Raw genomic sequence first — 115,343 nt, forward strand, 5'->3', positions numbered from 1 at the left:
TGACCAGACTCCTTGGCCAAGATGGACGAGGTCATCGCGTGCGGAGTGGGAGAGAAGGTGGACATTTCGCGTCGTTGCGGAACATCGGTGGGGTGTGCGGTTGGGAACGTGGGAGATTCCCGCGGATTCTTGGGGTCGATTCTAGCTATTTTGCGGGTTTTGTGCTCTTTTTGGGCAGATGTGCAGTGGGGGCGAACGTAAGGTGGCCAAAGAGTGGTTAATGTCTTGATAACATGTGTTTGTTAAAGGTTATTGACACAGCTGCGTCCTGTGTCATAATTTCGTCAAGAATATTGCTCTGGGTGTCACTGTTCGGCAGGCATCACTGGAGATGCGGAATCTTCCGCCCTAGCTCAACGAGGAGCCTCCTGTGTACGACCGCGCGCCCGGTGCTGACCCCGAATACCGGGTCACCCATGTCCTCAACAACAATGCGGTTGTCGTGCGCTCAGAATCAGGCCTCTCCGTCCTCGTTGGTACGGGCATCGGCTTCAATCGCAAAGTCGACGACCCGGTCGATCCCGCCATCGTCCAGCAGCAATACGTCGCTATTGAGCCCGATAAGATCCACTACCTCACCCTGCTCAACGGCCTCGACCCTGAACTTCTTGCCGCCATTTCCGAAGGCGTGGAACTGGCAACCAAAACGCTGGGCCACCTGCATCCTTCCATCTACCTGCTCCTCACCGACCACCTGGCTTTCGCTGTTGAGCGTTACCGCGATGGGCAGCTCATCCAAAACAACCTCCTGCCCGAAATCCGCGCCTTCTTCCCCAGCGAGTTCGAGGCTGCCGAACTCGTCCTCCATCACATCAACACGCGCGTCGGCGTTGAACTGCCCCTTGACGAGGCTGCCTTCATCACCCTCCACCTCAACGCCGCGCTCTCTGGTGAATCCGTCAAACGCCCCCTCAGCCGGGCAAACGCGCTCGCGGGCGTCATTGACCAAACGCTCGGCCGACTCAACGTTGGCGAATGCCCCCGACACCTGCGTGAAGATCTCAGCGCCAACCTCGTCGCCCTCGTGGGCCGTATCGAGGGCGGGCGCGCCCGACGCTTCACCACCCCGCGTTCCATCGCGCGCGACCTCCACGAAGAGTGGACGCACGCCGAATGGATCCTTTCGACTCTGCTTGGCGAGGCGCCCGCACACAGCAGTAACACCTCAGGCGCCCTGATCCGTGGGGAGCTTTCCCCCGAGCAGAGAGCAGGAGAAACGGCGTTCCTCGCCGTATTCCTCCATGGCTGGATCTACGACCTCTCGATGAAATTCCATCATCCAACAAAGGAGTGAGAGAAGTGAAAGATACAATCATGACGAGCCTGCAAAGGTTCGGCAAAGGCTTGATGGGAGCGGTGGCAGTCATGCCCGTCGCTGCCATCCTGATGGGTATCGGTTACTGGATCGACCCTGATGGCTGGGGCGGCAATAGCGTGGTCGCCGCCATCCTCATCAAGGCAGGCGCCGCCGTCCTTGACAACCTTGGCTACATCTTCGCCATCGCCCTCGCTTACGGCCTGGCCAAGGACTCCAACGGTGCCGCCGCCCTCTCCGGCTTCCTGGGCTTCACCACCGTTACCTTCCTGATCAACGAGAACTCCGTTGCCGGATACCAGGGCGTTGACCTGGCCGCGCTGAAGGAAGCTGGCGGCGATGAGCTGCTGGCATGGACTGCGCAGGGCTGGGGTGCTGTTGGCGCCAAGAACGTCCTCTTCGGTATCCTCGTCGGCCTGCTCGCTGCATGGACCTACAACCGTTTCCATTCCGTCAAGCTGCCTGACTTCCTTGCATTCTTCTCCGGCCGCCGCCTGGTCCCGATCCTCATCACCTTCTTCTCGATGGCTCTGGCCCTGGTCCTGTACTTCGTCTGGCCGATCCTTTACGGCGTGCTCTTCAACTTCGGTCAGCTCATCCAGGGCATGGGTGCGGCTGGTGCCGGTATCTACGCCTTCTTCAACCGTCTGCTGATCCCCACCGGTCTGCACCACGCTCTCAACTCGATCTTCTGGTTCGACGTTGTCGGCATCAACGACATTGGCAAGTTCCTCGGTGGCGCCTCCACCATCGAAGCTGCTGCTGCCGCTACCGACGCAGCCTCCTGCCCCGGCCTGTGGGCTGATGGCGTCTGCACCGTTCAGGGTGTTGTTGGCCGCTACCAGGCTGGCTTCTTCCCCGTCATGATGTTTGGCCTGCCGGCAGCTGGTCTGGCCATGTACCTGCGTGCGGACAACTCCCGTAAGAAGGTCGTCGGCTCCCTCATGATGGCTGGCGCTCTGGCTTCGTTCTTCACCGGCGTGACCGAGCCCCTTGAGTTCGCCTTCATGTTTGTCGCACCTCTGCTCTACATCGTCCACGCGCTGCTGACTGGTATCTCCGTCTTCATTGCAGCCTCCATGGGCTGGACCGCAGGCTTTGGCTTCTCGGCAGGTTTTGTCGACATGCTGCTCTCTTCTCAGAACCCGATGGCTAACCAGTGGTACATGCTGCTCGTTCTGGGCCTGGTCTACGCGGTGGTCTACTTCGTGGTCTTCTACTTCCTCATCGGTCTGCTCAACCTCAAGACCCCTGGTCGTGGGGATGAGAGCGACGAAGGCGCCACACTTTCTGGCGATGCCGCGATGAACGAGGTCGCTTCGACTATCCTGGCAGGTCTAGGCGGTGCTGCAAACGTTGACTCTGTCGACTACTGCGCCACCCGTCTGCGCGTAGCGGTCAAGGACCACCTGCTCGTTAAGGAAGCGGAGATCAAGCGCGCCGGTGTTGCCGGTGTTATCCGCCCCTCTCAGAAGACCGTTCAGGTGATTGTTGGCCCGCAGGTCCAGTTCGTCTACGACGAAGTGGCTCGCATCCTCGCCGATAGCAGCGTCACGCTGCTGGGCGAACAGGATGCCTGAACCAACAGGAACTACCTGAGGAATAGACATGTTCGGTCTTGGTAAGAAGAAGATTGTCGTAGCATCCCCCTTTGCTGGGCAGGTTGTTCCTGTCACAGAGGTGCCCGATCCTGTTTTCGCCCAGCGTATGCTCGGCGATGGATTTGCTGTCATCCCTGAGGAAGGTGCAGAGATTGTGAGCGTGTGCGCGCCCATCTCTGGAACGCTTCGAAAGATCTTCAAGACCCTTCACGCCTTTGCGATCGTGGGCGATGATGGTGCAGAACTCCTGGTCCACATCGGTTTGGAAACCGTTGAGCTCAAGGGAGAGAACTTCACCGCCCTCGTAGAAAGCGGCACAAAGGTGAGTGTCGGCCAGCCCATTATCAGCGTGGACATGGCTGCCATCCGAGCCGGTGGGCGCACCCCGATCACACCGGTGGTCTTTACCAAGAACGGGCAGGTCTCCGATGTCTCCATCACCGACTCACACCCGTCTATGGCGGGAGTGAAGGTAGCGACGGCGCGATTCGCGTAACTACCTGACACGTCGGTGGGCGCTGTCCGCGCGTAGTCTCCTTCGGCTACGCGCGGACAGCGGGGGAGACCAAAAACCAAGGAGAATCATGGTTTCCCGCACCGCTACCGTAGCTTCTGCTGTGGGTCTTCACGCCCGCCCGGCAGCAATCTTCGCCCATGCTGTTGATGACACCGGTTTTGATGTCACCATCGCTTTCGGTGGAGAAGATGCCGACGCAGCCAGCGTCATTGAAGTAATGGCTCTTGGCGTTGGGCATGGTGACGAAGTTACTCTCACCTGCGAAGACGATGCAGCAAGCGAGTCCCTGGATGCTCTTGTTGAGCTACTGGGACGTGACTTGGACGCCTGAGCGTCACAACAAATGGGCTGGGTCAGAACAGTGGAGGTTCTGACCCAGCCCATTTGCTGACGCACATGCGTGCGCTGAGGGAATATCCCTCGTTACGGCGATCTTATCGGCTACTTTGCGATTCTGCTACGCGCCTGCTGTGCTTTGGCGTGGTGTGCGCGCTGACGAACCAGGTCCATGAGAGCGCGTGCTGCCGCGTCATCGAGGACGAGGTCGGTCGCAACCTTGGCACGCAAGGCGCCCAGCAGCGGCAGTGCTTTTCCGGTGCCTGAGACGACGAGCAGGCGGCGCGGGATCTTCTGCAGTGTTTCTGGCGTGGGGCCGGAGGCGCGCTTATTGAGGGGGAGGTCGGTGGTGCCGTCCTCGCGAATCAGGACGGTGCACACGTCACCGACGACGCCGTCGGCCTGGGCCTCGGCAATCTCTTGCGGGTCGAGGTAGCCCGAGGAGTAGACGTGCGAGGGCAGCGTGCCCGACAGGGAGCCCACACCAAAGAGTGCGACGTCGGCGCGGTCAATGGTGTCGAGGACGGAGCGGATGGAGCGTTCGCGCCACATTGCTTCGCGCGTGTCGGGGTAGTCGAAGAAGGCTGGCACGGGGAATTGCAGGGTGCGCGAGCCGAAAGCCTGGGCGGCTTGGGACATGATGGAGTCGGCGTAGGGGAGCCCTGACTTGGTAGCGTTCACGGCGCCGTTGAGCTGGACGACCGTCGACCCGGGGAAGTGGACGCGGGGGAGGTTGCGGGTGACTTCCGAGGTGGTGTTGCCCCAGGCGACGCCGAGGATAGCGCCCGGTTCCATGAGTTCGACGAGGCGTTCGGCGGCGACGAGGGCGACGTTGTGCAGGCGGTTGACTTCGGTGTCGACCTCGCGGACAGGGACGACGGAGGTGCGCACCCCGAAGATCTCTGAGATTTGGCCAGCGAGGGTTCCGCGGGTGCCGGGAGCTGCGGCGACGGAGATTCGCACGAGGCCGGTCTCGCGGGCGTGAGCCAGCAGACGGGAGATCGATGATCGAGAGATCCCCAGGTGGTGTGCGATGTTCTCCATCGTGTGGCCCTGGAGGTAGTACATTGAGGCGGCTTCATGAGCCTGTTCATCACGGATGGTCACAAATACTAGTCTCTCATGCACAGCCGTGCAGGTGAAGCGAATTTTTGTGCGGTCGCTGTGATAATTGCAATGAAGTCGCAACACTCTGCGACTATCGTCCCAGATCTCGGTGCAATGGAGCTCCGAAGAAAGGTACAAGTACAGTGTTTGCAGCACTCTTATCCTCCGGGCTAACACCCCCGCTGAGCGGCGGACAGATTTTCATGTCCGAATTCATGGGGACAGCAGTCCTCCTCCTCCTGGGCGGCGGCGTCGTCGCAACCGCAGTCCTCCCCAAGACCAAGGGCAATGGCGGCGGCTGGCTCCTCATCAACTTCGGCTGGGGCCTCGCAGTCTTCGCAGGCGTCTACGTCGCCTACGCAACCGGCGGACACCTCAACCCAGCAGTGACGCTGGCTAAGGTCGTCGGCAACATGTTCGACTCCAAGGTGGAACTCGCCGCAGGCGTCCCCGTCACAGCGATGAACATCACCATCTACGTCCTCGCCCAATTCCTCGGCGCCTTCGTCGGTGCCATCATCATGTGGCTCACCTACAAGACCCACTTCGACGAGGACTGCGACCCCGCAACCAAGCTCGCCGTATTCTCCACCGGCCCCGCCATCCGCAACTACGGCTGGAACCTCGTCACAGAAATCGTCGGCACAGCCATGCTGATCCTGTGGATCTACGTCTCCGGCTACACCGAATCGGCAATGGGCCCCCTCGGTGTCGCACTCATCATCGTCGTCATCGGTAACTCCCTGGGCGGCCCCACCGGCTACGCCATCAACCCCGCCCGTGACCTCGGCCCCCGCGTCGCACACTTCGTCCTGCCCATCAAGGGCAAGGGCGACTCCGACTGGGGCTACTCCTGGGTCCCCGTCGTCGGCCCCCTCATCGGCGCCGTCCTCGGTACCGTTCTTGCCTTTATGAGCGGCCTCGCCTGATCTCCCATCGTTTCGGGGTGCAGCACACCTAAGCTGCACCCCGAAACCGCCACCACGCATCCATCCCCCCAATTCACAAAGAAGTGAAAGGACAACACATGTCTGATCAGAAGTTCGTCATGGCCATCGACCAGGGCACCACCTCGTCCCGCGCCATCATCTTCAACCACGCAGGCGAAATTGTCTCCATCGGCCAGCAGGAATTCACTCAGATCTTCCCCAACCCCGGCTGGGTCGAACATGACCCCATGGAAATCTGGGAATCCGTCCGAGCCGTCGTCGCCGACGCCCTCCACAAGGCAGACATCAACCGCCACTCCCTTGCAGCCATCGGTATCACCAACCAGCGTGAAACCACCGTCGTGTGGGATAAGACCACCGGCGAACCGGTCTATAACGCCATCGTCTGGCAAGACACCCGCACCGCCGCCATCACCCGCGAACTCGCAGGCGATAAGGGCATGGACCGCTACCGCGACATCTGCGGCCTGCCCCTGGCCACCTACTTCTCCGGCCCCAAGGTCAAGTGGATCCTCGACAACGTCGAAGGCGCCCGCGAAAAGGCAGAAGCAGGCGACCTGCTCTTCGGCAACACCGACTCCTGGGTCGTGTGGAACCTGACCGGCGGCGTCAACGGCGGCGTTCACGTCACCGACGTCACCAACGCCTCGCGCACCATGCTCATGGACCTGCGCACCCTGCAATGGCGTGAAGACATCTGCGCCGACATGGGCATCCCCATGTCCATGCTCCCCGCCATCAAGTCCTCCGCGGAGGTCTACGGCTACGGCGCACCGAACTCACTGCTCATCGAAACCCCCGTGTCAGCCATCCTCGGCGACCAGCAGGCCGCAACCTTCGGCCAAGCCTGCTTCTCTAAGGGCATGGCAAAGAACACCTACGGCACTGGCTGCTTCATGCTGATGAACACCGGCACCGAACCGGTATTCTCTGAGAACGGTCTGCTCACCACCGTGTGCTACAAGATCGGTGAAGAGGCAGCCGTCTACGCTCTCGAAGGCTCGATTGCCGTCGCGGGCTCTCTGGTCCAGTGGCTGCGCGACAACCTCGGCATGATCGAAAAGTCCTCCGACGTGCGCAAGCTGGCAGAAACCGTGGAAGACAACGGTGGCGTCTACTTCGTCCCCGCCTTCTCCGGCCTCTTCGCCCCTTACTGGCGTGATGACGCCCGCGGCGCCATCGTGGGCCTGACCCGCTACGTCAACAAGGGCCACATCGCGCGCGCCGTCGAAGAATCCACTGCCTTCCAGTCCCGCGAAGTCCTTGACGCCATGAATGCCGACTCCGGCGTGCCCCTGACCGAACTCAAGGTCGATGGCGGTATGACCCACGATGACCTCGTCATGCAATTCCAGGCCGACCTGTGCGGCGTGGACGTTGTGCGACCGAAGGTCATCGAAACCACCGCCCTCGGCGCAGCCTACGCAGCAGGCATTGCCGTCGGCTTCTGGTCGGGTACCGAGGATGTCATCGCCAACTGGCAAGAAGGTAAGCGCTGGACCCCAGCAATGGATCAAGCTGAGGTCGACCGCACCTACCGCCTGTGGAAGAAGGCCGTGACTCGTACCTTCGACTGGGTCGATGAGGACGTCAAGTAACACCTTCTGACCCCATAGCGATCTGCAGCTCAGGCGCCGCCAGCATCCCCGCTGGCGGCGCCGCTGTGTCGGGGGTGCATTGCTGCTTTAATCTCGCACTGCTGTGTTAGTTGTCTGTCGCAAGAACGGCGGGTCTGGTTAGCCGCTGCGCTGGGCCGTGCGCGTCCACTCGCCTCCGCTACGCTTCGGCTCCCATGCCGAAGCGTGCCGCAAGCGGCCCGCCCGCTCGGCCTTTGTGTTTCCCAAAGGCCCCGAAGCCCGACCATGCCCTGCCCTGCTGTCGTCCTCGCCGGGCCCTTTTGCTCAGGTTTGCACACTGCGTTGTGGTTTTCACACCGCATAGGCCCCAGAAATTGCAACGCCGCTCCCATATTGCTCGCCTGCCGGGGCGGGTGGAGGCGGTCATAGTGGTTGGTATGGCTGAGCGTCGTTGGTATGGGTTAGCGCTATTGGTGTGGTTGAGTGCCTTGGGTAGGTGGTGTGCCATGTACCGATGGCGCTGAGGCGTACCGTAGCCGGGGGAGGGTTCCTGTGACAGTGACGCCGCTAGGCGCGCAGTGCCTGCGGCGCGGCTGGGCATATGAGCCGGAGCGAAGCGCAGGTGAATGGGCACAGGCGCTGCGCGCCTGGTGCCAGCGGCGCTGCTGGAAGTCTGCGCGTACAAGACCCCGCTGAGCATAGAAAATCCCCCGGACCGCCAGTGAAAGCTGGCAACGCGCACAGCTCAAGCGACCCGGGGGACTCTTATGCAGCCTCGTGAAGACTCAGAGGAACTCGAAGGGGTTGAAGTCCTCGACGTCGATGATGCGGATCCTGGGCAGGGTGACCTGGAAAGCATGAACGTCATACTCAAGGTCAATAACTTCCAGGCCCTCGTCAATCAGCTCTTGCAGCTGAGTGGAAAGAAACTCGCGGAAACACAGGACCGCGACCTTGCGCCCCTGTGCCAAGAGCTCCTGAATCTGAGGAACGAAGTCACCATCATGGCTGGCCAGGATGACCGAAGCTCCCTCAATCTCACTAATGGCCTCCAGGGTCTTTTGAATACCCAGGTCAACGACCTTCAGGTCCGCAGGACCCGACAGGGGAATCGCCCGATAGTCCATCGCATTGAGAGCCTGAACGAAGCCCATCGGCAGGTAGCCATTGGAGCCATTGAGGAAGAAAAGTCCTCGTGCCTGCTCGCCCCACTGCTCTGAAGCAGCCTGAAGAACACGGTCCCAGCGAGGGCGTTCCTCAGGATTAGGGCGGCGGTCAAGGACGGACAAGCCTAAGGTGGCATCAATATTTTCGCCATCAATTACCAGGTAAGTAGTTTCCATACCTTCCACCCTAGCCGCTGGGAAGAATTTATATGCGGCATTGGAAAAGTTTCTCGAAACTAAAGAAGGCGATAGGGCTGTGATAAGTCCTATCGCCTTCTCAAAGAGTGAAAAACTCGGGGAATCAGCCCTTCGCCTTCAATGCAGCAAACCTTGCCTCAAGGTCAACATCGACCTCGTCGCTCTCCAGCTCAGCGAACTGATCCTCCAGGGATGCGGCGGCAATCTCAGCCTGGCCCTGAGCCATGGCCTCAACACGACGCACACGATCCTCAAAACGAGACAGCTCCGAAGTTGGATCCATGACATTGATCGAACCAATAGCATCATTAAGCTTGGTCTGAGCCTCGGCACTGCGCTGGCGAGCAACCAACTCATCTCGCTTGGACTTGAGCTGCTCAAGCTTATCCTTCATGGTGGCCAGGCCGCTCTTGAGCTTGTCTGCCATCGCATTCTGCGCCTCAATACGAGGCTTAGCGTCAGCGGCTTCACGCTCGTACTGCAGCTGCTTGCCCAGAGCGACGCGGGCAAGGCCATCCCACTTGTCGGCGCCAGCAGCGTCACCGGAGACGCGCAGTTGCTCAGCCTTGTCGGAAGCTGCCTGAGCTTTGCGGCCCCAATCAGCTGCCGTCGCGACATCCTCCTCGTAATCCTTCTCAGCCAGACGCAGATCGCCAACAGTCTGCGCGATAGCGTTCTGAGCTTCAACGATGGAGTTGGTGTAGTCGCGGATCAGCTGATCCAGCATCTTCTGAGGGTCTTCGGCACGATCAAGAAGCGCATTGATATTGGCCTTAGCCAACTGTGCTACGCGGCCGAAAATTGACTGCTTCTCTGCCATGGTTTCCTCCAATAAAAGGCTAGGAACGAACCGTCGTTATCAACATTAGTGTGAAATCAAGGCATGAGCCCAGCGAAACCACCCAAAGCCTGAAAAGCTGACGCCACTCAGCGCTTCTTCCGCTTCTTCTTTTTCCCCTCCAAAGCCTCATCCATGACCACGTCAACGACGGTATCAAGCGCCTGCCACAGCAGGGCACCCCCCACCGACATCCCCATATTCATCATCGACCGGGGCTCACTCAAAACCGGCGGAAACTGACCAGTTGTGCCGCCAGCGAAACCGCCGGGCATAGCAAACGGCGCAAAAGAACCCGAGACCCGCTTCGCCGACTCGGCAGCGTTATCAGCAGCCCGCATTGACCGCTCAGGATCAGAATGAAGATAGCGGCGCGCATCCTCAAGGAAACGCTCAGCCTCACGTAAATCTGACCGCGCATCCAAAGGCATCACACCCCGGCGCGCCTCTAGGAACTGGCGCGCACTACGCACCGAGGCTTCCGCGTGCTCAAGATAGCGTTGAGCTGAGGCGCTCTGGCGGCTGAGGTTCTCTTCCCGGCTCCGCAAAGGCGCCAGGGCAGCATCCAAAGCAGCCTCCGCAGCCGTCAAGCGCTCCAATGCGGCCAAAGGGTCCCCGCCCCCGTCATTTGCTGATTGCGCATGAAGGATCGCCGCGCGAGCCTCGTCAATGAGCGGCCCAAAAGCACTGTCATCAGCGTCCAAACGTCGCGCGTCAGCAAGATCATTCGTCAACGAACCAATCCCCGACGCCAAAGCCTTCGCTGCATCACGAAGATGATCCTCGGCCTCAAAAATTGCCTGCACCTGATGCTGAGCCATCGACAGCGCACGCGAAGCCGTTTCCAGCGCCTGAACAGCAACATCACGCTGCGAACCCAGCGCTGCCTCAGCGCGTCCACACGCCTCACGCGCCTGCGTCAACAAGGAACGCGCCTGGTCGGGGTTGTCCTCCAAGGACGCTAAGGACGACGAAGGGAAAGACAGTGCCAAACCACGCAGCCGCTCCTCAGCTGCAGGAAGCTGCGCGGCAGTTTCCTCAATGTGCCCGCGCAAGGAAGCCAAACGAGACTCCAGCCCCGAATCCTTCGAACGCAGCTCCGTGAAACGCTTCTGCTCCTCAAGCAAGACAGGCATCACGCCATCAAGAATGGCAATAATCTCCAAGGCGACACGGCTCTTTTCCGCATCCGTCGGCGCATTACGCAATGCCTCCTGCAACGCGAAAGCCCGAGGCAGAGCCTCCTCAGCCCTCCCTAAAGCGCGTTCAAATTCCTGACTGCGCACCTCGCCGAAACCAGCCTGAGCGAAAGCCAGCTCATCACGGGCGAAACGCACAATCTCATCGGCTTGCAACAAACGCTGCTGGGCGGCAGCCTCGTCCCGCGCGGCGTCACGCGCGTAAGAACGCTGCACGCGGCCACTTAAGGTTCGCCCCGAACGGGAACGAAAAACGCTGACCGCCACCCAGATCACAGCAATCGCAATCGTGAGACCGACAACCAAAGAGCCGCCGCCCACAACGGCAGACACCACAGAGTCCAACATCGGCAGACGAAGGGTGAGAAATAGGGCCACAGGCCTTCCCTTTCAACGCGCAGAAGAATACGTTCTTCAAGAGTAGTGGCGAGGTGTGGGTGATTACCTGTCGAAGACCGGGCGTGGGCTGACTATCATTAGAGGAGGTCTGTCAGATCAGTCCGGTCTGAAAAGACCCTGAAACGCAAAGGAGTGCAATCGTGCCTACCGGGAAGGTGAAGTTCTTCGACACCGAACGCGGTTTTGGATTTATCGCAGGTGATGACGGGAATGAAGTATTCCTGCACAGTTCAGCCCTGCCCGAGGATCTACCCAACCCTCGCCCCGGTACCCGCGTAGAATACGGTGTCGCTGACGGTCGCAAGGGCCCCCAAGCCCTGTCGGTGCGCGTCATCGCTACCCCGCCCTCCGTTGCGCGCGCTCAGCGCCGCAAGCCCCAAGCCATGGTGCCCGTCGTTGAGGACCTCATTAAGCTCCTCGACGCCGGCTCCAACCAGCTACGCCGCGGAAAGTACCCCGACAACGCTCACCAGATCGCCAAGGTGCTGCGCGCGGTAGCAGAGGAATTCGATGCCTAAAACCACCGCCGCACGCCCGCGTAAGATTCGCGAGGACGCCGTCCTCGCGAAGGCAGTCGAACACGCGCGCGAAGCGGCACTGACGATCGCCCGAGAAAGCGCCGTCGGCGACTACCTCGGCTTTGACATGGTCGCCGAACGCCTCGGCACCCACTACTTCGCGTCCACCGAGGCCGGCTACGTCGGCTGGCGTTGGGCCGTCACCATCGCCCGCGTCCCCCGCGGGAAAACAGCGACCATCTGCGAAATCGACCTCATCCCCGGGGAAGGCTCCCTCCTGGCGCCCGAATGGGTGCCCTGGGAAGAGCGCCTCCTGCCTGAGGATGTCTCACGTGAGGACGTCCTGCCCTACCGCGCCACCGACGAACGCCTCGACCAGGGCTATGAAGCAACCGGCGAGGACGCAGACGAGGCCCTCTCCCACGAGCTCGGCCTAGGCCGCCCCCGCGTCCTCTCCGCACAAGGCCGAGCCGAAGCCATCCAACGCTGGTACGCCTCCGAACAGGGACCCAAACGAGGTCGCCTACCCAAAGCAACCTGCTCCACCTGCGGCTTCCTCCTCAAACTCTCCGGATCCATGCGCACAGTCTTCGGTGTCTGCGCCAACGCATGGTCCGCCGACGACGGGCGAGTCGTGAGCCTGGACCACTCCTGCGGATCCCACTCTGAAACAGACGTCCCCAAAAACGGGACCGAATGGCCGGTGCGCCCCTCGCGCGTCAACGACTTCACCGTCGAAAACCACGCAATGCCAACAAGCTGAGCCGCAAGAGCTCCGCTGCGGCGTAGCACCACCCACACGAAAGCCCACCGATCCTTCGGTGGGCTTCGTTCTATCCTAGCGGATAACTTTCAGTGGTGTTTCCCGGTGAGATCACAGGCGGAATGTGTGGATTTTGCACCTTCCCCAAGGCAGGATTTCCCTGTGAGCACAAAGACTGCGCCAAAGCGCGCCCACAGCACAGGTTCTGTCAGCCCTCTCGATTCTTTCTTCAAGATCAGTGAGCGTGGATCCACCATCGCCCAAGAAGTCCGTGGTGGCCTCGTCACCTTCTTCGCCATGGCGTACATCCTCGTCGTCAACCCCCTGATCCTGTCGAGCGCCATCGGTGAAGGCTCCTCCATCACCCCGGCGGGCATCGCCGCGGGCACCGCCCTCGTCGCTGGCATCGTCACCATCCTCATGGGTGTCGTCGCCAACTTCCCGCTGGCACTGGCCGCGGGCATGGGCCTCAACGCCGTTGTCGCCTTCACCCTGGTCCTCGGCGCCGGCCTGACCTACCAGGAGGCTATGGGCCTCATTGTCTGGGAAGGCATCCTCATTACCATCCTCGTCCTCACCGGATTCCGTGAGGCCGTCTTCCGCGCCGTCCCCCGCCAGCTCAAGACCGCGATCTCGGTGGGTATCGGCCTCTTCATCGCCTTCGTTGGCCTGGTCAACGCCGGCATCATTCGCCCCTCGCAGGGTGCCCCCGTCGAACTGGGCGTCCACGGCTCCCTCGCCGGATGGCCCGCACTCGTCTTTGTTTTCGGCCTGCTCCTGACCATCGTCCTGTACGTCCGTAAGGTCCCCGGCGCGATCCTCATCGGCCTGCTGTCCTCGACCGCACTGGCCGTCTTCATCCAGTTCTTCGTCCACCTGGAGGCCAAGTCCCCTGAGAACCCCACCGGCTGGGGCCAGACCGTCCCCGAAGTTGGCCAGCTCGTTGCCATCCCCAGCTTCGACTCCCTCGGACAGGTTGACCTCTTCGGCGCCGTCACCAAGATCGGCCCCGTCGCCGTCATCCTCCTGGTATTCTCCCTGCTCCTAGCGGACTTCTTCGACACCATGGGTACCATGGTCGCCGTCGGCGGCGAAGCCCACCTCCTCGACAAGGAAGGCAACCCGCCCCGCTCCAAGCAGATCCTGCTCATTGACTCGCTGGCAGCCGTTGCCGGTGGTCTGGGTGGCGTTTCCTCCAACACCTCCTACATCGAGTCCTCCGCAGGCGTCGGTGAAGGCGCACGCACCGGCCTGGCTTCCGTCGTGACCGGCGTGCTCTTCCTGCTCTCGACCTTCCTTGCGCCCGTCGTGGAGCTTGTGCCCACCGAGGCCGCCTCGACCGCACTGGTCTTCGTTGGCTTCCTCATGATGATGCAGGTGACCGAGATCGAATGGGATAAGCCCGAGATCGCTATCCCCGCCTTCCTTACCCTGGCCTTCATGCCCTTCTCCTACTCCATTACCGTGGGTATCGGCATTGGCTTCATCACCTACACCGTCATCCGCGCCGCCAAGGGCGAGGCCCGCCACGTCCACCCGCTGATGTGGCTGACCTCCCTGCTGTTCGTCTTCTACTTCCTGTTGGGCCCGATTCAGGCTCTGCTGGCAGGCTGACGTTTCCGGCTTTCTGATTGACGAGGGCGGCCCCGCGCGTACAGTGCGGGGCCGCCCTTTCGTGTCCAGAAGCGATAGGGCTGTGTCGGAGGGCGGGTGGCGCCTCGTTCGCCCATGAGCCTGGCGCTGCGCGCCGGCTCAACGCCCGCCTAACCTGACGAGGCGCCACCCGCCCTCCTCGTTCCCCTGGCTCCTATGCCCATCCGCGCCGTAAGCGCCCCACCTCGCCGTCCTTTCGTTGCTGGCTCACCTCATCTGACGAGGCGCCACCCGCCCTCCTTTGCACACCGCGTTGTCGTTTGTTCACCGCATAGCCCCCGTAAAGTGCAACAGCCCTCCCATAGTGGGGGTGGCCTGCCATAGTGTTGGGGATTGCCGACCTCGGTGTTTGCGGGCCGATACCCGCTGCCCGCTAAACAGGAATATCTATTGACAAACGATAGGTTCCTATCGATAATCGATATGAGGCGTTGCTGTTGCGCCGCTTGTTGGCCACGGCTTGTGTCTTCAGAGGACCTCGGCCTTGGGGGCTAGCTTCCCTTCCGGCCCCTCTCGCATCCCTGCACTCAGCATCGCGCCACATTCCTACGTACTCGCATACTCACTGACATAGGAGGAACTCCCATGAAGAAGCGCTACATTCGCCTGGCGCAACTGGCGGTCATCCTCTTTGGATGCACAACGCCATTGGTCCAACTCATAGTCGTCTTCCTAGCCCGCGAGATCGGCAAAGAAGCCCCCGAAGTCGCCCACCTCGTCATCCCCTACTCCACGGCGGGCGTGATCAGCATTGGCTTTTTCCAGCTCTTCCTCGCGGGCATCTGGTACATGCTCCATCGCGTCTCCACCGGAGCTTTCTACACTGCCGCCACCCTGCGCACCCTTGACCTCGTGCGCGTGGCCTTCGCTCTTAGCGTGCTGATCCCAATCGGCCTCCTCCTCCACGCTACCTTTGGAACAGAAACTGGTGTGGGTCCGGCGAGCGTTGTACTCCTCTTCCTCATGCTGATTACCGCAGGCCCCGGCGTCTTTTTACTACTCACCGTCTTGCGTCAACTCTTCATTGAAGCCCGCGCCAACCGCGAAGAACTTGAGAAGGTGATCTGATGATCCGCGTCAACATTGACCGCCTCCTCGGTGAACGCGGCATGAGTGTCAGCGACTTCGCCGACGCCATCGGCATCACCCCCGCCAACGTCGCCGTGTTGAAAAATGGCCGCGCCCGCGCCATCCGCTTCACCACCCTCGAAGCGATCTGCCGCGTCCTCAACTGCCAGCCCGCCGACGTCCTCGAATATCTGCCCGAGGAGGACGCGTCGGCCTCGTACCCGATTGACGAGGCCGACGCCGCTGGCTAAGTCCACCCGCCTGCGCCCTTGCGCGCAGCATCCTCCCGCAGGTTAACCAGCATTGACCCCAGCTCTACGGGCTGAGACTCGCATTGAGGGCCTCAACGTCCGGTGAGAAAATAAGGGAATGTCACGCACCTTCGCATCCCTGGCCCACTTCAACTTCAGGTTGTGGTTCGCCGGAAACATCCTGGCTTCCTCGGCCATGTGGATGCAACGCGTCGCACAAGACTGGCTGGTGCTTACCGTCCTCACCGATCAATCAGGCACGCAGGTTGGTATCGTGACCGCCCTCCAATTCCTGCCGATGATGCTCATCTCTCCCTGGACTGGCGTCGTCGCCGACAGGGTAGATAGGCGCCGCCTCGTCCAAATCACCCAAAGTATCAGTGGCATCTTGGGATTAGGCTTAGGCATTCTGATCCTCAGCGGCGTGATCCAACTCTGGCACGTGCACCTCTTTGCTCTTCTGGGTGGGATCTCCTCTGCCTTTGACTCGCCCGCACGGCAGGCTTTCGTCGCTGAAATGGTGCCGCCCACCTCGGTGGCGAACGCTGTGGCGCTGTCTGGCATGTCCTTCACCTCCGCCCGCCTGATCGGCCCGGTCGGCGCGGGGCTCATTATTGACCGCGTCGGGGTTGGTTGGGTGTTCGTCATCAATGCGGCGATCTTTATTGTGCCCGTCGTCCTCATTGCGCTGATGCGCGTGCATGAACTCAACCCCCGAGACCATGCGCCCCGCGCTCGCGGCCAAATCCGAGAAGGCCTGCGTTATATCGCCAACAGGCCTGACCTTATCGTCATCTTTGTGCTCATGTCAGTGGTGGCCAGCCTCGGGCTGAACTTCCAACTCACCAGCGCCATGATGGCCACCACCGTCTTCCGCAAAGGCGCAGGCGAGTTTGGCCTCCTGGCCACCTTCGCTGCTATCGGTGGTGTCACCGGCGCCCTCGTTGCTGCCCGCGTGGGGGCGGCCCGGCTGGGTTTCCTTATCCCCGCTGCGACAGCATTTGGCATCATGCTCATCGTCGTGTCCCTTGCGCCCTCCTACGTGGCTTACGCTGCCCTGGTCATTCCCCTCGGCACAGCGTCGATGTTGACGATGACCTCAGCCAACTCTGTCCTCCAGACGCGCACGCCTGACGGGATTCGCGGGCGCGTCATGTCCCTGTACACGATTGTTTTCCTCGGCACGACGCCCATTGGTGCACCCTTTATCGGGTGGGTGGGTGAGACTTTCGGTGCCCGTTGGGCACTGGCCGTCGGCGGAGCCGCCACGCTCGGGATCGCACTGCTGATGGGCGGTGTCCTCGCCGTGCAACAACGCCGAGAACGCGCCCGCAACGCTGGGACAGATGTCGCGAGGGGAGCGCGTGTGTAGGGAGATTCGGGGAGGGCGGAGTAGGCTCTAAGAACGAGGCCACCGCCACCGACAGAACGCGCAGGACAGGAAGGAGACACCCATGTCACGCACCTTCCAATCCTTCGGCATTGGCAACTACCGCCTGCTCTTCACCGGAATCCTTTTCGCCTCCATTGGCATGTGGATGCAGGTTCTCGCCCAAGACTGGCTGGTCCTCACCGAACTCACCGACCACGACGCCACCCAGGTGGGTATCGTCACCGCCTTGCAGTTCCTGCCCCAACTTGTGCTCTCACCATGGGCGGGACTCCTGGCAGACCGCGTTGACCGGCGTAGACTCCTGTATCTCACGCAGCTGAGCTCAGCAGCTTCGGCCCTCATTCTGGGCGCCCTCGTCATCAGCGGAGTCGTGCAGCTCTGGCACGTGTATCTGATGGCGCTAGCCTTGGGGGCAGTGTCCTCCCTTGACGGGCCCGCACGCATGACCTTCGTGTCCCAAGTGGTACCCAAGACTCACCTGGCGAATGCGGTTGGCCTCAATGCCACGGCTTTCCACAGCGCGCGCCTGGTTGGGCCAGCGCTGGCAGGTTTTGTCATTGATTGGGCAGGAACAGGGTGGGTGTTCGTCATTAATGCCGCCCTTTACACGGTCCCACCCTTGACGCTCCTGCTGATGAAGGCTTCAGAGTTTCAACCTCGCGTAGCCACCCCTAAGGCGAAGGGACAGATCCGCGAAGGCCTGGCCTATGTCCGACAGAGACCCGAAATCAAGATGGTCTTCCTCGCCGTTGCGATCGTCGCTGGCCTGGGTCTGAACCTGCAGATGACCTCGGCATTCATGGCCACGGAGGTCTACAGCAAGCAAGCCTCCGAATATGGCATCCTCGGCTCCTTCATTGCCATTGGCGGCGTCCTGGGCTCCCTGATGGCTGCACGTAGGCGTGCCCCACGCTTGCGGACCGTTGTGCTGGCCGCTGCGGGCTTTGGAATCGCAGAAACCGCGCTGGCATTGGCGCCCACCTTCGAAGCCTTCATGGTGCTGGCTATCCCTACGGGCCTGATGTCGCTGACGATGATGACCTCGGCCAATGCTCTGGTCCAGCTCAGCGTCGATGAATCGATCCGTGGCAGGGTCATGTCCCTGTACGGCATGATCTTCCTGGGCATGAACCCCATCTGCTCACCCTTCGTAGGATGGGTGGCCGAGGCCTTCGGCGCGCGCTGGTCAATCCTTGTCGGATCCCTCTCCTCCATCGCAGTTGCCGTCGTGGTGGGTATCTGGGCATACCTGTGGCGAAAGAGCCAGGGCATTACGCCAAGGCTCTTCGACGTCCCACGCCGCCGCGCCTGATTTCTCGGGGCGCAAGGCGTGCATGCCCGAAGGGCCTCGAAGGATCCTGGCAGGGCCGCAAAGCCCCTGGGCACAGCGTGCATCAGCACCCCTGAGCGCGGCGCGCATCCACACTCCACCCAGGGGAGTCCACACTCTACAGGTCGTCGATCAACTGCCCTGCGCAATCACCCAATCAATACTCGCCACCAGCTTTTCCACATCGACACTCTCCACTGACGGGAAGGTTGCAATGCGCAGCTGATTGCGGCCCAGCTTACGGTAGGGCTCCACGTCCACCACGCCATTCGCCCGCAGCACGCGCGCAAGGTAAGAAGCGTCGACGGCCTCGTCAAAATCAACGGTCGCCACCACGGGCGAGCGCCACTCCTCACGCGTAATAAAAGGAGCGGCATGCGGGTGAGCATCCGCCCACGTGTAGATCGCGCCCGAGGACGCGCGGCAGCGCGCCTCCATCGCAGGCAGCCCGCCGCTGGCGAGCATCCACTGAATCTGCTCATCCATCATGATGAGAGTCGCCAAAGCCGGAGTATTGAGCGTCTGGTTCTTCACCGAGTTATCCAACGCAATCGACAGATCCAAGAACTGCGGCATCCAGCGGTCCTTCACCGCGTGCAGCTCGCGGGCGCGCTCCTGAGCGGCGGGGGAGAGGAGAGCAAACCACAGGCCGCCATCGGAGGCAAAGCACTTTTGTGGAGCGAAGTAGTACACGTCCGTGGCGGTCACATCGGCGTTCACGCCACCGGCAATCGAGGTCGCATCAACGACGGTCAGCGCATCATCTGAGACGCCCGCAGATCCCGGTGTCACGCGGTAGAGCGGTGAGAGAGCGCCGGTGGAGGTCTCATGGTGGGGGTAAGCGCATAGATCCACGGCGGGCCCCTCGTCCTGAGCGAAAGCGGAAAGTGCCGCCTCATCAACGAGGGTGGCCACGGCGCCGGCCTCGGCGGAAAGGACGAGTGAAGGGGCGAGGAAGGGGGCGGCCAGTGTTTCGTCGGCGAATTTCTGGCCGAACTCGCCAAAGACCGCGTGGGCGGCACGCTCGCGGACCAACGAGGTCGTCGCCACTGCCCAGAACGCCGTGGAGCCGCCGTTACCGATGGCGATTTCCCACTCGCTGGGCAGAGCGTAGAGGGCGCGCAGGCCCTCGCGGATGGAGGCGACGAGGTCGAGGACGGGGCGCTGACGGTGTGAGGTGCCAATGAGAGGGCTAGCGGAGAGGGCCTCTACCTGAGCCGAGCGGACCTTCGATGGGCCGCAACCAAAACGGCCATCAGAGGGCTGAAGTTCTGCGGGAAGGACGGGCAAATCCACGGGAGTATGAGAAGCGGCCATAGTGAAAATCTAGCCTGAAACAAGCAGAGGCGATTTCGGTCATGCCGATTGTGCGGATTTCGATAAAAAGCTATGACCAACCAGCCGCGATATTCTGCGGTTTTCCGCCATCTTGAGACGAATTAGGAAAGAGACCATATTCTGAACAAACCTGTGGGAGTGGTATGCCACCTAAGGAGAGGGTAAGAGGCAATGACTGAGCTCATCGATACCACCGAGATGTACCTCAAGACGATCTACGAACTTGAGGAAGACGGTGTGACCCCCCTTCGTGCGCGCATTGTCGAGCGCCTGGGACATTCAGGGCCGACTGTCTCCCAAACTGTTGGCCGTATGGAACGCGACGGCCTGCTGTACGTCATGGGCGACCGCCGCCTTGAGCTGACCGATCAGGGGCGCGAGGTGGCGGTGGAGGTCGTCCGCAAGCATCGTCTGGCTGAGCGGCTGCTCATGGACGTAATTGGTCTGGGATGGGCTGAGGTTCACGAGGAAGCCTGCCGCTGGGAGCATGTCATGTCCAAGCAGGTGGAGGATCGCCTGGTGGGCCTCTTGGGGGATCCGGTGACTGATCCTTACGGCAATCCGCTGCCGGGCGCTGATGCTCCGAAGGGGACGTCCGTGGAGTATGTTGCTCGCGGCGAGGCTGAGGTGCGGGCCGTGATCGTCCGTATTGGCGAGGCAATCCAGGCGGAGTCGGCGATTATTGCTGACTTTGACGCCTTGGGTTTGCGCCCCGGGGCTGAGGTGCAGCTCAGTGCGCATCAGAAGGTGGTGCGTGTGGTGCCCGTGATTGATGGAGAGTTGGCTTCGGAGTATTTGGCTTTGTCGGATGCGTTGACTCCTCACCTCTTTGTCTCGCCTCTTTAAGGGCTGCATGAAGGGGGCGTCTGGTGCGGCTGGGCGCGCGTGATGCCCCGTCTGTGTCGTCTGGTGCTTCCTGCCTACGGGTGGGAAGCACCAGTTTTTTGCCTCTCTTTGACCCCTAGTAGGGGAGAGGTTGGATCAGGGGTCTATCAGGGAAAACTCAGGGTTTGGGGGATCTTGTCCAAGACTGTGTAGAAGTGGGACTTTTTTCCCAAAACGTGGACACTAGACCCTCAATTTTGGCCGTTTTTCGTGAACAACTTCGCATGCCGTTATCTACGTGTGACATTTACGGAGAAATCCGGGTAGTCTGTAACTCGGTTGTTACTCAACCAGCCGTACCCTTAGCCGCCGAGGCTAGACCCTAGGGGTAAGGAAACAGCCAGGTCTAGCGCGGGGGACCCACATGGGGCCTCTTGAGGTCTTGGGGTGAAGTCCGGGAAACCGGACCGGGCTCTCCTGCCCGAATCCGACAGCTAACCTCGCAGGTGCTACAAGGAGAAAACTACGTGACCAACGCCAAGTACACGCCGCGACACCGCAAAGCTCGTCGCCCCATGGCGCCGATCGCTGATCTCGCGGAAACAATGACGTCGATGAACCTCACTCCCATTCGAGGTACCGCCGTCGTTTCTGCAACTGGTCTTGCACTGACCGCAGTTGTGACACCTGTTGTCAACGCTAGCCCTTCCGTGTCTGCGCACACCGAAGAGGCAGCCCTCACGACCACCGCCCAGGTTGAAGCCCTGACCACCACGGTCTCCGTGCCTGATATCGCCTGGACCGCCATTGATGAGCTCTCTGTGGTCGCAGAGGCTCCCGCTGCGGAGGAAGTCGCTCCTGAACCTGCTGAAGAGGTCCAGGAAGATGCGGCAGCAAGCCGTGACAACGTGCGCGAAGACATCGCCTCCGACCAGTCCGTTGCTGCCTACACCGCAGCAGCAAACGCTGCCGGTGGCGACATCGTCTCCATCGCTTCCAGCCTGCTGGGCATCCCCTACGTCTACGGTGGCTCGACCCCCGCAGGCTTTGACTGCTCCGGCTTCACCCAGTACGTCTACGGCATGGCTGGTATCAGTATCCCCCGCACCTCTGGCGCTCAGGGATATGCAGGTACCTTCGTGTCCGCAGCTGACGCTCAGCCCGGGGACCTCGTGTGGCACGCCTACGGCCACGTCGGCATCTACGCCGGTAACGGCATGGTCATTGAGGCCACCACTCCTGGTGACGTCACCCAAATCCAACCTCTGTGGGGCGACTACCAGTTCGTCCGCTACTGAGGTTCCCTTTCCTTTCGGGGGGCGTGGGGTCGATTCTTCGGAATCGACCCCATGTTTGTTCCCGGTGTTTCTCGGCCGCGACTACCCAGTCCGGCGCTGAAGCATGACGTAGCCCGCCGAATGGGGCACAATAGAGGGTGACTCACATCACGAGGAGGAGATGCTGGTGTCCACTCCAACAATCGTTGTCGGCGTCGACGGCTCAACGGCGAGCCTCGCAGCAGTCGACTGGGCAATCCACCGCGCCAACCTCATCGGCGCTCGCGTACACATCATGTGCATGTATGCAATGGCTTCATACTCCGCCGCAGCCCTTGACGGCGGATACGCCGGAATCGACGCTGAAGCCCTCGAAAAAGGCGCTCAAAGCGTGGTCGACGCAGCGGTTGAACGCGCCACGAGCCTCGTCGGAGCGGACACACGCGTCACCATCAGCTCCTCCATCGAACCCGGCGACCCCGCCTCGATCCTCGTCGAAATGTCCGCAGAAGTGGACCTCATCGTCGTGGGCAGCGCCAGCGGCGGCGGCTTCATGAGTCGCCTCCTCGGGACCGTCTCATCCTCTCTCCCCGCCAACGCCGACTGCCCCGTCGTCGTCGTCCCCGAGCACAAAAGCGGGAAGGCCTTCACGCCCATCGACAAGATCGTTGTCGGCGTTGACAGCTCATCCAACACCTCCGCCGCCCTCAAAGCCGCCATCGCCGAAACCGAACTGTGGGGCGCCGCCCTCACCGCTGTCTCCGCCGTGCCCATCCCCAGCGTCGGCGGCGTCATGGGCTGGGTGCCCAACACCGGCAACCACGACGCCGTCATCGCCGAGATCAAAAACGGACTCAACACCGCCGTCGACTCTGCCCTGGGCGACCACGATCTCCCCGTCGCGCGCCACGTCCTCGACGGATCCCCCGCCTCACTACTCATCGAATTCTCGACCGCCGTTGACCTCGTCGTCGTTGGAACCCGAGGAGGTGGCGGCTTCGCCGATATCTTCCTCGGCTCGACCTCACAAACCGTCATCAGCCACTCCACCTGCCCCGTCATGGTCGTCCCACGCGGCCGCGACGAACGCTCCGGAGAAAGCTACGCCTGGGAGCGACGCTAACCCGCACCGCCAGGATTTACGAGGTCCACGCCTGCGGGTGCTAGGCTTAAGCCTGCACCGAGTGCTCGCTCGGGCATGCCCCCGTAGCTCAGGGGATAGAGCACCGCTCTCCTAAAGCGGGTGTCGGACGTTCGAATCGTCTCGGGGGCACAATCTTCTAAAGGAGATGATCCGCAATGGGTGCTGGGCATAACCACTCCCACGGACACGGCCACTCTCATGACCATGCCGGGGGTTTCACCGCAAGCAACCGCAGGCGCCTGGCCCTGGCTTTCACCATCACCGGCGGCATCGTCCTCGCCCAAGCCATCGGATCCCTCCTGACCGGCAGCCTCGCCCTCCTGACCGACACCGCGCACGCCGCAGTAGACGCCTCCGGACTCCTCGTTGCCCTCCTGGCTGGACGTCTCGCGATGAAACCCGCCTCCGACCGGCACACCTGGGGCTACCGACGCGTCGAGGTCCTCGCCGCCCTCGCCCAATCCACGCTCCTGCTGGCCGTGGGCATCTACACCGCCATCGAGGCCATCAAACGCTTCTTCGAACCCGCAGAGATTCCCTCCACCGAGCTACTGATCTTCGGCGCTCTAGGCCTCATCGCGAACCTCAGTGCCATGCTCATCCTCTCAGCCGGGAGGGGTGCGAACTTCAATATGCGAGCCGCCTTCCTTGAGGTCCTCAACGACGCGCTCGGCTCCGCAGGCGTCATTATCGCGGCCATCGTCATCTCCACCACCGGCTTCATGCAGGCTGACTCCATCGCCGGCCTCTTCATCGCAGCACTCATCGTGCCACGAGCCTTCACCCTCATGAAGGAAACGACAGTCGTCCTCATGGAATTCACGCCCGCCGGCCTTGACCTTGAGCAGGTGCGCGCGCACATCCGGTCGCTACCGCACGTCAAAGACGTCCACGACGTCCACGCCACCACCGTCGCCACCGGCCTGCCCACCCTCAGCGCACACATCATTGTCGAAGACGAATGCTTCCACGACGGTCACGCCGTCGACATGCTCATGGCAGTGCGTGAATGTGTCGCCGAGCATTTCGACGTGTCAATCACGCATTCAACCTTCCAGATTGAAACAACGCGCGTCGCCGAATCCGAGGAAGAACAACACAACCACCAGTGATTCATTGGCCTGCGCGCTTGGTGTTCGTCACTCGAATTGCCGTGCTCGCAGGCAATCCTGTAATCTAGGCGATCGAGGTAGCGTGTCCGAGCGGCCGAAGGTGCAGCACTCGAAATGCTGTGTGGTGTCACAGCCACCGTGGGTTCAAATCCCACCGCTACCGCCACTGACAACCGCATGATTCCAACGAAAAGTTGGGGTCATGCGGTTCTTCTTATGTCCCGTGGGATACAGGTGGGATACATGAAAACAGTTTTCGGGTTGCGGGGAGTGGTTGCCGTGAGCGCTCGCGGGAGTGTGAGGGCGCGTGTTTGGGGACGTTAGTCCCCTCTTGTCGTGGGGTGGCGGATTGTCATCCCATGCCTGCTGTGCGGTACGGGGGTGTGTCTTGCGCTCCCGCTAGTTTGCTTGTGGTGGGGTAACGGATCGTTACCCCATGTCTGCTGTGTGGCGTGAGGGTGTCCGTCTGTCTGTTGGGGGGGGGGTAGCGTTTTTTTACCCCCCTTTGCCGTTTATGCCGGGTGGCGCTGTGTCTGCAAGGGGTGCTCACGGTGTGAGGATCCTTGGGCTGTTGTGTGGCTGCGTCTGTGTGGTGGTGGTGTCTGTGTGCCACCCGGGTAGGGGGGCATGTACCCCCCTTTGGTGTTCTTTTGCTCCCGCCCTGTCATAGCAAAAATGGTTCGCGGCGTTTCCAGGAGTTTTTGCCTGTGTTTTGGGGTGGTGGTTTGGCTTGTGTTTGTGGGGTTTGTGGTGGCGTGGGGTGGCTTTGTTGCTGTCGTGTTGATTCTGCGCGGTTCGTCTCAGTTCGTTGCTGCGTTGCTTGTGGGGGTGTGGCGTAGCGCGGGCGGGCTTTTAGCTCCGCCCCTAGGGGGTGAGTGCCGGGGTGCTGCTGTTTGCCTGCCTGTGTTCCAGCATGCAGGGGGTTTTGAGGGTGCTGGGTGTGGGGTGTCCTGCTATTGCCCTTGGGTGTGGCGCGGCGGTAGGCTGTGGGGTGGAAGCATAAAAAGCGGGCACAGTTGCCCCCGTGCCCGCTGTGAGGATGTTAGTCCTCTAGGGCTTCCCAAAGGATTGCGATAGCCCGGACGGTCTTGGCAATGGCTTCACCTACTGCCTTGACTGTTCGGGCTACGTGTTTCCATTCGGGTCTTTTGTGTCCCTTGGATATGTGCCCCTCTCCCTTCTGTTGGTTTGGCCCGCTTCACGGCGGATTGCGTGGTGTTCCGTGAGGGGGTCCTTGCCTTGGAAGGGCGTTCCTGATTGTGTCATAGGGTGCGAGGCTGCCGCAGGCGCTTGCGGGAGCGCGGGGGCGTGTGCGTGGGGGTGTTAGTCCCTGTGTCGGGGGGGCGCACCCCCGTGAGCTGTAAGCGATGGAGTGGTGAATTGTTACACCCCCTGACTGTCGCATGGCGTGAGGCTGCCTGTCTGTTGAAGGGGCAGCGGTTTGCGCTCCCCTTCATACCTATGCTGGTGGTTGAGTGCGGTTTGCCTGTTGGTTCCCTTGCTCGTGCTTGCATGGAGGGCTCACTTCGGTGCACCCCCTGGGGTTCGGATGCACAGGCTAAGGCGCTTGGGGCGGCAAGTTTTGTGACAGTTGTTGCGTTGCGGAGCACCTGCGACCTTGTGTGACAGCAATAGGCGTCACACAATGCAACAAGTGCTCCATAAGTCGGCCTCTATTGGTTCGGCCCGCTTCTATAGCTTTGGCCCCCTCACGGAACACCATGCAATCCGCCGTGAGGGGGCATTGCCGTGAACCTAGGGTGCGTCAGGGCAGGAAGTCGTTCGTCACCGCACCCTCAATATCCTCCAACGAAGCAGTGGTGAAACCGCCATCGATCATCCACTGCGTGTAGGAGCGCACGAGCTCCGGCTGGATCTCACCCCAACGGCCAGAGGGCGCAAACCAGGTGGGGCGCATGTGCTCCAAGGACAGGCGCAGCACCTCGGGGTCCATATTGCACATGGGAGAGCCGGCCAGAGCAATCGCCTCCTCAGGATTCTCCGCCGCGAAACGGTAGCCACGCGCCGTGGCCTCCAGGAAGTCACGCACCAGCTGAGGCTCGGAGTCACACATCTCCTGCGTGAAACACACAAAGTAGGCGTGATGCGGAGCCACACCCACCTGGTCAAAATCAAGGAAAGTAATGTCCTCAACGGGCGTGCACCCCTGGTAGGGCTCCCATCCCAGCACGTTGAATACGGCGTCAAAGGTGCCCTTCTCGATGGCACGCATGTCTGGCTCCCAGAATTCGGGGTGGGTGACGTTGAGCAGGTCAAAGTTGCCGCCGTCAGCCTCGACAGCCTCGTGCACCATGTGGGTCAGGCGCGGAGAGGGCGGGATCGACACGTGCTTGCCCTCCAGGTCACGCCAGCGGTGAATCCCATCCGACTTGCGACCAAAGACGCCAGGCAGTTGGCACTGGTTGAAGGTCGCCACGCCCACCAGTGGCACCTCGGTGTGCCGGTACTCAATGAGTTCACCCAGGCGCACCGACGCCACCTGGTATTCGCCTGCCGCCACTAGGTCCGAGGGGTTCCCGCGGTCGTGGCCGTCAGAAATAATGTCAACATCCCAGCCGTGCGCGGCATACCAGCCCTTCGCGCGCGCAACGAAGAGGCCAATATGGTTGGGCCAGGGGTGGACGTATTCGAGGTGGATGCGCAGTTTCATGGGATGCCTTTCTGCTCGGGTTGGGGGCTTGTCGGGATCGTTTGGCGAGGTTGCCGCCGTGGGCGGGGTGGGCCGCAAGGGCGAGGTCGGCGAGAAGGACGAGGGCGGTGCCGGGGCTAGGACGGTGGGAGAGTGGCCTGCACTGGGCGGGTGGCCTGGATCGTTGCGGCAAGCTCGTCAAGGTAGCGCCGTCCGGCTTCGGTCGTGAACCAGGCGGTATGCCCACGCAAGAAGGTCTCCAGCGCCCACTGGGCATTCGAGGGGCGCCCGCTGATGAGGTGGTAGGGGATCCAATCCAAGGCCGGGTCCACGTGAACGGCGCGCATAATGTGGGGCAGCAGGGCGGCCTCGACAGCGCTCAGGGGCCGGAGCGTCTGGTAGCCACGCAGGATCGCCTCGCTCATGTCCATCCGATATGCGTCGGCATTGCCGTCGAGGATATCCAGCCACAGTAGGGTGTTGCGCTCTAGAGCGATGGCCAGGTCGGCTACGGCGGTGGAAACGGCAGAGAGGCCGAAGTCGAAGACCGCGCACACGGCGTCGCCCTCGTACATCATGTTCGAGCAGTGGCCATCGCCGTGGATCCACAGACGAGGTAGGGAGGCGTAGGCGCGCGTGATGTCCGGAGTGCGCCATGCGAGGGCGGCCTCGACCTCGGCGGCAAGGCTGAGGCGGTGCGCGGCAGCATGGCCAGCTTCGTCGGCGCAGTTCAGCGTGCCAGTACTGTCTGCGGCGCTACTTTTTGCACCGCTGTGTCCTCCTCCGTGACCTTCTTTGTTGGTGCGCGCTCCGGGCGCACTATCAACGGTGCGCGGGGCGTCGCCCTCTTGAATCGCGTAGCTTGCCGCCCACTCGGTGAGCATTGGCCGATCCGCCAGGTAGTCCTCGACGGACACTTGCCCCATTGCCAGATCGCAGCGGGCCTGGAAGAATCCCGGCCCAGGATCGGCCGGAGCAAGGCTCGCGGTGGCCTCGGCCCGCAGGTGGAGGACCGCCAAAGCCCGCCCCAGGCTCTCAGCCTCGCCCAAGGAATCGGGCGCATTCCATGAATACCGGCCACGGTAGCGGTCCTCGCCGGGCGCAAAATCGTTGAGCTCGTACAGCCACTCGCCCTCTTCAACGACGCTGTCACCCGCGGGCGTGAGCTGGAAACCGGTGACGGTGAGCGCATGCTCGTCCTCGACGTCACGCAGCAGGTTCACCGCCTGGTGGCGGGCGCGAAGCTCAGGCACAGACATGACTGAGCGGTGATAACGCTTAAGGAAGAAGGGGCCATGCGGCGTCAACACCGTGACCGCGCAGGACATCATGCGAATGGACTGGCTGAGCACCGTCGCCTGGGGGAAGCCGAAACGGGCCATGACGGGCACGGCCTCGTCAGCGTCGAAAGCGGGCCAAACCGGCTGGATCACGGTGTAGTCCTCGGGGTAAGTCACCTGCGCCTCCTTGCACAGGTGTGTGGTTGCGTCCCTCCGCCAGCATGACCTGGTTCAGGTGAAACGGTTAGCGTCGCTTCTCAGCCCTCGGGGGTGAATCCTCGGGCACCCGTGCACACCCATGGTAAAACACCGCGCCCCTCCGGCGTGAACGCATCCAGGGTCGGCTTCGTCAGAGGCGGGGATCGTCAGGCTGGAGGGGCGCGGTGGAGTCAGAAGTGACCGAGCTCAGGCAACGACGAGGCCGTTGTACTGGGCGCGGGCGCGCTCGAAGCGGGCAGCCACGTCAGCCCAGTTAACGACATTCCACCAAGCGGTGACGTAGTCGGCCTTGACGTTCTTGTAGTCCAGGTAGAAGGCGTGCTCCCACATGTCCAGCATGAGCAGCGGAACGGTAGCAACAGGGATATTGCCCTGCTGGTCGGTGAGCTGGAAGGTCACGAGGCGCTGACCCAGGGTGTCCCAAGCGAGGATGCCCCAGCCCGAGCCCTGCAGGCCCAGGGAAGCGGCAGCGAACTGAGCCTGGAACTTTTCGAAGGAGCCGAAGAACTCATCGATGGCTGCAGCAAGTTCACCTTCGGGGCGGCCGCCGGCGTCGGGGGCCATGTTCTGCCAGAAGATGGTGTGGTTGGTGTGACCGCCCAGGTGGAAGGCCAGGTTCTTCTCGTGCAGATTGATGGCGGCGTGGTCGCCAGCTTCGCGGGCAGCCTCCAGGGCGGCAAGAGCGCCATTAGCGCCGGCAACGTAGGCGGCGTGGTGCTTGGAGTGGTGCAGCTCCATGATGGTGGCCGAGATGTGGGGCTCCAGAGCGGCGTAGTCGTAGCCGAGTTCGGGCAGGGTGTAGACCGTCATGTTCTCTCCTAGTGATAGTGAGCAGCGGGTAGGTGAACGCTGCAGGTCCACTGTTAGGGTATCGCCCTTTAGTCCCGAGTGCGCAATAGGAGCCTGTGGTATTTCGCGCGATTTTCGCAAACTTTAGTGACGTGGTGGGTGCCGATCTGGGGTTGCGCGGGGCTCGCGTCGACAGGCAAGAGAAGGGCGAAGCGGGAGTCTGGGAGTGAGCTTCAGGCGAGGGGCATTGTTTGATCGGCGTGAGGCTTAGGTGGGGAGAGAGCAGGGCGTCCGGGTTGGCTGGGGGCTGAATGCTGGATCTAAGTGGGGTGCTGGGGCGCAAGGCTGAGGCAGAGGTCTGAGCCGGACGGCTGCCGGTTATGGAGCAGTTGTTGCACTGCGTGACACTTGCGACTTTATGTGACAGCTATACGTGTCACATCATGCAACAACTGTCACGTAAGTGGAGGATCGGCTTCCACCAAAGCACCCGGCAGTGCGCCGCGCACAACAAACGAGGCTCCCGCAGGAGCCTCGTTATGTGGACAGAGAGCGTCACGCTGACGCTGCTTAGTCCGAGGACGGCCTCAGTGCGCGCTGCCCCGCGCCTCCGTCGGCGCCTTCGAGTGGCGCAGGCGCTGAACACTCACCCACAGGAACGCCAGGACGCTGCCCCATAGGATGCCAAAGACACCCGACAGCGCGGTCTCAACCAGCCACATCGCCGCTCCACCAGCGGCCTCAACGGCGTGCATAGCGGTTTCAACCACGTGGTGGAGCCAGTCAAAGCCCAGGTCATGGAGGGACAGGATAATGATGTGCCCACCCACCCAGAGCATGGCCAGGGTGCCAATAGCGCCGATTACCGAGAAAACCTTCGGCATGACGCGCACAATGCGCTCGCCCATAGCTGCGCGCTTGCCGCCGCGAGCCACCAGGTGCAGGCCAAAATCGTCCATCTTCACCAGGATCGCGACCACGCCGTAGACGAAGAAGGTCATCGCCAGGGCCACCGCGATCAAGACAGCAACGCGCATGGAGCTTGAGCTGCCCGTCAGATCAGCCAAGGCAATGAGCATGATTTCTGCTGAAAGAATCAAGTCCGTGCGCACCGCTGAGGCGACGATCTTCTTCTCGAACTCCTCACTGGTCGCAGCTCCTGCGTCATCGCCTTCGCCGTGCTCGGGCCCATGATGAGGCAGCAGGTGCAGTTTATGCAGCAGCTTTTCTGCGCCCTCAAAGCACAGGTAGGAACCGCCCACAATCAGCAGAATCGGCAGGGACCACGGAGCCAACCACGACAAGAGCAGCGCCAGGGGCAAGATGATCAACAGCTTGTTAATCAGCGAACCCTTCGCAATGCGGGCAATGACCGGCAGCTCCCGCGCGGGAGAGAGGCCCTGAACGTACTGAGGGGTCACCGCAGTGTCGTCAATAATGACGCCCGCCGCCTTCGCAGAAGCCTTTGCCGCGCCCGCTGCAACATCATCCACCGACGCAGCGGCAGCCTTCGCGAGGGTCGCAATGTCGTCAAGTAGGGCAACAAGTCCTCCGGACATAGTCAGCTCACTTTCATTAGGAGAAGGCCTGGGGTGGCGGCCAAGGGGTGGGCGCTTATGGCAGATGGCGATGGACAGGATGGGTGGATTGGCAAGGGCAGGCGATAGTTAGTGTTGGACGAGGCAGGGCACCGCAGGCAGGCGGCAGCGCCGACACTCTGTGTGGCGAGGCTATTGCCGCGGATAGTTCCGCGTGAAAAAGCGTAGCAGTGGATGGGAACGCTGTGCGTGCCCATCCACTGCCGTTTCACCTGAAAAATGCCGCCAAGGCAGGTATGCCCCAATCGCGTGCTGGCCACACCCAACCTGACGGGCAGAACTCAGCGGTCGGCAACGTCCTCGCGAGCCTGAATGAAAGCAGCAACGCAGGCGCGCACGTCCTGCTCCGAGTGAGCGGCGGAGAGCTGCACGCGGATGCGCGCCTTGCCGCGCGGCACCACCGGGAAGCTGAAAGCCGTCACGTAGACGCCAAGCTCCAACATGCGTGCGGCCACGTCAACAGCCTGGCGGGCACCGTCCTCGCCAGGGAACATGACGGCATGGATGGGATGAGTGCCGGGCAGGATCTCAAACCCGGCGGCCTCCATCTCTGAGCGGAAGAGGGCGGCCATGGCGGCCAGGTGCTCGCGCTCGGCATTGGCGGCGGCAGCCAGGCGCAGGGCCTCGCGAGAGCCAGCAACCACGGCGGGAGCGAGCGTATTGGAGAAGAGGTAGGGGCGGGCGCGCTGGCGCAGCATGTCAATGACGGCCTGACCGGCAGCAACGTAACCGCCAGAGGCTCCGCCGAGGGCCTTGCCGAGGGTGCCGGTGAGGATATCGACGCGATCCTCCACACCAAAATATTCCGGTGTGCCGCGCCCGCCCGCACCCACAAAACCCGTCGCATGCGAGTCATCCACCATGACGATCGCGCGGAATTCCTCAGCCAGGTCGCAAATGCCGGGCAGGGGCGCGTAGGAGCCATCCATCGAGAACACGCCGTCGGTGACAATGACAACCTGCTCGGCGCCGCCCTCACGCGCAGCAACAAGCTGAGCGCGCAGATCCTCCAGGTCGGCGTTCTTGTAGCGGAAGCGCGCGGCCTTGCACAGGCGGATGCCGTCAATAAGGGAGGCGTGGTTGAGTTCGTCGGAGACAATCGCGTCCTTGGCGGTGAAGAGAGCCTCGAAGATGCCGCCATTGGCGTCAAAGCAGGAGGAGAAAAGAATCGCGTCATCGGTGTGCAAGAAGGCGGCGATCTCACGTTCGAGGGCGCGGTGCTGGTCCTGCGTGCCGCAGATAAAACGCACAGAGCTCATGCCAAAGCCCCATGTATCGAGGGCGTCGCGCGCTGCCTGGGTCAGGCGTTCGTCGCCCGCGAGCCCCAGGTAGTTATTGGCGCAAAAATTCAGGGCATCCCCGGCGGGGGTGGTGACGTGCGGGCCCTGGCGGCCCAGGATTTCACGTTCAGCCTTCCATAGGCCCTGTTCGCGGATGGACTGGAGCTCGGCTTCGAGTGTGGCGCTAAGAGTATCCATGTCTTCATTGTGCACTCTCGGAGGCTAGGGCGGGAAGGTTGAGGCGTGGTGTGGGCTGGTTGGGGGAAAAGGCTGGGGCGTGGCGGGACGGTGCTGTCGGCGTGATGAGGTTGGGATGGGATTGCGAGGGTGGGGGCAGGTGCGGTCTGGAGCTGGTGCGGTCTGGGGCTGGTCCCGAGGCTGTGGTTGTGTGACAGTTGTTGCATAGCTTGCCGTTTGTTGTCTTTGGTTGCAGGTGTACGTGTCACGTAATGCAACAACTGTCACCTAACTGGTGGGAGTGAGGGCAGGAGTGGCTGAGGAAGTGGGGAAGCTCGAGCGCACAGCCCGGATGTACAGACCAGGGGCGAATCAGGGTGGGCGAGGTTGTGTCCACCCTGATAGGCTACCGACTAACAGTCGGTTAGCGTGTGAGGTGAGAAGCATGCGTCAGATAGTGCTTACGGGCACAGAGGAGCCTGCAGAGGAAGTCGCAGAAGAAGCTGGTGTCGAAAAAGCTGACGACTCTGGGAAAGGCACAAGGCCCAGGCAAGGCGCAGACCTTAGGGAGCAAGCACGCTCAGGAAAAGCCCTGAAGGCAGGGAAAGAAGCTCGCGCTCGCTCCGCCTCCGTCGCTGCCTCTGCCGCCCCCACGCGCACGCGCCTGAGCGCTGAAGAGCGCCGCGCTCAAATCCTCGACATTGCCCGAGACCTTTTCATCACACGCGGCTACCACCACACCAGCACTGACGACATCCTCGCCCGCGCAGGCATCGCCAAAGGCACGCTCTACCACCACTTCACCAGCAAGGAAGCAATCCTGAACGCCCTCGTCCTGCGCACCTGCGACGAACTCGCTGCCCGAGCCGCAGCTGTCGCCCGCACGCCAGGCAGCGCCATTGAGCGCTTCATCCGCACCATCGGCGCACTCAACGTCACCGCAGAGGAAGGCGGCGAACACCTCGTCAATGCGCTGCACGCTACGGGCAACGCCGACTATCACCTACTCTCCATCACCGAAACGATCGCGCGCATCGCCCCGATCCTCACCGGCATCGTCGAAGAGGGCGTCGCCGCCGGAGAATTCACCACGCCCCACCCGACGGAAAGCGTTGAACTCATCTTGCTGGGAGCCGGAATGCTCCTCGACCAGGGAATATTCCCCGCAGATGAGGCCACCCGCGCCCGGCGCACGCAGGCGCTCATCCTCAATACTGGCCGCATCCTCGGCTGCGACCCGGCCGCCCTTGCCGCCGCACTTGATGGGCAGCGGCCATGAAGTACTTCTCCGTCCTCTTCGCAGGCTCACTCATCACCTCGATCGGCTCAGGCATGAGCGCCTTCGCGCTCGCGGCCTGGATCTTCACCCAGCAGGGGAGCGCCGCCAGCGTCGGCCTGCTGCAAATGTGCGCTTTCGCGCCGATGGTGCTGCTCGCACCGATTGCTGGCACCTGCGCGGACCGCTACGACCGGCGCGCACTCATGATCGCCGGAGACGGCGGCTCAATCCTGGGGCTGCTGCTCGTGCTGTGGGCGCTGAACGGGGGAGGGCTCGGGGGTGAAGGCGAGCCGAGCGTGCCCTTGGTCTTGCTCGGCATCACCATCGCCTCGTCCCTGGCGGCCTTCACGGAACCCGCACTGCGCGCAACGGTGTCTGACCTGCTCAAACCCGAAGAGTATGTGCGTGCCTCGGGCATGCTCCAACTCGCAGCGTCCTCAAAATTCCTCATCTCACCCGTGTTAGCGGCGCTCGTCATGACCGCCTCCTCCGTGCAGGTGGTGCTACTCATTGACGCGGCAACGGCCGTCGTCACCGTCGCCTGCACCCTCTACGTCCGGCGCGGATTGACGAGGGCGACGCCGGTGGGGAGGCTGGGTGCAGCGCGGCAAGCAAGCAAGGCAGAGCAAGCAAGCAAGGCAGAGCAGGAAAGCACAGCAGGGCAGGAAAGCACAGCAGGGCAGGAAAGCACAGCAGGGCAAGCAAGCAAGGCAGAGCAGGAAAGCGCAGCAGGGCAAGAAAGCAGCGACCGCCCCTCATTCCTGCGCGATCTCCTCAACTCCTGGCGCACCATCACCGCCTCCACGCAGGTCACAACCGTGGTGGCAATTATGGCCGCGCTGACCCTCGCCCTTGGAGTCATCCAAACCCTGCTCAAACCCATGCTGTTGCCGCACTACTCACCCAACCAGGTCGGCCTCGTTGAAAGCCTGGCCGCCTGCGGACTCATCGCCGGCGGAGCCCTTGTCGCAGTCCTGACCAACCCCCGCCCGGACTGGCTTCTACGCGTTGGGATCGGCGCGGTCAGCCTCGGCGCGCTACTTGTCGGACTGCGGCCGAGCATGTGGTGGGTGGCAGGCAGCTGCGCACTGGTTTTCGCAGCGCTCGCGGCCTGCAATGCGGGGGCCGAGGCCGGTGTGCGCGGCCTCATCCCCAATGAACAGCAGGGCCGCGCCTGGGGCAGCATCGGACTGATCACCCAGATGGGATTCCTCATCGCCTACGCCCTTGCCGGCCCCCTGGCCGACCACGTGTTCACGCCCGCGCTCATGGAGGGCGGCGCCCTCGTCCCCGCCCTCGGCTGGCTTTTTGACGTGGGACCAGGACGAGGCATCGGCCTGCTCATCAGCTGCGTTGGCATTGCGGTGGGCGTTTTGACGCTCACGGTCCCCCGCATCGATGCGGCACACGCCCACAACCCCGGCAACCAGGGAGGACACTCATGCTGACGCGTGTCCTGCGCGCCGACCTCGCCAGAAACCGGCTTGTCGCCACCGCCCTGACTGCCCTCATCGCAGTCGTCACCACCCTGGCTGCGGCCGCCACACTCATCACCGCCCGCACCCTGCACACGATCGACCACTTCTTCGACACCAGCCTCGTGCCCAACGTCGTCCAGATGCACACCGGCGAACTCGACCCCGACCTCGTCACACAATGGGCCACAGGGCGTGAAGACATCGTTGACCACCAACTTCAACGCACCCTACCGATCCCCGGCCGCGCACTGTGGATCGCCGGAGTCAACCACAGTGACAGCGTCCTCGAACCCGCAGCCGTCACCTCGCCGGAACGCTTCGACCTGCTGCTGGGCGAGGACGGGCAGGTGGTGGCCCCCGAACCCGGACAGATCGCCCTGCCCGTGCACTACCTGGCAGCCGGGCAGGCCGCGCTCGGCGACGAGGTGATCATCCAAACTGGCGCAACCCAGCTGCATCTGCGCGTCAGTGACTTCCTACGTGACGCGCAGATGAACCCCTCGCTGGTGACCTCCAAACGCATGGCCCTCCACCCGCAGGATTACGCGACGCTGAACGAGCACTACACCCCCGAATACCTCATCGAGTTTCGTCTGGCTGAGGGCGCGTCGGGCAGTGACGTCATTGATGCGTATGTGGCCGCCGGGCTTCCCGCGAAAGGTATTGCCGTCACCGACAGTATCTTTTGGTTGATGAACGGCGTGAGCACCTTCGCCCTCGCCGCCATTGCCCTGATTGCCGCCGGGCTGCTGACCGTGGTGGCGTTGATTGCGCTGCGCCTGGCAGTCCTGTCGGCGTTGCAGCAAGAGATCGCGCCCCTGGCTGTACTGAGTGCAATCGGAGCTCCCTTTGTGCAGGTGCGCCGTATGTTCCTGGCGAAGTATCTGGCGATGGCGGCTGTGGGTGCGGCGCTGGGAGTGCTTCTGGCCTATCCGTTGAGCGCGTGGCTGGGGGCAAATATCACCCTCTACTTTGGCCATGCGCCCTCTTCAGTGCTGATCCTGGCCGCGCCCTTCGTGGTTGGAGCGCTGGTTGTGGCGGTGACTGTCGCGTTTTGCCTGCGGCTCCTACGAGGCCTGCGCCGCTGCAGCAGTGCGGAGCTGCTGAGAATGGGGGCGCAGGGGCAGGCTGGCAGTTCTAAGAAAGGACGAGGGCGCCGCCTGCTGGCCGGGTTTGGTCGTCAACGTCGAGCGGGTGAAGAGGAGCCTGGCAGGCTGAGGGTGAATGGCGGTGGCGAGGCTGGCGCAGGCGAGGACAGCGGTGGCGAGGCTGGCGCGAGCGACGAGGGCGCAGGCGCGGATGAAGCGGGGGTGCATGGTGCGGGGGCGCATGGTGCGGGGGCGCATGGTGCAGGGGTGCATGGTGCAGCAGAGCACGCGCTCTCGTCACGGCTGATGTCCTCTTTTATGCCGCCATTTGTCTGGATGACGGTGCGCGTGTTGCGCTCGGCCACCAGCGTGATGCTGGCCCTGGTTGTGATGGGGGCTGGCATGACAGCCATCCTGCCCGCCGCCCTCACGCACACCATGAGCGATGCGCGCTTCGCCACCTATCTGGGTATCGGGCCAGCTGACCTGCGTATTGACCTGCGCCCGTCGGCGGAGGCGGATGCGTCTGCGGGAGCGGCCGACATCATGCAGCGCGCGCTCGCCACCCATGAACAGATCGATGCTTTCGGGATCTACCACTCCTACTCCGTGGAAGTGTCAGCTGCGGGTGCTGATGCCGAAAGCCTAGTGGTCGAGGTCGGTGACCATCAGCTGTTCCCCGTGGCCTACATCGAGGGCAATGCGCCCGCGCCACGAGAAGGCGCGATGCCAGGCCTATCCGCGCCACGAGAAGGCGCGATGCCAAACCTACCCGCGCCACGAGAAGGCGCGATGCCACACACGCCTGCACCCGACCGGGAAAGGCCGGACCGAGTGCTGGCCGCCAGTGATATGCCCGAGATTGCCCTGTCCTACTCGGCAGCCCGCGACCTTGACGTGAAGGTGGGAGACTCTCTGCAGCTCGATGATGGCGGCGAAAAGACATCGGATGGGCCTGCCGCTGCAGATGCTGTTTCGGCAAATCCCGCTGGGCCGAGAACCTTCACCGTGAGCGGCATCTACCAAGACCTCACCAATGGCGGTCGCAGCGGAAAAACCTACGAAGCGCTCGCAGGTGAGCCCCTCTGGCAGGTCGCATACGCTACCCTCACCCAACCTGCCGATGAGGCCCGAACCCAGGCGGTCGCAGACGACCTCGCCAAACAAATCCCTGGTGCAAAAGTCACCGACATCAGCGGATACATTGCCCAAACGATGGGAGCATTGCACGCGCAGCTACGCATCGTCACCCTCGTCGCTGTGCTGAGCGCACTGGGCGTGATCGCCCTGATCACTCACCTGGTCACGCTGCTGGTGTGCGCGCGTGAGAGGCGCGATATTGAGGTGCTGGCGCGCATCGGCGCCTCACCCTCAGGGCTGCGCCGCTCCTACCAGGCGCGCATGATTGCTATTGGTGCGGCGGGCACACTGGGGGCTCTAGCATTCACCTTCACTATCGGGGAACGCCTGATCAGCCTGGCTTTTGGGCTACTTGGTGCGCCTGCCGTGGAACTCCTGCCCAATGTGTGGGTGACCGCGATTACAATTCCCGCAGCGATCATCCTTGCAATGTGGCTGGCCACGCGCACCGCACTCAGTCATATTCCGCCACTGGCCCGCTCTGTTGTAGCACCCCGTACTGCGTTAGTGCCGAGAGTTGTTGCCTCGGATGAGCAAGCTTCCCAGGTTCGTGTTGCCAACCAGGCCGAATCTGCTGGGCCGATGCACCTCGCATCGCTCCGCCCCGCATTGCTCCGCCCTCGATCGGCTGCCGCTGAGGCCCCTTCTCAGCACGCTACCCCACCCGCTACCAATGCCGCACCCCACCCTGCTACCCCGCCAACCGGCGGCGCCCTCGCCAATCACGACGAACCCGGAGGCCACCATGATTGACCTGCGCTCCATCCACCACGCTTACCAGGACGTTCCGGTGCTGAGCGATGTCTCGCTGCACATTGACGCCGGTGAATACGTGGCGATTATGGGCCCGTCGGGCTCAGGCAAGTCGACGCTGCTCAACATCCTGGCCGGTCTTGAACGGCCAACCAGCGGCACCGTGACATGGTGGGGACAGGACGTGACGCAGCTGTCGGCCGAGGAATGTGCGCGCATCCGCCTGCAACGCTGGGGCTTTGTCTTCCAGGACGCGCACCTGATGGAGAGCCTGTCCCTGGCGGACAATATCGTTCTACCAGCGTTGATGCTCAAGGTTGAGGAGCGTGGTGTCATTAAGGAGCGCGCCCGCGAACTCATGGCGCACACCGGCATCACCGAGGCCGCATCACGCCTGCCCAGCGAGGTTTCCGGCGGGCAACGTCAGCGCGCGGGACTGTGCCGGGCGCTCATTAACCGCCCAGACATTCTGGTAGGAGATGAGCCCACGGGCGCGCTCAATACCTCCAGCACGCAAGAAATCCTTGACCTTATCGACCAGGTACGCCGTGCGGGTAGCACCGTTGTTGTTGTCACCCATGATCCTGGGGTGGCAGCGCGTGCCGAGCGGGTGATGCTCATGGTGGATGGACGGCTGCAGGAGGAATGTTCGCTGGAGGGCAGCCTGACACAGCGGCGCGAGCAGGTAGGGAGGCTACTGCTTGCGCATGGCGTGTGAGGGTGAGCGAGCGTGTTTCGGAAGCCTTCTTCTGGCTCGACCAGTGTCTTCGGGTTGCACGAGCAGCGTCTGGTCGATCGAAAACGCCCGGGCCCGGGTGTTCCGGTGCAACGCGGGGGTACTGGTGCAACGCAGGCGCATGCGTGCAACGCAGGGACATCGTTGCGAGGCGGGGTAGCAGAGTTTTACACCCGCTGGGGCAACCTTGAGGCGTACGCAATGAGAAGCGAGCAGCGAATCAGCAAAAAGGGATGGTTGAGCAGTAATCCACTACTCAGCAGACTGCATGTCCTCGTCGCTAACTACTTCAGCCTCAATGAAGTCCTCCAGGAAATCCTGGTCTTTGACGGGAGCGTCAAGTCCCCGCGCTTGGGGCAGTGAGCGCAGGTATTTCTTCAGGTGGTGAGCGGCAGGCTTGAAGCTCAGCCAGGTCATTCCGCCTGAAAGAACACCGCCAAGGAGGGGGACGAACTTACCGGCATTCTTAGCGAAGCTCTCCTTGGTCACCTTGATGCCGATCATCCGAAGGACACGCTTGATGACAGGGTAGTAGGTAGTCTTCGTCAGAGCCTTGTTGGCAATCCGCTTCGTCACCTCTTGCTGCGCGACGTTTGCCAAGGCAGAAACTGCGCTTGCAGCACCACCTACCTTGAGCATGACGCCCATGAGCAGGATCAACTCAAAAAGGGTTTCGTCATCGATTTCTTGGTCTGCATCAATAAAGGATTGCCAGCCATAGATGTAGGCGAGCTGCTGTTCAATGCGAAGAACGTGCCCAAAATACTGGGCAAGGTCTGCAGGGATAGTGCCCAAAGCTGCGAATCCACCAGGGATGCCAGCAAGGAAAGAAATGCCCGAGCATTTCTTCACCTCGAAATTGATAATTGCATCAGCGATGGTATCAAGCTCATCGAGGGTGGCCCCCGCGCGAGCAGGCGTCATTGCGATGGCTTGCTCAACGTCAATGTGGGGAAGGTGTTTGGCTAGTTGCGCGCGCAGGAAGGCGTCACGGTCAATGCGTACGACGGTCAAGCTTGCAGCATGCTTGAGAACGGCATAGGCAAACTGGGATTTTTCTTCGAGCTCGACAGATGTTTTTGCCTGATCGGTGGTTTGCTGCGTGGGTTGCGTTGTGTCAGTCATCGTCTGATGCCCTTATCGTGGGTACTGTCGCAGATTATTATTCATGCAACAAAGGAAGTTTGGAAAATAATCTACCATCTCTTTTTGTACTCCTGTATGCATGTGGGCGGTGCCGGAGGCAGCGGGCAGGCGGCGCAACGGCCCTGCTCTTAGCCGTGGTGAAGCAGCAGGTGCTCTCCGGCCTCATCGACCGGCTCATTTGTTGCTGCCAGCACAACCACTGCTGAGCCTCGCTCCCGATCGCATCCGATCCACGAGGTAAACCCGCCGGTCGCCCCGTTGTGCCACACAATTGCGTGGCCCTCAATCTCCGAGGTGAGCCACGCCCACCCCATCTGATCAGGACTCACGCTTGCCTGCGCAGCGGAGGGGGCATGCGCATCGGAGGATAAAGGAGGCAAAGTGAATGTCGGTTCAAGCGCCTTGGCTCCCGGCATAGTCCCCTCACACAAGCGCTGCGCGAAAGCAGTCATAGCGCCAATATCGGCCCGGATTCCGCCAGCCGGAGCATACGCCAGATCCATCCACGGCTTCACCGGATGGCCGTTCGAGGAATAGCCCTGAACAGCCTGCGCATCCAAAGCGCGAGGATCATCCATCGCGGGCACATAGAACACACCCCTATCAAGATGGGCACTCACCCGCTGTGCCACAAGATCGGCATAGCCCAGGCCAGCCGCAGTCGCCAACGCGTGCCCCAAAAGCGCGTATCCATAATTCGAGTAGGAAAACTCAGAACTACCAACCCTTCTTCGCTGCAAACGCACTTTTCGCGCAAAGGTCAGCACGTCGGCAACGCCCTCGCCCTTCGAAGGATTTTCACCACGGATCACCCGCAGCACAGTGCGCGCAACAGTCAACACGTCGTCAGGATGCGCAGGTAAACCTGAACGATGCTGAGCCAGGTCACTGAGCAGAACCCGCGCAGTCGGCGCATCCCCAAGGTCGCAGTAATCACCTAACCTGCTCTGGGCGGACACCTCGCCACGATCAAGAGCCTGCTGATAGAGCAGCCCCGTCACGCCCTTGCCGATCGAGCCAATCTCGAAGGTGGCCCCCAAAGGCACGCCAATGCTGGCCAGCCGCGTCGCCTCTGGGGTGACGCGGCCAACAGCGCACGCAAACACGCGCTCTTTCGGCAGCAGGGAGAGAACCTCAGCGGCGAGGTCGGCATCGCCGTGAACCTCGTGAAAACGCTCAAGAGAAGCCGCCCGCTGAGCGCGCGAAGCGACCAGACGCGACCTCAGCATCAAAGCCCCCGCCACTCCAACAAGCCCACAAGCGAGGGCGGCCAGGCAACGCTTCGACACAGTACTCCTCACCAGAGCACCCATCACTGCCTCACCAGCCCATCACCACGTCAACCATTCAGCAGGTACACGCGTGAAATACAAACCCTGCCACTCGTTCTCCCACAGCACCCCAAGACCACCATCAGGCAAAGGCGCCATCGACTGATAGACGTGACGGCCAGGATTGAGCGTGCGCGCCAACGGCCACGTACACCCCTCGTCCTCCGACACGCGAATCACCCCATTGCCACGGAAGGGCAACAATTGGGAGGCATTCATGAAACAGAGTCGCCCATCATGGAGGCGAACAACATTGGGCTGACTAAAAATCTCCGGCACATCAGGTAGCGGATCAAGCTCACCCCAGTGATGTCCGCCGTCCTCGCTGATAGCGCGCACCACCATGCCAGAGGGATGCTGGTTGCGCATGAGCATGAGAATACGCCCGCCGGACAGCTCCACAAGGGTTGCCTCGTAGGTCGCCAACGCGGGATCCTCCAAACGCGGGACACCCCCTGACGAGGCCGCCTCCCCACTGCCTGGATAGACGCCCAGCACACTGTGTCCGCGCACCCACGTGTCACCACCATCATCGGAATACACCGCAGCTGCACAAAAACCAACGCCCGCTTCGGAGGAAACATACACCGGAATGACTAAACGCCCCGCATAAGGGCCCTGCTCAATCTGGATGCCAGTGCCGGGCCCAGTGCCAAGGAATACCATCCACTCTTCTTTCACCTGATGATTCAGGTGCCGTAGTGCAGACCATGTGCGGCCCTCATCATCGCTGGTCACCATACACAGGTAAGAGGTCGGTAATGCGGGGGTGGTGCCGCCAAAATCTTCGCCGTCAGCGGGCTCGTAGGGCAGGAGGGCGCCCTCAGCATCCACCCCAATGCCGGGCACCGCATTAAACTGGCCAACGCCACCGGGGAAGTGGTCAATGAGGACAATCAGGCGACCGCGCTCGCGGTCATAGACACTGCACGAGTCAATGACGCTGGCCCCACTGACACCATGCCCTTCGGAGGGGATCACGACCTGCATCGGCTCCCAGGTATCACCCCCATCGGGTGAGCGCCGAAGGACGAACTGAATGTGGTTGGGGGCATCATTGGGGATGCTCGTGCGCTGGTCGGCACCAGCAATGAGGGCGCCCGAGGGGAGGGCCAGAAGCGAGGGGATACGGTAGCTGGCCGCACCGTCCATTCCTCGATCAAAAAGCGCGCAGGTGCTGATGGGGCGAACCTGCGACAAGCCCTTGATCTGCGCATCTGAAAGGGGATGATCGTAGATGGCGGCGCGTACAACCTCGCCGAAAAGACGCTGGCCGTTGACATCTTGGCCGATCACGACCTCGTAACCGCTGGAAGGCTCACCGGAACGCCCATAAGGTTCTTCGCTGGCTTCGCTGGTCGGCGCGCCGGCACGTCCATTAGCAAGCGTGGTGGGGGCAGTGTCTGCGAAAAACACCTGACCGGGAATGTGTGCCTGACGGAACCCGTCAATGTAGAGTTCCACCGCCCCCTGCCCGACCCGGATGGCGAGGTCATGCCACTGTCCTTCAGCCCACGCGCCCTCAATGGTGAAGGAACGCCACTGCCCGCCCGCCGTGCGGGCCGTGTAGGTGATCGCGCCCGTGTCGACGCGCACAGCAAGTAGCTCTGTAACCTCGCCCGAGGGGCCGCGCATCCCTGCTGACAGGATTGTGCCCGTCTGCCCGTGGCCCCGCGTGCGAAAGCGCGTCCACAGGGTCCCTTCTGTCAGGGGTGACACTCGGGCGGCATCAAAAGGCGCGAGGTGGTTGGCTGCAAACTCGACGAAGGGGCGAGGGCGCTGCGCGGAGGCGGCGATCTCGGCCTCGCTGAGTAGGTGGGGAAGAACGCGAAGGTCAGTGACCTCTCCCGCTACAGACTGCGGGGTGTGCCAAGCGTCAGCGCCGAGAGCGTGAAGGCCCACATCAACGGTGCCGCACATTGCCAGATAGCCGTCAATGAACAGGTGCGTGCCGCGTGCGCCAATGGTGATGGCTATATCGTGCCAGCGTCCGTCAATGACGGTTGTTGCGTCCTCACATTCGATGAGGCTTTCTCGTTGTGCGCAGTGGACTGTCCAGGTGGGGACCTCGTTGCGGATGGAAAAACTTGCTGATCCCAATGTGCCTTCGGCGCGCAGGAGTTCGCTGTCACCCCAAGCGCGGCAGCGGAAAAGCAGGGTTGTCGAGGTATCAGCCATGGGTGTCCTGAGTGTGGGGGTGTGGGGGGCGCGCGAGGCCGGACAGGTAATGCGTATCTGTTGACGATGGACCCGATGAGCTAAGGATATCCAATAAGTGATAACAATCGCGTCTAGCGACATCATGTATCCGATAAGTGCTGACGCTGATTCTCGGTGCGACCAAACCCGTTTACAGCGAAGAAGAGCACCGATCGGGCGCCCCATAATGGGACGCCCGATCGGTATCACCAGTGACCTTGAACAACAAAGAGCTAGTGAGCGACAAACCACAAGGCTTGATAGGGCTCAAGTGTCAGCTCGTGGACGTCAAGGTTGTAGTCGTAACCGCTGAGTGCTTCCCACGCTGAATGCCCCAGATGAGCGCGCAAGACTTCAGCGCTCAGACTCGTGCGATGTTCACTGAGGTTGTAGACCTGCACCATGCGTCCTTCCGGATGATCGCGTAGGAGGATCAACAGATGTTGATGAGGGCTGGGGACAACTGTCGATTCAATACTTGCATGCATATGCGGTAACGACCTTCGTACCCCAATGACATGCTGAAGCGCAGCATAGATCCGCCCACCAGGTGATGACGGGTCCTTTCGCGCCCGATCTGCTGCATCCCAGTCCATGACCGGTCGATGAACCCAGCGATTGTCGGCCGCATGATCGGGATCATCAGCGTAGGTGTAGTCATTGAGCATCCCAATCTCATCGCCCATATACAGCAAAGGAACGCCTGAAAAGCCAACTACCGCAGTCAAAAGCATGGTGATACGTCGCAGCGCAAGATCAATCTCATCAGCCTCTCCCTTTTCCAGGGCTATTTCCAAGCCTGCAAGTGACGCTAAAGAGCCAGAAATACGACGGTCGTCAGTGACTGGGTTGTACTGAAACACTAAGCCGCGTGCGAAAGACCCTGGGTAGATGCCGCTGTAAAACTGAGAGAGGAAGCGTCGATGTTCCGGCCCTGATAAGCCGGTGTGAGCAGCATCCGCATCTGAGATGGCCCAACCAATGTCGTCATGGCAGCGAATGTAGGCCCCCCACGTCGTGTTTGACGGCTTGGCGGGGAAAGCCCGGAGGGCATTCTCAAAAAGGCGGGTATCGCGGCTCGCTAAAGAACTCCATAGCTGGACCATGAAGGAATTGTGGTAGGCCAGGTCAGAAACCTTCCCCCAGTGCTCGCCTTTTCCGAGATAGGGTAAAAGCTGCTCGGGGCCAACAATCGCCTCAGCTTTGAATGCAGCACCGGGAGCGGCAATGCGAATAGCGGTGCGTAAGGCCTGCGTTAGGTGGTGGACTTCCTCCTCCCCCTGACACATGGTGCCTAAGCGTTTCCATATGAAGGCGATCGCATCAAGGCGAATCACTTCCACCCCGTGGTTAAGCAGGTTGAAAATAATGCTTAGATACTCACAGAAGACGTTGGGGTTCGACCAGTTCACATCCCACTGGTAGGAGTTGAAAGTTGTCCACACCCACGCCTTGGCCTGCTCATCCCAGGTGAAGTTTCCTGGAGCGAAATCGGGGAAAATCTCAGGGAGATGCTGTTCGTACTTGTCGGGCATTGTCCGATCAGGGAACATCCAAAAGTAGTCGCGGTAGTGCTGTTCGCCTGCTCTGGCCTTTTGCGCCCACTCATGTTCGGCAGCAACATGGTTGAGGACAAGGTCGGCAACAAGGGCGATGCCGCGTGAACGCAGAGCTGCTGCAAGATTGCTCAGATCCTCCATTGTCCCCAGATCAGAGCGCACCTTGTTGTAGTTCATCACCGCATAGCCGCCATCATTTTCATCAGGGCGAGGCTCAAGTAGGGGCATCAGGTGAAGGTAGGTGACACCCATGTCAGAAAGGTAGTCCACTCGCGCTTCGAGGCCTTTGAGTGTTCCTGCAAAGCGGTCGGTATAGGCCACGTATCCCACACGCTCGGGGAGCTGCAGCCAGTCGGGTTGGAGAAGGCGCGCTTCGTCCAGAGCCTTGAGGTCGGCTGAACGTTCGCGGTAGGCGCGGTTGATGATCCGAACAACGAGGTCATACACGCGCTCAGTCTCATCGCCGTAGACGGCATGAAGGCTGTTGCGGAGTTCTTCACCGTAGCGGGCATATCGCAGACGCAAGGTGGTATCAACACGGGTCATGGTGGTTCCTGAGTGCGATCGGCGAGTTTTAGAGGGTGACATCTTCAGGGCGTGAAGGCTCGGGAGTGTCAGGGAGAGGGCGAATAATCAGCACATCGCAGGGGGCTTTTCCTGCGAGTTCTTGAGCAACCGTCCCAAGAAGCCTGCCTGCAATTGAACGGTCGCGTATGGCCCCCATGACCAGGAGGTCAGCCTCGTGAGTCTCGATGGAATGCAGTAGTGAGGCTGCTGCGGGTCCGTCAATGAGTTCAGCGGCTTTGACTCGTGCGCCCGCTTTCTCAGCCTGAGCAACGGCCTCGTCGAGGGCCAGGGTGGCCGCTTCAACACCGGGCACCTGGTCGAAAGTGACTTCACCGCCAAGGGTGGCCTGATTCATCGCGTCAGTGCGCCGAGGTAGGGACGAGTAGGCGCAGACAATCACCAGGTCGGCGTCCTCAGCGACGGCCACATGGGCGGCCGAGGCGATGGTGGTCGGTGCCAGGGAGGAACCGTCAGTGCCAACAACAATCGTTGAGTAGGGCTTTTTCGTCATAGGAGATCATCCTTCCGAGTGCTGTCCGATGGTGTCTTCACCGGATTTTGAACGGATATCTTCGACGTCACGAACGATGGGAGGTTCTTTAATCCACAGCATTGCCAGAGCTGCACAGGCCAAGAGCACGGCGGCCGCGGTGATGGCGTTATGGGGATTGTCGCCTAGAACGTGCTTGTAGATCGGTCCGAAGGTGAGTGTCTGGATGAGCATGGGAATAACGATCATCATGTTGATGATTCCCATGTACACGCCATAACGGGTTGAGGGAATGACGCGCACGGCCATGATGTAGGGAACGCCCATGATGGACGCCCAGGCGATACCGAGGCCAACGATGGGGACGAAAAGAAGGTAGGGGTCGGTGATGTGCGGGAAAATACCAAGTCCGATTGCTGCAAGGAAGAGGCAGATGGCGTGGACCCACTTCGCACCGTGCTTTCGAGCGAGGCCCGCAAGAAGGAAGGCCACACAGAAGGTCACGATGTTGTAGAAGGCATTGATTGAGCCAGTTGTTGCCACTGCCTGTTCGTAAAGTTCTGGTTGTGCGGCGGTGTCCTCCACGCCGTAGACGCCTTTTGCGACTGACAGGGATACGTACTGCCAGTAGCAGTTCATCGCGTACCACTGGAAGAAGTAGACGAGGGCAAGTTTGCGCAGGGTGGGTGGCATGTCAACGATGGCGCTGCCGATGTCCTTGATGTATCCCATGAGGCCGCCACCGTTGGCTTTTTGTTCGGCGAGCTCGCGCAGTTCTGCTTCGCTGGGGGGAAGCTCTGGTGTGGTGAGGACGGAGATCATCACGGTGACGATGGAGCATACGGATCCGACGAGGAAGGCCGCGAATACCCAGGTTGGTAGCTGGCCTGTCGTTCCGGGGAGGATCTTGGGGAAGCCCCAGATGCAGAGATTTGCCAGGGTGATGCCAAAGCCGCAGAAGAAGGACTGGGCGAGGAAGCCCTTGGCTAGTTGCGAGGGAGGGAGGCGGTCGGAGATGAAGGCCCGGTAGGGTTCCATGGCCGTGTTGTTGGAGGCGTCAAGAGCCCATAGGAGCAGGACGGCCATCCATACGGCGCTCACCCATGGGAAGAGGGCGAGGCAGATGGAGCAGCCGATGGCGCCGATAATGAAGTAGGGGCGTCGTCGTCCCCACTTGGGGTGCCAGGTGCGGTCGGACATGGCGCCGACGAGGGGTTGGACGAGGAGGCCGGTGACGGGGCCTGCGAGGTTGAGCAGGGGCAGGTCTTCGGGGGAGGCGCCGAGCATCTGGTAGATGGGGTTGATGGCGGTTTGTTGCATGCCGAAGGAATACTGGATGCCGAAGAAACCGAGGTTCATGAGCAGGATGTTCTTCATGCTCATCAGCGGTTTGGTGCGGACGATGGTGGTGGATGTTTCAGTTGCGGCGCTGCTCATCATCATGCCTTCCGCGTGTTGGTCTCGTTACGGGCAAGGTATTCGTCGAGGCGGTTGAGTTCACGTTCCCATCCGCGGCAGTGCCAGTCGGCGATCCTGGCTTCGTAGGGGCCTTGGATGATGCGGACGAGGGTGCCGCCTCTGCCGGTGGCGACAAATTCGACGCGTTGTTCCATGGGCGTGGTGGGGTCTATCTCGGGATCGCCGGAGATCAGTTGCTGTTCGACGAAGACGTCGGGGCGGAAGAATTCGGTGAAGATGGACTCGGTGATGACGCGGTTGTTGGGGTCGTCATCAAGGACTTTGACGTGGTATTGGCGTCCGCCGAGTGTGAGTTCTGCGTGTGCATCCTCTACGTGGGTGCCGGGGCTTCCTCGCCATTGGGACATTTGTTCGGGGATGGTCCACGCGTCGAAGAGGACCTCGCGGGATTGGGTGAAGACTCGCTCGACAATAATCATGACGTCGGCAACCATGGGGTACTCCCTTGGTAGTGGCTCTGGCGGTTGGCAGGGTAAGACCCGGTAATGGGCCCGGTAATAGGGCGGTGTGCTGGGTGCTGGGGTGTTGGACGAGGTCTCGTGGGTGGGGGCGTTCGGCACGAGTGCTGCGTGCCGGTGGTGGTGCAATGTGTTTGGACGAGTGGTGAGGTATTCCCACGCTATGCCTAGGGGCGTGGGATTTCGCGAGATAAGCAAGAGTATGAGAATCAGGCAAAAATGGCGAAATAGTGCGGAAAAGTCCGGGCGTGTTTGGTGGATGTCGCGATGGAGACAGAATGTCTTTAAAAAACGAAACCGTCATGTAGGACGTAGGTCATAAATGGCGTGCACGTTTGCGATGCGCATTGTGCTATTCGGCTGAATACTGGTTCAACACACTGCTTGAGGAGTGAGAGCCCGCAGCCCAGTTGAGGATCGTGTCTCTGAGTCAGAACCGGTGTCTCCTCTGGTTGCGCTTGTTGCTTCTAGTTCCACCTGTTGCGCCTGGTTGCACCTGTTGCTTCTGGTCGCTCGAAAGCGTCCGGGCCCGGCGCTTCCAGTGCAACACAAGAACATCAGTGCAACGCAGGAGCACTGGTGCGCGCGGGAACAGGGGTACTACGCCGAGGCGCCCTGCAACGCAGGAACACTGGTGCAACGCCGAGGCGTCGGTCCAGCGCAGGAACACCGGTCCACGTCAGGGGCGCGAGCACTGCGCCAATGTAAGAGCCTTGATAACAGTGTGCGGGTGTTTCGGGCGATAAATAGCGCCCGAAACACCCGCAGTGCTTTGAAGCTGCTCAGCGCTCCCAGTCGATAATGACCTTGCCCGCGTTGCCCTGAGCGGCGGCGGCGAAAGCTTGCTCCCACTCCTCAGGCGCAAACTTGTGGGTAATAATCGAGCGCACCGAGTCACGCAGCTGCTCGGAGGTTTCGAGCATGTAGGTGGCCAGGTACCAGGTGTCGAACATTTCGCGCCCGTATACGCCCTTAATGGTGAGCATCCGGGTAATGACCTGGTTCCAGTTAATGGGGAAGGCTCCCTTGGGTAGGCCAAGCAGGGCCAGGGTTGCCCCGTGCGTGCAGTGCTCAATCAGTGAGGTCAGGCCACCGGGCGCTCCCGACATTTCCAGGCCCGCGTCGAAGCCTTCGCGGATCTCCAGGGCTTCCATGACCTCGGGCAGGGTCTGCTGGGTGATGTCAACGGCCACGTCAGCCCCGGCCGCGCGGGCCAGCTCCAGACGCGAGGGCATCATGTCGGTGATGACCACGTGGCGGGCACCTGCATGACGGGCCAGGGCAGCGCACATCACACCAATGGGGCCAGCGCCGGTAATAAGCACGTCCTGGCCGGTCATCTCAATCTGCTGGCAGGAGTGGACCGCATTCCCGAAGGGGTCAAACAGCGCGCCGAGGTCAGGGTCAATCGCCTCAGGCTGCACCCACACATTCCCGGCAGGAACGACGACATAGTCGGCAAAACCCCCGTCACGGTTGACGCCGATGCCAATGGTGCGGATGCACATGTGCCGCCGCCCAGCGCGACAGTTGCGGCAGCGGCCGCAGACAATGTGGCCTTCAACGGACACGCGCTGGCCGACGTGCAGTTCGTCGCGGCCTCGACCTTCAGCAACGCCTCGGCCGATCGCGCAGATCTCGCCGTAGAACTCATGCCCCAAGGTCTGCGGGGGCGTCAAAGACCCTGGCGCGCCACCATCCCAGTTGAAGAGGTGAATGTCAGTGCCGCACAGGCCTGCGCGCATGACGCGAATCTTGACTTCGCCAAAACCGGGTTCGGGTTCGGGAATCTCGCACAGTTCCAGGCCGGGGGCTGGGGCGGTTTTACGCAGTGCGCGCACGGTGGCTCCTCAGGTGAGCGGGGTGGTGACTATCGCCCTCATTCTACGACTCCACCTTGCAGTGCAGGACAGCCTCGGAGCCCTCAGCTGCCGCGCGGGTAGAGTAGCCCCATGAGTGACCACACCCCCACCTCAGCCTCTCCCCAAACTTCGGCCACCGCCTCGCCCTCGCCAGTCCCGGCACTCAACCCGACGCTGATCGCCCGCCTGCGCGCAGACCTCGCCGAGGCCGGGTGGACGGTGGAGCGCATGGACACGCTCCTATCCGAGGCCGCGCGCGCCGCCCTCATGCGCGATCAGCGCGTGCCCGCCCTCGTCGAATTGCGTGCGCCCAGCATTCCCGTTGACGAGGCCAACGCCGCCCTCCTGACGCGCTTGTTCATCCTCGGGTCGGTGGAAACTGGCGAGGACGTCGCAGCTGCCCTGCCCGCGCTGGGCGTTGAGGGCGCGCTGGAGCTGGGTATCCTCCGGCCTGCTGGCGCTGAGTGGGGAAAGGACGCTGAGCAGGAGAAGGGCTCTGAGCGTGAGAACGGCTGTGCGCAAGGGAAGGGCGCTGGACACGACCTGACCACTGCTAAGAGAAGCGCGGATGCTGAGGCAGGAAGCCCCAAGGTCACCTACAGCGCAGCCTTTGACCTGCGACCACACTCGGCCACTCTGCCCGCCGCAGAGGCCTTCGCGCCAGGCGGCAACGCGGATGCTCGCGAGGAGCACCACTGGTGGGTGCTCTCCGACCTGGGCGAAGTCACCACCGGCCAGCCCCTGCACCCCGATCACGTGCTGGGTATTGGCGGGGCCACGATGAGCCTGCTGGCCCTGACCATGCGCGCACCCGTCGGCCGCGCCCTCGATATTGGCACGGGGTGTGGCATCCAGGCTCTCTACCTGGCCACTCACGCCCAGCAGGTGGTGGCCACGGACCTGTCGGCCCGCGCCTGCGCCATTACCTCTTTTAATGCGGCCCTCAATGACGTCCGCATTGACGTGCGTCAAGGCTCCCTTTTCGAGCCGGTAGCGGGGGAGCGCTTCGACCTCATTGTCTCCAACCCGCCCTTTGTTATCACGCCCGATTCCCTGCGCGAGGGTGGCCTGCTGGAATACCGCGACGGCGGCATGGAACGCGATTCGCTCATTGGCGCCATCATCGGCCAAGCCCCCGCGCACCTCAATGTGGGCGGCACGCTGCAAATGCTTGGCAACTGGGAGATTCCCGCCGACCGCGACCCAGAAACCGAGTGGGACAGCCGCATGGAGGGCTGGCTTGAGGGCCTGAACGTGGACGCCTGGGTGCTCCAACGTGACATCCTTGACCCCACGCAGTACGTGGAGATGTGGATTCGTGATTCGGGTGGCACTCTGGTTCCGCGCGACGAGGTCGAGGCCACCTACGACGCGTGGATCAGCGACTTTGCCCAGGCCGGGGTGGGGGCTATTGGCATGGGGAGCCTCGCCATGCGGGCGCGCTCGGAGGAGAACGCGAGTGATGCTGCCGCGTCGGCCTCGCCAGCCAGGGTCTACTCCTACGTTCCCGACGGGCACGCGCCCACCGGCCGCGACGTCGCCCTCGCCCTCGACATCCTCACGCTGCCGGACGACATCTGGGAGTGCTCGCTGCGCTGCGCCCCCGATGTCACCGAGGAACGCCACTTCACCCCGGGCATCCCCGATCCGAAGGCGCTGATCCTGCACCAGGGAGGTGGCATGGGGCGCTCCATTCGTGTTGGCTCAGCCACCAGTGCCTTTGTCGGGGCTTGCGACGGAGAACTCCAAGCAGGCCAGATCGTGACGGCGCTCAGCGTGTTGATGGATGTGGACGCCCAAGCGGTGCGGGAAGAAATCGCCTCCATCCTGCCTGAACTGCTGCGCGCGGGAATGCTCACTCGCTGCTAGGGGGCGGGCGCCTGGCCAGGCAAGACGCAGGAAAAACTGCGCCTGGCACACCAAAACGGGCACACAGTAATACAGTGTGAGCGTGCGTGAGGCCGCGCCGAAAAATGTCCAGAGGTAACACAAAAGCCCTGCGGCGTTGTATGGTCACCTCAGACGCTTCGCGCTTTGCCATGTAGATGGCGGCGCGCGAGCATGACGGGAATCAACAGAAAGAACAGGGGAAATGGGCTCAAAGAAGCTGGTCATCGTCGAGTCTCCGGCGAAAGCCTCCACCATTGAGGGCTACCTTGGACCCGACTACCACGTGATGGCCTCCATCGGCCACATCCGTGACCTGCCCCAACCCAAAGACCTGCCCGCCGACATGAAGAAGGGCCCCTACGGGCGCTTCGCCGTCGACGTCGAGCACGGCTTCACCCCCTACTACGTTGTCTCCCCCGAAAAGAAAAAGACCGTCACCGAGCTCAAGCGCGCCCTCAAAGAGGCCGACGAGCTCTACCTGGCAACTGATGAGGACCGCGAAGGTGAGGCCATCGCATGGCACCTGCTGCAAGTCCTCAAGCCCAAGGTGCCCGTCAAGCGCATGGTCTTCCACGAGATCACCCGCGAAGCCATTGAACGCGCCCTGGAAAACACGCGCGACATTGATACCTCCCTGGTGGACGCGCAAGAAACCCGCCGCGTCCTCGACCGCCTCTACGGCTACGAGGTCTCGCCCCTGCTGTGGCGCAAGGTCCGCTCCTCCCTGTCGGCTGGCCGCGTCCAATCGGTGGCCACCCGCATCGTGGTCGACCGCGAACGCGAGCGTATCGCCCACATCAGCGCCGACTACGCCTCGGTGTCCGTGACCGTCGAGGCAAAGGGCCAGTCTTTCGGCGCGAAGGTCGTGCAGGTTGATGGCGCGCCCATCGCCACCGGCGCGGACTTTAGCGAAAAGGGCGTGCTCACCTCCAAGGCCGCGAAGGCCGGCGTCCTCCATCTGGACGAGGTCGGCGCCCGCCGCCTGGCAGCGCTGCTCGCTGCGGCGCAGACCTCGGCCGTCCACGAGGTCAGCCAAAAGCCCTACCGCCGCCGCCCGGCCGCGCCCTTCACCACCTCCACCCTGCAGCAGGAGGCCTCCCGCAAGCTGCACTGGAATGCCTCCTCAACGATGCGTACCGCGCAGTCCCTGTACGAGGGCGGTTTCATTACCTACATGCGTACCGACTCGACGGCCTTGTCCTCCCAGGCTGTGCAGGCTGCGCGCGCTCAGGCCCGTGAACTCTACGGCGCAGAGGCCGTCGCTGATGCCCCCCGCGTGTACGGTAAGGTCGCCAAGGGTGCCCAGGAGGCCCACGAGGCTATCCGCCCTGCTGGCGACCACTTCCGCACCCCCGAGCAGGTGTCCCGTCAGCTCTCGCCCCAGCAGCTTGCCCTCTATGACCTCATCTGGAAGCGCACCCTGGCCTCGCAGATGGCTGACGCCGTGGGCTTTACCGCCACCATCCGCGTGGCTACCGATGTCGCTGACGATCAGGGCGCGCATACTGTGATCTCGTCTGCTTCCGGCACGGTGATCACTCAGCCGGGCTTCCGCCTGGCCTACATGGAAGGCCGTGACAAGGGCCGTTACGACGCTGAGAAGGACAATGCTGACGCTGAGAAGGTCCTGCCTGAGGTCGCTCAGGGTGAGCTTGTGGATGTGACTGACGCTGAGGCTGACACGCACTCCACCCAGCCGCCTGGCCGCTACACCGAAGCAACCTTGGTTAAGACCATGGAAGAGCTGGGCATTGGCCGCCCCTCCACCTATGCGGCGACCATCCAGACGATCTCGGATCGCGGCTACGTCAACCGGCGCGGCCAATATCTTGTGCCGACCTGGCTGGCCTTCTCCGTGACGCGCCTGCTGGAAGAGAACCTGGCGAACCTGGTTGACTACGACTTCACGGCCTCCATGGAGTCTGATCTGGACCGTATTGCCGCTGGCGAGGCCGACGGGGTGGGCTTCCTGTCGGGCTTCTACTGGGGTGCCGACGGCAAGGGCGAAAGCTCTGGCCTGCGCCACCAGGTGGAATCCCTGGGCGATGACATTGATGCGCGCGCCGTGAACTCCATTGACTGTGGCAATGGCGTGACCTTGCGTATTGGCCGCTATGGGCCCTACCTGGAGCGCGAGGACGGCTCCCGGGCGAATATTCCTGACGAGGTCGCCCCTGACGAACTCACTGATGCGAAGATCGCTGAGCTTTTCGCCGCAGCTGCTGACGATGGGCGCGAGCTGGGTGTGGATCCGGCGACCGGGCACATGCTGGTGGCGAAGAATGGTCGTTTTGGGCCCTACATTACGGAGATCCTGCCCGAGCCCGCCGGAGAGGAAGCTGCAGGGCAGACCGCAGGTAAGACCTCGGGCCCGGCCGCAGCGAAGGGCCGCAAGAAGGCCGCCGCCAAGCCGCGCACAGCCTCGCTCTTCTCGACGATGTCCCTGGCGACCGTCACCCTTGAGGACGCCCTGGCACTATTGACCCTGCCTCGTGAACTGGGCACCGACCCGGCCACCGGTGAGGTCATTACCGCCCAGAATGGCCGCTACGGGCCGTACTTGAAGAAGGGGACGGACTCTCGCACCCTGTCCAGCGAGGATCAACTGCTGACCATCACCCTTGAAGAGGCGCTGGAGATCTACGCTCAGCCTAAGCAGCGTGGGCGCGGGGCCGCTAAGCCGCCTTTGCGTGAGTTCGGTGTGGATCCGATTTCGGGCAAGAAGGTTGTTGTCAAGGATGGTCGCTTCGGCCCCTACATCACCGATGGGGAAACGAATATTACGGTGCCGCGCGCAGAAACGGTGGAAAACCTGACTGAAGAGCGTGCCTTTGAGTTGCTGGCGGATAAGCGTGCCAAGGGGCCCTCAACGAAGGCGAAGGCTAAAACGACGCGCAAGACGGCAACGAAGAAGGCCACCACTTCAAAGACTGCGGCAAAGAAAACAACGACGCGAAAGTCCAGCTCAGCCAGCTCATCAACGAAGTAAGGAGAGGCGACTCCGCAGATTCGGGGTGGCCGTGGGAAGATAGTGCCATGACGCAAGTGGGTGGGCAGCGACGGGCCCCTGAAGGCAGCCTTTTCGTTACCTTTGAAGGGGGTGACGGATCAGGTAAGACGACGCAGATTCAGAAGGTTCGCGCGTGGTTTGAGGAGCGCGGATACACCGTGCTTGTTACCCGTGAACCCGGTGGTACTGAGATGGGAACCGAGCTGCGCCGCCTCGTCCAAAATGGGCCAGAAGACGTTGATCCGCGCACCGAGGCTCTGCTGTATGCCGCCGACCGCGCCTATCACGTCGCAACTGTGATCCGCCCGGCTTTGGAGGCTGGCACCGTTGTCTTGGGGGATCGCTATATCGACTCTTCTGTTGCCTACCAAGGTGCTGCGCGCGCCCTCGGTGTGGACGAGATTCGCTCCCTGTCTGAGTGGGCCACCGAGGGGCTCGACCCTCGCCTGACCTTCCTGCTTGCCCTCCCGCCGGAGGTCGGCGCCCGCCGCGGCACCGGCAAACGCGACCGTTTGGAACGCGAATCCGCTGAATTCCACACGCGCGTCCGCCGCGAATACCTGCGCATCGCTGAGGAGAACACCGATCGGGTTGTCGTCATTGACGCTGTGGGAACACCGGAGGAAGTGTTCAGCGAAATCCGCGGCGTCCTGGAAGAACGTATTGAAGCGCTGATGACTCCCGCGCAGGCCACCCTGTGGGACCTCGCCCTTGAAGGTGTGCAGGAGTGAGCGTCTGGGAGCAGCTGGTCGGCCAAGATGCCGCCATTGAGGTGCTTGCCGAGGCTGCCCTCGCCGCACGCCGCATCGTGGACGGCCAGCGCAGCGGCGCCGAGGCCGACACGGACGACGCCCGCTCCATGACCCACGCCTGGCTCATTACCGGCCCACCCGGATCAGGCCGCTCCGTCGCCGCCCTCGCCTTCGCAGCCGCACTCCAATGCACGGGCCCCACGCCCGGATGCGGGGAGTGCCCGGGCTGTCGCACCACCATGGGCCGCACCAATGGTGACGTGCATAGTGTCTCCACCGAGGCCACGCAGATCCGCATTGAAGAGGCCCGCGACATTGTCGGCCGCGCCCAGGTTGCGCCCTCGCAGGGACGCTGGCGCGTGATCCTCGTTGAGGACGCCGACCGCATGACCGAGCGCACCTCGAATGTGCTGCTCAAAGCCGTGGAGGAACCCCCGGCGCGAACGGTGTGGCTCCTGTGCGCACCCAGCCCTGAGGACATGATCACCACCATCCGTTCGCGGTGCCGTCACCTGGCCCTGCGCATCCCCTCGGTGCAGGCCGTGGCCGACCTGCTGGTGCGCCGCGACGGCGTTGACCCCGCAGTGGCCGTGGAGGCCGCACGTTCGGCGCAGTCCCATATTGGTCTGGCGAGGGCGTTGGCGCGTGACCCTCAGATGCGTCAGCGTCGCCGTGAGATTATTACCGCCCCCATCACGGTCCGCTCCGTTGGTGAGGCCGTCATGGCCGCCGCTGACCTGTTGGAGACGGCAAAAACTCAGGCGGAAGCTCAGACCGAGGAACGCAATGCGCGAGAACGCGCTGAGCTCCTTCGACAGTTGGGCATGGAAGAAGGAGAGCGCCCCAGCGCCCACTCGCGCGCACAGTTGCATCAGCTTGAAGAGGAGCAAAAGCGTCGCGCCAAACGCGCTATTCATGACGTGCTCGACCGAGCCCTCGTGGACCTGCTCGCCATCTACCGGGATGTCCTCATGCTCCAACTGGGCACGGGCGCCGACCTCGTCAATGAGGATATCGCGGTGACTATCGGTGACATTGCGCGTGCGTCAACCACCGTCCAAACCCTTGAGCGCGTGGAAGCTATCGAGGAAGCACGCCGCCGTCTGGCCGCCAACGTCGCCCCGGCTTTGGCGTTGGAGGCGATGGCTATTGCTCTTCGGCCCCAGGTGTAGGGCCGGCTCGTGGGTAAGGCGCGCGCCGTGAAAGTGCCCCACCGCACACACCCCTGATGAGGCCCTGAATAATGGCCGGGTGGACCCTATTGAGGTGCGTCCCATTCCTCGTTCACGCTGGGAACCCGCTAGTCTGCCTATATGACTTCTCGTTCGCGCTTGATCATCCTCATCGTCTCCTTAACGCTCCTCTCCCTTGTCGCCCTCGGCGCAGGCTTCGCAGTTCTCAACGCGAACCGAGCCTACGTGCCCTCAGCCGACACGCAATCTGGGCAGACCACTGCCGCCGACCTGGATGGAAGCATCGACGCGTTCTACTCCCAGAAGGTCAACTGGGGCCCCTGCGAAGGCGATGCCATCACCCCCTCGCATGAGACCCCACCGAAGAACCTCACCGACTACCAGTGCGCCACCGTCCTCGCCCCCAAGGACTGGGACAAGCCCGAGGGGGAGACCATCACCCTCAGTGTCGCCGTCCACCGGTCCGGCAATGAGAACGCCCCCGCACTCTTCTTCAACCCCGGCGGCCCCGGTGGTTCGGCGGTGAAGATCCTCGCCTCCCAGGTGCGCAACTCCATGGGCGACGCCCTCGTCGAAAAGTACGACATCGTCGCCCTCGACCCGCGTGGCGTCGGCTCCTCCACCCCCGTCGTCTGCATGAGCGACGAGGAACGGGACCGCTACAACACCCACGGCGTCCTTGACGAGGCCGATATCGAACGAGCGCAAGCGATCGAAGCCAGCGAGGGCCCTGACAACCAAGACGAAGAGATCGCCTTCGCGCGTGACCTGTCGGCACGTATGGGGGAGGGCTGCAAGGAACACAGCGGTGACATCGCCCAATACATTGACACCGTTTCTGCCGCCCGTGACTTCGATATGATGCGTCAGCTCATGGGGCAAGAAAAGCTCGACTACCTGGGCTATTCCTACGGCACCTTCCTGGGCGCCACCTACGCTGACCTGTTCCCGCAGAATGTTGGCCGCTTCATCCTCGATGGGGCTGTTGACCCTGCCATGAGCAGCGCTGAAATCTCCGCCCTGCAGATGCGTGGCTTTGACGAGTCCCTCATCCACTGGATCGAGGACTGCCAGGCAGGATCCTCCTGCCCGCTGCCCGGCAACACTGAAGAGGGTATTGCCCGCGTGAAGAGCTTCCTCAAGGAACTGGAACGTCAGCCGATGGAAACCTCTGACCCGGAGCGCCCACTGACCGCCAACCTTGCCGTCACCGCCATGATCGGCGCCATGTATAACACCGAGGGCTACCCGGTACTGACCCAAGGCATGACTCAGGCACTATCTGTCAACGATGGCTCGATCCTGCTGGCGATCGCCGACCTGCTTAATGACAGGAACGCTGATGGGAGCTACGCGGCAACCTCAACCGACGCCCTGATCGCCATTAACTCTCTGGACTATGAGCCCACCGGCACCGAGCAGGACTGGAAGTCCCAGGTCATGATCTTGCGCAATGAGCTCAAACTCATGGACGAGTTCGTCGGCTACGACAGTGCTGGCCTGACCGCCTGGCCCTTCGAACGCACCGCCACCCGCAAGGCCCTCAAGGCCGAGGGCGCCAACCCCATCGTCGTCATCGGTACCACCCACGACCCGGCCACCCCCTACGTCATGTCCGTGAACCTGGCCAAGCAGCTGAGCTCGGGCGTGCTCGTCACCTGGGAAGGTTGGGATCACACCGCCTACTCGAAGGATGCCAGCCAGTGCGTGCGTGACGCCGTGGAAGACTACCTGGTGTCGGGCACTGTCCCCGCTGACGGCCTGCACTGTGAGAACTAGGTTTTTCCTGCTGGGAGTGCTGTTGGACCGCATGGTGTGATCAGCTTCCCGCCTGCGGGTTTTGCTTGCCGGGTGCCAATCCGGTAATCTAACCCCGTTGCTTATGGCTTCACTGCGGTGAGGTTGTCAGCAAGGCCGCCTTAGCTCAGTCGGCAGAGCGAATCACTCGTAATGATTAGGTCGTGGGTTCGATTCCCACAGGCGGCTCGAATGGAACCGCGCCATTCCAACGGAAAGTTGGGGTGGCGCGGTTTTGCATGCGGGTGTTGATGTGTTGATTTGTTGAGCTGTTGGTCAACACGGCTGTCAGAATTGTCCTGCTAGCTGGATCGCATTTACCACCCATAGAAGGAAGGCTGGAGTCATGAATACATCACCTGACGCTACAACCTCGCCTCACTCCTTCTACAGGCAGGCACTTGCCAAAGCGCCACAAAACGCTGCCTACCTCCTGCTTCAGGCGCCCGTTCACCTCGTCATCTTTGTGCTGGTTCTGCCAACGCTCCTGGCAGGCGTCGGCACTGCCATCATCGGGATCGGTATTGCGATGATGATTGCTTCGATCATGATCGCCCGGCTCGCAGCGGAGCTGCAACGCACGATCAATGCCACCATCCAGGGCCGTCCTATGCCCGAATACCCCTATCTCGTGGCAACGCCAACAGCCAAGGCGCGAGACAAGATCCTCACGCTCCTGAAAGATCCCCAATCGTGGCTCGACATCATATGGGTGATCGCGGGCTTCCCTATCGCCCTCATAACCTGGGTGGTTGCGCTGATCTGGTCGGCAGCTCCCATTGCAGGAGTGATCACCCCTTTCCTTGAACTCATTGACATCTACGGAGGGTGGAGCAACTTCAACTCAATGGGGCTCGGTGAGCTTCTGGGCGTGCCCTATCCCAATGTCTTCGATGCGGGCTTCGCTTTTAGTGTTGGCCTCCTCTTTGCTGTGAGCGCACCGTTTGTACTTCGTGGCTGCACGCTGCTGCTGACTGCCTTCTCTGACCTCATGCTGTCCAGCCGCGCCCGCCAACGCCGCAATATTGAGCATCTCACTGAGTCCCGAGCTGCCGCCCGTGATGCAGAGACTCGCTCCTTGCGGCGCCTTGAACGTGACCTGCATGATGGACCCCAGCAGCGTCTTGTCCGACTGCAAATGGATCTTGCCCGCGCGAAACGCCGCGTTGATACCGATCCGAAACAAGCGAGTCTCCTGCTGGAGGAAGCCCTCCAAAGCGCGCAAGAAACCCTCAGTGAACTGCGCCAACTCTCCCGAGGAATCGCCCCTCCCGTCCTCGTTGATCGAGGACTTACCGCGGCGGTGGACGAGGCCGCAGCGCTCTCCACCGTGCCCGTATCAGTGCACGCGCTGGGGCTTGGAACGGTTCACATTCCTGAGCACGTCGCCACCGCCGCTTACTTCACCGTTGCCGAAGCTCTCGTGAACGTCAATAAGCATGCCGATGCGAGTGCCGCTCAGGTGACCATGCGTGTCGAAGAGGGCGCATTGCGGGTGACTATCGCTGACAACGGTGTGGGTGGTGCAGCTTTGTCTAAAGGCTACGGCCTGGCAGGGATCGAGCAGCGCCTGCGAGCCGTTGACGGGCGCTTGACTCTGAACTCCCCGCAAGGAGGTCCCACCGTAGTGGAAGCAATCATCCCATGCGCATCCTGATCGCCGACGACTCCCTGCTTCTGCGCGAAGGCCTCGCCCTCATTCTCAGTGACGAGGGGCACGAGGTTGTGGGCAGTGTCAGTAACGGCGACGCTATGGTCACTGCGTGCCTGAAAACCCGCCCTGACCTGACCATCAGCGATATTCGGATGCCGCCCTCGCACAGGGACGAGGGCCTGCGGGCGGCGATCCGTATCCGCGAGCAGTGGCCCCTCGCTCCGATCCTTTTGCTCAGTCAATACATCGTGCTGAGTTACGCCACCGACCTACTGAGCAATGGCGAGGGCGGCATTGGCTACCTCCTTAAGGACCGCGTCAGCGACCTTGACACCTTCTTCGCCGCCATTGACCGCGTGGCAGCAGGCGGCACCGTCATGGATCCTGAGGTTGTTGCTCAGCTTGTTGGACGAGGCCGAAGCGCGGACCCCCTCTCGACCCTCACCGCCCGTGAGCGCGAAGTGCTGGAATCCATGGCGGAGGGCTACTCCAATGCGGCGATAGCCGAACGCTTGTTCATCTCTGAAGGTGCGGTGGAAAAGAATATTCAGCGCATCTTCATGAAGTTGGGGCTACATGTGGATTCGGCAACTCATCGGCGGGTGCGCGCTGTCTTGACACTTTTTGAGGGGTGAATCGGGGAGCAGTAGACATGACCGTGCGGTCATTTTTGCTCACCGCTGAGCCGTCAATGCAAGATCATCTCATAAAAATGCGATGAAATGACTTTCCACATGCGAATATTCGCCTTATGTCGAAAAATGGAGGTGGTAGCTCAACGATGAGACCAGCACGACGCCACGCCCTCCATCCGAGGTAGGCGACCGAATCGCGGCCACCCACCCGGAAGGCCGCTGCGAAAGGTGCCCCATGGGATTCTTTGATTTCTTCCGAAGGGTCAGGGAGCCTGCTCTCAACCAGCAGGCCGTCCCCACCACCGACGGCGCGAACGCCCTCAGTCCCGTCCTTGACGCCACCCTTTCAGCTGTGGACATCTCCACCAGCCACCCCGGTGACACGCAGATTCTCACGATCCTCAGCGAGCGCGTGAACCTCGCCCTACCGCGAGACCAGGTGCACTACCTGTATTTCCCCACCGAAGAGGCCGCCCGCGCCGCCCTCGTTGAAGCTCAACGCGTCGGATGGCTGGGTGCGCGCGAGGGCGTCTACCAGCTCGACGGCTACCCCGACTGGTCGATGACGGTCCGACGCGACGACCAGCCCACCAACGCCGACACCATGCCCGGCATCCGCGCCTTCTTTGAAGAGCTCGCCGAACGTTTCAATGGGGAGTACGACGGCTGGGAGGCCGTCGGCTTCGACGTCTAGAGGTTGGCATATGACGGGGGCATGCCACAGGTGCCCTAGACGGGTCAGCCGGTTGGACTGATCGCCGCTGCGACTAGCTTCCTCCATCCGCCCATGTGTCGGCGCACCCGGGTGTCCCGACCTGGGCTGCAACTCCCAGGAGAGCAAGCTTGACGCGGTCATTCACGCCTGTCTTTCGACGTAACGCAGCAATGTGGGTCTTTAATGTCGCCCGCGAGATCACCAGTTGCCGCTCGATCTCCTCATTGCTCAAACCCTCAGCGATCAAGGCGAGAACGTCATACTCCCGAGGAGTCAGATGCTCCCCCGGCAAGAGGGGAACGGCAGGCACACCACTGCCCTGCACCGAGGCCGGGCCGCGCGCCGAGGCTGGGCCGCGCGCAAAACTGGCCATCAGCGTGCGCAAGACCGCTGGCGACATCTGCGGCTCGCCTCTCACTGCTCCGTGAACCGCAGCGATGAGATCCTCTGGGGCACTGTCTTTGAGAAGGTAGCCATCGGCGCCGTCGCTAAGAGCCTGACGGAGATACTCATCAACCTCATACATTGTCAGCATGAGGATCCGAATGCTTCGCCCGTGGAGCGCACGAATCTGATGAAGAGCGCTGAGCCCACCGCCACCGGGCATTCGAATATCCAGCAGAAGAACATCAGGGACGGCTTCGGCGCACAAACTCAGGGCTTCAGGTCCGCTGCTGGCCTCCCAGAGGACCTCGATCCCCTCCTCCGAGGCCAACAGGGCGCGCAAGGATCCACGCAGGAGGGCCTGATCGTCGGCGATCGCGACGCGAATGGGAGTGGTATCAGTCATCAGTGGTCTCATCGGAGGCATTCGAAGGATGAGGAGCGTGCTGCAGTATGGGCAGAGGCACTGCTGCCGTGAGGAGGAAACCTCCTGTCGGAGTGGGGCCAGCCCGCATGCTTCCACCTGCCGTTTCGCACGTGTGCGCGAGGTGATGAAGGGCTACACCTGCACCCGGAGAGGGAACCCAGCCGTCTGCGGGTCCCTCGTCGCGGACGTAGAGGAGGAGCTCGGCCTCGCCCTCGTTGACGCCTTCGCCAACGCTGATGGCGACGGTGACGTGGGTGGGGCCGGCGTGGCGCGCTGCGTTCTGCAGGCCGCAGTGAAGGGCTTCGACGAGCGGGGCGGGAAGGATGCGGGCTGAGGGCGCCGATCCGCCGTGCGTAATGGGCGAGGTGGCCTCGTCGCGTCCCATGAGCGCGGGCGACACAGAGTCCGTGAGCGCCAGGTACCCCAAGGGGTCATCAATATCGAGGACGAGGCCGGAGCGCCGTGCTCCGTCGATAATGGCGGCGACGTCGCGGGCGGGGGGAATAGCGGCCGATGCGTGCGGCGCGAGCGGAGGAGGAGTGCCGGGTGCAGGAGTGGAAGGCTCCGACACTGGGGGAGTGAGGGTGGGCGGGGTGTGAAGAATTTCGAGCATCTTGCGGAGCTGGTCAACGGTCTGCCGTGATGTCACGCTAATATCGTCCAGCGCCAGGCGAGCCTGCTCCAAACGGTCCAGGGCGGGCCCCTCGCGGCCACTTAGGCGGTGGGCGACGGTGGCTCGCACCGAGATCGTCCCAAGACCATCGGAAATAATGTCGTGCAGGTTCCGCGCGAGGCGTAGCCTCTCTTCGGCGATGGCCCGGTGAACCATCAATGCCTGGAGTTCTCGCCGGTGGGCGCGCCGATCGCTGCGCACACTCCAGATGGTGACCACAATGAGGGCAAGGAGACCCAGGCGGATCCCCCACACGACCCAGGACGACACTCCTTCGATCCCCATGACCATGAAGATGGTCGACAGGCACAGGCCCAGTGTTAGGTAGGTGCTGCGCTGAGAACGCCAGGAACGGGGTTCCACCGCCAGCCCGGAGCTGACGGAGCTGACGGAGCTGACGGGGTCGGCGGGCACAGCCCGCGAGGCAGTGCCATCAGGCGTGGCCGAGGCAAAAGAGGAAGAGACAGCGCCGGTCAGGGGATCGGTCGTGGACATAGTGCGAGTGTAGAGCCTGATGGGGGACTTGGCCTCAGCCTAGAGGCTGAGCTGATGCCTGAAAGATCGGCACAGGGGCTGATGTGGGGCCAGGGGAGTGGCGCAAGGATGGGGGTATGAGAGCAGAACCCGTCACAGTGACCATCACTCACCTGCATAAACAACGAGGGACGCGCGCCGTCCTCACCGACATTCACACGAGCATAGGCCCAGGGAAAGTCACCGGCCTGATCGGAGAAAACGGCGCGGGAAAATCCTCCCTTGTACGCTGCATTGTCGGCTTGGATCGCCCCACACAGGGGCAAGCCCTCGTTGGGGACCGACCCTACCGTCAGCTCAGCTCCCCCCTCGAAACAGTGGGAACCATGCTTGACGGCCCGGGCGCGCACCCGAAACGCAGCGCCCGCCAGCACCTCGCCTGGCTGTGCGCAGCGGCAGGTATTCCTGTTTCTCGCGCCGAGGAAATGCTTGAGCGCATGGGTCTGAGTGAGGCCGCCCGACAGCCTGTCGGAACCTTTTCTTTAGGGATGGGCCAGCGTCTATCCCTGGCTCAAGCCATGCTCGGTGACCCCGCCGTCCTCCTCCTTGATGAGCCTTTCAACGGTCTGGACCCTCAGGGCATCCGTCAACTCCGATCGGATTGCCGACAGTGGGCCCAAGAAGGTCGGACCGTCCTCGTTTCGAGTCACCTCATTGACGAACTTGAGGGCATCGCCGATGACGTCATCATGCTTGACCGGGGGCGCATCGTCGCAGCCGGCGCAGTGGCTGAGGTCCAAGGCAGACACCGCTCCCTCGAAGAGTCCTTCTTCGCGGCAACAGGGCGGGGGCAGTGATGCTGACACAGCTCCAGCTCTTGAGCCGCGCCACCTACGCAGAGTGGCGTAAAGCCTGGTCAACGATGGGTGTCCCCATTGCTCTTGCACTCAGTGCTCTGCCGGGTATTATCACGTTCATTGCTAACCGGCAGAGCAGTGACTGCGTCGAATGTGGGGCGTTGGATGTTGTGCCGCAAAATCTCGCGCTGCTCATTATCCCGGCAGTCACCATTGGGGCAGTGATTGCAAGCGGTGACTTCCTCACCGCCGACCCCACTCGACAACAGGCCACGGGGTGGGTGGTGAATCACGGGGCTTTTCCGCGTCGCTGGCCAACCCTGCTGGCGAAGTCCATTCTTGTGATTGTGCTGAGCCTTGCGGTGGCATTCTTCAGCTACGTCTTGATTGTGTTTCTGGGACGACCAGAGGGGGTAGGTGTCGTGCAGATGTGGTTACGTTACTTTGATCGTCTACCTGCTGTGTGCGGCTACTGGGTGTCGATGGCCCTCCTGTCCCACGCGCTGACACTGCTGGCAAGGTCGGCGACTTTTCCCTTGGCGTTGTTGATCGTTAACTCTTCTTTGGTGCCCCTGTCCTTGCTGTTGTCTCCGATGACGACCCATGTCGCCCTTTTGCCGGATGTCGCTGCCTTTGGACTGATCATCCCCGAGCAACTGCCGCACAATACCTTCTTCTACCCGGAACTTTTAGAACGGGTTACGCGTTCTGATATGACCAATGCCGCAGTGCTGGTGGCGTGGGCAGTAGTCCCTCTTGTGGTGGCGTGGATGGTCATGATGCGGAGGGAGTGGAAATGATTCGCCGATATGCGGCCGTGAGTGGGCGCCAGCTTGTGTGGCTACCCGGTGGGCGCCTGTTTGTTCCGGCGTCGCTGCTGGTCTCAGCCGTTTTGGCAGTGGTCGTGGCGCGTGGACGCCAGGGCGGTGCTGAAGGGGTGGGTGCAAGCGTCCTAGATGGCGTTACCCTCAGTGCTGCGGTGGTGGGATTTGCTCAGTTTGTTCCCGTTGCTGTGGGGGTGCTGGTCGTTTTGATTGACGAGGTCGGCCGATCTTCGCGGACAGTGCGTTTGGTTGCACCCGCCCCGGCGCCCCTCCTTGGTGTGCGCATGGCGTGGGTGGCGTTTCTGGCTGCAGCGTGGGGTGGGGCAAGTTCGGGGGCGGCTCATCTTGTCGCCTGGATGATGGAATCTCCGGTTCTCTCGGGGTGGAGGGGGTCGCAATCCAGATGGTGCCGACCGCGCTTTATAGTGTGGGCTTGGCCCTGTGGAGCGCGGCCTGCGCGCGCATCATTGGGCGTCGAACGGCCGCTATGAGTGTGCTTGTTGCCGTTTCCTGCGTCCTTGCCCCTATTGCGGCCTCTATGGTCGAGGCCGCTGCTTTCCTTCCGGGGTGGTGGGCCGCTGCCTTCTGCTTGCACGGGGGCGGTGATGTGGGGTGAATGGGCAGGGCGAGTGGGGGCCGTGGGTGCTGGCGGCGTGGGCGCTTACGGGCATGGTTGCCGCTTTTGGCCTCCATATGCGTCAGGATGCGTAGGGGCCCGGCCGTTGAATTTGGCCCTGTGAGAGAGGGGAAGAATGAGGCGCGCGCCCCGTCCAGTAATGGATGGGGCGCGCGCCTCGTGTGTGGAGCAGGTGGAGCCTGTTTCAGGCCTTCACGTCCCACGCAGGGTCGCTGGTGACGCCCTTGGCTACGAGGCCAGGGTCGGCGGACAGGGGCGTACGGGGCTTGGGGTAGCGTTTGTCGGATGTCCACCAGGGCATCCAGCCGACGTAGCCATCGGCTGGGGGAGTGGTGGATTCGGGTTCGAAGCTGAGCTCAGTGGGGGTTTCGGGGATCATGTCAGTCTGGAAGTACTTGTCCTTATCGTCGAAGTGCTCGCGCACGATGGTGCGGAATTCGCCGAGCTCGAAGTAGAGGTTGTTCGTCAGCGGGTTGCGCTTGGTGGTGACGATCTTGTAGATCCAGTAGACGAAGAGGCCCACGTTGAAGATGAGTGCGGCTGCGGCGCAGACGATATTGGCCACGGGGTTCATGGTGGCGAAATTGTTCATGTGTGCCGGGGGCACGAGTAGCTCGGGCAGCAGGTTATTGGCTGCGATCCAGAACATGAGGGTGAAGCAGCGGAACCAGATCCACTGGCCTTTTGCCCAGGTGAAGGCCGGGATGGTGCAGGCGAGCAGCAGGGCTAGCGTGCAGTACCAGGTGTAGTCGGCTAGGGCGTTGTAGAGGAAGGCGTGGTTCCACAGGTCGTAGGCGATGACCCAGGGCCAGACCATGTCCACCCAGATGAGGCCGCGAACCTTTTGTTTTCCGGGTGAGGTGATGGCGATCTTGCCCAGGCCGGTGATGGTGATGATGTTGAGCAGTCCGGCGAGGGCGGAGAGGATGTTCCAGTAGCCGCCGATGGTGCGGAAGCCCGTGGCGGGGTCAATGCCAACGTGGTTGGCTTTGAAGTTGTCAGCGACGGCTTGGTACCACTCGGGGGAGTGGAGGGCGGCGGTGACGCCTCGTGTTTCTGGTAGGCCGTTGATCATGTCGATGCCAACGCGGGCATCGTTAATGGATTGGAGGCATTCGGGTGAGGCGCCGCAGGCGTAGTAGGTGTCGGCCTCGAAGAAGATGGTGAGGTCGCGGATATTGGCTTCCATAATGTTGACGGCGAGGCCGATCCACAGGGCGACGCCTAGCCAGATGGCGTAGCGGTGGGCTTTGACGGGATTGCGTTTGCCGTACACAAGGAGGGCGCCAGTCATGGTGGCGGTGGCGACCATGATGGCGTATTTACCGAAGGGGAACCATCCGACCATGGGGGTGCCGTGGATGGCTGCGTAGGGCATGGCGGCCAGGCCACCGATGGTCCACAGGGCGAAGATCGTCCAGTTCCAGCGGCGGTTGATTTCGGCGATGATGATTTGTGCGGCAAAGACGACGATCCAGATGATGTAGACCTTGGGGGAGCCGATCTCCCAGAGGAATAGGGACGACACTTCTTCACTCCTTCAGTGCAGTGCGGGAAGTCAACCCAATCCGGGTACGGATGTGTATCGAAGTGTGGGGCGGGTTGGCCCCAGGGGCTTCGATGGGGTGGGAATGGGTGGTGTTCTGCGCGGTGCAGGGGACTATGTCGTGATGCTACACCTGTGTATCGGCGCAGAATTAGGCCCAAAAGACCTAGAAGTGCACGAATGGTCGGATACAGTGGGAGTAAGTGCGATACACAGGTGTATGCACCTTCACTCAGTTCAAAGGAGTATCCCATGGCCCGTCACAAGAGTCTCTCGCGCAGGCTCCTGACTGCCGGTGGCCTCACCGCCGCCAGCGTGTTGGGAGGCATGGTGGTGTTCAGCCAATTCACCGGTAAAGCCACCAAGGAAGAACAGGAGTGGAAATACCCCTCCGACGACATCGTTGACGCCAACTACGCCAACGCCTACTCATCAACCTACGCCATTGACATTGACGCCCCCGCCTACGTCGTCTGGCGCATCTTCAAGCAGATCGGCTGCGAAAAGTCCGGCTCCTTCTCCTCGGAGTTCCTCGAGCGCACCTTCGCCCGCCTGCCCTTCTTCAACTCCTACGAAATCCAGGAAGAATTCCAGCAGCCTGACTCCCTCATGCCCGGTGACATTGCAGGCTTTGACTTCCAGGGCATGTCCATGGAGTGGGCCGACGTGGTGCCCGGCAAGTACCTCACCCAGTGGGTGGATACGAAGAATCCTCCGGCAGCGCCGGGTTCTTACGCCTTCCGCTACCCCACGATGACGCACTTCGCCGCCGCTTGGAGCTTCTACGTCATCCCCCTCAAGGGCGAGCGTTGCCGCCTCATTAACCACTGGCGTATCGGCTACGAGCCGGACACTCCGCTGCCCAAGCTCATTAATTGGATCAATATTGAGCTCATCGGCGGGTGCATGACCCACCTGCAAAACATCTACGTCAAGCGCCTGGCAGAGTTCCGTAAGCGCGAGCAGTGGATGGGTCGCTTCAAGCGAGGCGTCCTGGGTGGCCGCTTCTTTGGCTCCTCCACCCCCGCTGGCCGCTGGGATGGGACTCCCTTGTTCGAGGATACCTACACCCAGTGGATGCGTTACGGACGCCAGAGCCCGGCTGTGGCCGAGATTCGCCCGCCCGTTACTGATAATCCCGAATGGCCCCCTGTTGGCCCCGGTACCCCCTGGGCGGACACCGTCGATGAGGAATACTTCGATGGCTGGGAAGAGCCCAAGTTCTCCTGGGAGGAACAGATCCGCCAGAAGATGGAGCGCACCTACCTTCCCGGTTGGGGCAAGAAGCGCTAGTCGCCCTCTCCTTCGGCCTTGAGATAAATGAGGGGAGGGGAGGTTCGCAGCACGCATAATGTGCGCTGCGAACCTCCCCTCGCGCCTGCCCCTTCGCGGCTGTGGGAGCGGAGCTTAGAGGCGCACTCCCGGGTTGCGTGAAGAGATGTAGGCCTTGTCCTCGGCTGAAGCGAAACTGTCAATGAGTGTCTTGTAGGCAGGGGTGTTGAGGTAGACCTCTTGCGTGAAGGGGTTGCGCTTTTCGCGGACGATGGTGCGAATGTGCCAGGCGAAGACCAGCACATTAGCAATGAAGGCAGCCAGGGAGAGCATGAGCAGCGCGGTGGGGTTGTGGGAGGGGCGATGCTCGAAGATCGAATCGTGCATGAAGTGCGGGAAGGTGAGCACCACTGCTGACCAGAGTGTCAGTGTGTAGGCGCGGTATTGGATCCAAGACCCGCGACCAAAGGGCAGGAGAGCGGGGATGGTGCAGGAGGCCAGGAGGGCCACGCCCGAGTACCAGGCGCGATCTCCCAGGCAGTTGTACACATACGCCAGGTTCCACAGGTCGTAGGCGATGATCCAGCCGATAGTGAGGTCGCCCCAGACGATGGCCTTGGATTCACCCTTGGCGACGAAGATACCTACCCAGCCGGAGATGGCGAGGAGGTTGAGGATGCCAGCAATGCCGTTGAGGATATTCCAGGGGCCGCCCCAGGTGAAGATGCCTTGGGAGGGGTCGATGCCGTGGATGCCGTAGCACTGGAAGTCGCGGATGACGGCTTCGAGGATATTGATGGCGAGGATGAAGGGGGGAAGCAGGAGGTACCAGTACTTGCGTCGCAGTGTGGGGAAGTATTGCAGGGCCACTAGGGAGAGCGAGCCCAGCAGTGCGGAGTATTGCTTGACGATGGGGAACCAGCCGGCGGACTTGGTGCCAGCGGTGGAGTAGGGCCACCAGAAGATTGTCAGGAGGACGGGTACGACAATGAAGAGGCCAATCGCTGCCCATTTGGAGCGTTGTGCCAGCCATGCGCCGAATGCGAGGCCGGCGGTGACAATGATGAGCATGAGATAGTCCCACCACTCACCTATTTCGAAAAAGAAAAGTGTGGGGTAATCGGGTGTGGGGATCGGGATTGCGGTTGCTAGGGACACGGGGAACACATCCTTCGACACTGAATGATTTAGTGTCATTCTTGCCCTCAAATCCGCGAAATTCTGGGACTTCTGACATGGATGCACATATGTATCCAATTGAGCTGACGGCCCGTCACATCTGCTCACTCAGAAAGCCGCTATGGTGTCGGTCATGACACATCAGAAAAATCTGTCACCATCGGGTCGAGGGGAGCGCTCAATGTCGAGCGCCTCGGCGCCCACTAAACCGGCGCTCCTGATCGTCAACCTGGGCACCCCCGACGCGCCGACGCCCTCGGCAGTGCGCCGCTTCCTTCGCGCCTTCCTCAGTGACCGCCGCGTTATCGAAACCCACCCGGCGCTGTGGCGGCCCATCCTTGAAGGCATCATCTTGCGTGTCCGCCCCTCTCGCGTCGCCCACGCCTACAGCACCATCTGGTCCGAGGAAGGCTCCCCTCTGCTGGCGGGCACCAAGGCCCAAGTCGACGGCCTCCGTCAACGTTTCGGCGAAGAGGTGGAGGTCCGCCCCGCCATGTGCTACGGGACGGGTAGTATCCGCGACGTCCTCGACGAACTTTACGCCGAAGGCTACCGCCGCGTGGCCATCCTGCCTGCCTATCCGCAATACTCCGCATCAACGGTGGGTGCGGTGTTTGACGAGGTCGCCCGCTGGGGGCTTGCCTCGCGTGATCAGCTCTCCGTGCGCACGGTCCGCTCCTATGAGGATGCTCCCGCCTACATCGAGGCCCTCGCCAGCGCTCTTGAGGATTCATGGCGGGAAAATGGCCGCCCCGACTTTGCCGCTGGTGACGTCGTCGTCGCTTCCTTCCATTCCATCCCCCAGGCCATGGTGGACAAGGGGGACCCCTATCAAGACGAGTGTGAACGCACGACGGAACTCCTGCGCCAGCGCCTGGGGTTGAGCGAGGCTGAGCTTGTGCTCACCTATCAATCGGTGTTTGGGCCTGCTCAGTGGATCGGTCCGGCCACTATCGACACCATCACTGAATTGGGTGGTGGGGGGCGTCGTCGTGTTGACGTCATCTGCCCGGGTTTTGTCGCTGACTGTTTGGAAACGCTCGAAGAGATCAATGTCCTGAACCGCCAGGCATTTATTGATGCCGGGGGAGAGGTCTTCCATTACGTTCCCTGGGCCAATGGAGCTGCGCCATGTATCACGATGCTTGAGGAGCAGGCTGTGGAGGTGCTGGCGGGATGGGTGGAGCCGGCGGAGCGAATGAGTGCTCGCGAGTACGTTGCGTAGCTCCGGGGAGCGACTGGGGTAAAGGGGCGAGTCACAGCCCTGTGAATCTGCCTGAAAATACCGCTGCGTGCCACTCGTGCCCGCAATAGGGTGGAGTGTCCGAGATTCGGTGCCTGTCCCCCTCAAGGAGATCCTGTATTGGGGGACAGGCCCTGACCGGAGGAGTGCGCCCGTATGCCTGTGGTGTGTGGCGACCCGGGGCGCGATGAGTTGAACTCTCGTACTGCCGCTTGCGTGTCGTGGAGGCACGAGCGCCTACGGCGGGGAAGGGGCGCTGTGTTGATCGTCGGGCCATGGGCTTGGTCGAGCAGCCATGGCGTCGGTGATCAGCCCAGGCGGGAGCGGATGCGCTCGAAAACGCGGTCGAGAACAGCGGCCTCTTCTTCGGTGAGGTCGTCCAGAACGGCTGAGCGCACGGTGGCGCGGTGGATCTGGGAGGCCTGGTTGAAGAGCTTTTCACCCTCGGGGGTGATGGAGATGATTCCACCACGTCCGTCGGTGGCGCACTCGGCGCGGTTGAGGAGGCCGCGATCAATGAGGCGCTTGAGGGTGTGGGTCAGTCGTGAGGGGCTGAAGACGACCTCGCGGGCCAACTCACGAGGGCGAATGCCTTCGCCGCCTGCGCGCTGAGTGTGCAGGAGGACGTTGTATTCGGGGATGGTGAGCTGGCAGCTTGCCTTGAGGGGGGCCTCAATGTGCGTGGTCAGTCGGGTGATGGTGGTGAAGTAACGCTCCCAGGAGTTGGCGCGCGATGCTGAGCTAGGCATGATGTTCCTTCCGGTCGAATTTGAAGAATAGATAGAGAAAAAGAATAAGGGTGCGGAACCCCTGTTGCGACAGTTCTGTCAGAAAAATGCCGCCTTCGTTTGGCTCTGCGCGTTATGCAATCGATTGATATCGGCATTAACGCAGTTCAGTTTTCGTGTTGAAAGGATTGAAATACCTCGCTCGCTCCCTCAGTGTGGGAGTGAGGTCACACCGGCCGTCTCAGCATGTGAAACGACAGGTGGAGGTCTAAGGCATTCTTGCAATGCCTGATGTCAAGGATAGTCGGATTCTCTCAGTATTGCAGTACATGCAGCTGGAAAGTTCCTTAAAGTGTCTATTTCGGAAAATGGGTGTAGACTAGGGCCGATCCCTCGTGTGACGGTATCGTTCGAACCTCCCCAGGGCCGGAAGGCAGCAAGGATAAGGGCGCTCTGCCGGGTGCGCGGGGGATCCTTTGTTTCCCTTAATGACAATAAAAAACGAGAATGTTGCCCCAGGGGTGCTGCTCGCCCCGCGAAGGTGTGTTGGTGGATTAGGGGCGTCTCTACTCTTTGGGCGCACCTTCAATGATGTGTGAAGGTGTCTCAAAAAATGCACGGGTTTTGTCTCAGAGCGTGAGAAAAGACAAAGTGTCTGAAACCGGGACTCGCATCGCCAGATACGGGGTTCACCCCGTAGAGTTCTAAGCGTGACCACAGCACTGTATCGCCGCTACCGCCCAGACTCTTTTGCGCACGTCATTGGTCAGGAACACGTCACTGACCCCCTTCGCGCAGCATTGCGTGCAAATAAGGTGACGCACGCCTACCTCTTCTCTGGTCCGCGAGGCTGCGGTAAGACCACCTCAGCGCGCATTCTCGCCCGCTGTCTCAACTGTGCTCAGGGCCCCACAGACACCCCCTGTGGTAACTGTGACTCCTGCCGAGAACTCGCTACCGGCGGCCCCGGATCCCTTGACGTCGTCGAAATCGACGCAGCCTCCCACGGCGGCGTCGATGACGCGCGTGAGCTTCGTGAACGTGCCACCTTCGCCCCAGTACGTGACCGCTATAAGGTGTTCATCATTGACGAGGCCCACATGGTCACCCCTCAGGGCTTCAATGCGCTCCTCAAACTCGTTGAAGAACCACCCGAACATGTGAAATTCGTCTTTGCTACCACCGAGCCGGACCGCGTGCTGGGCACCATTCGCTCCCGCACTCACCACTACCCCTTCCGCCTCGTGCCCCCGGATGCCCTTGAGCCCTATCTCGCCCAGCTCAGCACGGAGGAAGGGATTCAGGTTGCCCCTGGTGTCCTCAATCTCGTTATCCGCGCGGGTGGCGGGTCAGTGCGTGACACGCTCTCTGTTCTCGATCAGCTCATGGCGGGCACCATTGATGGCACCCTTGCCTACCGGCAGGCGGTAGCCCTGCTGGGCTACACCGACGCGGCACTCCTTGACGAGACCGTTGACGCCCTCGCCGGAGGTGACGGCGCTGCGGTCTACCGCGTCGTTGAACGCATGGTGGAGTCAGGCCACGACCCGCGTCGTTTCGTTGAAGACCTGCTGCAGCGTCTTCGCGATCTGCTCATCATTTCGGTCGCGGGGGACGGCGCCGCCGACGTGCTCAGTGGAACTCCTGTGGATCAGCTTGAGCGTATGGTCACTCAAGCACGTAACTGGGGGCCACGCCACCTCTCCCGCGCAGCGGACCTCACCGATCAGGCACTGCGTGCCATGGTCGGGGCAACCTCGCCGCGCCTACAGCTTGAACTACTCATTGGCCGCATCCTCGTTCCTGCCGCGGGAGGCCACAGCGCCGCCGAGCCTGCGCTGCCCGGCACCGTTGGCATGGTGGGTGGGGGAGCCCCCCACGAGGCCACCGCCTCCGCTGGCGCTCGTGGTGGATCTGAAGCGCCGCGCTTTGGTGCCGCACAGGCCAGAGAAGAGCTTCGCCGAAAGAGGCAGGCTGACTCTGTCGGCGCCCAGCCGTCCACTCCGCAGTCTCCTAGCCCCCAACCTTCCAACTCCCAGCTTTCCGGCCCCCAAACTGCAGTGCAGCCCTCGGCTCCGCCCACTGCCGCGCCCGATGCGGCAGGGTGGGCAGATGTCACAGCTGCCGTTCCCGGCGCAGGAATCCAGGCTCAGAGCCCGCGCCACGAGGCACCTGCAGTGCCCGCAGTGCCTGCCTCAGGTATGCAAGCAGAGCCTTCCGCTCCGCAGCCGACTCCTCCTGCACAAACCTCTTCTGCGCCAAGTGCTCCTACGCCAACTCCTCCGGCAGAGACATCGCCAGAATCGACCGCGACCGGTTCCGATGCCGACATGCTGCGCCAACGCTGGCCCGAGGTCATTGAACGCCTCTCCTCCATTAGCCGCGTGGCATGGGCACTCATGCATGAAAATGGGCAGCTCGGCGGTGTCGACGGCACAACCGCCGTGGTGCTGCTCCCCTCCGAAGGTTTGGTGGGACGGTTTATTGGAGGCAACCGTGGTGTGGACGTCGAACGCGCCATCCACGAGGCAACCGGACTGCAGCTGACCGTTGTTGCCCAGGTCGGTCAGGCCAGCGGCGGAGCGCAAGTGACAACCCCTAGCGCCAACGCCTCCACCGGCGCAACCCCAAGCTCTGCTGCGCCCGAGCAGAGCCAGGCTCTTCGCGAGAGCGCGCCTGAGTACGCTCCCTTCGAACGTCAGGAGGCCTCTGCTCCGGCAGACCCCTTTCGCCTAGACCCGCCACAGGCCAAGGCTCCTGAACCCTTCACTGAGGATCTGGCGTCGGCAAGCGCACCCCACGAGGGCGAGGCCGCTCCACCCGTCTCCGATATGCAGACCGGATGGCCTGAGGCCGTCGTTCCTCCCAACGGGCCCATTGAAGACGAGGCGCCAGTTGCTCCCGCTGTGGAGGCCGAGCCCGATCCCTTCGCCCCTACCGCCCCGCAGGCGCTGGCGGCATGGTCTGAGCCCGTCGCCCCCATTCCCCACAGCACAGTTGCTGAGCCTGCCGCCGAGCTGAAGGGCGCAGCATCCGTCTTTGGTGACGAGATCTACGGTGACCAGGCAACGGGTAGAACCTCGGCAAATGGGGGACAGGCCCATAGCGCAGGATTCACCCGCCCGCGCCTCACACACGTCGAAGGCGGCGCAGGAGCGGCCACAGGTGAATCCGCGTGGGCGCGTGAGGGATCACCTTCGGCGCCCTCTGTGTCCCCCGTAGAGGAAGGTTCCTCCGTTCCTGCGCAGCAGGCACCTTTCTCCCCTGCACAGGAGTCGTTCTCAACCGGCCAGTCCCCGGCAACGCCCTCGCGCCCCCAGGTTTCCGCACAGGAGGATGACTCTGCATCAATCGACGACGCAGATGTCGAAAACTCACAATCTCACGGCCTGCCAGCAGTCCTGGAGGTCTTGGGCGGTAAGGTCATTGAGGAGATCACGACAGAAGGAGGATGGTGACCGGTGTTTGAGGGTGCTCTACAGAACCTCATTGACGAACTTGGACAACTGCCCGGCGTTGGACCCAAGTCCGCTCAACGCATGGCACTGCACCTCCTGGAGGCTGAACCTGAGGACGTCCAGCGACTCATTGAAGCGATGAGCGCAGTGCGCACTCGTGTCCGTCACTGCGTCACCTGTGGGAACCTCACGGAAGCAGAAGAGTGCATGATCTGCCGTGACCCGAGCCGAGATCCTTCGCTCATCTGCGTTGTGCAGGAAGCCAAGGACATTCACGCCATGGAAAACTCTCGGGTGTTCCGCGGCCGCTATCACGTTCTCGGCGGTGCAATCGATCCCATTCGGGGTGTTGGCCCCGACCAGCTGCGCATCCGCCAGCTCCTCACCCGTTTGCAAGATGACAGGATCGCCGAGGTCATCCTCGCCACGAACCCCAATATCGAAGGCGAGGCCACCGCCTCCTACCTGGCGCGCACCCTGCGCACCATTGGCGTGCCCACGACCCGCCTCGCAATGGGCCTTCCCGTCGGCGGAGACTTGGAATACGCCGACTCTGTCACCCTGGGACGCGCCATGGAAGGGCGCCAGGCACTGGTGTAAGGACGCCGAGCTCACCGCGCCTCGCTCCGCCCGCAGAAGTCCGCGCGCCGAGCTAGAAGGCGGCCCCTCGTGTTCAAGTAGCGAACATCTCCCACGCGCGCCTCAAGGGCCGGTTTAGGGTGGCTGGACACTCAACGTCCACTTGGGAGGTTTCCACGATGCGTCGTCGACTCACAGTTTTCAGCGCCATTGCCGCCACCGCTGCCCTCGCCTTGAGCGCCTGCACCCCGAGCGCAACCGAGGGTTCTGCGCCTTCTGGCCAGGGCTATCAGCTTGGTATCACGCAGATTACCTCCCACCCCGCCCTCGATGCTGCCCGTGAAGGCTTTAAGGAAGCCTTTGCCGAGGCAGGGGTCGACGTCACCTTCGACGAACAAAATGCCCAGGGTGACCAGGCGACGGCCACCGCCATTGCCTCGAAGTTCGCTGCCGCAGACCTTGACCTGGTGCTCGCTGTCGCCACGCCCTCGGCCCAGTCCCTCGCCCAGGCCATTACCGACACCCCCGTCCTCTTCACCGCTGTCACTGACCCCGTGGCTGCACAGCTGGTGACCACCATGGACGCGCCGGGAGCGAATATCACCGGCACCACCGACATGAATCCCATTAAGGAACAACTGGAGCTCGTCACCACCCTCGTTCCTCACGCCAAGAAGGTCGGTATCGTCTACTCTTCTGGCGAGGTCAACTCCGAGGTTCAAGTTGCTGCGGCAAAGAAGGAAGCAGCGGGGCTGGGCCTGGAAATCGTTGAATCTACTGTCACGAACTCCGCTGAGGTACAGCAGGCAGCCCAGGCACTGGGGGCAGTGGACGCCATCTACGTACCCACTGACAACACGGTCGTCTCTGCCCTGGGCTCAGTGCTTCAGGTCGCCATCGACATGAAGATCCCCGTGATCGGCGCTGAAGCGGACACCGTTCGCAATGGTGCGATCGCCACCTACGGTATCGACTACTTTGCCCTGGGCAAGCAAACCGGTGAGATGGCACTGCGCGTCCTCAAGGACGGCGCTGCCCCTGCCACCATGGCAGTCGAGCAGCAAAAGACCTACACCCTGGTAGTCAATAAGAAGGCTGCCGCTGAGTTTGGTGTGAACCTGACTGAAGAATTCCTCTCCTCTGCGGCTGAAGTGATCGAGTAAGCCCATGATGACAGCACTTGACCTGGGCCTGATCTACGGGCTCATGGCATTGGGGGTCTACCTGACCTTCCGCGTCCTCGACTTCGCCGACCTGACCGTTGATGGGTCCTTCACCACCGGAGCTGCGGTGGCGGCGGTATCCCTCACCGCCGGTATTCACCCTGTGGTGGCGACGCTCGGCGGCTTCGCAGCGGGCTGCGTTGCTGGCGCTGTCACGGGCCTGCTCAACACGAAGGGGCAGATCCACCCGCTCCTGGCCGGTATCCTCACCCAGATCGCCCTGTACTCCATTAACCTGCGGATTATGGGCCAGGCCAATGTGCCCCTGCTGCGCGTCCCGACCCTTCTGTCGCCCCTGCGCGACGGACGTATGCTCGGCACGCTGGTGTCTGTGGCGGTGTTTGCCGCGCTGCTCGTCCTCGTCATGGCTGTCCTCAACTGGTTCCTGTCGACCGACACAGGCCTGGCAATGCGGGCCACAGGCGACAATGCGGGCATGGCTGCCGCGCAGGGCGTCAACACCGGCACCATGAAGATCCTTGGCCTTGCCCTCTCTAACGGCCTGGTGGGCCTGTCGGGTGCGCTGATTGCCCAATACCAGGGCTTTGCCGATATTTCGATGGGTATTGGCCTGATCGTTGCGGGCTTGGCTTCGGTCATCATCGGCACAGCCCTGGTGGGCTCCCCGCGCGTGTGGGTCATGGTCCTGGCCGTTGTCCTGGGTTCGATCGTCTACCGCATCGTCATCCAGCTGGCCCTTATGGTGCCCTGGTTCCAGCCCAATGACATGAAGATCATCTCAGCCGTCATTGTTCTGCTGGCATTGCTGCTGCCGCGATGGGGCCTCTTTGCCAAGATCCGAGCCAGGCGCCGTAACCGCTCACTCATTGCTGAGCCTGACGTGACGCCCACGGCTGAGGAACGCGACTCTGCAAAGGCAGGTGCATGATGCTTGAGGTTCGCGGGATCACCAAGTCCTTCTTCCCCCACACCGTCAATGAACGCATTGCCTTGCGTAACGTCTCCCTGACTCTGCAAGCAGGTGACTTCGTCACGATCATTGGCTCCAATGGTGCGGGCAAGTCCACGCTGCTCAATATCGTCTCCGGTCGCTACGAACCCGACTCTGGTCAAGTGCTCATCGCCGGGGAAGACGTCACCCGACAGAGCGACTTCGAGGTCGCCCGCCGGGTAGGGCGCGTCTTCCAAGACCCGATGGCGGGCACCGCGCCCCACCTGACCATTGAGGAAAACCTCTCCCTGGCTCTAGCGCGGGGCAAGCGACGAGGCCTTGCGCTGGCCCTGACCGCGAAGAAACGCGACTTCTTCCGTGAGGTTCTTGCCTCCTTGGAGCAGGGGTTGGAAAATCGCCTGACCACCAAGGTCGGCCTGCTCTCGGGCGGTCAGCGTCAGGCCCTGAGCCTGACGATGGCGACCTTCTCCGCCCCTGACATCCTGCTTCTGGATGAGCACACTGCCGCCCTTGACCCCCAGCGCGCGGCCCTCATTACGCGCCTGACAGAGCAAGCTGTGGAGCGCTACTCCCTGACGACCCTCATGGTCACGCACAATATGGAGCAGGCCCTGAGCATGGGTAATCGCCTCATTATGATGCACGAGGGCCAGATCATTTTTGAGCTGGCCGGTGAAGCCAAGAAGAACGCCACCCAAGAATCCCTGCTGGCAGAGTTTGACCGCCTAAGGAACGCTGGCGGCACGGCAGCAGGCGCGCAACTCTCTGACCGCACGCTGCTTGGGTAGAGACGCAGGTAGTTATTAGGGCACGCCAAGCGTGAGTGAATGCGGTGCGGGGGTGTCGGCCAGTCGGCCAACACCCCCGCACTCAAGTTCCAGCAGCCATCTGCTGCCTCATGAGCCTTAGTTATCGACGACCAGAATCTGGCGGGCCACCAGGCGAGCCTCACCCGGATCGCTTGAGGCCAGCACCGCAGCGGCGGCCTCACGGCAACGCTCCAGGGTCACAGTCTCCAGCAGGGCACCCACGCCGGGAATCGCCGAGGGCGCCATCGACAAACTCGTCACGCCCATACCGATCAGCACTGCGGCCAGCAGGGAATCGGCGGCGGCCTCGCCACACACGCCCACAGGCTTGCCCGCACGCGCGCCCGCAGCCGCCACCGACGCAATCAACGCCAGGGGAGCGGGCTGCCACGGGTCAGTGTATTCAGCGAGGTCAGGCGACATACGATCGGCTGCCAGGGTGTATTGGGTGAGGTCATTGGTGCCAATGGACACGAAATCAACGTGTTCAAGGAAACGATCAATGAGGATTGCCGCAGCGGGCACCTCGATCATGATGCCAGCCTTCAACCCGCGCTCGCGGACCAACCCGGCAAACCACTGCGCCTCGGGCACGGTGGAGATCATCGGAGCCATCACCCACACGTCAGTGCCAGGCTCGCGCGCCGCAGCGGCGGCAATGGCGTCAAGTTGGCGGAGGAGCAGGTCGGGGTTGTGGCCGGTGGTGCGAATACCGCGCACGCCCAGGGCGGGGTTGAATTCCTGCATGAGCGTGGCGAAAGGCACGGGCTTATCCGAACCCGCGTCCAGGGTGCGTACCACGACCTTTGAGGAGGGGAACGCGGAAAAGACGGGGGTGTAAGCCTCGGTCTGAGCCTCCACGGTGGGCTCCACTGCGGTGTCGAGGAAGAGCAGTTCGGTGCGGAAGAGGCCAACGCCTTCAGCGTCGGTGGCAGCTGCCTGGTGGGCGGCCTCACCGTCTTGAACATTGGCGAGGAGTTGGACGGGCACGCCGTCAGCGGTGCGAGCCGGGCCGACCCATGCGGCGATGGCGGCGCGGCGTTTCTCGTCCTCGGCGACGCGGGCTCGCGCTGCAGCGACCTCCATCCCCAGCGTGAGGGTGCCGTGGCGGCCATCTACGAGGACGGCGTCGCCCTCGTGAATCTGGGCGAGCTGGCGGGCAGCAACGATGCAGGGAATGCCGAGCTGGCGGGCAATGATCGAGGTGTGAGAGGTGGGTCCGCCCAGCTCGGTGGCGATGGCAACGTACATGTCGGGGACGAGGCCGGCGGTGTCGGCGGGGGAGAGGTCGTCGGCGAGGAGGACAACCGGCGAGGTCGCCTCGGGGATGCCGGGTTCGGGGATGCCTTGGAGGTGGGCGAGGACGCGGTCGCGCACGTCGCGCAGGTCGGAGGTGCGTTCTACCATGAGGCCGCCGGCCTTTTCAAACATGGCAATGTATTTTTCGGTGGCGGCGATGGTGGCCTGGATGGCGGGGCGGCCTTCACGGATGCGGCGGGCGACGTCCTTTTTCCAGCTGCGGTCCATGGCGAGGGATGCGGTGACGGTGAGGACTTCGGCGGCGTGGCCGGTGGCGCGCGAGGCGCGGTCGAAGAGGCCGTCAGCGACTGCTGCGGTGCAGGCGTTGAAGCGTTCGACTTCGGCTTCACGGGTGTCGTCGGGCAGGTCGGGGGCTTCTATGGGAGGAAGTTCGGGGCGTCGGGCCCATACTGCCGGAGCGTAGGCGACGCCGGGGACGACTGGGGTTCCATGCACAACGGTGGTTGAGTCGGACATTATTCCTCCTATGTGAGCTGTCCACAGCCTAGACCTCGGTGGCGGCACTTCCTTGGGACGCCTGGTGCGAGCTGGGACACGCCCGTCAGTGTTCTCGAGTATTTTACGAGGTAGAAGCCGTGCTGGTTGGGAAATGTGGGATTCCTTTCGTTCTACTTGGAATAATTTTCCACGAGGTTTTGGTGTGCGCGTGACCAAATGCTGGGCGAGCCGTGAAGAATGAAGAGCGCCTCCTAGGATGAAGAGACGAGTGAGAACATCGATACGAGGAATGAGGGGATAGTCAGTGGCTCTGATCGTCCAAAAATACGGTGGCTCATCAGTGGCAGATGTCGAGGCCATGAAGCGCGTCGCCAAACGCGTCGTTGATACCCACAAGGCCGGTCACCAGGTCGTCGTCGTTGTCTCCGCCATGGGTGACACCACCGACGAACTCCTCGACACCGCCGCCGAACTCACCACCAACGCCCCCAAACGAGAGATGGACATCCTCCTCTCCGCAGGCGAACGCATCTCCATGGCCCTCCTATCCATGGCCGTCAACGAACTGGGCGTGCCCGCCACCGCCTACACCGGCGCCCAAGCAGGCATCCACACAGACTCCCACCACGGCAAAGCTCAGATCATCGGCATGGTGCCCGAACGCGTCGCCCGCGCCATCCACGGTGGTGAGGTCGCCATCGTTGCCGGCTTCCAGGGCGCCTCGAAGGACGAGGACACCACCACCCTGGGCCGCGGCGGATCCGACACCACCGCCGTCGCCCTCGCCGCAGCCCTGCACGCTGACGTCTGCGAGATCTACACCGACGTCGACGGCCTCTTCAGCGCCGACCCGCGCATCGTCCCCAAGGCCCACCGCCTGCGCACGATCAGCCAGGAGGAAACCCTGGAACTGGCCGCGCATGGCGCGAAGATCCTGCACCTGCGCGCCGTCGAATTCGCCCGCCGCTTCAACGTGCCCCTGCATGTGCGCTCGTCCTTCTCGGAGAAGGAGGGCACGTGGATCTCCAACGCACCCGCTCACCCCGACCTCGCTGGTCTTGTCCCCGAGGCCGCCCTGGCCACCTCGAAGGAGGAAAAAGTGGAAGAACCCATCATCTCCGGCATCGCCCACGACCGTTCCCAGGACAAGATCACGGTCACGAACGTGCCCAACACCCCCGGCACCGCCGCCCGTGTCTTTGAGATTGCGGCCGAGGTCGGCGCCAATGTCGACATGATCGTGCAGAACACGCCCGTCGACAACCCCAGCCGGGCCAATATCTCCTTCCCCCTGCCCGAGGCCGCCGCCCGCCGCACCCTGGACGCCCTTGAGGCTCGCCGCGATGAGCTGGGCTTCCAGGAACTGCGCTACAACCCCAATATCGGCAAGCTCTCCCTGGTGGGGGCGGGTATGCGCACCAACCCCGGTGTGTCCGCCAAGCTCTTTGGTGCACTGTCGGCTGCCGGCATCAATATTGACCTCATTTCCACCTCGGAGATTCGTATCTCCGTCGTGACTGACCTTGAAGACCTTGACCGCGCTGTGCAGGCCGTTCACACCGCCTTCGGCTTGGACAGCACCGAATCTGAAGCTGTTGTGTACGGAGGAACTGGACGATGAACGTTGAAGCTGCTGCCGGTGTTGAGGGCGTTGCTGTGAAGGCACCCGGCGAATTGACCCTTGCTGTTGTTGGTGCGACCGGCCAGGTCGGCCGCGTCATGCGCGTCCTGCTGGAGGAGCGTAACTTCCCCGCTACCACCGTTCGTTTCTTCTCCTCCGCCCGTTCAGCGGGCACTGTGCTGCCCTGGAAGGGTGAGGATGTTGTCGTCGAGGACGTCGCCACCGCCGACCTGTCCGGCATTGACATCGCTGTTTTCTCCGCCGGGGCGACGGCCTCGCGCGAGTATGCGCCGCGCTTCGCTGCCGCTGGTGCCGTCGTCGTGGACAACTCTTCGGCATGGCGCAAGGACGAGGACGTGCCGCTGGTGGTGTCCGAGGTCAATGGCCGCGATATCGCTGTGCGTCCCAAGGGCATTATTGCCAACCCCAATTGCACGACGATGGCGGCAATGCCCGTGATCAAGCCCCTGGTTGATGCCGCGGGTGGCCTGGATCGCCTGACCGTGTCCTCCTACCAGGCGGTGTCGGGCACCGGCCTCAAGGGCGTGCAGGAGCTGGTGGCCCAGGTGGAGGCTGGGGTCTCTCAGGACCTGGCTGCACTGTCTGTGGATGGTTCGGCCGTTGACCTGCCGGATAATGGCGTCTACGTCGCTCCGATCGCTTTTGACGTTGTGCCCCTGGCTGGCGGCCTGGTGGATGATGGCTCCGGCGAGACCGATGAGGAACAAAAGCTCCGTAATGAGTCGCGCCGTATCCTGCACCTGCCTGAGCTGCGCGTGTCGGGCACCTGCGTGCGCGTGCCGGTGTTCACCGGTCACACCCTGACCATTCATGCTGAGTTCACCGATGCTCTGAGCGTGGACCAGGCTGTGGAGGTTCTGTCAGCGGCACCCGGTGTGCGCGTCGTTGACGTGCCCACGCCTCTGGAGGCTGCCGGTAAGGACGAGGTGCTGGTCGGCCGCATCCGCCAGGACCAGGCAGTGCCGGGCAATAAGGGCCTGGTGCTGGTCATCTCTGGCGATAACCTGCGCAAGGGTGCGGCCTTGAATGCGATTCAGATTGCCGAGCTTGTTGCCGCCGAATTGCAGTCCATCTGAGCGCTGAGCTTTGAGTTTCAAGCCCTGAGCGGCTGAGGTTGAGGGGGCTGGCCCGCGTGAATTGCGGGCCAGCCCCCCTGTGCTGCTCTGGGGTGGTGACCCGGCAATCATTGGTTGCAGGTATCTTGCTGGGTCGCGCATGCCTTGCCGGGTTGGACTAGGTGCTCCCCTTTGCACTGGTTGTTTGGCGTTGCACTGGTTGTTTGGTGTTGCACTGGTTGTTTGGCGTTGCACTGGAAGCTCCGGGCCCGGCGTAATCGGTGCAACGCGGGCTCATCGGTGCAACGCGGAGCTATCGGTGGGGACTACCGGGGCAACAACTCATAGACATGCTCGTCATGCGAAGATGCGGGAGCTTCCCAGGTATTCGGGGTAACTCCGAGCTGGCACAACAGAGGCGGGGTCCACCTTGGTGGCCCCCGCCTCCAGAGTTACAACAGACTCAGAGTGAAAGACAGTGACCAGATGTGCCCATCAGGCTATGCGACCAGCACCCTGATCAGTCAGTCTGAGTTGGTCGATCAGCCCTGGGCTTCGATCTCGGCGCGGACCTTGTCCATGTCCAGGGCGCGGATGTCAGCGATCAGTTCTTCCAGAGCGGGCGCAGGAAGGGCGCCGGACTGGCGGAAGATAGCAATGCCGTCGCGGAAGGCCATGATGGTCGGGATCGAGGTGATCTGAGCGGCCATAGCGATCTGCTGCTCAGCGTCGGTGTCGACCTTGGCGAAGACGATGTCTTCGTGCTTCTCAGAGGCGGCCTCGAAGATCGGGCCGAACTGACGGCAGGGACCGCACCAGGTGGCCCAGAAGTCAACGATGACGATCGGGCTATCGACAATCGTGGATTCAAAGTTCTCGTTCGTCAGGTTGATCGTGGCCATGGGGCCTCCTTCATCATGCCAGCACCAGATCATGGGCCAGCGGCAAGTGTTGCGTACAGGTCAAAAAGGCCATGTGGTCCCTTGACCGATGCAACGATCCTACGATGTTCGCACTGTCTTAGCGCGCCAAGTCTAGGATTTTCGGCCTGTATGCGGTGAGTCCCACATTCAACAAGGGTGCCTGCTGTGCCCCTGCCGTACCCTCGGCTGTGTGCTCAGCCGCACTCTTGCCGGGCACTCTCAGCCGTGGCTGACCGGGCAGCGGAGGAAGGCCTGGGCGTCGCTGCGCAGCGTCAGATCCTCGTCAACTGGGCGGATGCGGCTGGAAGGAATGGGTGCCTTCTCCGCAGGTACGCCAATAGCGCGAAGGATAAAGGCCTGAACGGCGCGGATTGTGTGCTCGCGCTCGACAGCCGAGGATGGCAGGTTCTGACCGGCCAGCGCCGAGTGGATGAGGCCGATCAGCATGTACGGGTTTTGCATGGGGATAGCTTCTGCCCCCATTGCCGAGCGCAGAATATTGAGCAGGACATCTTCGATCATGCCCGCGTGTTCACGTAGGCGGGGAGTGGTCTGCAGGGATACCTGGCCGCGTAAATTCACGCCGGAAGCCAGGTGGTAGCGGTCCTTGAGTTCCAGGTGTGCGCGCAGGTAGATGCGCATCTGCTCAATGGGGTCGGATTGGCCTTCAAGGGCCGTGCGCAGCACCTGGGTGAACTGGCCGCTGGCGTAGTGCATGAATTCCAGGAGCAGTGTCTCTTTATCGGCAAAATGGTTGTACACAGCGGTGCGGCCAACGTCGGCGCGGGCGGCAATCTGAGACATGGTGATGCTGTCGAAAGGCCCTTCGGACATCAGCTGTCCCAGGGCTTCGAAGAGGCGGTGGCGTGTCATCTGTCGATGGTCGGCCAGGGAGTCCCCAATGATTTTCGGCATAAAGCTATTCTGACAGATTTAGGCTCAATGTCCGAAAATCTGGGGTGAGGTGTACCTAACTTTTCTTCCCGCTTCGCAGCTCAGTGGCCACTTCCACCAGTCGCTCGACGATCGGACGATCGTGAACAATCCACGGCAAAGAGTCCACGGGTGGCAAATCCTCACGCGCCGCAGACGAATCAAGCGCCGCCCACACCAGCTCCAGGTGATTCTCTGATAGTGTCGGCGCGCCAGAGGAAGGCGCGCACTGCGCCAACCACACGCCCATCGTCCGCCCCGCATGAATGGGCCACCAGCGCCCGCCCTCGTCAGGCACCTCCTGCCCGTACACGAGGGTGCACCCCAGCTCCTCGGCGATCTCGCGCGCGAGGGCGTCCAGGGGAGCCTCGCCAAACTCCACCTTTCCTCCCGGCAACTCAAATTGGCCGCGCAACTCTTCTGGGTAGGCGCGCGAGGCGCAGAGCAGTCGCGTGGGACACTCCAAAGAATCCACGATTGCTGCGGCGACAATCGGGCGCGGCGTGGGCGCCTGCGAGGAATCAGGCGAGGAGGGCAGTAAGGAGGCCTCAGCAGATGGCGGAGTGGAGGGCGAAGCGGAAGTCACCCTGCCATCCTAAAGGGCGAGGGCGCCGCCCTCGTGACGCTCGCTGAAAAAAAGCTCCATGGAGGGGGAGCGGGGTCGAGGGAGGGTGAGTGCAGAGGGAGTAGAGGGAGGGGCGAGTGTGGGGCGGGGGAAGGAAATACCGACGCGAGTGTTTGGACGCAAGCCCCCAAGGTGAGTATCATGGGAGCGCTGCTACGGCAGTAACTGCGGACGTAGTTTAATGGTAGAACTGCAGCTTCCCAAGCTGCTAGCGCGGGTTCGATTCCCGTCGTCCGCTCCAGGTGAACACCACTTTGAGCGCGTATTTCCACCTCTTCTGGAAGGCGCTAGGGGTGGTGTTTTTCTCGTATAGACCACCCCTAGTCGTCGGTGAGGAAGCCGCGTAGCCCCTTTTTCTGGAGCGCCTCACGAACCTCGGCGACGAGGGTGCGCATGGCCTTGGCTCGAAAGCCTGCGCGACTGGATGGGGGAACAAGCCGCGCAAGGCACCTCGTCCATCGTCACCTGCTCCGCACTCAAACGCTCCTACCGCGACCTACTCTCCGCAGCGCCCGGCCGCGTCCTCTTCATTCACCTCGTCGCCGAACAAGACGCCCTGCGCGAACGAATGGAACAGCGCGAAGGCCACTTCATGCCCCCAGCACTCCTGCCCTCCCAGTTCGCCACCCTCGAAGACCTCTCCGAAGACGAGGACGGCATCGTCGTCGAATCACAAGCAACCCCGGAAGAAACCCTCACCGCCATCCTCACCGCTCTCGCCGGCATCGCGACGATCATCGTGCTCATCGTGTGGAAGAAGGTCCACCCCTTCCTCGCCCTCACCCTCGGATCGGCCGTTCTCGCCCTCATAGCGGGCATCCCCCTCGCCGACACCTTCACCTCCTTCTCGAAAGGCCTGGGCTCGACCGTCGGCAGCGTCGGCACACTCATCGCATTCGGCGCAATCATCGGCAAACTCCTCATTGACTCCGGTGGCGCCGACCGCATTGTCGACGCCATCCTCGACAAAACCCCAGCCGCCCGAGTGCCCTGGGCAATGGCCTTCATTGCCTTCGTCATCGGCATCCCACTGTTCTTCGAGGTCGGCGTCGTCCTCCTCATCGCCGTGGTCATGCTCGTCGCCCGCAAAGCAAACCTCCCCCTCGTCCTCGTCGGCATTCCCGCCCTCGCGGGACTGTCCGCACTGCACGGCCTCGTGCCCCCACACCCCGGCCCACTCATCGCCATCGACGCCCTCGGCGCAGACCTTGGCATCACCCTTGGCCTGGGCCTACTGGTCGCGATCCCCACAGTCATCATCTCCGGCCCGCTCATCGCGCCAATGATGGCCCGCTGGGTACCCATCGAAGCCAAGGCACCACTGGGGGAAGCAAGCGACGAGCAATCCCTCAAGCGCCCCTCCTTCGGCATCTCAATCTTTGTCGTCCTCCTTCCCGTGATCCTCATGCTGGGGCGCACACTCGTCGAAACCCTCATGGGCTCTCAGTCAGACTCCTGGGTCTACCAGGGCGCCGACTTCCTCGGCCAACCCATCGCTGCCCTGCTCATCACCGTCCTCGTCGCCATCATCCTCTTCGGTGTCATCCCCAGACGCAGCGCTGACGAAATCTCCTCCATCGTCGGCGCTTCCCTTGGCCCAATCGCCGGCATTCTCCTCATTGTCGGCGCTGCGGCGGCTTCAAGCAGACCCTCGTCGATTCAGGCATTGCAACGATTATCGCCTCCTGGATTGAGCAGGCAGCCGTGCCCGCCCTCATCGCCGGATGGCTTGTCGCCGTCGCCGTTCGCCTCGCAACCGGTTCGGCCACGGTCGCGACAATCACCGCAGCAGGCATTATGGCGCCCCTCGCCGGGCAGATGCCGCCTGTCGAGGCCGCCCTCCTGGTCCTTGCCATCGGGGCGGGCTCAGTATTCCTCTCCCACGTCAACGACGCCGGATTCTGGATGGTGAAGGAATACTTCGGCATGACAGTGGGCGAAACCTTCAAGACCTGGTCCCTGATGGAAACAAGCTCTCCGTCGTCGCCGGTGTCACCCTCGTCATCCTCGGCGCACTCTTCGGGGTGCTGTAGGCCCGACCCAGCGCACTCATGAGAGCGCGCCGGGTGCCAAAACCGCACTCTGGAGTGCGCCGGGCACCACACACGACGTCTGCACAGGGGAGGGCCGAGGGAAACCTCGGCCCTCCCCTGTGTGAGCTCACGACCTCTTCGCCCCACCACTCCTTCCCTTTCCTATACTGAGTGCACGCATCGGGAACCTCGCATGCCGCAGCCAACAGGCCGCTGCGAGTGTGGCACCGCGAAAGTGGCACTGCGAGTGTGGCACTGCGAAAGTGGCACTGCGAGTGTGGCACTGCGAAAGTGGCACTGCGAGTGTGGCACTGCGAAAGTGGCACTGCCAACGCGCCAAGGCACACATGCCAAGGGAGGTCGTCAACACACCATGGAACAGCGCACGCCATCCGCACCTGGCCACGCATCAGCACATGGCCAAGGATCAATACCGCGCCAGCCGTCAGTACCTGGCCAAGGAACAGCGCCGCGCCGACCATCCGCACTGCGCCAACTGCGCGCGGCTGCGCCCTCGCTCATCAAATACCAGATCGTCACCAAGGCCATCCAAAGCCTCGTCCTCTTCCCACTGTTCTGGTTCGCCACCCAACAACTCCTCAACTGGCGCGGCCTCCCCTCCCTCACCAACGCCAATATCGCCTCCTTCCTCCTCTCCCCGCAGGGCGGCCTGTTCATCCTCCTGGTCCTGTTCATGCTCCTGACCACCTGGCTGATGGAAATCGGCGGATTCCTCACCCTCTCGGCCCGCTCAATCAAGGGCAAGAAAGAGGCCTCCTATCATCAGGTGCTCTGGGCGAATCTGCGCACCATCCCTGAACTCGCAGGCCCCGGCCTCGTCCTCATCGTCTTTATCGTCGGCGTTGTCCTGCCGATGGCGGGCACCTCGCTCAATATCAGCTTCCTCACCGACGTTCGCATCCCCAACTTTATTAGCTCCGTCATCTATTCCACACCCCTTTACCTGGGCATTTATTGGACGGCGCTGGCAGGCCTGCAAGTTCTGGCGTTCTTCGCGGTCTTTACCTTCCACTTCATGATCCTTGGAGGCATGAAAACCATCCGCGCTCTGCGCGCATCGTTTCGCATGGTTCGCCAGAACTTTTGGCGCTTCCTTGGCTTCATGACCCTGGTGAATCTGCTGCTCGCCACGGTGGCGCTCGCGGTCATCATCATCGCCATTATGGGCGTCGTCGCCCTCAGTCAGCTGCTGCCCGCCACGCCCTACTGGGAAGGCTTCATTGGACTCCTTGCCGTCATTCTTCTCAGCGTTCTCGCCACTCTCTTTGTCTTTGCTGCAGCCCCCTACGAACTGTTCTTCATCACGCAGCGCTACTACACCTACCTGGAACGACGGGCGGTAACAGAAGGGGACGAGGCTGCCGCGCGCCTCGCTCAGCGCGTCCCTCACGCGCCCGAGAAAACCGCGCCCAGTCCGCTTGACCGGCTCCTGCGGCGCCGCTTCCTCCTGAGTGGCTTCGCCGCCCTCGCCCTCGTGGCAACGGCAGCAGTCATGGCCTACGCCGCTTCCTTCGTCACCCAAGCGCCCCAGATCGCGTTGGTCGGCCACCGCGGCGGCCCAGGTATGTCCGCCGTGGAAAACAGTATGGAAGCCATCGAATACTCCATCAGTCAAGGCGCGCACTACGTGGAAGTCGATATTCAGCGCACCAAAGACGGCCACTACATCCTCAACCACGACAATACTTTTGCGCGGCTCGCTGGCGATAGGCGCGCCTCCACCGACATGACCTTGGAACAGACACGAACCCTTGATCTGGGGGCCACCTCCGGCGGGCGATTCACGCAGGTGCGAGTGCCCTCCCTTGACGAGCTCCTTGACGCGACGAAGGGTCGTATTGGCATCTTCCTTGAGCTCAAGGGCGCGACCGCCGATGAGCGCATGGTTGATGACGCGGTGGCTGCGGTCAAAGCCCGCGACATGCTTGGCGAGGTCGTGTTCATGTCCCTCGACTACGACATCATCACCTACATTGAACAGACCTACCCTGAAGCCACCAGCGGCTACACCTACTTCCTGGCCGTCGGGCGGACGGAGAGCCTCGTGGGTGACTACCTCATCCTCGAAGAGGACGCCGCCTCACGGGGTCTCATTGACCGCATCCACGCCGCAGGCAAGAAAGCGGCCATCTGGACGGTCAACACCGAAGATTCCATGCGTAAATTCGTCAACTGGCCCATTGACGCGGTCATCACCGACTACCCCGAGGAGTGGCAAGAAATCGCCCGTCAACGCCAAGAGGCCAGCCCCGTTGACGTCATGATTGACGAGTTCCTCGAGGAGTAGCCCCACCGCAGGACGAGGCCACCGCAGGGCCGGGCTCAGCGCGACGAACATGCTCTGCGTTGCGCGCCGCCCTCGTCACTCCAAACGATCCCCGCGCTTACGGACCTTCCCCGAGCGCACCCGCACGCGTTCGCCTCGTTGAGGGACGATCCCCATAAACCCTTCCTGCGCGAGAAGCTCCGTCAACGCGGTCGCGGAATCGGCCTCGCCGTGGACGCAGAACACCTGCTGAGGAGGAGGATCAAGAGCCTTCACCCAATCCAGCAACTCCGAAGCGTCGGCGTGAACGGAAAACTCCTCATCGCGCACGACCTCGGCCCGCACCGCAACATAAGCGCCATGCATCTTCAACTGCCGGGCCCCCTCGGCCAGAGAGCGGCCGCGCGTCCCCAGAGCCTGATAGCCCGTCAACACCACAGTATGACGCTCATCAGGGAGCATATGCTCCAAATGATGCAGGACGCGCCCACCGGTGGCCATGCCGGACGCCGAAATAATGATGCACGGCCGATCCGGGCGGTTCAGGCGCTCAGACTCTTGAGAATCACGCACCTCCCGAACATCCAACTGCGGCAGCTTCAACCCATTGACGTCCTCACGCAACTCCTCCCGGTAGCGAGACGCCTGATAAATCCGCAAAGAATCCAAGGCCATCGGCGAATCCACGTACACGGGAAGCTTGGGAATGCGGCCCTCGTCCTGCAAGAGCGCAAGGGTCTGGAGGACAACCTCCGTGCGATCCACCGCAAAAGCAGGGATCAGCACCGACCCGCCGCGCTCGGCTGTGCGCCGAATCGCATCCGCTAAAGGCTCATGATCGGCAGCCTCAGGCTCAAAATGCTCCCGATCACCGTAGGTTGACTCAATGAGCACCACATCCGCCCCCGGCGGAATCTCCCGGGCACGCAACACCGGATGCGTGTGACGCCCCAGGTCGCCGGAAAACAGAATCGTCCCCTCCTCCGTTGAGACGTGAATCGACGCCGACCCCAGAATGTGCCCGGCACGAATCCACGTCGCCACCACCCCATCGCCCAGATCAAGAGGCGTATCAAAATCGACCACCCGTAGGAGCGGCAGGGTGCGCTCTACGTCTGTCACGCGATACAGGGGCTCAGGGGTGCGGTGCTTGGAATAGCCTTGCGCCTGAGCGAACTCCGCATCGCGTTCTTGCAGGTGAGCCGAGTCGCGCAAGACGATCTCAGTCAGCTCCGCAGTAGCCTCGGTACACCAAATGGTCCCCTGGAAACCCTGCTTGACCAGGCGCGGTAGCAAGCCCGTGTGGTCCATATGCGCGTGGGTGAGTAGCACGTCGGTGATCTCAGCTGGCGGGATCGGAAAATCTGACCAGTTGAGCCGACGCAGTTCCCTAGGCCCCTGGTACATGCCACAATCGACGAGGATATGGCGGGGCTGGGGTAGGTGAGCGTCGAGAGTCAGAAGGTGTTGTGATCCGGTGACGGTTCCGGCAGCGCCAATAAAAGAGAGCGTCGTTGTTCTCATGCCTCCAGCATCCCCCGAAAACAAGGTTTCCGCGCGCCGAACAGGTCAAAAACCGATTCGCTGAGGGTGTCTCAGGGATACCCTGAGACACCCCTGAACATTCACGGATTTTCTCCTCCGCGCCAGGAAGTGCCTTCAAATACCTCCCTGCAGGTCGTTAGGATTACCTCAACTCATTCTTGTGCGTGATGCGCGCATCACCCGGCCCCCTCCTGCAAGGAGTCCTCGTGACCACTTACCGTTCCCGTGGCGCCATCGCCATGTCAATCGTGAAAACCGTCCTCTTGTTCATCATTGCGATTGCCATGGTGAAATTCGCGTTCTTCCCGGCACAATCCACCGATGAAGCAATGCCCCTGGACCCGGCAGGAAGCTACGGCCAAATCACCATCACCCCAGAGCGCGGCACCATCACTAACACCGTCACCCTCGAAGGCACTATCCAATCCGACCCCGCGCCTGCCATTAAAGCAACGCTGGCCGGTGAGATCACCGAAATCTATGTCAACAACGGTGACCAGGTCAGCGCAGGCGACACCATCTTGCTCATCCAAAAGGAAATGGAAGGCGACCCCATCGAACGCGTCGATGAGGAAGGCAACAAGATCACCGAGCCAGGGAAAAACTGGTGGAAGAACGAATGGGTGACAGCGCCGACCTCTGGCAAGATCAACCTCACCGCACTGCTCACTCAACAGGTCAACGTCGGTGAATCCCTCGGCTCTGTCCAGCCTCCCACCTTCTCGGCCGTCGCCACCCTCACCCCCGACCAGATGTACCGCGTGCAGAACCTGCCCGACAAGGCCACCATCACTATCAAGAATGGCCCCGCGCCCTTTGAATGTAACGGCGTGCGCATCGACACCCCGCAAAATCGCACTACCAGCAATAAGGACGGCGATGCTCAGGGCAACAACTCCTCAACCAGCATTGAAGCTCGCTGCGCTGTGCCCGATGGTCAAACCGTCTTCCCCGGCCTGCAGGTTACCATGGCCCTCATCGCCGGTGAAGCTGCTGACGTCATGACCGTCCCCATCTCCGCAGTGGAAGGCCGCTTCGAGCAGGGCACCGTGTACGGCCCGGCAGAAGCTGGCGGCCAGCCCGTCAAGATCCCCGTCAAGCTTGGCCTCACCGACGGCAAGCGCGTCCAAATCATCGAAGGCCTCAAGGAAGACCAGGAAATCCTCGAATTCGTTCCCGGCAAGATCGTTGAAGACAAGAGCGAATACGGAATGTTCATGCCCGGTGACGAAGGCATGATGACAGAAGAGGGCGCCCTCGACTCTGAAGCCATGCCTGCTGACGGCGCAGCCACTGAAGAGGCAAAGTAATGTCCTTCATTGAGCTGAAAGAAATCACGCGCACCGTGGTTCTTCCAGACGGCTCTGACCTGCACATTTTGCGCGGAGTCAACCTGGAAGTTGAACCCGGCGAACGCGTCACCATCGTCGGCCGATCCGGCACCGGCAAGTCCACGCTGCTCAACACCATGGGCATGCTTGATAAGCCCAATTCCGGCACCTACACCATTGACGGACGCGACGCCGTGAACCTTTCCGAAGGCCGCCGGGCCCGCATGCGCGGCGACCTCTTCGGATTCGTCTTCCAGCAGTTCAACATCTTCAATGCGCGCACCGCCCTCGAAAATGTTGAAGTGCCCCTCCTCTACGCCACAGGCATGCAATTCTGGCGCCGCAAAGAGCTTGCCGCCGCCATGCTTGACCGCGTGGGCCTGGGAGATCGCCTCGACTCCTACCCCACCCAAATGTCCGGCGGTGAACAGCAACGTATCGCCATTGCGCGCGCCCTCGTCCGTCAGCCGAAGATCCTCCTCGCTGACGAACCCACCGGCGCCCTCGACCCCGACACAGGCAGCCTCGTCATGGACCTGCTCGAAGAGGTCGTGCGCGAACGTAACGCCGCGCTCATCACCATCACCCACGACATGAATGTGGCAGCGCGTGCCGACACCATTTACGAACTGTACGACGGTGTGCTCCACCCCTCGTCCTCGCCCTTCGTGAAGGAGGCATGATGCACGCCCTCAACCAAATCATCGGCGCCCTCGTCGAAGCCTGGGGAGAAGTGAAGGTCCAAAAGGCCCGCGTCATCCTCTCCCTCGTTGGCGTCGTCGCGGCTGTGGCCGCCATGTCCACCGTCATCGCCCTGGGCTCCCTGCTCTCCCAATCCCTGGACGAGATGCAAGAAGCCGCAGCCGGCCGCTCCGTCACGCTGCACCTGAACCTTTCCAAGAAGGCTGACGAGGGCGACGCCGGTGGCGACTACGGCGGAGGAGGCGGAGGTGTCGCCATCGACGGTGGGATGATGATCCCCTTCGCCCCCATCCCTGAAGAAAAGAAGGATGACAAGCCTGCCGGTCGCGGTGAAGACATCACCGGCAAACCTCTTGACCCCTTCGGTGACGCCATGAAAACCGTGGCCGACCGCTTCACAATCCCCTACTGGTCGCGCGTGGAACAAAGCTCCATCTCCATCCGCGAATTCACCGAAGCATCCAACACGGGTTTCTACCGCGACAAGCCCATCACCCCACCCTTGTGGGGATTCATGGACCCCTCTATTAAGGCTGTTGACCCCCACTATCAGGTGATCTTCCGCCTCAAGATGATTCAGGGACGTTGGCTGCAAGACTCCGACGTCGACCAGCGGGTCGCACCCGTCGTCATCAACTCGATTATGTGGGACCAATTCGGCCAACCCGACCTGCGTGACCCCATGGTGATCTCTGCCAATGACGACAGTGACCGCATGTTCCGCGTCGTCGGCGTCATCAAAGCAAAGTCCTCTTGGGACGGGCCCGAGATGTACACGCTCTACGACTCCTGGCGCTACATGAACGTCGGCAAGAGCAACACTGACAGCCCCAATGTCACCATGATGGTGTGGGTCGGTGAAGAACAAGCCAAGGAAGCACGCCGCATCCTGCCCGCCGCATTGGGCTCCGTCATGGGGCCCGGCTGGGAAGCGAATGCCAGCGGCGGTGAAGGCTTCGACATGGGCCAAGGTAGCCTGCAGATGGTCAACACCGTCATTATGGGCATCGGCGCCATCGTCATCCTGCTCGGTGCCCTGGGCCTGCTCAATGTCGCCATCGTGACCGTCCGCCAACGTATCCGTGAGATCGGCATCCGACGCGCCATGGGTGCCTCCGCCAAGCGAGTATTCTTCGCGGTGTTCATGGAATCGGTTGTGGCGACCTTCGTTGCCGGCGTCATCGGCGTGGGTATTGCCATTGTGATTTTGCGACTGCTGCCCCTGGAAGCCATGGATATCGTATTGCAAGATCGTCCGCCTTTCCCCTTCGGTGCAGCCCTGGCTGGCGTGGGTATCTCGACAAGTATCGGCGCACTGTGTGGGATTATCCCGGCACTTGCTGCGGTGCGGGTCAAGCCGATCGACGCTATTCGCTACTGAGCTGAGTGTGCGCAAGCGCCCCATCTGCGGTCTGTAGGGCCGCCCGGGTGGGGCGCTTGTGCGCAGGTTTGCACACTGCGTTGTAGTTTTCACACCGCATAGCCCCCAGAAACTGCAACGCCGCTCCCATAACGCCAGCCCGGTGCGGCCGGCTCCTATGCCCAACCGCACCGCACGTGTCCGGCCTCGCTGCTCCTTCTGCCTACACCGGTGGCTTGTTGTTGTGCCGGTTGCGGGTGAGTCACCGGTGTGTCTGCAAGGCACCGGTTTGCACACTGCGTTGTAGTTTTCACACCGCATAACCCCCAGAAACTGCAACGCCGCTCCCATCGGGCAGGGAGGATTTGGGCAGCCTCGGCACTATTGGTGTGGCTCAGCGCTATTGGTGTGGCTCGGCACTATTGGTAGGGCTCAGCGCTATTGGTGTGGCTCAGCGCAATTGGTACAGGGCACACCCCATACCATTAGCGCTAAAGCATACCCATGACGCTAAAACACACCGGAAGCTCAGCTGCAGCAAGTAGGAGCGTCTTGTCTACGAGCACACCATTTCCAGAGAGCACCACCCGTGTTTCACGCGTGAAACACGGGTGTGGTGGGTGGTGAACATCGCCAGCATTCAGATAGCAGCTCTCAGGAAACCTGCCGTAGGCTTGGGGGAGGAAAAGTAACGAGCAATTGAAGTGACGTGAAAAGTCACCGTTAATCAGCGCAGTTCTCTGACCCGCCCCACAGCGTTGAGCATCCAAGCTTCCGCAGTCGGACCCCGTAAAACAGGGGATCGCTCTTGCCGCCCAATGCCAGATGATCCACCAGGCTATGGCGATCGTGCGGGTGACCACCAGCACTTGCTGAAGAGAAAACCTGGATGGATTACTGCGCCGAGGCGACTGCAGGGAAAAGAAAGAAGAACAATGGAACACCAGGACAGCACTGCGACTTCTTCCAGTAAAGACGCCGCCCCACGAGAAACTCACGGCGCCACCGAGACCTCGGCACCTGCGGACGCCTCGCGCTTCACGCACTGGAAGAGGACGGTCACACTGTTCCTCGTCGGCCAGAGCATCTCCATGTTCGGCTCTTCCATCGTCCAATTCGCCGTCATGTGGTACTTGACCCTGGAAACCCAATCGGGTCTAGTGGTCATGCTCTACGCGATCTTCGCCTTCGTCCCGCAAGGCCTGCTCTCGCTCTTTGGTGGCACCCTGGCGGACCGCATGAACCGCAAACTGCTCATCATCATCCCTGACGCCATCATTGCGATCACCACCCTGGCGTTGGCATTGATCATGGTCTCAGGCATCACTGACCTGTGGATCATCCTCGCAGCCGTGACCATTCGCTCCATCGGCTCAGGCTTCCAAAACCCTGCGGTCAGCGCTGCGATCCCCTCGATTGTGCCCGCCGACCAGCTGATGCGCGTCAACGGCATCAACGCCTCCATCCAAGGAGTCATGGCCCTGCTCTCCCCCGCAGCAGGCGGCGCTATCTACGGCCTGGGTGGCATTGTCCCCACCTTCTTCGTTGACGTCGTGACTGCGGTGATTGGTATTGGCGTCATGGCCTTTGTGCCGATCCCGAAGCTTCCTGACAACCCCGAGCGCAAATCCCTCATGGGTGATCTTTTCGCTGGCCTGCACTACACCTTCACCCATCGCTTTATTCGCTGGCTTCTGACCGTCTACGCCGTGGTGTTTGTGCTGATCGTGGCACCGAACTTCCTAGTGCCGCTGATGGTGACGCGAAGCTTTGGTGGCGAGGTGTGGATGCTCACCGGTGTTGAGGTCGCGTTCTCCTTGGGCATGGCTCTTGGCGGCATGCTTGTTGGCATGTTGATCAAGCGTTCGAAGATGCATCTCTTGCTGGTGTCGTCGGTCATCTTTGGTCTGCTTGGCATGGCAATGGGTGTTGCCCCCAATGTTTACGTTGTGCTGGCTTTGAACGCGACCGCTGGTTTGCTTGTCCCTGTGTTCAGCACGCCTTCGACCACGGCCCTCCAGGAGCACACTGACCCGGCTTTCATGGGCCGCGTGTTCTCCCTCGTCTCGATCGTTTTCACTCTGGGAATGCCTTTGGGGATGGCCGTCTTTGGGCCCTTGGCTGACACTTTCTCGGTGGAGACTATCCTGATCGGCACGGGTGCGGTGACAATCCTCTTCGTCCTGTTCTCCTTCTACGGCCTGGCTGACGGCCGTCACGCCCTGGCGGAGAGCCGCGCCGAACAGCGGGCGCTGGAAACCCACAAGTAAGCGCTCTGCGATGGGGTTCTCAGGATTGACGAGGTCACCCGCGCGCCTCCTGTGAAGAGTCTGTGCACTTGTCGGCGAGGTCGGGCCGCGCGCCCGGCCTCGCTGCCGGTGGGCGAGCCGCGCTCTGCGGCCAATCCGCAGTAGGCGCGACACTGCCAGCGCCTGCAGGCTCCCTCAGCGCGGGAGATGAATCCAGCCGTCCGGGCTCTGACTGACGAGGCCGTCGCGCAGCAACCCTTCAAGTACGCGTTGAGCTTGGGTGGGGTCGGCGCCCGGTAGTGTTGCAGCCTTGAGAGCCTGCTCCATGGTGATGCCGACATTGGGGACGGCTGACCGGGGGCCCTCGGCGAGGCCAGACCGGCCATCCTCGCCCAGGCCAGACCGGGGCCCCTCGCCCAGGCCAGACCGGCCATCCTCGCCCAGGCCAGACCGGGGGCCCTCGCCCAGGCCAGACCGGCCATCCTCGTCCCACGCCTCCAGCTTCTGATGGGCCGCCCGCAAAGCAGCCATCACTCGGCCCCGCGCTTGTCGATCCGTGCCCGCCCAGGCCTGCGTCCTCTTCTTCCCCGGAGCCGCCGGATACCCGGCAGCCCGCCACGCGCAGACCTCGTCAACCGGACATGCCTGGCACAGGGGCGAGCGAGCCGTGCACACCAACGCACCCAGCTCCATAATCGACACATTCCACGCGGCGGCCTCGTCCCCGTCGGCGGGCACCAAAGCGGCGGCGCGGGCCACCTCGACCCGCCCGGGCGCAGACGCAGGCGGGCGCTCCACCCCATCCAACACCCGCCCCAAGACCCGGCGGATATTCGTATCCAACACAGGAACCGGCTGGTGGTAGGAAAAAGACGCGACGGCTGAGGCGGTATAAGGCCCGATCCCCGGCAGGCCCAGCAGCTCCTCATAAGAGGAGGGCACCTCGCCCTCGTAGGAGGTGGCGATCGCCTCGGCGCACTCGCGCAAACGCAGCGCCCGCGACGGATAACCCAAACGATCCCACGCCACCAACACCTCCGCTGGCGAGGCTGCCGCCAAATCCGCAGGCGTTGGCCAACGCTCCATCCACTGCACCCAGATGGGTTGGACGCGCGGGATCGGCGTCTGCTGGCTCATCACCTCAAACACCAGAGTCCCCCACGCAGACACCGATGGGCTCCGCATCGGCAGGTCGCGACCATGGTGGTCATACCAGCTGATGATCGCCTCGTGAAGGAAGGCTGCGTGTTCGGACATGGGGGACAGGATACTGAAAAGCGGCGGCGGCGTGCCTCTTAGTGCACAGCTTGAAAGACGTTTTGCCCCACACAAGCCACAAAACGCGTGCGACAATAGCCACATGCTTCTTTCTGATCGCGACATTGTGCAGGGCCTGGACTCGGGGCGTATCCACCTCGATCCCCTCGACCGCAGCCTCGTGCAGCCTGCAAGCATTGACGTGCGTTTGGATCGGTTCTTCCGCCTCTTCGACAACCACCGCTACTCGGTGATTGACCCTGCGGCAGATCAGAGCGACCTCACCCGTCTCGTGGACGTTGGCCCAGACGAACCTTTCGTCCTCCACCCCGGCGAGTTTGTCCTCGGCGCAACCTACGAGTGCGTCACCCTCGGCGACGATATCGCCGCCCGCCTGGAAGGCAAGTCCTCCCTGGGGCGCCTGGGGCTACTCACCCACTCCACCGCCGGTTTCATCGACCCCGGTTTCTCCGGCCACGTCACCTTGGAGCTGTCGAATACGGCGACCATGCCGATCCTGCTCTACCCGGGCATGAAGGTCGGCCAGCTGTGCTTCTTCGACCTGTCCTCCCCGGCGGAGCACCCCTACGGGTCGCAAGAGAGAGGCTCCCACTACCAGGGGCAGCGTGGCCCCACGGCCTCGCGCTCGCATGAACGCTTCACTCGCACGCGGATTGCCGATGGTCACTGAACGGCAGATCCCGGATTTCCCGTCGCGTCGCTCCCTCCACGCTAAGGGCGCGGACCCGCACGCAATTGACGAGGCCACCGCGATGGCAGCTTTGCCGCAGCGTGCGGATCGTTCTGGGCAGGCGGCTCCGGCCTCAACGCCCTCTTCGCCTGAGGGGCTCCCTGACGACGCATCCCCTTCGGCCGAAGTACCGTCTGAGTCTGGTCACGACTCCGAAGCGGGAACCCCACAAGAAGGCGAGTCGGCCCCCATCCCTGAACGCCGTTCCATGCGCGACCGCCTTGCCAGCGCTCCCCCGATCAATCTTGAGGGGACGGGCACGCCCCTCCTGGGAGTGCCCGTCGGGCACGGCGGCGTCTCCGCACCCGGTGACACCTTCGTTGAAGGTATGACGGGCGCCTACACGATGCTCACTGACGGTGTTTTTAACGAGGAACTCACCGCTACCGGTCTCGTTCCCGTCGTGGATGTCGTCTCGTCTGGGCGCCTTCTCGACGCAGAAAAAGCGGCTTCCTACCACCTCTTCGCTGTCAGTGACGAGGTTGACGGCGACGAACTTGAAGCCCTTGCCGTATCCATCTGGGATGAAGCAAAGTGGGTTGAACCTGGGCGCCTGAAACTCACCGGCGATGCTTACTTGCAAGGTCCTTGGAGCATTGACGGAGAACTCAGTGTTGCCCTTGGTCTGCCCACACATCTGAGCCACATTTGGCTGCTGGAGTGTTCCCCGCTGCGTGGTCGTGCGCCCTCGCCTGACGTGATCGAGAGGGACGAATGGGCTCGAGCTTTCCCTGATGGCCTGCCCCTCGGACTTGAACACAAGTCATTGCTGGCACTTGCTCGAATGGCGCGCCGCCTCGCCGGAGCACTGCGTATCTCCGGATCTGGCCTGGTCATGATGCCTGACCCTGACTCGGCCGTGCACATGGCCGTCTACTCCCCGCGTTGGATCGACCCTGCTGAACTCCTCGACTGCCTCCAGTCTGAATTTCCGCAGATCATGGACTCACGTGATATTCCCGTTGAGGCGCGCGTCGCCTCGTCCCCCCGTGAAGTGCGTCGAATTGCCTCAGTCATGGCGGGGGTGAAACCCATGTCAGAGGAAGTCGCTCAGGTCCTTCAGAAAGCTCGCGAGGAGGCCGCCCGTCAGCCAATGGTTGTCGACGGGTATGCCCTGGTGTCACCTGTGGCAGGTGGCGGCAAGCTGACGATTGAAGTTCGCCGCGTCCCCAGCCCGCCCCGCGTTCTGCGGTGGGAGCCCTGGACCAATGGCGTCATCGTCGAATATCGCCTGCGCTGGATTCCCTCCGGCGGGGTCAAAGCTATTGCAGCTGCCCTTGATAAGGATATTTCCGCTGAGTTCGCCTTCGAGAGGACCGTTGCGGCCGTTGATGTTGAGCGTGCAGCCGTTGCTGTGGCAACCCTGACCGGCGGGTCGCTCATCGATGAGGACGGGTTCCTGATCGCAACCTGAAATGGCGTATGGCGGTGAGCCGTGCCAGTGGTGCTGGGTCGTGCCTGTGGTGCTGATCTATCCCAGTGTTGTCAGAAGGTGCTGTTTTGGGGTTGTGGGTATGCTCCGGCACTGTAGGCAGGTTTCGGCATTATGGCCATGCTCTGGCACTGTAGGCAGGTTCCAGTGTCATGGGTAGGTTCCGGCGTTATGGGTATGGTTGAGCGCCGTTGGTATGAGGTATGCCGTGTACCGGTGGCGCTGATCCGTACCAGTAGCTCTGAGTCGCACCTGTGGTGTCAGAAGGTGCTGTTTTGGGGTTGTGGGTATGCTCCGGCACTGTAGGCAGGTTTCGGCATTATGGGTATGCCCCGGCACTGTAGGTAGGTTCCGGCGTTATGGGTATGGTTGAGCGCCGTTGGTATGAGGTATGCCGTGTACCGGTGGCGCTGATCCGTACCAGTGGTGTCAATCCATGCCAGTGGCGCCAAGAGCTACCCATGGCGCGGTTAGGCATCGGAGCCGGAGCGAAGCGTAGGCGAGTGGACGCCAGCGGCCCACGCCAGTAGCCCACGCCACCGGCCCAAAGAGAAGAGGCAATCAGTCCTGTTCACGCCATCGGCCTAAGGAGAGGAGGTAATCAGTCCTGTTCAAGTTGCTTGCCTCGGCGCACTGCCTCAAGCATCATGATGGCCACATCACGCACCTGCGGCAAAGAAGCGCGGGCGCCGTCACCAGCTGCGCCGTCACCAGCTGCGCCGTCCCCGGCAGAAGAAGCAGCAGAAGCGCCCGATGACGTAAAGCCGGCACTCGCACCAGTTGCCGAGCCGAGCATCTGAGAACAGAAAGGGCAGGCGGTGGCCACAATGTCAGCTCCGGTGGAGGCTGCCTCAACCATGCGGGCATCAGCAATGCGGATGCCGCGGGTTTCTTCCATCCAGGCGCGTGCACCACCCGCGCCGCAGCATAGGGCGCGCTCGCGGTTGCGGGGCATTTCGACCAGGTTGACGCCCAGGGCTCCGAGCAATTCACGAGGCGCCTCGTAGACGCGGTTGTGTCGGCCAAGGTAGCAGGGGTCGTGGTAGGTGATAGTTGGCGCAGGGGTCTTATCAAGACTTTCAGCCCCATCGGCAGCCTCAGCCCCAGCAGCCACGACGGAGCCAGTCCCACCATCTACCGCCGCATGCTTCCCAGCACCTGCCGCAGTCCTCTCAGCCCCGGGCGCCACGGGTGTCAGCAGGCCCTCCCGCACCAGGCGGTTAAGCAGCTGCGTATGGTGAATGACCTCAAAACGTGCGCCAAGCTGTGTGAACTCCCCGGCGATGGTGTTAAAGCAGTGAGCGCAGGTGACGACAATGCGCTGAGCTTTCGCATCCGTCAGAGCCTCAATGGCGGCGGAGGCCAGCATCTGGAAGAGCACCTCGTTACCGGCTCGGCGCGCCGGGTCGCCTGTGCAGGACTCACCTGAGCCCAGCACTGCAAAAGACACCCCGGCAGTGTGCAGGAGTTCGGCGACGGCTGCAGTGGTGGCTTTAGCCTTGTCGTCGTAGGCGCCCGCGCAGCCCACCCAGAACAGGTAGTCAACCTCGCTGGCGTCCTCAATATCTTCTCCCACCACGGGCACATCAAAGTCGAGGTTTTTCGCCCACTCCATGCGTTTGCGTGCGGGCTGGTTGTAGGGGTTGCCCTTGGATTCCATGCCGCGGAAGGCGCGCGAGAGTTCGCGGGGGAAGGCGCTCTCCATGAGTACCTGGTGGCGGCGCAGGTCAAGGATGTGGTCGACGTGCTCGATGTCTACGGGGCACTGTTCAACGCAGGCGCCGCAGGTGGTGCAGTCCCACAGGACGCCCTCGTCAATGACATCGGGGACGAGGGGGGCGGCAACGTCGGCAACGCCTGCAGGCCCGGTTGCTCCCGAGGCGGACAGGGCGGTGAGTAGGTCGAAGGAGTGCGGGGAGGGCTCCATACCCTTTTCCAGGAGCATCTCATCCTCAGCCAGGTCAGCGACGCCGCGCGAGCCGGGCACTTCTGCGTCGGTGACCTCACGCTCGCTGATTTCCAGGGAGGAGATGGAGTGGACGTGGTCGCGCAGGGACAATACCAGCAGCTTGGGGGAGAGGGGTTTTTCGGTGTTCCACGCGGGGCAGAGTTCCTGGCAGCGGCCGCATTCGGTGCACGAGTACAGGTCCAGGCGTGCCTTCCAGGTGAGGTCCTCGGCGGTGCCGACGCCCAGAATTACCTCGGCGTCCTCGTCCTCCGTTAGGGCGTCCAGGGCGTCGAGGTCCACCATGGGTTGGCCGTTGACGAGCATCGGCGCCGCGGGCCCCAGGGATTTCGTGCCGTCAGCGTTGCGGCGGAAGTAGAGGTTGAGGACGGCAAGGAATCGGTGCCATGCGACGCCCATGGAGGTTTGCACGCCAACGACGGTCAGCCACAGCATGGAGACGATGATCTTGAAGGTGGACACCAGCACAATAAGGTTGGCGGCCGCATGCGCGGGCCCGCCAAGAACAGCCTCGCCGCCAGTTGCCGCAGCTCCACTAACCGCGCCTCCACCAACCGCAGCGCCACCAGCCAGCCACAGGGCCAGCGGGTAGCCCATCCACCAGGTGAGGGGGAAGCGCCACCACTCCAAGCCATCCGTGCCCGCGAAGTGGGCGACCGCCGCCGGTCCGGCAATGGAGACTGGCACCTGTGCCACGCTGAGCAGTGTGTGCGCGTACTCCAGGGCGCGCAGGGCAATGACAGCCCCGCACACCAGCAGGATGACCCACTCCACGAAGAGGGCCTGCCAGTGCGTTGAGCCTAGGAAGCGGGAGGCTAGTCCCTGGGCTGACCCGTCACGAGGACGAGGCCGACGCGCGCGCAGGGTCTCCACGGCAGCTTCGTCGGGGTCGCCGTCGGGAAGGTCACCTGAGAGTGCGGCTTCAGCGCGGGAGCCTCGTCCTGCGCGACGGCGCACCACCATCAACGCGATAATTCCCAGGAAACCGGCCCAGGCGAAGAACTCCACGAGCCATAGCCACGGGGGGAAGTGGCCGATGAGCGGCAGTGCCCAGGACTGGTCGCGCAGGTGAGCGTAGCCGGTGATGAGCGTCAGGAAGAGGACGGGGAAGGAGACCATCACCACCCAGTGGGCGATCTTGACCAGCGGGCGGCCCTTAAATTCCCGGTGGGTGAGGGCTGCGGAGAGCACTCCCCAGGCGCGTCTCCACGGGCGGTTGGTGCGCGTGTGGTCGGCTGCGCCTGCGCGCATTTGGCGGGCAAGGTGGGCAAGGCCACGGCCGAAGGAGAGGAGCGCGATGGCGGTGCACAGCAGTGCGAATACCCAGCACACGGTGATGAGCAGGGGGGAAGCCATGAGCTGCACTCTCCTTAGAGGTCCTCGTCGGGTAGGTTTTTGTCGACTCTGTCGACACGGGACGTTCTATTATCCCGCTTTTGTGCGTAAATCAGGATTCGAGAGTGCGGGGCGCGATCCTCGCCACCTCAGCACTCGTTCATCGCTCAACTTCGGTACCCTTGAAAAAGAACCGCAGATGGGTGCGCGGCTCCGCGCCTGAAGCTGATCGAAGCTGATACCGCTCATCATGCGCTTGCCCTGATCGCCTGCAGCGTGCCGACTTTGTGGCCTGCTGCCGACAACGAGGACACCCGAGCATGTTTGCTGTCATTGCCGCACACCTGTGTGTTGCCGTGTGCGCGCCTTTTTTGGTCAGCCGTATCGGGCGCCGCGCCCTCGCCCTTCTTGCTCTCGCCCCTGTGTCTGCCGTTGTTTACGCTGTGGCCGCAAGCGAGCAGGTTTTCGCCGCCGCGCATGCCAACGAGGCCGCCATACGTTCCCACGAGGCCGCCGCCGCAGTCCCCGCCGCTTTTCCCTCCGAAACGCTGACCTGGATTCCCGGCCTGGACCTGACCCTTGTCATGCGCCTGGATGTGCTGTCGTGGGTGATGACGCTGATTGTTGGGGGTGTGGGTGCTCTGGTTCTCATCTACGCCTCGGCCTACTTCAAAAAATCCGCCGCGGGGCTGGGGCGTTTTGCCGCTGTCTTTGTCGCGTTCATCGCGGCGATGCTGGGCGTTGTCCAGTCCGATCACACGATGGGGGTGTACGCCTTTTGGGAGGCGACCTCGTTGCTGTCTTACCTGCTGATCGGGCACCATTTTGAGCGCCGTCCGGCTCGCGCGGCTGCCCGTCAGGCTCTGCTGGTGACTACTGGTGGTTCGCTGGCGATGTTCGTTGGTTTTGTCATGCTTGGGCAGGTGGAGGGCGGTTCCTATCTGCTGTCTGAGCTGGTGGCGAACGCTCATAATGGGACGCTTGGGTTGAGCGTGACCGGCCCGACGGGTGCGATCTCCACCTCCGGGCTTTACCTGAATGTGGCGGCCCTGCTTGTGCTGTTGGGTGCTTTTTCGAAGTCAGCGTTGGTGCCCACGCATTTTTGGCTGCCTGGTGCGATGGCTGCGCCGACTCCTGTGTCGGCCTACCTTCACGCTGCCGCCATGGTGAAGGCTGGCCTGTACCTCGTTGCGCGTCTGACGCCGGGATTTACTGACCTTTTGCTGTGGTCGCCTCTGATTGTCGCTACGGGTTTGGCCACGATGTTTGTTGGTGGTTGGCGAGCTTTGCGTCAGCACGATCTCAAGCTTGTTCTCGCGTATGGCACGGTGTCGCAGTTGGGTTTGATTATGGCTGTGCTGGGGGCGGGGAGTGCCTCGCTGATGGCGGCTGGTGTGGCGATGCTCCTTGCTCATAGCCTCTTTAAGTCGACGCTGTTCTTGACTGTTGGTGCGGTGGAGAGTGCGACGGGCACGCGCGACATTCATCGTCTGAGTGGCGTTGCGCGCGCGATGCCGTGGACTGGGGCGGCGGCTGGCCTGGCGGCCGCGTCTATGGCTGGCCTGCCGTTGACCACCGGCTACCTGGGGAAAGAGGCGCTGCTGGCGGCACTCATGCACGGCTCTGAGGCTGGCTGGATGGGCGGTGAGGCTTCTTTGGCTGCGGGTGTGACTGGCGCTGAGTTGCTTTTCCTTGTGGCGGTGGCGCTGGGGTCGGTTCTTACGGCCGCTTATTCGTGGCGTTTTTGGTGGGGGGCCTTTGGTGTGCGTCCGATTGACGAGGTTCTCGCCGTGAAGCCTTTGCCGGTGACCTTGCGTTTGCCCATCTACCTGCTGTCTCTTGGCGCGCTTTTGGGTTTGGCGCCGGCCGTCTTCGAAGCTGGCGTGGGGGCTTATGGGGTGATCTTGCCTGGTCACGCTCACTTGGCGTGGTGGTCGGGGGTGGATGTTGCTCTTGTGACGCTGGTGATTTTTGCGTGCGCGGGCGTCTTGGCGTGGCGTGCCCGGCAGTTTGAGGCGCTTCAGGCGCGTTTTGCTGTGTCGATTAACGCTGTTGACCTGCACACGTGGAGTTTGCGGGAGTTGGAAATCGTGGCGGCGCGCGTGACTCGCATGACGCAGCGTGGTTCCCTGCCTTTCGAGTTGTCGACGATTATGGCGACTCTGGTGGCGGCGGTTGGGGCTGCGCTGCTGGTTCATCCGCCGTCGGCTCTTCAGTTGCGGGCGTGGGATTCTCCTGTTCAGCTGCTGGTTGGTGTGGTGATTGTTGTTGCTGCTGTGATGACTGCTCGTGCGCGTCGGCGTATGAAGGCAGCTTTTACTTTGGGCGCTGTGGGTCTGGGGGTGGCGATGCTTTATGCCTCCTATGGTGCGCCTGATTTGGCGTTGACGCAGATCCTTGTCGAGGCCGTCGGCATGGTGATCTTTGTGCTGGTCTTGCGTCGTTTGCCCGCGCACTTTTCGGACCGTCCTCTGGCGCGTTCGCGTTGGTGGCGTCTGCTGTTGTCGATTGTGGTGGCTGGGGGTGTGCTGGTTGTTGGCCTTTATGCGACGGCTGCCCGCACTCATGCTCCTGATTCTTCCCTCATGGCGGAGGAGGCGTACTTCTTTGGTCATGGTCTCAATATTGTGAATGTCATCTTGGTGGACATTCGTGCGTGGGATACGGTCGGTGAGTTGTCGGTGCTGCTGGTGATTGCCACTGGTGTTGCTTCGCTCATTCATGCGGGTTCGACTTCGAAGCCTCGCTACCAGCGGATTTCTGCGTTGTTGCGCGGTCGTATTTCTCGGGTTGACGAGGCGCCCGCCGGCCCTCATAGTCGTGTCACTTTCCTTCCGACTGTGGCGCGTTTGGATGAGCGGGAACGCTCGATTGTTATTGAGGTGACGACGCGCCTGTTGTTCCCCACGATGATTGTCTTGTCCTTGTGGCTGTTGTTTATTGGGCATAACAATCCTGGTGGAGGCTTCGCTGGTGGTGTCGTGGCCGGTTTGGCGTTTGTTTTGCGCTACTTGGCTGGTGGGGCTGAGGAGTTGGAGAAGGCGATGCCGATCTCGCCGGGCCGTATTCTGGGGACGGGCTTATTTATTGCGGGAGCCGGTGCTTTCGCGCCCCTGGCTTTTGGCCGTTCGGTCTTGCAATCTACCGAGGTTGACTGGGATTTTGGGCTCCTGGGGCACCTGCATTTCACGACGGCGACGATCCTCGATATTGGCGTGTATGTGCTGGTCATTGGCCTGGTGCTTGACTTGGTGGCTGCGGCGGGTGCGCAGATTGATCGCCATGGTGAAGAAAATGACGAGGGCGGTGCAGCGTCATCTGGCGCTCAACATGTAGCGTCTGTGTCTTCGGAGGTGACCTCATGACTGTCCCATCGGTGACTGTTCTGCTCATTGCCGCTGCTTTGGCGGGGACGGGCGTGTACCTCATGCTTGAGCGTTCTTTGTCGCGCATCTTCATTGGCTTGGGGCTTATTACTCACGCGGTGAATGTGTTGCTGCTTGCGGCGGGCGGCGCTGCGGGCCGCCCGCCGTTGATCGGTGTGGAGGCGGTGGAGGAGATGGGGGATCCTCTTCCTCAGGCGATGATGCTCACTTCTATTGTTTTGTCGTTGGGTACCACGGCCTTTGGCTTGGCCTTGGCGTATCGTTCGTGGCGTCTGACCGGCCATGATGAGGTCATTGACGACATTGAGGATCGGATTCTTTCTCGCCGTGCTGACGCTGAATTGGCGGCAAGTATTGACGAGGGCGCCACCGGTGATGAGGACGGCGACATCAACTACGACGAAAGCGAGGATACGGGCGCGAGCTCCGACGAGGACGAAGAGGGAGGCAGAGCATGATGTTCACCGCGAACTACCTGCTGCCTATCCCGATCCTCTTGCCGCTGCTGAGCGCGGGTTTTGTGCTCTTCCTCGCTCGGGATCCGCGCCTCCAGCGTCTCTTCGCCCTGCTCACTTTGGCGGCGACTACGGCGACCTCGTTCGCGCTGGTACTTGCAGCTGATTCTGGGCCTGTGGTGCTTGACGTGGGGTCGTGGGCTGCGCCTATTGGCGTGACTCTTGTGGCTGATCGCCTCGCTGCGATCATGCTGGTGGTTAGTCAGATTGTGACCCTCGCTGTGCTCGTGTTCTCGCAGGCGCAAAACCTGGCGACTCAGGGGTCGCGCGCGCCGGTGAGCATCTACTACCCGACCTACCTCATTTTGTCGGCGGGCGTCGCGAATGCTTTCCTCACAGGGGACCTGTTCAACCTCTTCGTGGGCTTTGAGATCCTTCTGGCCGCTTCTTTCGTTCTCATCACCCTGGGTGGCACGCGAGGGCGAGTGCGCGCTGGCACAGTCTACGTGGTTGTCTCCCTGCTGTCCTCGTCAATCTTCCTGGCGGGTATTGCTCTGACCTACGCGGCAACGGGGACGGTGAATATTGCCCAGCTGTCGATTCGCCTGAGGGAGATTGACCCGGGTGTGGCCCTGATGATTCAGGCTGTGCTGCTGGTGGCTTTTGGTATTAAGGCGGCGGTTGTGCCCCTTCAAGCGTGGCTGCCGGACTCTTACCCGACGGCGCCGGCCCCGGTGACGGCCGTCTTTGCTGGTCTGATGACGAAGGTCGGCGTGTACGCGATGATTCGCCTGCAGGTTTTCCTGTTTCCGGGGGATTCCATTGCGCCGATCCTTGGTGTGGTGGCCCTGGCTACGATGATCATCGGTATTTTTGGTGCTGTCGCTCAAGATGATGTCAAGCGTTTATTGTCCTTCACCCTGGTGTCCCATATTGGATACATGGTCTGGGGCTTGTCCTTGGTGACCGAGGCTGGTTTGGCTGCGGCGATCTACTATGCGGCCCACCATATTCTTGTGCAGACCACGCTGTTCCTTGTGGCGGGGCTGATTGAGAAGCGCACGGGCACGACCTCGCTGGCACGCCTGTCGGGCCTGGCCCGTAAAGCACCCTTGGTGGCTATTCTGTTCTTTATCACGGGCATGAACCTTGTGGGCGTGCCGCCCCTGACGGGCTTTGTCGGCAAACTGGGGTTGGCGCAGGCCTCGGCAAACTCGGCGCAGATGAACGGTGGGCTGGCGGCCGCGCAGGCGTGGTTGCTGCTGGCGGGCGGCATTGTCACGAGCTTCCTCACTCTTTACGTGGTGGCGAAGTGGTGGAATATGGCTTTTTGGCAAAACCCGAAGGATGCCCCACCGGTTGTTGCCGAGCCCCTGTTGCGCCCTGACGCTTCGGATGCTGTGCGTGAGCGTGCGACCCGTCAGGTGGAGCGGGCTCGCAACGCTTTGGCTCCTGTGGCTGAGCGGTCGCGTTCCTCAGCGCAGGCTTCGCGCACGGAGGTGGAGAAGGTTGTCATTGAACGCACGCCTATGCTGATGAGTGTCACTGTGGCGGTGCTGGTGGCGGTGCAGGTGGCGATGGCTGCGGCGTCGGGTCCGATTTGGGATTACGTGTCTTCTGCGGCGCGGGATCAAATGTTCCGCTACCCCTATATTTCTGCGGTGCTGGGCGAGGACGGCCGCGGGTCGGGGATCTCTCTTGACGAGGTTCCCAACGCCCCCTTGCCTGAACCGCAGGACTTGCGCCCCGTTCAGCCGGACGCGGAAACCTCTGATGGCACGCCCGCCGAGACTGCCCTGGATGGGCTCCACTCGGGGGAGGGGAGGCAGTGATGGTAGTGAAGAAGCCCGGCGGGCCATTGGCGCGCACCCACCGCATCTCCTTGACATTGACCTTGTGGCTGACTGTGCTGTGGGTGCTGGTGTTCACCAGCGTTGAGCCGATGGTGCTGGTTTCTGGCGTGTTGGTGGCCTTGGCGATCCAGTGGCTGTTTCCGCTGCCGCATATTACGCACACGTGGCGGGTGCGGCCGGTGGCGCTCGCGGTGTTGGTGGCGCGTTTCTTGTGGGATTTGTTGGTGGCGGGCGCTCAGGTGTCGTGGGTTGTGGTCCGAGGCCGTAGCCCTCGTAATGCGTGGGTGCGGGTGCGGCTGCGTAGTGGCGACCCTGTGCATATGACGATTATTGCGGGGATGACCTCGTTGGTGCCGGGTTCTGTGGTGACGGATGTGGTGGTCGAGGAACATCGCCTGGACCTGCATATTTTGGATGTTGACGCTCAGGGCGGTGAGGCTGGGGTTGTGGCGTCGGTGCTCGCTCAGGAACAGCGTTTGCTTGCCGCGATTGCCCCGCATTTGCTGGTGTCTGAGGCAGGAGGCTCCTCGTGACTCCTCTTGAGCTGCTGTACTTGGGTATTGCTGGGGTGGCTGCTGTGGCGGCGCTCTTGGCGTTTTATCGTATTGCGGCTGGGCCGAGCATTATGGATCGCACGGTCGCTTCCGATGTGTTGACGGCGTCGGCTTTCACGATCGTGTGTGTGATGATCGTGTGGTGGAAGCGCTCTGATTTGGGGCTTTTGCTGATTATTTTGGCGTTGACGGCGTTTTTGACGGCGGTGGTTGTCGCCCGTTATATCCGCCGCGATGTCATCGATGATTCCGCTGGTGGGGGGCACCGTATCCTCACTGCCGCTGAGGATGCGGAGCGTCAGCGTCTGCGTGAGGAAGAGGAGTTGCGCGCGGAGTTGGAGGAGATCGACCACGAGGTCGACGCCGCCGCTGCGGAGGAGCGTCGCGAGGCAGAACGGCGGGAGGCTGAAAGTCGTGAGGTTGAAAGTCGCGGGGCTGGGCGTCGCCGTCCTGGTGACGCCCAGGGGGAGGCACAGTGATGGCGATGCTTGGCGGAGGAATGATGAGTGCCGGTCCGACTCTTATTGCCGGCAGCTCGTGGAATGAGTGGGTGGGCGCGGGAATTTTGGCTCTTGGCGCACTCCTGACCTTGATTGCCGCGATTGGTGTGGTGCGCCTGCCCGATGTGTTTTCTCGGATGCATGCTGCGTCCAAGCCGCAGTTGTTGGGCGTCATTGTGTTGTGTGCGGGTGTTGCCGTCTCCATGTGGCAGTGGCGTTGGCTGGTGCTTGGGGTGGCGGTCATTGTGCTGCAGGTGGTGACGGCTTCGGCTGGTTCGCATGTCCTGGCTCGTTCGGCTGCGCAGGCTGAGCATCCTGAGGTGAACTGATACTTTCCTGAGTCGTGTCATTGCCTTCCGGGCTGGCAATTCGGTGTCTTTTTCGTGTGAGTGCCGCAGGAGTCCCCGATTGTCGACAGGACACCTTTTGCGTACTCCCTCGTAGCTTTGCAGGAGCAAACGCCTGCTAGGAGGCTGATGTTCTGACATCCTTTATACATGTGGAAACCTGTGAGAATTCGATTGAGGGGGAGGGCGTTTTGCTAGAGCCTGATTCTTGTGTGCTGGATGTGGTGCTTGCTGGCCGTTACTACGGAGTGAAGGCTCCTCGTGGGTGGGTTGAAGTATCCGATGCGCCTTTTTCGGAGATGATGCGTGGGAGCCTTGGGCCGGCGAAGGTGGATATGGTGTGCGCCGATGCTGACTTCGGTGACGGTTTTGCTCCCTCGTGTGTGGTGACGCTTCAGCCGGTGGGTGGGGGCTGTGAGGGGGAATGGTTTGAGGGGGCAACCCGTGCCTTGTTGGAGGGCATTCCTGGGTTTGTGTTACTGGATATGGGTGAGGCGGTGGATGCCCCTGAGGGGAACGTATTGCTGCTGGGTACCTACATTCTTGAGGATGAGTCCTTGACGTGTATGCAGTGTCTGTGGGTGGCCCCGGCTCCAGTGGATTCCCGCTCTGAACTAGTGGGGGTCACGGTGACCTTGACGTGTGCGACAAAGGATTTTCCGAGTGTTGGCGAGACACTGGTGCAGATGATGAGTTCCTGCGAGCGCATCTCTGAGGAGGAGCTCTGATGTTAGAAACGATGCAGATGGACGATGTCAGTGTTGACTTGTCGTTTTCTGAGTTTGATGCGCTGTCGGGGTGGTGTGTCCGTGGGGTGAAGCCTGGTTTTCTTGTGTCGCGGCGTTTGAAGAGTGCTGGGGTGTGGGATGCCGGTGAGCTGACCGATCTGGGGCGCGAACTTGTCGCTGGCCTTGTGGATGGCCACACCTATTTCAATACGATGAAATACAGTGCCTCCGGCATGGAACAGCTGATGATTTGGGCTGGTGGCGGCATGATGACGTGTGCCCGTCGGCACTCTCGGAGTGTGCGCGTGTGGTCTGCTCAGTCGTGTGAGTTACCTGCGATTTTGGCGCATTTTCTGGGGTTCGTCCCGAGGGTAACGTATTCGTGCGGCCCGTACGCTCTGCCTGCCGAAGTGGGGCAGTTGATCGTTCAGGGCAATGTGGCAGGGTTGAGGCTTCTCTTGGGGAATGTTGGCCTGGAATACGAGGCTTCCCCGCCGCAAGGGGAAGTGCCTGTAACGCCCTTGAGTTATGGGTTGAGTCGGGAGTTGTGGGAGCTGAGTCTGGTGCAGGTCTTTCCTTTTGGGGTGGGGCGCACGGAGGCGCAGAAGGATGATGTGGATCGAAGCCTGGTCTACCTGATGGTTCCTGAGTCGATGTATGCGGTGCAGGGGCAACACGATGAGGCAGGAAACCTGGTGGGCTACAACGTGAGTTCGACACGCCCGTTGATGGAATGGGGGCGGCTGATTGACATATGTGGGGGTGTGTTGTGAGCGAGTTTGAGTGGCATGTTGGTCCTGCGACGACGGCGGCGCGGATTCTTGAGGGTACTTCTGAAGAGCTTTCGCGGGAGGTTCCCGCAGTGAAGGTGAGCGCGTTTTGGCGTTCGCAAAGCAGTGTTGTTGAGGCCTTTGGCCGCATGGAGCAGCTCAGGACGATCATTGCTGATGAGAGTGGGCAGTGTGCTCAGAGTATCCGTCTAGCATCGGAGCGTTTTATTCACTGTGATCAGGATGTTGCTGATCGGGTTGACCTGATGCGGCAAGAGATCCGGGACGCGCCACAGGAAGCTTGGGGGTGGTGACGTGATGCTTCTGACGGAGGCCTATTGGGACACTGCTGAGATTGATATTTTTGCTTATGAGTTGTTGCTTGCTAGGAACCGCGCCCGCAAGGTTGATAACTATCCGCGTAACGCGAGTGGGATTTTTGAGCAGATGTGTGGAGAGACTGCTCGGGCAGCAAGTATCCATAGCGGTAATATTGGCAAGCTTTTGGATGAATATATTGATGATGTGAGCGCTTTTGAACGTGCCACCTCAGGTTTGGTGGATGATTGCCGGTGGGTGGATAACGCCTTGGAGGAAGCGCGTATCCAGGCGAGTCAGGGTGGTCTTCGCGTGGATGATCAGGCGATCTACCCGCCCTATATTTTGGATGTTGATCCAGATACCTACGAACGTCAAATGGCGGTGTATGTGAAGGTTGAGGAGAAGGTTGCTTTCGCATACCAGCGTGCTGAGGAAGCATTCGCGCTTTTCAGTGATAGCTGCGGAGGATTGTTTGCCAAGCTTCTTCCTGATGGTGGGCTTGCACAGGCTCTAAAGGAAGAGGTTGTCCCTGAGGATGAGGCGGGGTGGACGATATGGTGGACTGGGCGCGTTGATGATGCTGGAAGTGGAGTGCAGTGGGCTTACCGCCGCGCCACTGATGCTGAGCTGAGAATTCCGGTGGGGGTGGGGGCAGATGGCAAGGGTGGCGTCATGTATAGAGCCCCGAGGACTGTGTTCGAGAAGGTGATGCACCAGGGCAATGTGGAGAATTGGCTGCCGGGGCAGAAACCAGCCCCAACGTGGTTAGGGAAAGCTTCGAACTTTGCTGCCAAGCATGCTGACACTCTTAAATGGGGTGCGCGTATCGGTGGTGGTCTGGCCTTCGCGGTCGGTGCTTATGAACAGTGGCAAGAGGACTCGCTTAACCCGGATTTGAGTAATGGGCAGCGCGTAGCACGGGCAGGCGTGACAGGTGTTGCAACGGCAGCTGGCGGCTATTTTGGTGCTTCCGGCGGAGCATTTGTGGGGGCGACTATGGGAGGATTCTTTGGACCAGTCGGTGCCCTTATCGGTGGTATTGCTGGTGGAATTGTTGGTGGGGCTCTGGGAGCTTACCTGGGGGAGTCCGCAGCCGACGCTGTAATTAATAGTGCCGCTCCGATGCATGGATAAGGGGGAAGAATGGGGTTTAAAAGCGCATTGATGTGCGCCTTTGGTGTGCTGTTGATAAGTAACTGGTGGTTCGCAATGTTTTCGGACTCTGGGGCTGGTCAGATGGCGCGCGCAATGAGCAAAAAGGCTGCTCATGGGAAGAACTTCTTTTCTCTTGGTTTGCCGTCGGCGGGCATCGTTTTTCTGCTCACGGGGTTGTTGATCTTTGCTGGTGGCTCGGGTGTATTTGGGGCGTTCATGATTACGCTGAACTATTTGATACTTACTTTTTTTATCCTAATGGTGCTTTCCTTTCTGCCGTTTTCTTTGCCGGTGTGGATGTATCCGGAGTATCACTTGGCGAGGCGTGAGCGTGTTCGTGCGGAGAGGTTGGCTCGTGGTGAGGTGGTGAAGATGCCGTCTTCTGGCAGGGTTGCTGTGGAGGCTCAGCGTCTTGAGCAGATTGTGCGGGAGCGGGAAGCTGCTCAGCGTGCTGATAAGGATTCTTCCCGATAGTGGGGTCGGGTTGGTGTGTTGATGATCGGTGGCGACGGGATTCGATAGATCCCGAGTTGAGTGATGGAAAACGTGTACTAAGGGCCGGGGTGATAGGGACGTTGACTGCGGCTGGAGGTTGGGGTGGCGCAGCTGCAGGGGCGTGGGCTGGTGCGACTGTAGGTGCTTTCGCCGGGCCTATCGGTGCTCTCATTGGTGGCATTGTTGGAGGCATTCTGGGCGGAGTAGGCGGAGCCTATTTGGGAGAGAACCTCGCGGATCGTTTTAATGATAGTTTCATTGTGTGAGAAGGGGAGCAGAATGGGGTATGACTATTTGATTGGGTTCCTTGTAGTGTCGGGGATCTTAGCCAATTGGTGGTTCGCAATGTTTTCGGACTCTGGGGCTGGTCAGATGGCGAGGGGTATGAATAAGATTCAACGCCATGGAAAGAATGTTACCGCATTGTTTCTACCCGGCTTTGGAATGGGCGCGGCTTTCCTTATGGTATTGAAGATCTCCGTGGATCTTGGAGTTGCAGTGCAGTTGGGTAAAGTCTTTGGTGTTATCGGCATAGCGATGTGCTGTATCGGATTTTTGGGTTTTCTTCCGATTCCTTTGCCACGTTGGATGTATCCGGAGTATCACTTGGCGAGGCGTGAGCGTGTTCGTGCGGAGAGGTTGGCTCGTGGTGAGGTGGTGAAGATGCCGTCTTCTGGCAGGGTTGCTGTGGAGGCTCAGCGTCTTGAGCAGATTGTGCGGGAGCGGGAAGCTGCTCAGCGTGCTGATAAGGATTCTTCCCGGTAGTGGGGTTGGGTTGGTGTGCTGATGATCGGTGGCGACGGGATTCGATAGATCCCGAGTTGAGTGATGGAAAACGTGTACTAAGGGCCGGGGTGATAGGAACGTTGAATGCGGGCGGAGGCTGGCTCGGTGTGGTTGATTGACATATGTGGGGGTGTGTTGTGAGCGAGTTTGAGTGGCATGTTGGTCCTGCGACGACGGCGGCGCGGATTCTTGAGGGTACTTCTGAAGAGCTTTCGCGGGAGGTTCCCGCAGTGAAGGTGAGCGCGTTTTGGCGTTCGCAAAGCAGTGTTGTTGAGGCCTTTGGCCGCATGGAGCAGCTCAGGACGATCATTGCTGATGAGAGTGGGCAGTGTGCTCAGAGTATCCGTCTAGCATCGGAGCGTTTTATTCACTGTGATCAGGATGTTGCTGATCGGGTTGACCTGATGCGGCAAGAGATCCGGGACGCGCCACAGGAAGCTTGGGGGTGGTGACGTGATGCTTCTGACGGAGGCCTATTGGGACACTGCTGAGATTGATATTTTT

The 115,343-nt window shown here is 61.8% G+C and carries 91 protein-coding genes, 4 tRNA genes, 1 other RNA gene, 2 pseudogenes and 2 riboswitches (1 of these 100 running past the window's edge); of the genes and pseudogenes, 68 read left to right on the forward strand and 30 right to left on the reverse strand.

From position 1 onward, the window contains the following. The first annotated feature begins 370 nt into the window (after positions 1-370). From HWX48_RS04455 to HWX48_RS04470, 4 genes are all read left to right on the forward strand, one after another. Entirely contained in the window at positions 371-1,294 is a 924-nt protein-coding gene (locus HWX48_RS04455) for a PRD domain-containing protein (protein ID WP_175955056.1), read from the forward strand. A 20-nt stretch (positions 1,295-1,314) separates the two neighbouring features. Beyond that, positions 1,315-2,895, forward strand: coding sequence for an N-acetylglucosamine-specific PTS transporter subunit IIBC (gene nagE / locus HWX48_RS04460; RefSeq protein WP_175955058.1), 1,581 nt, complete (start codon positions 1,315-1,317; stop codon positions 2,893-2,895). A 28-nt stretch (positions 2,896-2,923) separates the two neighbouring features. Beyond that, positions 2,924-3,412, forward strand: a complete 489-nt coding sequence (locus HWX48_RS04465; protein WP_175955060.1) for a PTS glucose transporter subunit IIA — start codon at positions 2,924-2,926, stop codon at positions 3,410-3,412. A gap of 88 nt (positions 3,413-3,500) precedes the next feature. Beyond that, complete coding sequence (locus HWX48_RS04470) at positions 3,501-3,764, forward strand: HPr family phosphocarrier protein (protein WP_175955062.1); 264 nt, start codon at positions 3,501-3,503, stop codon at positions 3,762-3,764. A 110-nt stretch (positions 3,765-3,874) separates the two neighbouring features. Here HWX48_RS04470 and HWX48_RS04475 read toward each other — a convergent pair whose 3' ends face one another. Further along, positions 3,875-4,837, reverse strand: coding sequence for a sugar-binding transcriptional regulator (locus HWX48_RS04475; protein WP_175955638.1), 963 nt, complete (start codon positions 4,835-4,837; stop codon positions 3,875-3,877). Positions 4,838-5,079: 242 nt separating this feature from the next. On the opposite strand from HWX48_RS04475, the gene HWX48_RS04480 reads away from it, so the two are divergent. Then, positions 5,080-5,805 (forward strand): MIP/aquaporin family protein, encoded by a 726-nt coding sequence (locus HWX48_RS04480; RefSeq protein ID WP_175955065.1) that lies wholly within the window; start codon positions 5,080-5,082, stop codon positions 5,803-5,805. Positions 5,806-5,903: 98 nt separating this feature from the next. Further along, entirely contained in the window at positions 5,904-7,424 is a 1,521-nt protein-coding gene (glpK, locus tag HWX48_RS04485; RefSeq protein ID WP_175955067.1) for a glycerol kinase GlpK, read from the forward strand. Positions 7,425-8,188: 764 nt separating this feature from the next. On the opposite strand, the gene HWX48_RS04490 is transcribed toward glpK, so the two are convergent. The 3 genes from HWX48_RS04490 to HWX48_RS04500 all read right to left on the reverse strand — a co-directional run bounded on the left by HWX48_RS04490 (position 8,189) and on the right by HWX48_RS04500 (position 11,182). Then, on the reverse strand, positions 8,189-8,746 hold the full coding sequence (locus HWX48_RS04490; RefSeq protein ID WP_175955069.1) for an NYN domain-containing protein: 558 nt from the start codon (positions 8,744-8,746) through the stop codon (positions 8,189-8,191). A 124-nt stretch (positions 8,747-8,870) separates the two neighbouring features. Beyond that, complete coding sequence (locus tag HWX48_RS04495) at positions 8,871-9,587, reverse strand: PspA/IM30 family protein (RefSeq protein WP_175955072.1); 717 nt, start codon at positions 9,585-9,587, stop codon at positions 8,871-8,873. A gap of 107 nt (positions 9,588-9,694) precedes the next feature. After that, positions 9,695-11,182 (reverse strand): hypothetical protein, encoded by a 1,488-nt coding sequence (locus HWX48_RS04500; protein ID WP_175955073.1) that lies wholly within the window; start codon positions 11,180-11,182, stop codon positions 9,695-9,697. Positions 11,183-11,343: 161 nt separating this feature from the next. On the opposite strand from HWX48_RS04500, the gene HWX48_RS04505 reads away from it, so the two are divergent. From HWX48_RS04505 to HWX48_RS04535, 7 genes are all read left to right on the forward strand, one after another. Beyond that, positions 11,344-11,721: a cold-shock protein gene (locus HWX48_RS04505; protein ID WP_124868581.1), complete on the forward strand. Its 378-nt coding sequence runs from the start codon at positions 11,344-11,346 to the stop codon at positions 11,719-11,721. After that, positions 11,714-12,484: a DUF3027 domain-containing protein gene (locus HWX48_RS04510; protein WP_175955075.1), complete on the forward strand. Its 771-nt coding sequence runs from the start codon at positions 11,714-11,716 to the stop codon at positions 12,482-12,484. The genes HWX48_RS04505 and HWX48_RS04510 overlap by 8 nt, the downstream gene beginning before the upstream one ends. A 162-nt stretch (positions 12,485-12,646) precedes the next feature. Then, positions 12,647-14,098 (forward strand): NCS2 family permease, encoded by a 1,452-nt coding sequence (locus HWX48_RS04515; protein WP_254872963.1) that lies wholly within the window; start codon positions 12,647-12,649, stop codon positions 14,096-14,098. Between the two features lie 624 nt (positions 14,099-14,722). Further along, complete coding sequence (locus HWX48_RS04520; RefSeq protein WP_175955079.1) at positions 14,723-15,205, forward strand: DUF2975 domain-containing protein; 483 nt, start codon at positions 14,723-14,725, stop codon at positions 15,203-15,205. After that, the gene (locus HWX48_RS04525) at positions 15,205-15,456 is read left to right on the forward strand and encodes a helix-turn-helix transcriptional regulator (RefSeq protein WP_217701588.1); all 252 of its coding nucleotides are present in this window, start codon (positions 15,205-15,207) and stop codon (positions 15,454-15,456) included. The genes HWX48_RS04520 and HWX48_RS04525 overlap by 1 nt, the downstream gene beginning before the upstream one ends. Positions 15,457-15,574: 118 nt before the next feature. Next, entirely contained in the window at positions 15,575-16,828 is a 1,254-nt protein-coding gene (locus tag HWX48_RS04530; RefSeq protein WP_175955081.1) for an MFS transporter, read from the forward strand. Between the two features lie 82 nt (positions 16,829-16,910). Beyond that, entirely contained in the window at positions 16,911-18,161 is a 1,251-nt protein-coding gene (locus HWX48_RS04535; protein ID WP_175955084.1) for an MFS transporter, read from the forward strand. A 150-nt stretch (positions 18,162-18,311) separates the two neighbouring features. Here HWX48_RS04535 and serC read toward each other — a convergent pair whose 3' ends face one another. Continuing rightward, entirely contained in the window at positions 18,312-19,496 is a 1,185-nt protein-coding gene (serC, locus tag HWX48_RS04540) for a phosphoserine transaminase (protein ID WP_175955085.1), read from the reverse strand. Between the two features lie 192 nt (positions 19,497-19,688). Between serC and HWX48_RS04545 the strand changes: the two genes are divergently transcribed. From HWX48_RS04545 to HWX48_RS04570, 6 genes are all read left to right on the forward strand, one after another. Then, positions 19,689-20,363 (forward strand): metal-dependent transcriptional regulator, encoded by a 675-nt coding sequence (locus tag HWX48_RS04545; RefSeq protein WP_175955087.1) that lies wholly within the window; start codon positions 19,689-19,691, stop codon positions 20,361-20,363. A gap of 336 nt (positions 20,364-20,699) precedes the next feature. Further along, a riboswitch (cyclic di-AMP (ydaO/yuaA leader) is annotated at positions 20,700-20,866 on the forward strand. A gap of 3 nt (positions 20,867-20,869) precedes the next feature. Further along, positions 20,870-21,640, forward strand: a complete 771-nt coding sequence (locus tag HWX48_RS04550) for a C40 family peptidase (RefSeq protein WP_254872964.1) — start codon at positions 20,870-20,872, stop codon at positions 21,638-21,640. 160 nt (positions 21,641-21,800) lie between these two features. Further along, positions 21,801-22,742, forward strand: coding sequence for a universal stress protein (locus HWX48_RS04555; RefSeq protein WP_175955090.1), 942 nt, complete (start codon positions 21,801-21,803; stop codon positions 22,740-22,742). A gap of 77 nt (positions 22,743-22,819) precedes the next feature. After that, a tRNA-Arg gene (locus HWX48_RS04560) sits at positions 22,820-22,892 on the forward strand. A gap of 26 nt (positions 22,893-22,918) precedes the next feature. Further along, complete coding sequence (locus tag HWX48_RS04565; RefSeq protein ID WP_175955092.1) at positions 22,919-23,875, forward strand: cation diffusion facilitator family transporter; 957 nt, start codon at positions 22,919-22,921, stop codon at positions 23,873-23,875. A 76-nt stretch (positions 23,876-23,951) separates the two neighbouring features. Beyond that, positions 23,952-24,041: transfer RNA gene (locus HWX48_RS04570), tRNA-Ser, on the forward strand. 1,599 nt (positions 24,042-25,640) lie between these two features. Here HWX48_RS04570 and HWX48_RS04575 read toward each other — a convergent pair. From HWX48_RS04575 to HWX48_RS04595, 5 genes are all read right to left on the reverse strand, one after another. Further along, positions 25,641-26,546, reverse strand: coding sequence for an ABC transporter substrate-binding protein (locus HWX48_RS04575; protein WP_175955094.1), 906 nt, complete (start codon positions 26,544-26,546; stop codon positions 25,641-25,643). A gap of 116 nt (positions 26,547-26,662) precedes the next feature. Then, positions 26,663-27,982, reverse strand: coding sequence for a phosphotransferase enzyme family protein (locus HWX48_RS04580; RefSeq protein ID WP_175955096.1), 1,320 nt, complete (start codon positions 27,980-27,982; stop codon positions 26,663-26,665). Between the two features lie 13 nt (positions 27,983-27,995). Further along, positions 27,996-28,105, reverse strand: a riboswitch (TPP riboswitch). A 105-nt stretch (positions 28,106-28,210) separates the two neighbouring features. Further along, the gene (locus tag HWX48_RS04585; protein WP_175955098.1) at positions 28,211-28,834 is read right to left on the reverse strand and encodes a superoxide dismutase; all 624 of its coding nucleotides are present in this window, start codon (positions 28,832-28,834) and stop codon (positions 28,211-28,213) included. A 566-nt stretch (positions 28,835-29,400) separates the two neighbouring features. Then, positions 29,401-30,372, reverse strand: coding sequence for a DUF808 family protein (locus tag HWX48_RS04590; RefSeq protein WP_175955100.1), 972 nt, complete (start codon positions 30,370-30,372; stop codon positions 29,401-29,403). Positions 30,373-30,692: 320 nt separating this feature from the next. Next, positions 30,693-31,889, reverse strand: a complete 1,197-nt coding sequence (locus HWX48_RS04595) for a glycine C-acetyltransferase (protein ID WP_175955102.1) — start codon at positions 31,887-31,889, stop codon at positions 30,693-30,695. A 424-nt stretch (positions 31,890-32,313) separates the two neighbouring features. On the opposite strand from HWX48_RS04595, the gene HWX48_RS04600 reads away from it, so the two are divergent. The 4 genes from HWX48_RS04600 to HWX48_RS04615 are packed head-to-tail and all read left to right on the forward strand — an operon-like array spanning position 32,314 to position 38,324. Beyond that, positions 32,314-33,147, forward strand: a complete 834-nt coding sequence (locus HWX48_RS04600) for a TetR/AcrR family transcriptional regulator (protein ID WP_175955104.1) — start codon at positions 32,314-32,316, stop codon at positions 33,145-33,147. Continuing rightward, positions 33,144-34,595 carry an MFS transporter gene (locus HWX48_RS04605; protein ID WP_175955106.1) on the forward strand — a complete coding sequence of 484 codons (1,452 nt, stop codon included), beginning with the start codon at positions 33,144-33,146 and terminating at the stop codon, positions 34,593-34,595. The genes HWX48_RS04600 and HWX48_RS04605 overlap by 4 nt, the downstream gene beginning before the upstream one ends. Then, positions 34,589-37,606: an FtsX-like permease family protein gene (locus HWX48_RS04610; RefSeq protein WP_175955108.1), complete on the forward strand. Its 3,018-nt coding sequence runs from the start codon at positions 34,589-34,591 to the stop codon at positions 37,604-37,606. Before HWX48_RS04605 ends, HWX48_RS04610 begins: the two co-directional genes overlap by 7 nt. Further along, positions 37,599-38,324, forward strand: coding sequence for an ABC transporter ATP-binding protein (locus tag HWX48_RS04615; RefSeq protein WP_175955110.1), 726 nt, complete (start codon positions 37,599-37,601; stop codon positions 38,322-38,324). Before HWX48_RS04610 ends, HWX48_RS04615 begins: the two co-directional genes overlap by 8 nt. 270 nt (positions 38,325-38,594) lie before the next feature. On the opposite strand, the gene HWX48_RS04620 is transcribed toward HWX48_RS04615, so the two are convergent. The 8 genes from HWX48_RS04620 to tdh form a co-directional block, all read right to left on the reverse strand. Continuing rightward, positions 38,595-39,467 carry an EcsC family protein gene (locus HWX48_RS04620; RefSeq protein WP_175955112.1) on the reverse strand — a complete coding sequence of 291 codons (873 nt, stop codon included), beginning with the start codon at positions 39,465-39,467 and terminating at the stop codon, positions 38,595-38,597. Between the two features lie 149 nt (positions 39,468-39,616). Then, positions 39,617-40,777, reverse strand: a complete 1,161-nt coding sequence (locus tag HWX48_RS04625) for a serine hydrolase (protein ID WP_175955114.1) — start codon at positions 40,775-40,777, stop codon at positions 39,617-39,619. A 42-nt stretch (positions 40,778-40,819) separates the two neighbouring features. Then, positions 40,820-42,997 carry a sialidase family protein gene (locus HWX48_RS04630; protein ID WP_175955116.1) on the reverse strand — a complete coding sequence of 726 codons (2,178 nt, stop codon included), beginning with the start codon at positions 42,995-42,997 and terminating at the stop codon, positions 40,820-40,822. Positions 42,998-43,251: 254 nt separating this feature from the next. After that, complete coding sequence (locus HWX48_RS04635) at positions 43,252-45,123, reverse strand: amylosucrase (RefSeq protein WP_217701589.1); 1,872 nt, start codon at positions 45,121-45,123, stop codon at positions 43,252-43,254. Positions 45,124-45,151: 28 nt separating this feature from the next. Beyond that, a complete protein-coding gene (locus HWX48_RS04640; protein WP_124868533.1) occupies positions 45,152-45,655 on the reverse strand; it encodes a universal stress protein in 504 nt (167 codons plus the stop codon). Between the two features lie 6 nt (positions 45,656-45,661). Further along, positions 45,662-47,071, reverse strand: coding sequence for an MFS transporter (locus tag HWX48_RS04645; protein ID WP_175955120.1), 1,410 nt, complete (start codon positions 47,069-47,071; stop codon positions 45,662-45,664). 2 nt (positions 47,072-47,073) lie between these two features. Continuing rightward, positions 47,074-47,547 carry an SRPBCC domain-containing protein gene (locus HWX48_RS04650; protein ID WP_175955122.1) on the reverse strand — a complete coding sequence of 158 codons (474 nt, stop codon included), beginning with the start codon at positions 47,545-47,547 and terminating at the stop codon, positions 47,074-47,076. 806 nt (positions 47,548-48,353) lie between these two features. Next, complete coding sequence (gene tdh, locus HWX48_RS04655) at positions 48,354-49,412, reverse strand: L-threonine 3-dehydrogenase (RefSeq protein WP_175955124.1); 1,059 nt, start codon at positions 49,410-49,412, stop codon at positions 48,354-48,356. A 111-nt stretch (positions 49,413-49,523) separates the two neighbouring features. Here tdh and HWX48_RS04660 point away from each other — a divergent pair, with 111 nt between their 5' ends. The 9 genes and pseudogenes from HWX48_RS04660 (at position 49,524) to HWX48_RS04700 (ending at position 61,058) form a co-directional block, all read left to right on the forward strand. Beyond that, positions 49,524-51,302: a methyltransferase gene (locus HWX48_RS04660; protein WP_175955126.1), complete on the forward strand. Its 1,779-nt coding sequence runs from the start codon at positions 49,524-49,526 to the stop codon at positions 51,300-51,302. Positions 51,303-51,525: 223 nt separating this feature from the next. Then, positions 51,526-54,312 (forward strand): type I DNA topoisomerase, encoded by a 2,787-nt coding sequence (topA, locus tag HWX48_RS04665; RefSeq protein WP_175955128.1) that lies wholly within the window; start codon positions 51,526-51,528, stop codon positions 54,310-54,312. A gap of 47 nt (positions 54,313-54,359) precedes the next feature. Next, positions 54,360-55,001, forward strand: a pseudogene (tmk, locus tag HWX48_RS04670) (dTMP kinase); the annotation flags it as partial. A 59-nt stretch (positions 55,002-55,060) separates the two neighbouring features. Then, on the forward strand, positions 55,061-56,257 hold the full coding sequence (locus HWX48_RS04675; protein ID WP_175955132.1) for a DNA polymerase III subunit delta': 1,197 nt from the start codon (positions 55,061-55,063) through the stop codon (positions 56,255-56,257). Between the two features lie 141 nt (positions 56,258-56,398). Then, positions 56,399-58,057 (forward strand): alpha/beta hydrolase, encoded by a 1,659-nt coding sequence (locus HWX48_RS04680; protein WP_175955134.1) that lies wholly within the window; start codon positions 56,399-56,401, stop codon positions 58,055-58,057. Between the two features lie 134 nt (positions 58,058-58,191). Then, positions 58,192-58,264: transfer RNA gene (locus HWX48_RS04685), tRNA-Thr, on the forward strand. A gap of 157 nt (positions 58,265-58,421) precedes the next feature. Then, positions 58,422-59,732 (forward strand): sensor histidine kinase, encoded by a 1,311-nt coding sequence (locus tag HWX48_RS04690; RefSeq protein ID WP_175955136.1) that lies wholly within the window; start codon positions 58,422-58,424, stop codon positions 59,730-59,732. Beyond that, a complete protein-coding gene (locus HWX48_RS04695) occupies positions 59,720-60,364 on the forward strand; it encodes a response regulator transcription factor (protein ID WP_175955138.1) in 645 nt (214 codons plus the stop codon). The genes HWX48_RS04690 and HWX48_RS04695 overlap by 13 nt, the downstream gene beginning before the upstream one ends. Before the next feature lie 235 nt (positions 60,365-60,599). Continuing rightward, the gene (locus HWX48_RS04700) at positions 60,600-61,058 is read left to right on the forward strand and encodes a ribonuclease E inhibitor RraB (protein WP_175955140.1); all 459 of its coding nucleotides are present in this window, start codon (positions 60,600-60,602) and stop codon (positions 61,056-61,058) included. A 73-nt stretch (positions 61,059-61,131) separates the two neighbouring features. On the opposite strand, the gene HWX48_RS04705 is transcribed toward HWX48_RS04700, so the two are convergent. Then, positions 61,132-61,869: a response regulator transcription factor gene (locus HWX48_RS04705; protein WP_175955142.1), complete on the reverse strand. Its 738-nt coding sequence runs from the start codon at positions 61,867-61,869 to the stop codon at positions 61,132-61,134. After that, positions 61,862-63,058 (reverse strand): sensor histidine kinase, encoded by a 1,197-nt coding sequence (locus HWX48_RS04710; RefSeq protein WP_175955144.1) that lies wholly within the window; start codon positions 63,056-63,058, stop codon positions 61,862-61,864. Before HWX48_RS04710 ends, HWX48_RS04705 begins: the two co-directional genes overlap by 8 nt. Before the next feature lie 116 nt (positions 63,059-63,174). Between HWX48_RS04710 and HWX48_RS04715 the strand changes: the two genes are divergently transcribed. The 3 genes from HWX48_RS04715 to HWX48_RS04725 are packed head-to-tail and all read left to right on the forward strand — an operon-like array spanning position 63,175 to position 65,209. Continuing rightward, positions 63,175-63,894, forward strand: coding sequence for an ABC transporter ATP-binding protein (locus HWX48_RS04715; protein ID WP_124868513.1), 720 nt, complete (start codon positions 63,175-63,177; stop codon positions 63,892-63,894). Continuing rightward, on the forward strand, positions 63,891-64,694 hold the full coding sequence (locus HWX48_RS04720; RefSeq protein WP_175955145.1) for a hypothetical protein: 804 nt from the start codon (positions 63,891-63,893) through the stop codon (positions 64,692-64,694). The genes HWX48_RS04715 and HWX48_RS04720 overlap by 4 nt, the downstream gene beginning before the upstream one ends. Then, on the forward strand, positions 64,691-65,209 hold the full coding sequence (locus HWX48_RS04725) for a hypothetical protein (protein WP_175955147.1): 519 nt from the start codon (positions 64,691-64,693) through the stop codon (positions 65,207-65,209). Before HWX48_RS04720 ends, HWX48_RS04725 begins: the two co-directional genes overlap by 4 nt. A 330-nt stretch (positions 65,210-65,539) precedes the next feature. Here HWX48_RS04725 and HWX48_RS04730 read toward each other — a convergent pair whose 3' ends face one another. Continuing rightward, positions 65,540-66,883 (reverse strand): DUF5692 family protein, encoded by a 1,344-nt coding sequence (locus HWX48_RS04730; RefSeq protein WP_175955150.1) that lies wholly within the window; start codon positions 66,881-66,883, stop codon positions 65,540-65,542. A 270-nt stretch (positions 66,884-67,153) separates the two neighbouring features. On the opposite strand from HWX48_RS04730, the gene HWX48_RS04735 reads away from it, so the two are divergent. Then, positions 67,154-68,194: a hypothetical protein gene (locus HWX48_RS04735; RefSeq protein WP_175955152.1), complete on the forward strand. Its 1,041-nt coding sequence runs from the start codon at positions 67,154-67,156 to the stop codon at positions 68,192-68,194. Positions 68,195-68,308: 114 nt separating this feature from the next. On the opposite strand, the gene HWX48_RS04740 is transcribed toward HWX48_RS04735, so the two are convergent. Then, positions 68,309-69,370, reverse strand: a complete 1,062-nt coding sequence (locus tag HWX48_RS04740; RefSeq protein ID WP_303048066.1) for a DUF5692 family protein — start codon at positions 69,368-69,370, stop codon at positions 68,309-68,311. Positions 69,371-69,533: 163 nt separating this feature from the next. Between HWX48_RS04740 and hemH the strand changes: the two genes are divergently transcribed. Then, positions 69,534-70,577 (forward strand): ferrochelatase, encoded by a 1,044-nt coding sequence (gene hemH / locus HWX48_RS04745; protein WP_254872965.1) that lies wholly within the window; start codon positions 69,534-69,536, stop codon positions 70,575-70,577. A 326-nt stretch (positions 70,578-70,903) separates the two neighbouring features. Here hemH and HWX48_RS04750 read toward each other — a convergent pair whose 3' ends face one another. Then, positions 70,904-71,344 (reverse strand): MarR family winged helix-turn-helix transcriptional regulator, encoded by a 441-nt coding sequence (locus tag HWX48_RS04750; protein ID WP_175955156.1) that lies wholly within the window; start codon positions 71,342-71,344, stop codon positions 70,904-70,906. A gap of 363 nt (positions 71,345-71,707) precedes the next feature. Here HWX48_RS04750 and ffs point away from each other — a divergent pair. The 6 genes from ffs (at position 71,708) to HWX48_RS04780 (ending at position 78,284) form a co-directional block, all read left to right on the forward strand. Further along, positions 71,708-71,803, forward strand: an RNA gene (gene ffs, locus HWX48_RS04755) — signal recognition particle sRNA small type. A 230-nt stretch (positions 71,804-72,033) separates the two neighbouring features. Then, positions 72,034-74,781: a DNA polymerase III subunit gamma and tau gene (locus HWX48_RS04760; protein ID WP_175955159.1), complete on the forward strand. Its 2,748-nt coding sequence runs from the start codon at positions 72,034-72,036 to the stop codon at positions 74,779-74,781. 3 nt (positions 74,782-74,784) lie between these two features. Further along, positions 74,785-75,381 (forward strand): recombination mediator RecR, encoded by a 597-nt coding sequence (gene recR / locus HWX48_RS04765; RefSeq protein WP_175955161.1) that lies wholly within the window; start codon positions 74,785-74,787, stop codon positions 75,379-75,381. Between the two features lie 158 nt (positions 75,382-75,539). Then, positions 75,540-76,523 carry an ABC transporter substrate-binding protein gene (locus HWX48_RS04770; protein ID WP_175955164.1) on the forward strand — a complete coding sequence of 328 codons (984 nt, stop codon included), beginning with the start codon at positions 75,540-75,542 and terminating at the stop codon, positions 76,521-76,523. Positions 76,524-76,527: 4 nt separating this feature from the next. Beyond that, positions 76,528-77,472 (forward strand): ABC transporter permease, encoded by a 945-nt coding sequence (locus HWX48_RS04775; protein ID WP_175955166.1) that lies wholly within the window; start codon positions 76,528-76,530, stop codon positions 77,470-77,472. Further along, positions 77,472-78,284: an ABC transporter ATP-binding protein gene (locus HWX48_RS04780; protein ID WP_175955646.1), complete on the forward strand. Its 813-nt coding sequence runs from the start codon at positions 77,472-77,474 to the stop codon at positions 78,282-78,284. Before HWX48_RS04775 ends, HWX48_RS04780 begins: the two co-directional genes overlap by 1 nt. Before the next feature lie 117 nt (positions 78,285-78,401). Here HWX48_RS04780 and ptsP read toward each other — a convergent pair whose 3' ends face one another. After that, positions 78,402-80,081 (reverse strand): phosphoenolpyruvate--protein phosphotransferase, encoded by a 1,680-nt coding sequence (ptsP, locus tag HWX48_RS04785; RefSeq protein WP_175955168.1) that lies wholly within the window; start codon positions 80,079-80,081, stop codon positions 78,402-78,404. Between the two features lie 286 nt (positions 80,082-80,367). Between ptsP and HWX48_RS04790 the strand changes: the two genes are divergently transcribed. Together HWX48_RS04790 and HWX48_RS04795 are read left to right on the forward strand one after the other, a co-directional pair. After that, positions 80,368-81,684: an aspartate kinase gene (locus HWX48_RS04790; protein ID WP_175955171.1), complete on the forward strand. Its 1,317-nt coding sequence runs from the start codon at positions 80,368-80,370 to the stop codon at positions 81,682-81,684. Next, positions 81,681-82,781, forward strand: a complete 1,101-nt coding sequence (locus HWX48_RS04795; RefSeq protein ID WP_175955172.1) for an aspartate-semialdehyde dehydrogenase — start codon at positions 81,681-81,683, stop codon at positions 82,779-82,781. Before HWX48_RS04790 ends, HWX48_RS04795 begins: the two co-directional genes overlap by 4 nt. Positions 82,782-83,302: 521 nt before the next feature. Here HWX48_RS04795 and trxA read toward each other — a convergent pair. The 3 genes from trxA to HWX48_RS04810 form a co-directional block, all read right to left on the reverse strand. After that, positions 83,303-83,662, reverse strand: coding sequence for a thioredoxin (gene trxA, locus HWX48_RS04800; protein WP_175955174.1), 360 nt, complete (start codon positions 83,660-83,662; stop codon positions 83,303-83,305). Positions 83,663-83,902: 240 nt separating this feature from the next. Further along, the gene (locus tag HWX48_RS04805; protein WP_175955177.1) at positions 83,903-84,598 is read right to left on the reverse strand and encodes a TetR/AcrR family transcriptional regulator; all 696 of its coding nucleotides are present in this window, start codon (positions 84,596-84,598) and stop codon (positions 83,903-83,905) included. A gap of 55 nt (positions 84,599-84,653) precedes the next feature. Beyond that, positions 84,654-85,154, reverse strand: a complete 501-nt coding sequence (locus tag HWX48_RS04810; protein ID WP_303048070.1) for an NUDIX domain-containing protein — start codon at positions 85,152-85,154, stop codon at positions 84,654-84,656. A gap of 254 nt (positions 85,155-85,408) precedes the next feature. On the opposite strand from HWX48_RS04810, the gene HWX48_RS04815 reads away from it, so the two are divergent. The 3 genes and pseudogenes from HWX48_RS04815 to HWX48_RS04825 all read left to right on the forward strand — a co-directional run bounded on the left by HWX48_RS04815 (position 85,409) and on the right by HWX48_RS04825 (position 89,582). Beyond that, positions 85,409-85,482, forward strand: a tRNA-Gly gene (locus HWX48_RS04815). A gap of 417 nt (positions 85,483-85,899) precedes the next feature. Then, positions 85,900-87,274: pseudogene (locus HWX48_RS04820) on the forward strand (GntP family permease). Between the two features lie 373 nt (positions 87,275-87,647). After that, the gene (locus HWX48_RS04825) at positions 87,648-89,582 is read left to right on the forward strand and encodes a glycerophosphoryl diester phosphodiesterase membrane domain-containing protein (protein WP_175955179.1); all 1,935 of its coding nucleotides are present in this window, start codon (positions 87,648-87,650) and stop codon (positions 89,580-89,582) included. Positions 89,583-89,657: 75 nt separating this feature from the next. Here the strand turns inward: HWX48_RS04825 and HWX48_RS04830 are convergent, their stop codons facing one another. Further along, entirely contained in the window at positions 89,658-91,085 is a 1,428-nt protein-coding gene (locus HWX48_RS04830; RefSeq protein ID WP_175955181.1) for an MBL fold metallo-hydrolase RNA specificity domain-containing protein, read from the reverse strand. 227 nt (positions 91,086-91,312) lie between these two features. Between HWX48_RS04830 and HWX48_RS04835 the strand changes: the two genes are divergently transcribed. The 4 genes from HWX48_RS04835 (at position 91,313) to HWX48_RS04850 (ending at position 96,769) form a co-directional block, all read left to right on the forward strand. Beyond that, entirely contained in the window at positions 91,313-92,416 is a 1,104-nt protein-coding gene (locus HWX48_RS04835; RefSeq protein WP_175955183.1) for an efflux RND transporter periplasmic adaptor subunit, read from the forward strand. Further along, entirely contained in the window at positions 92,416-93,120 is a 705-nt protein-coding gene (locus tag HWX48_RS04840; RefSeq protein ID WP_175955185.1) for an ABC transporter ATP-binding protein, read from the forward strand. The genes HWX48_RS04835 and HWX48_RS04840 overlap by 1 nt, the downstream gene beginning before the upstream one ends. Then, a complete protein-coding gene (locus tag HWX48_RS04845) occupies positions 93,120-94,520 on the forward strand; it encodes an ABC transporter permease (RefSeq protein WP_175955651.1) in 1,401 nt (466 codons plus the stop codon). Before HWX48_RS04840 ends, HWX48_RS04845 begins: the two co-directional genes overlap by 1 nt. Before the next feature lie 914 nt (positions 94,521-95,434). Next, complete coding sequence (locus HWX48_RS04850) at positions 95,435-96,769, forward strand: MFS transporter (protein ID WP_175955187.1); 1,335 nt, start codon at positions 95,435-95,437, stop codon at positions 96,767-96,769. A gap of 174 nt (positions 96,770-96,943) precedes the next feature. Here the strand turns inward: HWX48_RS04850 and HWX48_RS04855 are convergent, their stop codons facing one another. Continuing rightward, entirely contained in the window at positions 96,944-97,933 is a 990-nt protein-coding gene (locus HWX48_RS04855) for an A/G-specific adenine glycosylase (protein WP_254872988.1), read from the reverse strand. A 175-nt stretch (positions 97,934-98,108) separates the two neighbouring features. On the opposite strand from HWX48_RS04855, the gene dcd reads away from it, so the two are divergent. Next, complete coding sequence (gene dcd, locus HWX48_RS04860) at positions 98,109-98,696, forward strand: dCTP deaminase (RefSeq protein WP_175955189.1); 588 nt, start codon at positions 98,109-98,111, stop codon at positions 98,694-98,696. Then, the gene (locus tag HWX48_RS04865) at positions 98,656-100,170 is read left to right on the forward strand and encodes a hypothetical protein (protein ID WP_175955191.1); all 1,515 of its coding nucleotides are present in this window, start codon (positions 98,656-98,658) and stop codon (positions 100,168-100,170) included. The genes dcd and HWX48_RS04865 overlap by 41 nt, the downstream gene beginning before the upstream one ends. Positions 100,171-100,789: 619 nt before the next feature. Here the strand turns inward: HWX48_RS04865 and HWX48_RS04870 are convergent. Further along, a complete protein-coding gene (locus tag HWX48_RS04870) occupies positions 100,790-103,510 on the reverse strand; it encodes a (Fe-S)-binding protein (RefSeq protein ID WP_175955193.1) in 2,721 nt (906 codons plus the stop codon). Positions 103,511-103,809: 299 nt separating this feature from the next. Between HWX48_RS04870 and HWX48_RS04875 the strand changes: the two genes are divergently transcribed. From HWX48_RS04875 to HWX48_RS04940, 14 genes are all read left to right on the forward strand, one after another. After that, complete coding sequence (locus HWX48_RS04875; protein ID WP_175955195.1) at positions 103,810-106,854, forward strand: Na+/H+ antiporter subunit A; 3,045 nt, start codon at positions 103,810-103,812, stop codon at positions 106,852-106,854. Continuing rightward, entirely contained in the window at positions 106,851-107,333 is a 483-nt protein-coding gene (locus HWX48_RS04880; protein ID WP_175955196.1) for a Na(+)/H(+) antiporter subunit C, read from the forward strand. The genes HWX48_RS04875 and HWX48_RS04880 overlap by 4 nt, the downstream gene beginning before the upstream one ends. Next, positions 107,330-109,162, forward strand: coding sequence for a Na+/H+ antiporter subunit D (locus HWX48_RS04885; protein ID WP_254872967.1), 1,833 nt, complete (start codon positions 107,330-107,332; stop codon positions 109,160-109,162). Before HWX48_RS04880 ends, HWX48_RS04885 begins: the two co-directional genes overlap by 4 nt. After that, entirely contained in the window at positions 109,162-109,716 is a 555-nt protein-coding gene (locus tag HWX48_RS04890; protein ID WP_175955197.1) for a Na+/H+ antiporter subunit E, read from the forward strand. The genes HWX48_RS04885 and HWX48_RS04890 overlap by 1 nt, the downstream gene beginning before the upstream one ends. Further along, the gene (locus HWX48_RS04895; RefSeq protein WP_175955198.1) at positions 109,713-110,216 is read left to right on the forward strand and encodes a monovalent cation/H+ antiporter complex subunit F; all 504 of its coding nucleotides are present in this window, start codon (positions 109,713-109,715) and stop codon (positions 110,214-110,216) included. Before HWX48_RS04890 ends, HWX48_RS04895 begins: the two co-directional genes overlap by 4 nt. Further along, positions 110,216-110,566, forward strand: a complete 351-nt coding sequence (mnhG, locus tag HWX48_RS04900) for a monovalent cation/H(+) antiporter subunit G (RefSeq protein ID WP_175955199.1) — start codon at positions 110,216-110,218, stop codon at positions 110,564-110,566. The genes HWX48_RS04895 and mnhG overlap by 1 nt, the downstream gene beginning before the upstream one ends. A gap of 209 nt (positions 110,567-110,775) precedes the next feature. Then, the gene (locus HWX48_RS04905; protein ID WP_175955200.1) at positions 110,776-111,312 is read left to right on the forward strand and encodes a hypothetical protein; all 537 of its coding nucleotides are present in this window, start codon (positions 110,776-110,778) and stop codon (positions 111,310-111,312) included. Beyond that, positions 111,312-112,085 carry a hypothetical protein gene (locus HWX48_RS04910; protein WP_175955201.1) on the forward strand — a complete coding sequence of 258 codons (774 nt, stop codon included), beginning with the start codon at positions 111,312-111,314 and terminating at the stop codon, positions 112,083-112,085. The genes HWX48_RS04905 and HWX48_RS04910 overlap by 1 nt, the downstream gene beginning before the upstream one ends. Continuing rightward, positions 112,082-112,396 (forward strand): hypothetical protein, encoded by a 315-nt coding sequence (locus HWX48_RS04915; RefSeq protein WP_175955202.1) that lies wholly within the window; start codon positions 112,082-112,084, stop codon positions 112,394-112,396. The genes HWX48_RS04910 and HWX48_RS04915 overlap by 4 nt, the downstream gene beginning before the upstream one ends. A gap of 1 nt (position 112,397) precedes the next feature. Beyond that, the gene (locus HWX48_RS04920) at positions 112,398-113,537 is read left to right on the forward strand and encodes a hypothetical protein (RefSeq protein WP_175955204.1); all 1,140 of its coding nucleotides are present in this window, start codon (positions 112,398-112,400) and stop codon (positions 113,535-113,537) included. 9 nt (positions 113,538-113,546) lie between these two features. After that, complete coding sequence (locus HWX48_RS04925; RefSeq protein ID WP_175955207.1) at positions 113,547-114,032, forward strand: hypothetical protein; 486 nt, start codon at positions 113,547-113,549, stop codon at positions 114,030-114,032. Between the two features lie 405 nt (positions 114,033-114,437). Continuing rightward, on the forward strand, positions 114,438-114,818 hold the full coding sequence (locus tag HWX48_RS04930; protein ID WP_175955209.1) for a hypothetical protein: 381 nt from the start codon (positions 114,438-114,440) through the stop codon (positions 114,816-114,818). Between the two features lie 158 nt (positions 114,819-114,976). Further along, positions 114,977-115,291 carry a hypothetical protein gene (locus HWX48_RS04935; protein ID WP_175955202.1) on the forward strand — a complete coding sequence of 105 codons (315 nt, stop codon included), beginning with the start codon at positions 114,977-114,979 and terminating at the stop codon, positions 115,289-115,291. Position 115,292: 1 nt separating this feature from the next. Then, a protein-coding gene (locus tag HWX48_RS04940; RefSeq protein ID WP_175955211.1) for a hypothetical protein crosses the window boundary here: on the forward strand, positions 115,293-115,343 show its 5' portion. It continues 1,077 nt past the right edge of the window; the window shows 51 of its 1,128 coding nt (coding positions 1-51); its start codon is at positions 115,293-115,295; its stop codon lies off the right edge, out of view.

The organism is Schaalia sp. Marseille-Q2122 (assembly GCF_903645355.1).
In the GTDB taxonomy this organism is placed as follows: domain Bacteria; phylum Actinomycetota; class Actinomycetes; order Actinomycetales; family Actinomycetaceae; genus Pauljensenia.

Coding starts and splice junctions, on each gene's coding strand:
- nagE (WP_175955058.1), top strand. CDS start 1,315: ATGACGAGCCTGCAAAGGTTCGGCAAAGGCTTGATGGGAGCGGTGGCA.
- HWX48_RS04465 (WP_175955060.1), top strand. CDS start 2,924: ATGTTCGGTCTTGGTAAGAAGAAGATTGTCGTAGCATCCCCCTTTGCT.
- HWX48_RS04470 (WP_175955062.1), top strand. CDS start 3,501: ATGGTTTCCCGCACCGCTACCGTAGCTTCTGCTGTGGGTCTTCACGCC.
- HWX48_RS04475 (WP_175955638.1), bottom strand. CDS start 4,837: ATGTACTACCTCCAGGGCCACACGATGGAGAACATCGCACACCACCTG.
- HWX48_RS04480 (WP_175955065.1), top strand. CDS start 5,080: ATGTCCGAATTCATGGGGACAGCAGTCCTCCTCCTCCTGGGCGGCGGC.
- glpK (WP_175955067.1), top strand. CDS start 5,904: ATGTCTGATCAGAAGTTCGTCATGGCCATCGACCAGGGCACCACCTCG.
- HWX48_RS04490 (WP_175955069.1), bottom strand. CDS start 8,746: ATGGAAACTACTTACCTGGTAATTGATGGCGAAAATATTGATGCCACC.
- HWX48_RS04495 (WP_175955072.1), bottom strand. CDS start 9,587: ATGGCAGAGAAGCAGTCAATTTTCGGCCGCGTAGCACAGTTGGCTAAG.
- HWX48_RS04510 (WP_175955075.1), top strand. CDS start 11,714: ATGCCTAAAACCACCGCCGCACGCCCGCGTAAGATTCGCGAGGACGCC.
- HWX48_RS04520 (WP_175955079.1), top strand. CDS start 14,723: ATGAAGAAGCGCTACATTCGCCTGGCGCAACTGGCGGTCATCCTCTTT.
- HWX48_RS04525 (WP_217701588.1), top strand. CDS start 15,205: ATGATCCGCGTCAACATTGACCGCCTCCTCGGTGAACGCGGCATGAGT.
- HWX48_RS04530 (WP_175955081.1), top strand. CDS start 15,575: ATGTCACGCACCTTCGCATCCCTGGCCCACTTCAACTTCAGGTTGTGG.
- HWX48_RS04535 (WP_175955084.1), top strand. CDS start 16,911: ATGTCACGCACCTTCCAATCCTTCGGCATTGGCAACTACCGCCTGCTC.
- serC (WP_175955085.1), bottom strand. CDS start 19,496: ATGGCCGCTTCTCATACTCCCGTGGATTTGCCCGTCCTTCCCGCAGAA.
- HWX48_RS04545 (WP_175955087.1), top strand. CDS start 19,689: ATGACTGAGCTCATCGATACCACCGAGATGTACCTCAAGACGATCTAC.
- HWX48_RS04555 (WP_175955090.1), top strand. CDS start 21,801: ATGCTGGTGTCCACTCCAACAATCGTTGTCGGCGTCGACGGCTCAACG.
- HWX48_RS04565 (WP_175955092.1), top strand. CDS start 22,919: ATGGGTGCTGGGCATAACCACTCCCACGGACACGGCCACTCTCATGAC.
- HWX48_RS04575 (WP_175955094.1), bottom strand. CDS start 26,546: ATGAAACTGCGCATCCACCTCGAATACGTCCACCCCTGGCCCAACCAT.
- HWX48_RS04585 (WP_175955098.1), bottom strand. CDS start 28,834: ATGACGGTCTACACCCTGCCCGAACTCGGCTACGACTACGCCGCTCTG.
- HWX48_RS04590 (WP_175955100.1), bottom strand. CDS start 30,372: ATGTCCGGAGGACTTGTTGCCCTACTTGACGACATTGCGACCCTCGCG.
- HWX48_RS04595 (WP_175955102.1), bottom strand. CDS start 31,889: ATGGATACTCTTAGCGCCACACTCGAAGCCGAGCTCCAGTCCATCCGC.
- HWX48_RS04600 (WP_175955104.1), top strand. CDS start 32,314: ATGCGTCAGATAGTGCTTACGGGCACAGAGGAGCCTGCAGAGGAAGTC.
- HWX48_RS04605 (WP_175955106.1), top strand. CDS start 33,144: ATGAAGTACTTCTCCGTCCTCTTCGCAGGCTCACTCATCACCTCGATC.
- HWX48_RS04610 (WP_175955108.1), top strand. CDS start 34,589: ATGCTGACGCGTGTCCTGCGCGCCGACCTCGCCAGAAACCGGCTTGTC.
- HWX48_RS04615 (WP_175955110.1), top strand. CDS start 37,599: ATGATTGACCTGCGCTCCATCCACCACGCTTACCAGGACGTTCCGGTG.
- HWX48_RS04620 (WP_175955112.1), bottom strand. CDS start 39,467: ATGACTGACACAACGCAACCCACGCAGCAAACCACCGATCAGGCAAAA.
- HWX48_RS04630 (WP_175955116.1), bottom strand. CDS start 42,997: ATGGCTGATACCTCGACAACCCTGCTTTTCCGCTGCCGCGCTTGGGGT.
- HWX48_RS04635 (WP_217701589.1), bottom strand. CDS start 45,123: ATGACCCGTGTTGATACCACCTTGCGTCTGCGATATGCCCGCTACGGT.
- HWX48_RS04640 (WP_124868533.1), bottom strand. CDS start 45,655: ATGACGAAAAAGCCCTACTCAACGATTGTTGTTGGCACTGACGGTTCC.
- HWX48_RS04645 (WP_175955120.1), bottom strand. CDS start 47,071: ATGAGCAGCGCCGCAACTGAAACATCCACCACCATCGTCCGCACCAAA.
- HWX48_RS04650 (WP_175955122.1), bottom strand. CDS start 47,547: ATGGTTGCCGACGTCATGATTATTGTCGAGCGAGTCTTCACCCAATCC.
- HWX48_RS04660 (WP_175955126.1), top strand. CDS start 49,524: ATGAGTGACCACACCCCCACCTCAGCCTCTCCCCAAACTTCGGCCACC.
- topA (WP_175955128.1), top strand. CDS start 51,526: ATGGGCTCAAAGAAGCTGGTCATCGTCGAGTCTCCGGCGAAAGCCTCC.
- HWX48_RS04680 (WP_175955134.1), top strand. CDS start 56,399: ATGACTTCTCGTTCGCGCTTGATCATCCTCATCGTCTCCTTAACGCTC.
- HWX48_RS04690 (WP_175955136.1), top strand. CDS start 58,422: ATGAATACATCACCTGACGCTACAACCTCGCCTCACTCCTTCTACAGG.
- HWX48_RS04695 (WP_175955138.1), top strand. CDS start 59,720: ATGCGCATCCTGATCGCCGACGACTCCCTGCTTCTGCGCGAAGGCCTC.
- HWX48_RS04700 (WP_175955140.1), top strand. CDS start 60,600: ATGGGATTCTTTGATTTCTTCCGAAGGGTCAGGGAGCCTGCTCTCAAC.
- HWX48_RS04705 (WP_175955142.1), bottom strand. CDS start 61,869: ATGACTGATACCACTCCCATTCGCGTCGCGATCGCCGACGATCAGGCC.
- HWX48_RS04710 (WP_175955144.1), bottom strand. CDS start 63,058: ATGTCCACGACCGATCCCCTGACCGGCGCTGTCTCTTCCTCTTTTGCC.
- HWX48_RS04715 (WP_124868513.1), top strand. CDS start 63,175: ATGAGAGCAGAACCCGTCACAGTGACCATCACTCACCTGCATAAACAA.
- HWX48_RS04725 (WP_175955147.1), top strand. CDS start 64,691: ATGATTCGCCGATATGCGGCCGTGAGTGGGCGCCAGCTTGTGTGGCTA.
- HWX48_RS04735 (WP_175955152.1), top strand. CDS start 67,154: ATGGCCCGTCACAAGAGTCTCTCGCGCAGGCTCCTGACTGCCGGTGGC.
- HWX48_RS04740 (WP_303048066.1), bottom strand. CDS start 69,370: ATGACACTAAATCATTCAGTGTCGAAGGATGTGTTCCCCGTGTCCCTA.
- hemH (WP_254872965.1), top strand. CDS start 69,534: ATGTCGAGCGCCTCGGCGCCCACTAAACCGGCGCTCCTGATCGTCAAC.
- HWX48_RS04750 (WP_175955156.1), bottom strand. CDS start 71,344: ATGCCTAGCTCAGCATCGCGCGCCAACTCCTGGGAGCGTTACTTCACC.
- HWX48_RS04770 (WP_175955164.1), top strand. CDS start 75,540: ATGCGTCGTCGACTCACAGTTTTCAGCGCCATTGCCGCCACCGCTGCC.
- HWX48_RS04775 (WP_175955166.1), top strand. CDS start 76,528: ATGATGACAGCACTTGACCTGGGCCTGATCTACGGGCTCATGGCATTG.
- HWX48_RS04780 (WP_175955646.1), top strand. CDS start 77,472: ATGCTTGAGGTTCGCGGGATCACCAAGTCCTTCTTCCCCCACACCGTC.
- ptsP (WP_175955168.1), bottom strand. CDS start 80,081: ATGTCCGACTCAACCACCGTTGTGCATGGAACCCCAGTCGTCCCCGGC.
- HWX48_RS04795 (WP_175955172.1), top strand. CDS start 81,681: ATGAACGTTGAAGCTGCTGCCGGTGTTGAGGGCGTTGCTGTGAAGGCA.
- trxA (WP_175955174.1), bottom strand. CDS start 83,662: ATGGCCACGATCAACCTGACGAACGAGAACTTTGAATCCACGATTGTC.
- HWX48_RS04805 (WP_175955177.1), bottom strand. CDS start 84,598: ATGCCGAAAATCATTGGGGACTCCCTGGCCGACCATCGACAGATGACA.
- HWX48_RS04825 (WP_175955179.1), top strand. CDS start 87,648: ATGGAACAGCGCACGCCATCCGCACCTGGCCACGCATCAGCACATGGC.
- HWX48_RS04830 (WP_175955181.1), bottom strand. CDS start 91,085: ATGAGAACAACGACGCTCTCTTTTATTGGCGCTGCCGGAACCGTCACC.
- HWX48_RS04840 (WP_175955185.1), top strand. CDS start 92,416: ATGTCCTTCATTGAGCTGAAAGAAATCACGCGCACCGTGGTTCTTCCA.
- HWX48_RS04845 (WP_175955651.1), top strand. CDS start 93,120: ATGCACGCCCTCAACCAAATCATCGGCGCCCTCGTCGAAGCCTGGGGA.
- HWX48_RS04850 (WP_175955187.1), top strand. CDS start 95,435: ATGGAACACCAGGACAGCACTGCGACTTCTTCCAGTAAAGACGCCGCC.
- HWX48_RS04855 (WP_254872988.1), bottom strand. CDS start 97,933: ATGCGGAGCCCATCGGTGTCTGCGTGGGGGACTCTGGTGTTTGAGGTG.
- dcd (WP_175955189.1), top strand. CDS start 98,109: ATGCTTCTTTCTGATCGCGACATTGTGCAGGGCCTGGACTCGGGGCGT.
- HWX48_RS04865 (WP_175955191.1), top strand. CDS start 98,656: ATGAACGCTTCACTCGCACGCGGATTGCCGATGGTCACTGAACGGCAG.
- HWX48_RS04870 (WP_175955193.1), bottom strand. CDS start 103,510: ATGGCTTCCCCCCTGCTCATCACCGTGTGCTGGGTATTCGCACTGCTG.
- HWX48_RS04875 (WP_175955195.1), top strand. CDS start 103,810: ATGTTTGCTGTCATTGCCGCACACCTGTGTGTTGCCGTGTGCGCGCCT.
- HWX48_RS04880 (WP_175955196.1), top strand. CDS start 106,851: ATGACTGTCCCATCGGTGACTGTTCTGCTCATTGCCGCTGCTTTGGCG.
- HWX48_RS04885 (WP_254872967.1), top strand. CDS start 107,330: ATGATGTTCACCGCGAACTACCTGCTGCCTATCCCGATCCTCTTGCCG.
- HWX48_RS04890 (WP_175955197.1), top strand. CDS start 109,162: ATGGTAGTGAAGAAGCCCGGCGGGCCATTGGCGCGCACCCACCGCATC.
- mnhG (WP_175955199.1), top strand. CDS start 110,216: ATGGCGATGCTTGGCGGAGGAATGATGAGTGCCGGTCCGACTCTTATT.
- HWX48_RS04910 (WP_175955201.1), top strand. CDS start 111,312: ATGTTAGAAACGATGCAGATGGACGATGTCAGTGTTGACTTGTCGTTT.
- HWX48_RS04925 (WP_175955207.1), top strand. CDS start 113,547: ATGGGGTTTAAAAGCGCATTGATGTGCGCCTTTGGTGTGCTGTTGATA.
- HWX48_RS04930 (WP_175955209.1), top strand. CDS start 114,438: ATGAATAAGATTCAACGCCATGGAAAGAATGTTACCGCATTGTTTCTA.